A 115,343-nucleotide genomic window follows, 5' to 3' on the forward strand; every position below is an offset into this window, starting at 1 on the left:
CTAACAGGCCTCGCACAGATCAGTGGACGGGATGAATTAGAGATTGACTACAAAGCACGTTTAGACGGACAGTACACAGCAAATATCACGCCAATGATGGATCTAAAATGCTTTTTTGGAACTATAATCTCCGTCTTTAAAAGCGAAGGCGTTGTCGAAGGCGGAACTGGTTCGGTGAAAAAGGAGGATGTAAAATGAAAAAGATCCTGATTACTGGTGCAAACAGCTATATTGGTACATCCTTCAAACAATGGATGACACAATTTCAAGACGAGTATCAAATCGACACACTAAGTGTACGAGGTGACGCGTGGCGAGAACATGACTTTTCGGGGTATGATACGGTTTTTCATGTAGCAGGTATCGCGCACGCAGATGTATCGAAAGTAAGCGAAGAAACCAAACAGCTCTATTATGCGGTCAATCGAGACCTTGCAATTGAGACAGCAAAAAAATATAAACAAGATCTATCAGGAAAGAACGGACAATTCATTTATATGAGTTCCATCATTATTTATGGTGAAGAAACAAATATCAACAAAAAACGTGTAATCACTCCAGATACCAAACCAAATCCTTCCAATTTCTATGGTGACAGCAAACTGCAAGCGGAAATTGGCTTACAACCATTAGATGATGATACTTTCCATGTTGCTATTTTACGTCCACCAATGATCTATGGACCGGGGAGTAAGGGGAACTTTCCAGAATTAGTTAAACTAGCGGATAAGTTACCTGTCTTTCCTGCTATTAAAAATCAACGTTCCATGCTATTTATTGAAAATTTATGCATGTATTTAAAAGAAATAATTGATGAAGAAAAGAATGGTATCTTTTTCCCGCAAAATAACGAGTATGTCAGGACAAGTGATATTATACAAACAATAGCAAAATATAAAAAGAAGAAAACGGTCATCCTTCCTTATTTCAACTATTTTGTTAAATTGTTAGGGTATTTTCCTGGAAAAGTTGGCAGGCTTACAAACAAAGCATTTGGAAATCTAGTTTATGCTCCTAACGAAAGAGATGATAGACTAGTTGACTTCGAAGAAACAATAAAAAAGAGTATAGGATATAAAAATGAGTAAAAAGAAAATTTTAGTTGTTTCCCAATATTTTTATCCTGAACAATTCAGAATAAATGATATTTGTAAAACTTGGGTTGAAAAAGGATACGATGTAACAGTTTTGACTGGCATCCCTAATTATCCCCATGGAGATTTTTATGAAGGTTATGGGTATAACAAAAAAAGAAATGAAAACTATGAAGGAATAACGATTAAAAGAATCCCAATTATCCCTAGAAAAAAGAACAGTCTTATGATGGGGCTAAACTATCTTTCGTTTGTTGTCTCTGGTGAACTTTGGAAAATGTTAAATAAACAGAGATTCGATTTAGTGTTTATTTACGAGGTATCCCCTATGACACAAGCATTGCCAGCAGTAAAAATAGCAAAGAAGTTTGGTATACCATGTTATATTTATGTAATGGACTTATGGCCTGAAAATTTTGAAATAATAACAGGTATAACCAATCCTCTTGTCATTAAACCACTGGATAAAATGGTAGATTATATTTACAAAAATTGTACAAAAATATTTACTGCTTCACGTAGCTTTAAGAGAAATATAGAAAACAGAGGAATTGATTCAGAGAAGATCCATTTCTGGCCTCAATATGCTGAAGAGTTTTATCATATCACGGATACAAAAAGTGATAAATTAATATATGATAAAAAAATAAATATTACTTTTGCTGGAAACATCGGAACCGCTCAAGGACTAGAAATATTACCAATGGTTGGTAACAAAATAAAGGAAAAACAGCTAAACGTTAGATTCAACATTGTCGGGGATGGAAGATATAAGCAAGAACTGATGGATGAAGTGGAGCGTGCTAGTTTACAAGAATGGTTTCATTTTGTTGATCCTGTTCCTGCAACTGAAATCCCTGAGATATTAGCAGGAAGTGATTTCTCTTTTGTAAGTTTACAAAAAAACGACATATTTTCAATGACAATCCCTGCAAAACTACAGTCAAGCATGGCTTGTGGTAAACCTATTTTATTATCCGCAAATGGTGAAGTAGCAGATATTGTTAAAGAAGCTAAATGTGGCTTTGTAGGAAAAGCAGGAGAACCTGATGATTTATTTGATAATTTATTACAGATTGTTCATTTATCTTCTCAAGAAATAGATAAATTAGGAGAAAATTCTAGAAGATACTTTGAAAAAGAATATGAAAAAGAAAAATTATTGACTATTATGGATAGCTATTTAATGTAGGAGTGATCAAAGCATGTTCAAAGATAAAATTCTATTAATCACAGGCGGCACTGGTTCTTTTGGGAACGCAGTGATGAAACGTTTTTTAGATTCAGATATCAAAGAAATACGTATCTTTTCTCGTGACGAGAAAAAACAAGACGATATGCGGAAGAAATACAACAATGACAAATTGAAATTTTACATTGGAGATGTTCGGGACATCAACAGTGTCAAAAATGCGATGTATGGCGTTGATTATGTTTTCCATGCAGCAGCACTAAAACAAGTACCTTCTTGCGAGTTTTTCCCAATGGAAGCTGTGAAAACAAATATCATAGGAACAGATAATGTCGTAACTGCAGCAATCGAAATGGGGATTCAAAAAGTTATTTGCTTGTCCACTGATAAAGCTGCGTATCCAATCAATGCTATGGGGATTTCTAAAGCTATGATGGAAAAAGTATTTGTTGCTAAAGCAAGAACCGTTACTGACGAACGCACGATGATTTGTGGCACACGTTATGGAAATGTAATGGCTTCTAGAGGATCAGTTATTCCATTATTCATTGACCAAATAAAAAGTGGTAAACCATTAACAGTGACAGATCCTGGCATGACAAGATTTTTGATGAGTTTGGAAGAAGCTGTAGAGTTGGTTGTTTTTGCCTTCCAAAACGCAAAAGCAGGGGATATCATGGTACAAAAATCACCAGCTTCTACTGTTGGTGACCTAGCACAAGCAATCAAAGAATTATTCCATGCAGACAATGAGATTCATATTATCGGAACACGGCATGGCGAAAAGCGTTATGAAACACTATTGACAAAAGAAGAATACTTAGTTGCTCAAGATATGGGTGATTTCTATCGTGTCCCTGCAGACACACGTGATTTGAATTATGATAAGTATTTCGTTGAAGGAAGCAAAGAGCTGACACAAGAAGGAGAATACAATTCAGATAATACACAACGATTATCTGTCAAACAAATCAAAGAAAGACTTCTTGAACTGGAATATGTAAGAAAAGAATTGAAAGAGTGGCAAAATCAATGAATATTTTAGTAACTGGGTCAAATGGTTTTATTGGAAAAAATTTAGTTGCTGAATTAAAAAATGAAGGATTCACTGATATTCTTAGTTTTGATAGAGAAACACCTGTACATTTATTAGATGAATATTGTAAAAAAGCAGACTTTGTTTTTCATTTAGCTGGAGTGAACAGACCAAAAGATGATGCAGAATTCATGAAAGGAAATTTTGGATTTACTTCAGAATTGCTAGAAAAACTAAAAGTACATGGCAATACATGTCCAGTGATGCTTTCTTCCTCTATCCAAGCAGAACTTGATAATTCTTATGGCAAAAGCAAAAAAGCCGGAGAAGAGTTATTAAAGAAATACCAAAAAGAAACAGGAGCACCTGTATATATTTATCGTTTCTCAAACTTATACGGTAAGTGGTCCCAACCAAATTATAATACAGTGGTAGCCACATTTTGTTACAAAATCGCAAGGGAGGAAGAAGTGACGGTAAATGATCCATCTGCTGTCATTGAACTTTGTTATATCGATGATGTCGTGAAGGAATTACTTCATTGTCTGAACGGTCAACCTTATATGGAAAAGGGGTATTGTGCTGTTCGCGAAACGGATGAAGTAACGGTCGGCGAATTAAAAGAACTGATTACATCTTTCAAAAATAGTCGAACGAACTTGAGTGTTCCTAACCTTGCGAGAAGAGTAGAAAAAAATCTGTACAGTACGTACTTAAGCTTCTTACCAGAAGATGATTTTGCTTATTTTCTAAAAATGAATGTAGATGATCGCGGATCGTTTACTGAATTTTTAAGAACAAAAGACCGAGGTCAAGTATCTGTCAATATTTCCAAACCGGGAATCACGAAAGGCAACCATTGGCATCATACCAAAAATGAAAAATTCTTAGTAGTAAGCGGAGAAGGTGTGATCCGTTTTAGGAAAGTAGATTCAAATGAAATAATCGAGTATTTTGTTTCAGGAGAAAAATTGGAAGTAGTCGATATTCCAGTAGGTTATACGCACAATATCGAAAATCTGGGATCATCGGATATGGTGACGGTGATGTGGGTAAATGAGCCATTTGATCCAGAACATCCTGATACTTATTATGTGGAGGTTTAAACAATGAAAAAATTAAAAGTGATGACAGTAGTAGGAACGCGACCAGAAATCATTCGTTTGTCTGCTGTTATCAATCGTTTGGATCAATCAGAAGCAATCGAACATATTTTAGTACACACTGGACAAAACTATGACTATGAATTAAATGAAGTATTCTTCGAAGACTTCAAGCTAAAGAAACCCGATTATTTTCTAAATGCGGCAACTGGAACAGCCATTGAAACAGTTGGAAATATTTTAATCAAGATCGATCCAATTTTGGAAGAAGTAAAACCAGATGCATTCTTAGTATTAGGAGATACAAATAGCTGTTTATGTGCAATTGCAGCCAAACGTCGCCATATTCCTATTTTCCATATGGAGGCAGGAAATCGCTGTTTCGACCAACGAGTACCGGAAGAAACAAATCGTAAAATTGTTGATCATACAGCGGATATCAATCTAACCTATAGCGATATCGCGAGAGAATATCTCTTACGTGAAGGATTACCAGCTGATCGTGTAATCAAAACAGGAAGTCCGATGTTTGAAGTTCTCAATTCAAGAAAAAAGGACATCCAACATTCCGATATCCTTAATCGCTTAGAGTTGAAAGAAGGACAATATTTTGTCGTTTCTGCTCACCGCGAAGAAAATATCAGCTCAGAAACAAATTTCTTACACTTGGTAGATAGCTTGAATACAATCGCTGAAACTTACCAATTGCCAATCATCATCAGTACGCATCCGCGGACAATGAAAATGATCGAAGCAAAAGGAATCAAATTCCACGAGCTGATCCAAACAATGAAACCGATGGGATTCAATGATTACAATAAATTGCAAATCAATGCAAAAGCTGTACTAAGCGACAGCGGAACGATCAGCGAAGAATCTTCCATTTTGAACTTCAAAGCATTGAATATCCGTCAAGCACATGAACGACCAGAAGCAATGGAAGAAGCAAGTGTCATGATGGTAGGACTAGAAAAAGAAAGAATTATGCAAGGACTGGAAGTATTGGAAACACAGCAAAAAGATACTTTGCGACACGTCGCAGATTATTCAATGCCAAATGTTTCAGAAAAAGTATTGCGTATCATCCTTTCTTATACAGACTATGTGAATAGAGTGGTGTGGAGTAGATGAGAATTGTTGTAAATGATATTGCTGCTTCAGAAGGTGGGGCTCTTGCAGTTTTGAATGATCTCTACGAAATGATTGTTGAACACGATGATAAAAATGAATGGATTTTTTTATTAAGTGGGGAGTATTTAGAACCTAAAGAAAATATACGAATTGTGCAATTTCCTGAAATTAAGACAAGTTGGTTTAAAAGACTAACCTTTGAATTATTCAAAGGTAAATATATCATAGGTGAAATGAATCCTGACATTTATGTTTCTCTACAAAACACAGCTACTTTAGGTCTGAATATACCACAATATGTATATTTTCATCAGGTATTGCCATATCAGAAACAACTAAAGTTTAATTTATTTAATCGTGAAGAGAATCTTTTATGGCTCTATCAATATATAGGAAAAAATATTTATCAATTACTTTTTAAAATCTCTAATGCTAGAGTCATTGTACAAAGTAATTGGTTAAAAGAAGAGATGAGTCAGCATTTGAATAATGTTTTTTCTGTCTCTCAGCCCAAGGTATCTCCTCAAATATACGAGTACGAATTTAATGAATTAAGTTTTTATGAGAAGAAAAATTTTTTTTATCCTACGTCGCAATTTAAATATAAAAACTTTGAAGTATTATTTGAAGCCGTTAAACTATTGAATAGTAGGGGAGTATGTAACTTTGAAGTTTACGTTACATTAGATGAAAATAAGTTTGAAGCAATACCTAATCTAACTTTCTTAAATAAAATTTCTAGAACTGAAGTATATGAGTATATGGCTAATTCTGTATTAGTATTTCCATCATTGGTGGAGAGTTATGGCTTACCACTGCTAGAGGCTAAAATAGTTAATACTTATATCATTGCTTCAGATTTAGAATACGCACATGAAGTACTAGACGATTATAAAAACGTTTCTTTTTTTGACAGTAAAAATGCTGAAAGTCTAGCAGAACTTATGACTCGCATAATTAATAATGAGATAAATATAGATAAAAGTGAAAGTAGTTATTTGGAGAATAATAACAATCTACTAAATATTTTAGTAGGAGGAAATAATGAAAAATATCAGTAGAATATTGATTTTAGTTTTCCTTATAGGAAATATTGGGAGTTTTTTCACATTAGGAACTAGTTTTTTTGTTTTTTTACGCTATTTTTCTACCGTAGCGATTATAGGAATTACGTTCTTTACTTACAAAACAAATATGATTCACAAAGGGATACTTGCTTTTCTGGTAATGTATTTATTTATATTCTATGCATATCCATTGATATTGATTTCAACGGGAATATATAAGTATGGCATTAATAATATTATTATTAATGCTCACTATTACCTATCAACATTTTTTTGTTGTCTGTTTATTGCTAATTTTTATCAAAAAAATAAAAAATATAACTTTTTTAAAGATTTTTCAATAATAATTTTTGTTTTTTTAGTCATTGGAATTATAGTATTTAAAGATGTTTCCTTAAATATTATGTCACTTCTAAATAACGTTTTGCAAAATACTAGAAATGATAGATCTTACTTAGGATTTAACAACCCCAATCAAGTTGCCATAACCGTTACTGTATTAGTTATATCAACATATTTTTCTAATATAAAAAATTATATGAAATATTTTTCTCTTGCTGTTTGCTTATTCATATTTCTTAACACAGGCTCACGTACACCACTTTTTTCACTAGCCATAACTGCAATATTCATATTAGCTTATATTAGCTTTGAGCATATTTCAAGTATATATGTAAGAAGTATTATCATAACGTTTTTAGTAGGAACTTTAGTGGTTGCTACTCTTATGGTATTTAACTATCTATTAACAGCATCAACAGATTTTTTTACTAATTTAGATAATTTAACTACTAATAGATTAGGCAGGCAAATAAACACAATTGATTATTTAGTAGGAACTAATAATATGTGGTTTGGACTGGGAATGTTTAATCCTTCTTTTTTTAATAGCCAAAGTCAATTTATGGGGCTACATACTGATAGCTACTATACGTATTGTTTAGTTACTACAGGAATAATAGGTCTGATAATGAATCTAATGTTTATTTGCTTGTTCTTTTTCAAAGCTTTTAAATTAAGAGATAGGCAGTTATTAATCACTATCCTTTTATGTGTAGTTTATGGTGCTTTTGAAGGGACCTTGTTTTTCCCAACATCGTTATTGACAATATTATTATTAGTCACTTTATTTTTTATAGTTAGCAACAGGGGGACAGAAGATGTTGTTAAAAAATAAGACAGTTAAAAATTCATTATATAGTGCATTGTATCAAGTTTTAATCCTTTTTGTTCCTCTAGCAACGACCCCCTACATTACAAGAATATTTACTGCTGAACAATTAGGGGTATATGCATCATCATTAGCTTTAGTAAGTTTTTTTGTAGTTCTTGCATCATTTGGGTTACCTCTGTATGGAAGTAGAGAAATCGCTAAAAGCTCAGGGAATAATCGTAAATTACGGTTTGTACAGTTCTTTCTCTTTCAAATAGTTACATCTATAATTTCTTTTATCTTATTTATTATTCTTATACGAGTAACGGGAGCAAATAAATATTACTACTATCAGTCATTATTAATAATAGTAAATATTTTTGATGTATCCTGGTTTTTTATAGGGATAGAAGAAATTAAGCGTACTTTACTTCGGAATTTTTTTAGTAAAATATTTACATTAATTACTATTTTTATCTTTGTAAAAACATCATCGGATTTGGACATTTACATTTTTCTAAATATACTTGGCATGTTCATAGGTAATATTTCAATGATTATTCAATTAAAAAAATTTTTATCCCAACCTTTTAATCTAGTATTTTTGGATTATAAATCTATAAAAGAATGCTTTAATCTATTTATTCCACAGATACTATCTAATTCAAAAAACACTTTCGACAGGTTAATTTTACTAACTCTTACGGGAAACAATTCATTTGTAGGTCTTTATGATCAAGGAAGGAAACTAATTAACATAATAATAGCCGTCTCTAATTCAGCTACTACAGCAGTTTTGCCTAAGATGACTAGTTTAAAGGCACAAAATGAAACAAAAAAATTTGAGATGATTATTCATAACGTATTACCTATATTAGTTCTTTTCTCTGTTTTTGCAACAACAGGTTTGATTATTAATGCTGATTTATTTGTTTCTATATTTTTTGGTTCAAGTTTTACAGATGTTTCACAAGTACTTAAATATTTGAGCTTATCTTTGCTAGTTATCCCTTTAAACTTTTTCTTATATAATGCTATTTTGTTGCCGAGTTCAGAAGATAAAATATACCGAAATATCTTAACTATTAATTTTTTAGTTGTTATTCTATTAAATTTAGCTTTAGATAGAAAACTAGATATCAATGGGGCAATTATTAGTTTTGTTGTATCAGAATACGTATCACTAATTTACTGTATATTTAAATTAAAAATAAGTCGTTTAAAAAAACAAATTTTGAAATATTTAGTATTTAGTATAAGTGATTGCATTATTAGTATTTGTCTTTTTTATTTAGTAACGGAAAAATTAAATTTAATTTTTACAGGTTTTACAGGTTTACTTATACAAATTATTTATACTAGTGTAATTTTTATTATACTTCACTTATTATATTTTTTAATATTTATTACTATGAAGAAACTTAGAAAATAAAAAAACATTACCGTAGATGATGAAGTTAAAATTAGGAAGAAGGTTTATTTTATTGAAGATTACTTTTTTAACATATTCAATGGCTCCGTATAGAACAAAGCAACTTGAACATATTATTGAAAAAACAAACGTCGACATTGACGTACTTTATATTGGGTTGAAAACGAAAAGTAGAACGTGGAAAATAGAAAAATCCAATAAGTTTAGAGAAATCCACTTTAAAGGAATTGGAAAATTGGGAAATCATTTTTTGTATTATAAAGGTGTTAAAGATATTATAAAAAATACAGATATTTTGATGCTAGGGGGATATAATTCTACAGCTGCCTATCAGTTTACTTACTATGCAAAAAAATATAATAAAAAGGTTATATTTGTATTTGATGGTATAGCTCCTAAGAATAATAAAGAAACAAGTAAAGTAAGGCATTTGATTAAGTCATTGATTATTAATAATGTTGATGCGTTTTTTGCTAATGGACAAGTTTCCTTTGATTACTTGATTTCAAACTTTTCTGTTAATCCCCAAAATATATATAATCAGTATTTAACAGTTGATGTAGATACAATAAGCGAAATTTATCAACAGCATAAACAGCAAGTAGTTAGTGAGAAAAGAAAAAAAGAATTTATTATTATGTATTCTGGAAGACTTTTACACAGAAAACGTGTTATAGATTTAGTAAAGGCTATATCAGAAATAAAAACATCTATACCAGTAAAATTAGTGGTTGTAGGAGATGGTGAAGAAAAAAATAACTTAATTAAAGAATCAATAAAATTAAACATTAATATCGAATTTATTAAATTTATTAATGATCAAAGAAAGTTATTTGAACAATATTGTTTAGTTGATTGCCTGGTATTACCTTCAGAAGATGATCCATGGGGATTAGTAGTCAACGAAGCTGCCGCAGCGCATTTACCAGTAATTGTTAGTGATGGTTGTGGTTGTATCTATGATTTAGTGAAAAATGGATATAATGGGTTTGTTTATCCTAGTAAGGATGTAGAAGAATTAACCAGAAAACTTAATCAATTAGTCGATGATAAAGAAAAAGCTGTCGAAATGGGAGAAAACTCCTTTAAAATTATTTCTAGTTGGACATATCGCGAATCGACCAATTCTTTTTCTAAATTGCTAAAGGAGTTAGAATAAATGGATCAGTTAGTGGACTTTGTGGTAACGTGGGTAGACTCAAATGACGAAAAATGGCGTAAAGACAAGGAATTAAGTTTTGTGAAACACTTTAATAGTCAGCTACTTAATGATGAATCAAAATATAGAGATTGGGATTTTTTTAAATTTTGGTTTAGGGCGGTAGATATTCATGCTCCATGGGTAAATAAAATACATGTAGTAACTTCAGGACACATCCCTTCATGGTTAGAAACAAATAATAAGAAGATAAATTTAGTTAAACATGAAGAGATAATGCCGAGTACATCCTTGCCAACATTTAATTCGCAAGCAATAGAATTATGTTTAAACAGGATTGAGGGATTGAGTACCAATTTTGTTTATTTTAATGATGACATGTTTTTAAATGATAGAGTTAAAGTAGATGATTTTTTCCTTAATGATTTACCTCGAGATATAGGGTTATTAAATGTTATTACTCCAAAACGAGGTGGAATTGAACACGCTATTGTTAATAACTTAGAAATCATTAACGAATATTTTAACAAAAGAAAAGTTTTAAAAAATTATTTCTTTAAATTTTTTAATAGAAGATATGGAGTAAATAATATTAGAAATATTTTACTTATTTTATGGAAAGACTTTACAGGTTTTTATGAACCTCATACAGCAGTATCACTTAATAAATTAATTTTTGACAAAGTATGGGAAAAAGAGCAAGTAGAAATGAATAAAACTGTTCATTCTAAGTTTAGAAGTAAAGAAGATCTCAATTTTTGGTTAATTAGATACTGGCAACTTTGTACTGGAAATTTTTACCCACAAGAAAAAAATTTTTCTAAAATGTACTACCTTAATGACAATAATGATTTACTTTTTAGTGAAATGAAATCTCCCCAACATAAAATAATTTGTTTAAATGATACAAATAAAGTTTCTGACTTCGAGAAAATAAAAAGTGAACTTTTGCAAACATTTATGGAGAGATATCCAGAAAAATCTCAATTTGAAAAATAACAATAATTTTAAACTCTTTGTTAAATTAGAGCGATAAGGTAGCTATAAAGCACAACAATGTTAGTAAGTATTACTAACGTTGTTGTGCTTTTAACCGTAGAAGATTAAGATGTTGATTATAAAATACGCCAATGAAACGTAAAATCTATAAGCAATTTGTTTCATAATTAGATGTACATGTGAGGTTTCTCTAGTTTTGTATTAAAATACTTTTTCAAAAATACTAAACGGATAACTTTCTCGTATAAAGAAAATTATTGATATGATGGAAAACTGAAGTTCCTTGTTATCTTTATAAAAAAAGAACTATTTGATTGAACGAGAAATGATTATACAAAAGTTTCCTTTTAGATTAATCTTTTCGTCATCTCTATTCTATTGGAATTTTTCTAGCAATCGTTATCAACCGCAAATCAAATACCCTCAATTCTCCCCCATACGCAATACATAGGCATCGAGCAGAATTCTCGCGATGATCTGGAGAGGCAAGCGTGAACGTACTTCATAATCAGGGAAATAAGAACCCTCTGATTTGAAACCTACGAGATTTATCTCGCAATAATCTTTGAGTGTAGAGGAATGATTGGCTGTAACTAGAATCGAACCAATCTCTGCATCATAGCAATTCTTTGCGGCGGTGACGAGTTCTTTTGTCTCGCCGTTCAAAGAAACAAAAATAACGCTGTCTTTCTTAGTTAGTTTCCGACTAATGTTTTTGATGATTTCTGGATCAGTATGCATTTGACAATTTTTCCCTGTTAATTGAAGTTTCACCAGCATCTCTTGACCAATCATTTCTGAAAATCCTCGGGCAAAGACAAAAACCCGGTCAGCAAATTTGATTCTTTGTATTGCATCTTCAATGTTCCCGATTTCCAACATATTGATCGTACGTACCACTTCTTGTTCATTTTTTAGAATGGCTCGACGGATACCTTTGTCTACTTTATCTAAGAAAGAAAAATTGATGTTCTTGTTTTCTCCTTCTTTTAGATGGTGCTTAAACGAAGTAAATCCTTCATAGCCTTTTTTCTTCATTGTCCGCACAATGGTGGCTGTTGAGACATTTGCTTGTTCACTTAGTTTCACGATGGAGTAGTTAGGGATCTCTAGGGTGTGGTGTTCGATAAAGTTCCAGAGGTACTGTTCTGTTTCACTTAATTTGTGATCCATATTCTTTCCTTCTTTCACTAAAAGTTAGTTAAAAAATAGCACGATGTGTTTATAAATGTAAAGGTTTTCTTTGTGTTGGAACGATTAAGAAAACATTTTCTCTTTCGCGTATTTCATAATAGAGTCAAGGAGGTCATTGGTTATGTCTATCTACACATGCACGATGAATTTGGCAATTGATCTATTTATTGAAACAGAGGAGATGCATCCTTTTATGGTAAACCGTACAAAGGAGGATGACATTCAGGCAAACGGAAAAGGGGTAAATGTGTCACTAGTATTAAAGATGCTAGATTTCCCAAGTACGGCATTAGGTTTTTCTGCTGGTTTCACAGGAAAATATATAGAAGACTATTTACAGAAGAAACAAATCAAAACAGAGTTTATTGAAGTGCCTGGTATGACGCGTATCAATGTATTTACACAAGTCAATCAAACGGGAGAAGAATACAAATTAGTGAATCAAGGACCTGAAATACCGCAGGCAGCTGTCCATAATTTTTTAAATCAAATAAGAGCATTACAAGCAGAGGATTATCTTTGTGTTTCTGGGAGTTTACCAAGAGGAATGTCTCCGAAGGTTTTAGTGGAAATCAGTCGGATTTGTCAGGAAAAGGGGATTCATTTGATTATTGATAGTAGTGATCAAGAAGTCATGGATTGTTTACCCTATCGACCGTTTTTGCTGAAACCAAATGAGGAAGAACTTTCTTCTTGGTTCGGACGAAAAATGGTTACAGATGAAGATTACTTTGTTTATGGACAACGACTAGTAGAGTCAGGTGCAGAAAATGTTTTGTTATCCCTCGGTGAGAAAGGAGCGATTCTTTTTACGAAAGACAGGGTGATTCGGGGAAACTCGCCAAAAGGAAAAGTTGTCAATACAGCATGTGCAGGTGATGCCATGTTAGGCACTTTTTTAGCAGGATACATGAATCGACGATCGCTTGATGAAACGTTACGTAAAAGCATAGCAGCAGGCAGCTCTACTGCTTTTCGTAAAGGACTGACTGATTTTTTGGATGTGGAGGAATTAAGTAAACAAATCAAAATCAAGGAAGAGAGGTTCGAAAGATGGGAAAATATCAACTAATTGCAGCAACCGGTTGTCCGACAGGAATTGCGCACACCTACATGGCGCAAGAGGCATTAGAGCAAGCAGCTAGGAAAAAAGGCATCACGATCAAAGTGGAGACCCATGGACAAATTGGGATCGAGAATGAATTAACGGCTGAAGAAATCAAACAGGCAGATGCTGTCATTATTGCCGCAGACAAAGATGTCCATTCAGAAAGATTTGCGGGAAAACGAGTCATTGATGTTTCTGTCAGTACAGGAATCAAAGATGCACAACGGCTGATTGACGAGGCATTGGCAGGAAAAGGGGCCATCTTAGCAGATAATGAAGCTGTTGATACTTTAGAATCAGAAACGATAAGTGGTGCTAATTTTGGTCGCAGCATCTATAAAAATTTAATGAATGGCGTCTCTCATATGTTGCCTTTCGTGGTAGCTGGCGGAGTATTGATTGCTATTTCATTTGCCGTTTGGGGAATCTATTCTTTTGATCCAGACCATGCACAATACAATGCTACAGCGGCGATGTTAAAAACGGTTGGCGATGTAGCAATGGGGATGATGGTTCCAGTTTTAGCAGCTTATATTGCAGAAGGGATCGCGAAACGTCCAGGGTTAGTCGTTGGATTCGTTGGTGGAATCGTGGCCATGAATGGCGGTACTGGATTTTTAGGAGGTATTTTAGCTGGATTCTTAGCAGGTTATTTTATCTTATTTTTGCAAAAGCTACTGACAATTTTACCTAAACAACTAGATGGCTTGAAGGCAATCTTCTTATATCCAGTTATTGGTGTAGCGTTTATTGGCATCGTGATGTCTTTGTTGGCGGGTCCAATGAAGGCTATAAATGAAGGAATGATGAGCTTTTTAGCTGGATTTGAACATTCGAATCCACTTGTTCTTGGCGTGATTGTTGGTTGCATGTGTGCGTTTGATATGGGAGGACCGATTAATAAGGCGGCATATGTAACAGGTACAGCTCTTTTGGCACAAGGAAACACGACTTTTATGGCTGGCGTGTCAGCAGCTTGCATTGCACCACCGTTGATTACTGGTTTTGCAACTTTATTGTTTGGTAAATATTTTGATACTAATGATCGTAATGCAGGTTTGGTTAATTTTATTTTAGGATCAACTCATATTACGGAGGGAGCTATTCCGTTTGCTGCGAAAGACCCGATCCGAGTATTACCAACGATGATGTTAGGCTCATCAATTGCTGCTGTCTTGACCTATCTGTTTGGTGTCCAAGTACCAGCCCCACATGGCGGTTTTTTAGTGTTACCTGTAGTGACGGGAAAAATCCAATGGGTTACAGCGATTCTTATTGGTTCGATCGTTGGTGGAGTGATACTAGGTTTGATCCAAAAGAAAAGAGTAACTGATAAAGACAAGAAGATGGATAATAAAGCAGCAAATCGTACAGTTATCGAAGAAGGAAGAGCAGGAGGCTTATCATGACAATCATTCATGAAGAGAACATTTTTTTACAACAGCCATTAGATAGTCAAGAAGAAGCATTTAAGTTTTTAGCAAAGCAAACATTCTGTTTAGGAATCGCTCATGACGAAAAAGAAGTATATCAAAAACTTCTAGAAAGAGAAAAAGAAGGTACTACAGGAATAATGTCAGGTTTTGCTATCCCTCATGCGAAGTCTCAAACAATCAACGAACCTAGTTTGATTATCGTCACACTGAACAAAGGAATTGAATGGAACAGTTTAGATAGACAGTCAGTTGATTTTATTTTTGCGTTATTTATCCCAGATTCAGAAGCAGGAACGACTCATTTGAAATTATTGTCTCTCGTTGCACGATCATTGATGCGAAAAGAGGTTACAGAACAGTTGAGAGCAGCAAAATCAAAAACAGAAATAGCCGCAATATTAACTAAAGAAATAGGTGAAGATATATGAAGAAAATGAGTATAGAAAAACAGGAACGTTTGAAGCGATTGACGGATGAAGCTGGAATTATTAGCGCGTTAGCAATCGACCAGCGTGGTGCTTTGAAGAAAATGATCAACCAATATAAAGAAGCTACATCAGAAGATATCATCCAATTTAAACAGATGGTTTCTCAGTACCTGACTCCGTATGCTTCTGCTATTTTACTCGATCCAGAATATGGTCTGCCTGCAGCAGCGCTTCGAGAGAAAGAATGTGGTTTGTTGCTAGCTTATGAAAAAACCGGCTATGATGCGAAAATGCCAGGCCGACTACCAGATTTACTGAATAGTTGGTCAGTGAAAAGGTTAAAAGAAGTGGGTGCAGATGCTTGTAAATTTTTATTGTACTATGACGTTGATGAACCAGTAGAGATTAATGTGCAAAAACAAATAGTTATAGAACGGATTGGTTCAGAATGCGAAGCAGAAGGCATGCCTTTCTTTTTAGAAATCCTTTCTTATGATGCAACTATTGGCGATCCGTCTTCTCTTGCCTATGCAAAAGTAAAACCGCATAAAGTGATTGAAGCCATGCGAGAATTTTCAAAAGAACGTTATCAAGTGGATGTATTGAAAGTAGAAGTACCAGTAAATATGAGATTTGTGGAAGGATATGGGCAAGATACTTGTTATAGTCAAGCAGAGGCATCCGCGTATTTCTATGAACAATCGAAAGTGACTGAACAACCGTTTATTTTTTTAAGTGCGGGAGTCAGCGCTGCACTATTTCAAGATACATTGCGTTTTGCAAAACAATCAGGTTCGACATTCAATGGTGTCTTATGTGGACGAGCAACATGGGCGAAGGGAGTAGCACCTTTTGTTACCGAAGGCGAAGAAAAAGCGAGTAGTTGGATGTTAGAAGAAGGAAAACAAAATATTAAAGAATTAAGTACACTATTAGAAGAAACAGCAACTTCTATTTATGTTAACAAGTAAGAGAAAGGATTGTCTGAGTGACAGATTCGAAAAAATAATTAGTTATTTAAAAAAATGTTTGTCAAATTTTATAGAAAAAAAGTATAAAACTGCAAAAGTTATCTAAAACTATTAATAACGTTTGTCATTAATAAGTTATTTTAGGTTGTTGTAAATGATATTGGAAGTAATAAAACGATAGTGGTAGGAATATCATAGGGATTAATGTGGATTACGCTGCTCGATAAGTTAGTCCATTTTGACGGATCGCTTATGTGGTTCGTCTTTTTTTCTGTTCTTTTATTGGTAACTGGTATTTTTAAGGTATCTTTGTCTATTCAAACTATAAAACTTTAGATCGCTGTTATAATAGCCTTTTTGGTCTAAAAAACCTTTGACAAATGATTAATAATTCACTATTCTTGTGTTGTGGTTATAACCAGTAAAGAAGAGGTAATTTTTATGGAGAGCTCAAATAAAGGAAAATCATTGTATTATCAACTAGTTGATTTATTGAAGGATCGTATCGAAACACAGATGACTCCGCATGATAAGCTGTTATCTGAAAGAGAACTTTGTCAACACTATGGGGTGAGTCGTACCACCGTACGTCTGGCTTTACAGGAATTGGAAAATCAAGGTTATATTTACCGAAGACATGGAAAAGGTACCTATGTCTCTGATTTGTCTGATAAGTCATCGAACTTAGCTGGAGCATATAGCTTTACAGAAGAAATGCGCGAAATAGGGCGCGTCCCCAAGACGGTCATATTAGAATTTAGACAAATGGAAGCTAATAAGAGAATTGCTAAGAATTTGAACATCCATTTAGGTGAAACTGTATTTAAACTTAAAAGATTGCGTTTGGCAGATGAAGAGCCATTGATGGTTGAGCGTTCTTATCTACCGGCGAAACTATTTATGGGACTTGATTTGCCGTTACTTGAAAGTAAACCATTGTATGATGTGTTTTCACAGGATTATGAACAACAAGTTCAATTAGCTGATGAAGAGTTTTATGCAAGTATCGTGCAAAAAAAAGATGCTGTTGTGCTACGAATCGCTGATGGCGCTCCCGTCTTACATCTGACGAGGATAACCTATAACGTGAAAAATGAGATTATCGAATATACAGATAGTGTAGCAAGAGCGGACCAGTTTCATTATAAAATTCGGCATATCCGAAAATGATTGAGAGGGAGAACAACATGTTTGAGCTATCGAAGAACAAATTAAAACAAATAGGTGCAGCAATCACGACACAAGAAATACAACAACAACCAGATCTCTGGAAAGAAACAATCGATAGATTGATGCAAAGCCAAGAAAATTTAGCTCTATTTTTTGATCAAATAAAAAAAGAAGCAAATGGAAGAAGAATACGTGTTATTTTTACGGGTGCAGGAACGTCTCAATATATTGGGGATACGCTCTTACCTTATCTAAATGAACATGGAGACAATCAATTTTTTATCTTCCACAGTTTTGGCACGACAGATATCGTAGCTTCACCAAAAGAATTTTTGTTTCCGAATGAACCGACTTTATTAGTTTCATTTGCTCGCAGCGGCAACAGTCCAGAAAGTGTAGCGGCTGTGCAAATTGCAAATGAACAAGTTGAAACATTATTTCATTTGACGATTACTTGTGCTGAAGAGGGGATGTTGGCAAAAAACGCACAGGATGATAAACAGAATTATCTGTTATTGATGCCAGAGAGAGCAAACGATGCAGGTTTTGCTATGACAGGAAGTTTTACGTGTATGTTATTGAGTGCTTTATGGATCTTTGATCAAACAGCAATGGAAAAAAAAGAAAGATATCTTGAACAACTAGTTAAAATCGGTCAAGATCTTCTTTCAAGAGATCAAGAAATTCAAAAGTTATTACCTGATTTTTTTGAACGGATCGCTTATCTGGGTTCAGGAAGTTTGGCAGGTGCGACAAGAGAAGCACAATTAAAAATTTTAGAATTAACAGCAGGTAAAGTTGCTACAATTTTTGATTCTTCGATGGGGTTCCGTCATGGACCAAAGTCTTTTTTAAATAGCGAGACACTCGTTGTAGGTTTTGTGAGCAATCAACCATATACGCGAAATTATGACTTAGATATTTTAGAGGAAATAAAAGAAGATCGGGTCACTGCCCATGTCATTGCGATTGCGCAACCGGGTACTATTGATTTCTCAGGTATGACTGTGCTATTGGAAGACTCGGTGAGTAAATTGCCCGATGCCTATCTTGCATTAACGATGATTATGACTGCACAAATCATCGCACTCTATACTTCAATCAAAGTAGCTAATAAACCAGATACACCATCTCCAACAGGCACGGTCAATCGAGTAGTCAAGGGCGTCATCATTCATAAATATGAAAACGAAGGGGAAATGACAGATGAATGAAGAAAAAAATAGGGCAATGGAGAGACTATCAACAAAAGATGGAATTATTAGTGCATTAGCGATCGATCAGCGTGGTGCTCTAAAAAAAATGATCAAATCGTTGGGAAAAGAGCCAAGTGAAGACCAAATCAGTGAATTCAAAGAACTAGTATCAGCTGAGCTGACACCCTATGCTTCTGCTATTTTATTGGATCCGGAATATGGTTTGCCAGCAGCAAAAGTCAGAGCAAAAGAGACGGGGTTATTATTAGCTTATGAGAAAACCGGCTATGACGCAACTACGCCTGGTCGTCTACCTGATCTATTAGCGGATTGGTCTTCTCTCAGATTGAAAGAACAGCAAGCGGATGCAGTAAAATTCTTACTTTACTACGATGTTGATGAAGCACCCGAAATCAATCATTTGAAGCATGTGTTCATCGAACGTTTAGGTAGTGAGTGTGAAGGAGAAAATCGTCCCTTCTATTTGGAATTAGTTTCTTATGACGCACAAATAAGCGATAGTTCTTCTCCAGAGTATGCGAAAGTCAAGCCCCACAAAGTTATTGAGATGATGAAAGAATTTTCTGATCCAAAATATAAAGTTGATGTGTTGAAAGTAGAAGTACCTGTCAATATGAATTATGTGAATGGCTATTCCACAGGTGAATTTATTCACAGCAAAGAAGAGGCTGCCGCCTTCTTTAAGGAGCAAAGTGAAGCGACTCCATTACCTTTCATTTTTTTGAGCGGGGGTGTTTCAACAGAATTATTTCAACAAACACTGATTTTTGCTCATGAATCGGGTTCCACCTTCAATGGTGTATTGTGTGGACGTGCGACATGGAAAGATGGGGTCAAAGCATATGTCGAAAATGGCAAAGACGGAGCTATTCATTGGTTAAGAACAAATGGGAGAGAAAACATCGAGACTTTAAATAAAGTAATAAATGAAACCGCTACCCCTTGGTTCAATAAAACAAAAAGCAAAAAGGTGAAGATGAAATGATTACGACAGTTACCTTGAATCCTTCCATCGATATCGCGTATACAATTGAAGAATTAAACCTCGACAAAGTCAATCGAGTTGAAACAGTCAATAAAACAGCGGGAGGAAAAGGAGTGAATGTGGCGAGGGTTCTAAATTTATTAGGAGAAGAGGTGATAGCTACTGGTTTAATAGGTGGCCAGCACGGTGAATATCTAAAGAACCAGCTAGATCAGTTAGGGATCATGCATCAGTTTGTTCCAATTAAAGGAGAGACAAGGGATTCTATTGCTATCCTGCATGGTTCGAGACAAACAGAGCTTTTGGAACGAGGCCCTTTCATAACAAAGAAAGAACAACAGGCATTTACCGATCATTTCGAGCAGCTCCTCGAAATATCAGATATTATGACGATCTCAGGTAGTTTACCCCAAGGATGCCCTCTTGATTACTATAAGCAATTGGTTGCTTTAGCTGATAAAAAAGGGAAAGACATATTACTAGATACTTCTAGTAAATTTTTGCTTGAAGTATTGGAAGGTAAGGAGAAGCCACTACTTATCAAGCCCAATCTGGAAGAATTAGGAGAACTGATTGGCCAACGTATCTGTTCTTCGATTCAGTTAGACAAAATTCAGTCCTTATTAGCTCATCCAATATTTGAAGGAGTGCCATGGGTTGTTGTTTCTTTAGGAGAGAGAGGTGCTGTGGCAAAAGTTGCTCAGTGTTTTTACGAAGTCATTATTCCTAAAATATCAGTTGTTAATCCTGTTGGTTCAGGTGATGCGACCCTTGCAGGATTGGCCAATGCGTTATCAAAAAGGCAATCAATCGAAGAGATTCTCGCATTTTCTATGGCTTGCGGCATGGCAAACGCGCAACAAGAGAAAACTGGCTGGATCGACCCTATGAAAGTTACGATGTTGATGAAACACATTCAAGTTAAGAAAATCAAATGAACTTAAATATAAAAGAAAGCGTTTTCTTTGGCTGAGAGAGAATTTGTTCTTGGCTTAAAAATGAAAACGTTATCTTTGAAACAGAAGAGATATTTGATGATGTCACAGATTTAATTAAACAACCAATAGAAAAAATAGATGAGGAGAATGCATGATGGCAATTATTGGTGTAAGAATTGATGGACGTTTGATACATGGACAAGTAGCAAATCTTTGGACAACGAAGCTGAATATTAGTCGAATCATGGTCGTGGATGATGAGGTAGCCACAAACACAATTGAAAAAAGTGGATTGAAGTTAGCGACTCCAGCAGGGGTAAAATTAAGCATTTTGCCAATCGAAAAAGCAGCAACAAATATTTTAGCTGGCAAATATGACTCTCAACGAGTATTGATCGTAGCAAAAAAGCCAGATCGAATTTTATCTTTAGTAGAAAAAGGAGTTCCTATCAAAGAAGTAAATGTGGGGAATATGTCACAAACGAATGAAACACGGTCCATTACAAAATCAATCAATGTGGTAGATGCAGATATCGAAGTATTTAAAAAATTAGATCAACTTGGTATACATTTAATTGCTCAAATGGTACCAAACGATAAAGCAGAAGACTTTATGAATCTTTTAATCAAATAGGAGGAATGATCCATGGATATTCAATGGTGGCAGATCTTATTATTAACACTATATGCAGGTTATCAAATTTTAGATGAATTACAGATCTATTCTTCAATGAGTGCGCCAGTGTTTGCAGGGTTATATGCAGGTTTAGTAATGGGTGATTTAAACGCAGGTTTGATTATTGGTGGCAGCATGCAGTTGACAGTTTTAGGAGTGGGGACGTTTGGAGGTGCATCAAAAATAGATGCCAACTCTGGGACGATTTTAGCAACTGCCTTCTCGATTTCTCTTGGAATGAATCCAGAACAAGCGATTGCTGCTATTGCAGTGCCTGTAGCAAGCTTAATGATCCAATTGGATATTTTAGCTAGATTCGCTAACACATACTTTGCCCATCGTATTGACCGTCACGTAGAAGACATGAATTATCAAGCAATCGAACGCAATTTCTTAATGGGAGCTTTACCTTGGTCGCTCTCTCGTATGATACCTGTATTTTTAGCTTTAGCATTTGGTGGTGGATTAGTTGAAAATGTTGTTTCTGTTTTAAACGGGAATCTAAAATGGCTAGGCGATGGACTTTCAGTAGCAGGAGCTGTTTTACCAGCTGTTGGGTTTGCCATTCTTCTGCGCTATTTACCAGTAAAAAAACATCTATCTTATCTTATTTTAGGATTTACGATCACAGCATTATTAGCAACGTTATTCTCTAATGTTCAATTATTAGGAACAAGTGTGGCAAGCGTTGTTAAAGATCTTCCGGCAACTTTCAATTCGCTGCCGATGCTTGCTGTAGCATTGATTGGTCTAGCACTAGCAATGATCAGTTATAAGAATGATCAAAACAAAGACCATCAACCATTAGCTAGTGAGCCATCACATTCTGTTGAGGGGGAAATCGAAGATGACGAAATCTAATTACAAATTAACAAAAGAAGATTTTAAGCAAATCAATCGAAGAAGTTTGTTCACTTTTCAATTAGGTTGGAACTATGAGAGAATGCAGGGTTCTGGCTATTTATATACTATCTTGCCACAACTAAGAAAAATATATGGAGACAATACACCAGAATTAAAAGAGATGATGAAAACACATACGCAATTTTTTAATACTTCTAATTTTTTTAATACAATCATTACTGGGATTGATCTTGCAATGGAAGAAAAAGAGGGAATTGCTTCAAAGGAAACCGTATCGGGGCTGAAAGCTGGATTGATGGGTTCCTTTGCAGCGATTGGAGATTCCGTATTTGCTGCTTTGATTCCAACGATTTTTGGGGCTTTGGCGGCGAATATGGCAACTGATGGAAATCCGATAGGTGTGTTTATATGGATTTTTGCTCAGATCGTTGTCATGGTTTTTCGTTGGAAGCAACTTGAATTTGCATACAAAGAAGGAATTTCCTTAGTTACTACTATGCAATCTCGCTTAACTGCATTAACGGACGCAGCCACTTTATTAGGGGTATTCATGGTAGGGGCATTAGTTGCGACAATGATCAATGTTAAATTTTCATGGGCACCAACGATTGGCGATGTGACATTGAATATGCAAAACTATATCGATATGATCTTACCTAAAATTTTACCTGCTGGGATCGTCGGTGGTGTTTATTGGTTATTAGGAAAGAAAAACATGACTCCTACTCGAGCGATTTTTATCGTATTAATTGTGTGTGTTGCTTTATCTGCATTGGGTGTGATTTCGAAATAAGGGAGAGCGAAAAATGAGTAGACAATTGGTATTGATTAGTCACGGAAAATTTTGTGAGGAATTGAAAAAAAGTACAGAAATGATCATGGGGCCTCAAGAGGATATCTACACGTTACCTTTATTACCAGAAGATGGCACTGAAACATACAAACAAAGGTTTCTCACTGTCACAGATTCGTTAAATGATTTTGTGGTACTATGCGATCTTTTAGGCGGTACACCTGCAAATATCATTTCTAAACTAATAATGGAAGGACAACAGATTACTCTTTATGCTGGGATGAATCTTCCGATGGTCATTGAATTTATCAACTCACAAATGATTGGTTCAGAGCCCGAGTTTGTTCGTGCAGGATGTGAAAGCATTGTCTCTGTCAACGAATTAATTAATGGAATAGCAGAAGAGGAAGAGTAACAAAAAAGATGAGGGCTTAGCTCTCATCTTTTTTGTCCTATGTTTTTATTTCCGCTTCTGCTGCTTTCCTGCGTTGCGGCCTTTGTTGTTTGTACTGTTTTTGGGTTGCTTGATTTGTTTGGTTGCTTGTTTGCTGTCAGCTGGTTTAGCTGATTCTGTCACATCTTTTCTTGGAGTGACGACTTGTTTTGGTGGGGTTTGTTTCAACTCTTCTGCCACTTGTGCTTTCAAACGTGGTTTCATCATAACGTTTGTGATGAATGTTTGCAGACAGCTGAACACACCACCGACTACCCAGTAAAGTGTAACACCGGCTGGCGCACTGATCGACATGAAGACGATCATAGCAGGAGAGACGATCAGCATCGTACGCATCGTCTTTTTCTGTTCTTCAGGAATACCGATCGTTGAGATATATCCTTGAAGCAGATAAGCGACCCCTGCAATGGCAACAAGCACCATACTTGGTGAGCCTAGATCGATGCCGTAGAAAGATGATTCCCGAATACCTTCTGTATAACGTGCCGTAAAGTACAAGGCAGAGAAGATCGGCATTTGGATCAATAGAGGCAGACAGCCGATTCCGCCGGTCATACTCAATCCGTTTTCGCGGTATACTTGCTGCATTTCTGCTTGTGCCGCCATTTGTTCTTCACGTGTTGTTGCAGCTTTCAATTTTTGTTGGGCTGCTTCAACTTGTGGTTTTAACGCTTGCATTTTTTCAGATTGGATCATTGTTTTTTTCGATTGACTAATACCTAGTGGCAAGATGATGATACGGACGATCACAGTCATTGCAATAACTGCCCAGCCATAAGACCAATTGAAATTCTCAACTAGATATGTAATCGCTTGGCCCATAGGATGGACGAGTACTCGATAAACGATTCCCGAAGTGTCAGGGTTTCCGTTTGAATCCATCCGCACACAGCCAGATAAAAAGAGCAGGATACTGACAAGTCCGGATCCCAATAACCAGTTTTTCCATTTATTCATAGAATACTTCCTCTTCTATAATTTTTACACAAACTTAACTATACTAAAAAAGCGCATGGAATTCAATCAACTTCATAGAAATTTCATATAAATATTCGTTCTTTTACGTAGCGAAAAATTTTGAAAAAAAGACAAAAAATCAAGAAAGAAATACTAGGAAAAAGTAGGATGATTCCAAGTGTTTCTTTCTTATTTTAATAAACTAAAAACTTTTTTGTTCTGCCCGAAAAGCGGAGTCAAATGAACTCACTGCAAGTGATAGATCAGCTTTTTCACTGCTGTCCTTAATCCTTGAGGCAAAGCGCCTCAAAAACAACCTTATCGACGGTGTTCAAAAGTCAGTTTCTCGGTATTAAGTCAAATTTTATGCAAAAATGTGGAAAGCCATTTTCACAAAATTCTCCTTACTACTCAAAACTAAGCGACTTTTTCACAACCTTATCGACGGTGTTCAAAAGCTTGCATCTACGGCATTAAGTCCAGCCTGTTGAAAAATATGGAGAGCTATTTTTCACAACCTGTCCTTAATGCTTGATGCAGACCAGCTTTTTCACAACCTTATCGACGGTGTTTTATCAGCTGCCTCTCGGTATTAAGTCATTACATTTCAAAATATGAGAAGCTATTTTGAAAATGTTTCTCCTTAATACTCGAGGCAAAGCGCCTCAAAAACAACCTTATCCCACCACATCAAATTTCTTTCGTTCCTCAATCATCGGGTCTTCTTGGACATCCACATACTGCACTCGTCCACTTGGGCTCGGTGATTTCTTGACTTCTTCAATAAATTTCTGGATGATGTCGTCATTGCCGATTGCTTCGATCGTGACTGAGCCGTCATCTTCGTTTTTTACCGTTCCAGTCACGCCTAGTTGATCAGCAACCATCTTGGTCATGTAGCGAAATCCTACGCCTTGGACGCGTCCTTGGACGTTCATTTTAACTTTGCGCATATTCGTCACCTTTCTTTCCTATTTTATAAATTAATGATACCGATTTTTTTAGGATGAAACAAGCTCAAGCACCTATTCCGTGATATAATCATGGGGAGGTGAGGAATGTGAAAGAGATCCAATCAGCAAAAAATCCAAGAATCAAAGAATTAAAAAAACTACATAAAAAAAAATATCGGGAAGAAAAGGAAGAATATCTTTTGGAAGGGTTCCATCTGATTGAAGAGGCTGCGTCGTCTGATGCAGAAATAAAAGAACTTTTTGTGACACAGCGAGGCAGGAAAGAATGGGGAGACTGGCTGGCCGCAAACAAAGGGATTTCTACTTTTCTAGTTTCGGACGAGGTCATGGATGCTGTATCGGATCTACCTACACCACAAGGAATCTTAGCAGTGATGGCGTTAACGGCTGAAGGCGCGCCAGATTTTTCAGGAGGTTGGCTGTTATTAGATAATGTACAAGATCCTGGAAATGTAGGGACGATGATCCGTACGGCAGATGCATTTGATATGGCTGGTGTTTTATTAGGTAAAGGAACGGCAGATATTTATAGTACAAAGGTGCTGCGGAGCATGCAGGGAAGCAATTATCATTTGCCTGTGTTGCAAAAAGATTTGACAGAAGTGATCCCTTTAATGAAAGACAAAGGGTTCACAGTGTATGGCACAGAATTAAATGAAGAAGCACACGCATTAGACAAAGTAGAAAAATCAGATAACTTCGCAATAATCATGGGGAATGAAGGTCAGGGGGTAAGTCAGGAAATCTTGTCTCTGACTGACCAGAACGTATATATCCCGATGAAAGGAAATGCGGAATCGTTGAATGTTGGGGTTGCGGCAGGGATTGTTCTTTATCATTTTTCTTTATGATTAAGGAACTATTAAGCTTTGGCTATTTTATCCAAGGCGACTAGAATAATCCGAACACTGGTGGTATACTTAGATCAATTTCAGAAGAAAATGAAATTCAAAAAGGTGGCAGATCGATAATTATGACAGAAAAATGGCGTGAAGACGAAGAATATATGTCTTATGTAGAAGATCTTTTAGAAACAGAAGCAGTGAAAAAATTAGCGAATTACACACAGCATGTTCATTCCACTCGTTTGGAGCATTCCATCAGTGTTTCTTACTATAGTTATCTGCTCGCAAAAAAATGGGGTGGCAATGCTAAAGCAACAGCGCGTGCTGGACTTTTGCATGATCTGTTCTACTATGATTGGCGTACGACGAAATTCGATGAAGGTACACATGCGTATATCCATCCAAGAATCGCTGTAAAGAATGCAGAAAAGATCACCGAATTGTCGGATCTTGAGCGAGATATCATTTTGAAGCACATGTGGGGCGCAACGATTGCACCGCCTAAGTACAAAGAAGGATATATCGTAACATTCGTAGACAAATACTGCGCAGTCAAAGAAGCCGCTCAGCCTATGTCAGCAAGTATGCGTAAGAGATGGCAACGTTACTTTGGAAAAGAATCCTCGATTTAAAAAGTAAAACCAATAATAGCCCATATTCCGAGAAAATCTAGCCGATTTTCTCGGTTTTTTCTGTTTGCAGTTGACTATCTAGTCAAGATACGGTTTACTTTTATTTATCGAATGAATCATGTACATAGAAGAATAAACATTAAAGGGGGTGATGATAAGATGCAAAACGTATCTTATTTAAAAGAGTCCGGGATCTTCAGGTAACACATACTTTGCAGAAGATCACTTTTTTCTACAAAGTATGCACTTTGGTTAGAAGAAAGGACTTTAAAATCATGGAACAAACAATGAAACCATATCAATATTTTTTTATAAAAAGAGAAGTTGATCAGTTATTAAATGCGTACTCATCTGTCAATGACCCAAAAACGGTACAAACGGTTCAGGCTCTAGCAGCTGAAAAGATTCGCGATGTATTAGGTTACGAACCACCAGAAATCGATACGTTTTTAACGACAGTTTTAGATGTAAAACTAACAAAAACGCAAGCAGAACGAGCATTGGAGGAGCTGAAGCGAATCGTCCAGCCGTTTATGCAGCCGAGCAAACCACAAATCGAGAAATTATTCCGAAAAGTGAAAAAGCTCAAACAACCAACTTGGAATGAAATAGACTTACAAGAACATACGTACATCGGTTGGAATGATCCAGGGACGCAAAAAAAATTCATGGTCTATTACGAAGATGGAAAATTAAAAGGGATCAGCGGTACTTTATCACCAACGATTAATAAGGGAATCTGTGCAATCTGTCAGAAAACATCGAATGTCTCGCTCTTTCTTTCTACAACGAAAGCCGGTTCTGATGGCACGTATACGAAAAAGGGGAATTATATTTGTCATGATAGTGACCAATGTAATCAACAGTTAACGAAATTGGCTCCTTTCTATGAATTTGCTGAACGTGTAAAGAAAGAACGATAATTTTATTGTTTTTTACAGAAAAATATGCTATCTTTTAATGGAAGTGAATAGGTGATGGTGTTCGCCTTTAAATGCTAACGTAAGATAGCTAATGACGCCTACTAAAGTCTGGGGACAGCCCCTTTCTTTAGTAGGCGTTTTTTTATTGAGGAGGAATTTTTTATGGAAAAACAATTACCGAGTCCAGTGCGTATTTTGATGTACATGCTGAAGTGGCTGGTAATCACAGCGATTCTGGGAGTATTCATGGGGAGCTTGTCTGCTTTTTTCTTAAATAGCCTGACGTTCGTGACAGATATCCGACTAGCACATCCTTGGCTCCTTTATCTATTGCCAGTCAGCGGCGCGCTTTTTGCTTATCTTTATGCGTATCATGGCGGTCTTTCTAGTCGTGGGAATAACTTAGTGATCGATCAAGGGAATGGAGGAGAAGAAAAGATCCCTTTGCGGCTCATTCCATTGACCTTGTTTGGAACCATCACTACCCATTTATTTGGGGGATCTGTTGGTCGTGAAGGAACAGCAGTCCAAATGGGGGGAGCGTTAGCAGATAATACAGCACGTTTGTTCCGATTGGATAAATCAGAACGGGAAATCTTGATTATCAGTGGAATCAGTGCGGGTTTCAGTTCTGTATTTGGCACACCTTTAGCCGGAACATTGTTTGGATTAGAAGTGTTGGCAATCGGGAAAGTCCGAACAGAAGCAATCTTCCCTAGCTTCTTTGCTGCACTGTTTGCAAATTTCATGACGGAAAGCTATGGTGTTTCTCATCTACATTACCAAATGGGTGTGATTCCTGAATGGAGTATGTTGCTGTTCTTCAAAGTTTTTGTTGCTGGGATTGCTTTTGGTTTGATTGGTTGGGTATTCAGCCGTTCGATCGTCTTTTTAAAAGCACGGTATGCGCAATGGATTCCTCATCCTGTTTGGCGAAATACGATAGGTGGAGCAGTAGTTGTAGCCGCAGCGTTGATTTTGCAAACACAACGTTACCTTGGGTTGAGTCTTCCGTTACTGCAGGAATCATTTAATGGACAGGCACATGCTTATGATTTTATTGGGAAATTATTCTTCACAGTCTTGTCTTTAGGTGCAGGGTACCAAGGGGGAGAAGTGACACCACTGTTTGAGATTGGTGCAACGCTTGGCGCAGCACTAGCACCTTTGCTCCATGTTTCTGTTCCTTTTCTTGCTGGATTGGGTTTTATCGGGGTATTTTCTGGTGCGACAAATACACCAATTGCCTGTTTTGTGATGGGAATCGAATTATTTGGTTCACAAGCTGCTGTTTACTTCTTTATGATCTGCTTGATCAGCTTTATGTGTTCAGGGAATAGCGGTATTTATTCTGCACAGCAAGTAGCCGTCAAAAAAGGAATACTATTCTTGCCAATCGTCAAGAGAATAAAAGAAAAAAACAAGGTGTGACATATGTTTTGTCACACCTTGTTTTTTTAGAAAAGTAAAGTGATCAGTGATAAGAATGCGGAACCTGCGAAAAGCAATCCGCAAATGATCATGTGTCTTTTTTTGTTCATCATCAAGATGGCGATGTATTCTCTTAAAAATGCGTTAGGCAAGTAATAGAAAGCTGTTTTTGCCCCAATACCATTTGCCTTCAGTTTCGCTTGTCGTGCATAGAGACCAGCTCTGAAAATGTGGTAATTGTTAGAACTGAAGATCGCGCGATAAGGACCTTTCATTTGCTGATCCATGATTTCCTTTGAATAGCGCATATTCTCCAAAGTGGTTGTCGAATTGGTTTCGACAAGAATATCTCTTTCAGGAATTCCTTGTTCCATGGCATATTGTTTCATCGCAATTGCTTCTGGTACTTTTTCGTCTGCTCCCTGTCCACCCGACATTAATAAGATAGGCGGATTTAATGTTGCACGGCTTTGTGCCCAATAAAAAGCAATCGCCTTATTGATTCGCTTGGCAAGAAGAGGAGAAACTGTTTCTCCATTGATCAACCCAGCGCCTAACACAACGATGAAGTCTTGATTGTATCGAGGGCGGTTGAACTGATACAAGAATGAGACAGTCAAAAAGTTGTAGAATACGATAAATAGATAGATCAAGATCAATGGAATGCAGAAAAACAAAGCATTTATCCATTGCGGCAAATATTTTAACAAGAAAAAGTCAAAAATAAGAAACAATGTAAGAAAAATGGCTAGTATCAACGTTAAAAGATTAGCTAATGAATGTGACTCTCTACGTAAAACTGTGACACCGTTCCAAAAAAGAAAAACGATCAATCCATAAATGCCGAATAGAAAGACAAGCAGTAACGGGATCGTGATCAAGGCAATCAGTCCGCCAAGAAAAATATTTTGTGTTTCGTATAGCAAGACAAACAAGTAGATACCGAAACTAATGAGGAAAACATTGAATAAAAGACCATTCAGCAGCCTTCGCTTTTCTGAAAAATAGGAAAAGGCAAAGATACTGAAAAACACTAAGGGAATCAAAAAATAAAAGGTCGAATAAAAAATTTCCAACACGACAAAATAAGTCAAGATTACCGCAAATGTCCATGTACTGCTGTAAAAGAACAAGGAAGGATCCTTTTTCTGTTTTCGCCAATAAACGATGGAGAATACCCCAATAAGATAGAGAACCAAAAAAATCAGATCTCTGGTTAGATTCATAAATTCAACTCCTTTTTCTTATACAGTATAACGAAAATAGATGAAAAAAGCTGTTATTTAAACTAGAAAAAGCAAAAAAACATCTTCCACACGGAAAGATGCTTTTTTCTTTTTGTTCAATTAAAACAAGTTGCCGAAAAATTCTGCGACACGTCGCCAGCCAATAACGAAAATATTTGCTTTTTCTACGGTTTTATCCGTGATGATTTCTGTGGATGGCGCGTTGTTGTCTTCTAGATAACCTAATTTATCCTCTGCCAAGGTGATCGTTGCGGTACCGATTTTTGTTCCTTTATCCATAGGTGCTTGGATCTCATTGTCAGTGACTTGCTTTTTGTCAAGAGTTGGTGTGATTGTTAATTTTCCAGTATCCATATCGTTCCGTACCCATACTTTTACAGGACTTTTAAGCACAACGGGCACTGTTGATTCTTTTCCGTCTTTTACATCAATGGTTTTTAGACTAGGGATACTTGCATTGGCTTTTCCAAGCTCTTTTTCTGACCAATTGTCGTAGCAATAATCCATTAAGCGGGCTGTTTCATTGAAACGGGCACTTGGGTTTTCCGCATGGCCGTCTGCATTCAATACGACAGTGATGATCCGTTGATCGTTTTTAGTGATCGTACCGACGAAACAGGCACCTGCAAGCTCAGTCGTACCAGTTTTTAATCCGTCCACGCCTTCTTTATAATTCACGAATCCTGGGAGCATCCAGTTCCAGTTGACCATTTCCACTGGTGATTGCGTGTTTTCGCCAAACATTTGTGTCGTAGTGCTAGATACGTCCAGTATTTCTGGAAAATCCAAGATCAAATGACGGGCCACGATGGCCACATCTTGAGCAGACATTTGATTTTCGTCGTTTTCTCCAGTACCTTCTGGTCGGTTTTCGCCAAGATAAGAGTTATTCAGTCCTGATGCATTAACGATCGTTGCATCTTTGATTCCCCAATCTTTCAATTGTTCTTTCATTCGTTCAGTGAATTTTGCTTCGCTGCCAGCAATTTTTTCTGCCAAGGCAACCATTGAAGCGTTGGCTGACTGGATGATTGCAGAGTCGAATAATTCTTTAACAGTGTAGGTATTTTCTTTATGCAAAGGAACATTTGATAAATCTGGGGTGATACTTAAATTTTCTGCATAATCTGAAATCGAAACTTTATCATCCCATGATAGTTTCCCTTCTTTTACTTGATCAAGGACGATGTAAAGACCGATGATTTTTGTGATTGAAGCGATCCCCATGGTTTTTTCTCCATCTTGATCATAAAGAATCTTACCGCTTTGCGCATCTACAGCAAAGGCTGCTTTTGCATTTACTTTGAAAGTATCTTCAGCTTGCACAGCAACAGCTGGTAGAAAAGAAGCAAGGCAAAGAATGAGACTAGCCAATAATAGGACTAGACGTGTTTTTTTTATGGACATATCCGATCTCCTTGTATTTAATTTGTTTCGCTACAAATTAAAATTTTATCAGAGAGGGAAGAGAGTTTCAATGTTTCTGAAAAAAACTTTAGGATAAGAACGCGCGTTATGAAAAGGTTAGCGGTCATTTTTTCGTACTTTTATAGGAACAGGCTGTGTTTCCGCCTCTAATAAGCGGGAAGCGCTGAAAGCAAATAAGCTGATGATACTTAATAAACTAAAAATCATAATCAAATGCATAAGGTCCACCTCTTTTATTCTTTTTCTTAGTCTAACAGCCTTTCATGAAGAATAGTTGAAGACTGTGCCTAAAAAATTGAGGAAAGTATGAAGATAACTTAAAAAAATTGCAAAATACCCAACTGAAGAAACCGTTTTATTTTTTTAGATACGTTTTATTGTATGGAAAAATAGTGTTGTGGTAGACTTTAGATAGACACAAAGGAATGATTTTTTTAGGAGGGGTACGTTTATGGCAAAAAAGGATAAAGAACTATTGTCACAATTGACTTCAGAAGGCGCTAAAGGACCGTTCGTCACGATCATGCTGAATACGCATGTCGCACATCAAGATGTGGAAAAAGATCAAATCAAATTCAAAAATTTTGCAAAAGAAGCAAAGAAACGTTTTGAAAAAAAATATTCCGAGCATGACTGGTCCCCGTTCCAAGAAAAAATTGAAAATTTGTTAGGAGATCCTTCGTTCTGGCGTAGTGCAACTACGAGTGTAGCGGTCATTATAACTGCTGATCAAACCTATATCCATCGTTTGAGTATCCCGGTAGACGATCAATATTATGTAAGTGATCTTCCTTATTTACTGGCCATTATCAAAAATGGACAGTTCAACTATTCCTATTATCTGTTGGGATTGAACCGCGACTCCATGAAATTGTATGAAGTCAGCAACAAACAAGTAAAAGAAGTATCTCTACCAGAAGGGGCACCGGTTGATGTCGTTACTGCATTGGGATCTGAACTGACAGGTGGCGGTTTGAACTTCTCTTCTAATGGAGGGGGCGGTGCCCGAGATGGCGTGACTTTCCATGGCGTGAATCCAAAAGATGAAGAAGTAGAGATCGATTGGGTCAACTATTACCAAGCAGTTGATACGTACTTGAAGGATTCTTTCGAAAATCCTGAACAATGGCCGATTTATTTATTCGCTCTACCAGAAAATCAGACGATGTTCAAAAAAATCGCCAAAAATCCTTACTATTGTGCAGACGTTGCGATTTCTGCTTCTCCATCACAACTATCCTTTAGAGATATTGAAGAAGGAGCGAAGAAGCTGTCAAGTGAACTAGCAGCCCAAGAATCAAAAGAGTACAATAAACTTTTAGATAAAAAATTCATTGATCAGTTAGTTGATATCGTTCCAGCTGCGAAAGAAGGAAAAGTATCCCATTTGTTTATCGCTACGTCAAACTTAGCTGATGGTTTCGGAGAAGATCCTGAAACAGAATATGATCGGCGTCAAGTGCTGAATGCTTTGGCAGACGATGTGATTATTAATGGTGGGAAAGTGTTTATTTTGGATCAAAAAGATGCGCCAGATGAAAAGAGTCTGACAGCGATTCTTCGTTATTAAAAGAGGCTGTGAAATCAGTGTTTTGACCTGAGTATTAGAGAGAAAAAGCTGTTCTGCATCAAGAAATAAGAAGAGATTTACGAAAATTATTTCTCAAATTTTTGTGAAATTTCGGCTTATTTCCGAAGAAGTTACTTCTGGAACATCGTTTATCAAGAGGTCGTGACATCGTCACGACCTCTTTTTTGACGATTATGATACAAAAAACACCATTTATGAATGAAATGCAAATAACGGTCGTTCTTGAGATATGATTTTAATTGGGAAAAACTTATCGATAAGGAGGTCTTTATGAAAAAAAGACTGTTATGGTGTTTGCTGTCTCTATCCCTAAGTTTAACAAGTCAACCAGTTTTTGCAGAAGAAACACAGCGTTCTCTAAGCACAGGCGCACGTATGTACAAAAATATTTATGCGCAGACATCAGCGTTTGATTCTGCGTTCCCTGAAACAGAAGAACGGGCTTTGCAGCCAAGGTTTGGTTATTTTTGGTATTGTCCGTCATGTGATTACGAAAGTTGCTGGCATTTCTTCCATTCAACAGCTGCAGCTTTTGCTGTTACCCATGCTCAGAAATATGATGGGCATCATCCTGTCATTTATGAGGTATAGGTATGAACAAAAAAGAAAAATTAATCTCGTTGATCGTATTGGTTTGTCTTGTTCTTCTGGTCACTGTCATAGGCTATCAGAAATACCATGAGAACATCAGACCTACTAAAGAGTCTTCCCCATCCTCAACCGTTGAAACAGAAACAATAAATAGTCAGACAGAATAATTTTTTTAGTTTAAAGAGGTGCAAAGGATCGAAAGAGGGGTATCTGAACAATAGAACGTTTGTCATTAAGAAAGTTCGGTTTTTCACTTGATGTAATCGCTGAGAAAACATTTTTTTATAAAAAAATATCGAAAAACTCTAGCGTTTTTGTAAACGGTATGATATACTGTAGAAGTAGTTTTTGTTCGGTAATCTGTGGTAGCTTGTTTCAAATAAACATCTTCCAGATATACACCATTCAAGTAATTGCAAAATATGTGTTGAAACACAAGGAGGATTTTTATTATGGAAACAGGTACAGTAAAATGGTTTAACTCAGAAAAAGGATTTGGATTCATCACTGCAGAAAACGGAAACGATGTATTCGTTCATTTCTCAGCTATCCAAGGCGACGGATTCAAAACTTTAGAAGAAGGCCAAGCAGTAACTTTCGACGTTGAAGAAGGTCAACGCGGACCTCAAGCAACAAACGTTACTAAAGCTTAATTCACCTATATTAAAAATAAAAGTCCAGACATTTATGTGTCTGGGCTTTTTTGTCTTTTTTTCCTTAAAAAGCGATGAGAGTATTTTTCTGCACTTTGTAGTATAATTTCAAAAGAACATTAGAGGCAGGAGAAGAGGAAGATATTTTGAAACCAAGAACTTATGCAGTCGTTGATATCGAGACGACTGGGACGAATCCAAAAGAAGATCGGATCATCCAATTTGGCTGCGTCATGATTGAAGCTGGTCGAATCACTTCACGTTTTTCGATCGATATTCATCCAGGGCGGAAGATTTCAAAACAAATCCAGCATTTAACAGGGATCACGAATCAACGCGTCCAAAAAGCGCCTTATTTTGAAGATGTCGCCCAAACGATTTACAATCTTTTGGCAGACACCATATTTGTCGCGCATAATATTTATTTTGATTATAATTTTTTGAACCATGAACTCATGCGATGTGGACTTCCTAGTTTGAAGATACCGGGCATCGATACCGTAGAACTTGCACAAATTTTCTTGCCGACGGAACCAAGTTTTCGCTTAGCTGATTTGTCAGAAAGCCTTGGCTTTATTCATGAGAATCCTCATCAGGCGGATAGTGATGCCGAAGTGACAGGTCAGCTTCTTTTACTGATCGAAGAACGAATGAGGAAATTGCCAATCATCACATTAGAGCAGATTGCACGATTGAGTAGCCATACAGGAATGGATACGAGTCGTTTCATTTACCACGTGCTTGAAGAAATGAAAGAAAACCCGGAGCCCCTTGATCTCTCATTAGAAATCATCGATGGGCTAGCTTTGCAGAAAAAAGAAGTGGAACTATTCACATCCGTCCATTATGGCGAGCGGACATATCCAAGAAAAAAACAAGCAAAAGAAAAAATGTTTGGTAAAACACTGATGTATCGAAAAGAACAGAACAGGCTGATGAATGCTGTCTACGACCATTTCACAAAAGATGAATCAAAAGATTTGATGATCGAAGCAGCTACAGGAATGGGCAAAACGATTGGTTATCTGTTGCCTTTGAGTTATTTGGCTACACCTGAAAAACCAGCTGTCATCAGCACCGTTTCGCTTGTTTTGCAGCAGCAGATCATGGAAAAAGACATTCCATTACTGAATCAATTGCTAGATCAGCCGATACAACCTGTGATTATCAAAAGCTATCGCCACTATATTGATTTACAGCGTTTTAAAGGTACACTTGTGGAACCGCTGGGACAAAAACAATATGCTTTGTACCAAATGGCTGTCTTAGTTTGGCTAACACAAACGAAGACCGGTGATTTGGATGAATTACATTTAACCAATCTGAACCATGCATTCTTTGCAGATGTCGCGCACAGAGGCACTGGGTTTTTAGCAAGGAATCAGTCGTTTTACAAACAAGACTTTGTGCGTTTCTTGCAAAAGAAAATCAAACAAAGCAATTTTTTGATAGTCAACCATGCATTTTTAGTACAAGAAACACAGCGAAAAGAACCATTGCTTCCAGCTAGTCCTTATTTGTTGATTGATGAAGTGCATCATTTGCCGGAAATTGCTGAAAAAGTAAATGACAAACGACTAAGTATTAACTACTTCCATAAACAAATCCAGCAACTGGAAGAGCCGAATCAGTTATTTGACCGCATACAAAGTTATTTGCCGAAGGAACATGAAGCCTTGCGCTGGTTGTCGATTTATCGAGAAGAACTCTCTGCACTATGCGAAGCGCAGATTTGTGTGGCAGAGGGATTAATGAACTTAGTAAGCAGCAAGCAGCCTAACGGACAATATCCAGAAGAAGTCATGATGACAAAAGAAATGTTGAATCAGCTGCCACTGGAATCTGGAACAGCAATGGATCATCTGCAACTTTTTTATCAAGAGATCCAACAACTACAATCACAGATGCGCTTGACTTTTGAGATTATCCAAGAAAGTTGGACCAACCAGATGCGGATCGATTTAGCAAGTTTATATAGCTTATTTGATCAATTAGACAAGCAATACTTGCTGATGGACCAATGGCTAGAAGACTGGCGAGATCATTTGATCCATTGGTTCGTTCCTGGGAATACAGCACAGCAGATGATTTTTCATCTCCATGATTTTCAAGCAGCTATGTTGCCGTCAACTGTGTGGTATCCTCGATATGACCATATTCTTTATATTGGAGGAACACTGAAGATCGGACCTAATCGACAGTATCTCTCTAAACGACTTGGCATTGAAGCAGCACCTCTTAAAGTGATTGCTTCTCCTTATGATTACGAGAAACAGGCAAGAATCTATGTGCCGAAAGAAGCACCTGCAGTCCATCAAGTCAGCAATCAAGCATATATCGATTATTTAGAAGCAGCACTCACAGGATTGATTGAACAAGAAGATCGGCCGATCCTTGTTTTATTCACTTCTCATGATGTTTTACAAAAGGTATATCAGAAAATGCATTTGTCTATGCTAGAAAAAGGACGTGAAATTCTTGCTCAAGGATTTGGCGGAAGTCGGGAAAAACTTTTGAAACGCTTCATTTTGTCAGAAAAAAGCGTCTTATTTGGTGCTGACAGCTTTTGGGAAGGTGTAGATTTACCTGGAGATGCTTTACAGATTGTTGTAGTCACACGTTTACCCTTCGACAACCCGTTACGTCCGATGGTCAAAGCTAGGAATGCTTATCTGGAATCAGAGGGGATCAATCCTTTTTATCAGGAATCCGTGCCTAAAGCAGCTTTGAAGTTACGCCAAGCATTAGGTCGTTTGATAAGGACGGAGACAGATCGTGGCGTATTACTTATTTTGGATCGGAGATTAGTCACTGCAAAATATGGTGCACGAATCATCCATGCATTACCGAAAAAAGTACCGATAAAAGAGCTAGCTATGGATGAAATCTATCAGGATATCCATGAATTCTTAAAGAAAAATGAAGAAGGAAGTTAATGGTGCCGTCTTTTTTCATCATTAAAATCTGCTATAATGAAAAGGAATGAAGATAAAGGAGCGACGACCCTTGAAGAAAAAACAGACAAAGGAAAAAACGATTAATCGCGTATTGCTTGGCTTGATTGTATTTTTATTAGCGGTCATCGTGATCAGCTCGATTTTTTACTTGCGTTCCAGTCGTCCGGCGGTCCAGGCGAAAAAAGAAGCAGTAGAAATCGCAAAGAAATATGCAAATCTCGAGGAAGCCGATCATTTTTACTGGTTTACTCGAAAGAAAACGTACTTTTCATTGACGGGTACGAATGATAAAGGAAAAGAAATCGCCGTTATCATTCCTAAATCTGGTGAAAAAGTAAAAGTATTGGATCAAACGAAGGGATTGACTGAAAACGAAGCGAAACAAACAATTGCTGCAGCTCATCCTGAAATCCAAATCGAAAAAGCAGCTTTAGGAATGTACGATGATCAGCCTGTATGGGAAGTAGTAGGAAAAGAAACAAATGGAAAATTGAATTATTACCTGATTGGTTTTGAATCAGGAGATGAAGTCAAGACGATCAAGGGAATTTAATAGGTAAAGGAATGAATGGGATGGAGTTATCAAAAAGAACGAAACGATTAGAACCATCTGTTACTTTGGCAGCTGCGGCAAAAGCCAAGGCGTTAAAAGCAAAAGGAAGAGATGTGCTGAGTTTGACTGTGGGAGAACCGGATTTTGCGACACCAGAAAACATCCAAGAAGCAGCAATCGAAGCAATCCGCAACGGAAAAGCTAGCTATTATACACCAACAGCAGGAATCCCAGAACTTCGACAGGCAATCGTTGATTATCTGAAGAAAAACGATGGACTTGTCTATGAATCTTCACAAACGGTCGTAACAAATGGCGCGAAATTTGCTTTGTATACACTTTTTCAAACAATCTTGGACCCACAAGATGAAGTCATCATTCCTGTGCCTTATTGGGTCAGTTATGGCGAGCAAGTGAAACTGGCAGAAGGTCTTCCTGTCTTTGTGAAAGGGAAAGAATCTAATAACTGGAAAGTTACTGTTGAACAGTTAGAACAAGCACGTTCAGGAAAAACAAAAGCCGTGATCATCAATTCGCCATCGAATCCGACTGGAATGATTTATAGCAAGAATGAACTGCAGGCAATTGGTGAATGGGCAGTAAAAAATGATATTTTGATAGTTGCTGATGATATTTATGGTCGTTTAGTTTATAATGGCAATGAGTTTACTCCAATTGCAACGATTTCAGAAGCAATCAAAAATCAGACCATCATCATCAATGGCGTGTCTAAGACCTATGCGATGACAGGCTGGCGCATCGGTTATGCGGTTGGGAATCCTGAAATTATCAATGGAATGATTGCTATTGCTTCCCAGTCAACTAGCAATCCGACCGCAGTCAGTCAATATGCAGCTGTTGAAGCATTGAAAGGTGAGCAAGATACAGTGGAAGAAATGCGGAATGCCTTTGAAGAACGCCTGAATACGTTATATCCGCTTGTGGCAGAACTGCCAGGTGTTTCTCTTGAAAAGCCGCAAGGAGCTTTCTATCTTTTTCCTAATGTAAAAGAAACGCTACGCATGTGTAAGTATGAAAATGTCACACAATGGGTAGAAGATCTTTTAGAAGAAACAGGAGTAGCACTTGTGACTGGCGAAGGCTTTGGGGCACCAGAAAATGTCCGCATGAGTTATGCGACTGATCGTGCTACGTTAGAAGAAGCGGTACGCAGAATCAAGCAATTTATTGAGAGTAAAAGTCAAAATTAATCCTGAAGAAATTCAAGGAATATAAAAGGAGAGTCATACGTGGAACAAATTCAAATCATCGATTCGAAAAACCATGTGGGAGAAACAGTAACAATCGGCGCTTGGGTCGCAAATAAACGATCAAGCGGAAAAATCGCATTTTTACAATTAAGAGATGGAACAGCCTTTTTCCAAGGGGTGGTTGTAAAAAGCGAAGTGCCAGAAGAAGTTTTCCAAACAGCTAAAAATCTGCACCAAGAAACATCTGTGCTAGTAACTGGAGAAATCCGTGAAGACAGCCGTTCAAAATTCGGTTATGAAATCGGGATTACAAATGTGGAAGTAGTAAGCGAGAGCCATGATTATCCAATCACACCAAAAGAACACGGAACAGATTTCTTGATGGATCATCGTCATTTATGGCTACGTTCTTCAAGACAACATGCGATCATGCAAATCAGAAATGAAATCATTCGTGCAACGTATGAATTCTTTAATCAACATCATTTTGTCAAAATCGATCCGCCAATCTTGACTGGTTCAGCACCAGAAGGCACAACGGATCTATTCGAAACAAACTACTTTGATCAAAAAGCCTATTTATCTCAAAGTGGCCAATTATATATGGAAGCTGCTGCTATGGCTTTCGGAAAAGTCTTTTCATTCGGTCCGACTTTCCGTGCTGAAAAATCAAAGACACGTCGTCACTTGATTGAATTCTGGATGATCGAACCAGAAATGGCCTTCACTCACCAAGAAGAAAGTTTAGAAGTACAGGAGCAATATGTAGCCTTCTTAGTACAAAATGTTTTAGATCATTGCGAATACGCATTGGATGTACTAGGACGAGACAAAGAAGTCTTAAAAACTTATACAAAATTGCCATTCCCTCGTATTACTTACGATGATGCAATCGAATTACTGAAGAAAAATGGATTTGATGACATCGAATGGGGCGAAGATTTTGGTTCACCTCATGAAACGTTCATTGCAAATTCATTCGAACAACCTGTCTTTATCCTAAACTATCCAAAAGCCATCAAGCCATTCTACATGAAACCACATCCAACAAGAGAAGACGTGGTGATCTGTGCAGATATGATCGCACCAGAAGGCTACGGTGAAATCATTGGCGGAAGCGAACGGGCAACGGACTATGATTTCTTGTTAGAACAAATCCGTAATCACGGTTTGGATGAAAAAGAATATTCATGGTACCTTGATTTACGTAAATACGGTTCTGTTCCGCACTCTGGCTTTGGTCTAGGTCTTGAACGAACAGTCACTTGGATTGCTGGTATTGACCATGTGCGTGAAGCTATTCCATTCCCACGTTTGTTGAACCGAATTTATCCATAAGAAGTGATGAAAAAGCTGTTTAGTTTCGAGTAGTAAGAAAAATTTTGTGAAAATGGCTTTCCACATTTTTGCATAAATTTGGCTTAATACCGAGAAACTGGCTTTTGAACACCGTTTAAGGAAGAGGTTGTGAAATCAGTGCCTTGACCTGAGTATTAGAGAAACAAAACGGAAAAATAGCTTCTCATATTTTACCGTTTTTTGAGCTAATATCGAGGGTCAGCTGATTGAACACCGTTTATTCTAAAAAAGAACTGCGAACTCTCGCAGTTCTTTTTTTAAAATATGGGATAAAGGAAGTTTCCAGCAGACAAGAGAAGAGAGCAAAAGAAATTGCTATTTGATTCACAAGGTTCTATAATGAAATCGCGATCAATCAAACATATACAAAGAAGGCGATTCAAATGGAAATTCGATTTGATGATGCTTCTGCTGCTGAAATAAAGCAGTATCTAGCACCTGGAAACAAACTAATATTAACATTCGAAGATGGAGTAGGTCCGTATTCTCAGCATGCAATGATCCACATGCAAGTTCAATTCACCCTTGGAATCATCGGATCAGATATGTCGACAGAAAGTTATGACCAATCTATCCCAAGCAATCTAGGAGAGATATTAGTAAAGGGATATTCGTTGGCAGACTTAGATGAGCATATGAATATACGTTTTGATGCTTCTCGTCATATTTTGAGTTTGACGGGCGACAGTGGGCTGATTGACGGAAACTTAGGTCTGATCGATTTCACTGAATCAAACAACGAAGGAATCAAGAAAAATACGGCACGTTAAGAAAAAAGCATAAAAAACTAGGCACTTGCTGAGTATTCATCCAATCGTTTGAAGAAACTAGGCGGGTGTCTTTTTTTATACATCTATTTTCTCTTTCGTCTTGGTAGAGCTTATGGGATAATATAAAGAAGAAAATCGTCGTTTTATTCAAAAAGGAGTTTTTGACAAATGAAAACACGTGTGTTATTTATTGGTGACAGCATTACAGACGCAGGAAGAGACCGTTCAGAAGCAACGGATCTAGGTAAAGGGTATCCGCTTTTGATTGCCGGGAAACTAATCTCACAATATCCAACGATGGAATTTGAATGTATAAACCGTGGGATAGGAGGAGACAAAATTGCAGATCTGCAAGCACGCTGGCAAAAAGATTGTTTAGCTCTGCAACCTGATTATGTATCGATTTTGATTGGAATCAATGATACGTGGCATAATACTGGAGATCAAGCTATATTCGGCACTGAGAAATCTGTGCAGCAATTTGAATCCGTTTATCGAGAGTTACTAAATGAACTTCAAGCAGCTGGAATCTGCAATATCGTCTTAATGGAGCCTTTTGTACTTCCTGTGACAAATGATCGTTATGGGTGGCGCAAAGACTTAGACCCTAAGATCCAAACCGTTCGTAAACTCGCAAAAGAATATGGCACATTGCTGATTCCTTTAGATGGGATATTCAATGCTTTAGGAATCGCTTATGGTTTTTCGAAATATACAAAAGAAGATGGCGTGCATCCAACGATTGGCGGACACGAGATTATTGCACAAAGTTGGATAGATGCGATTTCCGCAGTTGATTTTTTTAGTGGAAATAAAAATGAACGAAAGAAAAGGGAGAAATGATGGAAATACGAAGGGCAGTAAAAGAAGATCTCCCTCAAATCAATCAGCTGATTACTGATCATCCAGAATCATTCGTAAAAGTAAAAACGGCAGCTGAACTACATGATAGGAATAAACTATTGATCGTTGCTGTAACAAAAGAAAACCGGATCATCGGTTTTGCGCAAGCAGATGAACAGCAATCAGAAGAACGGGTGGATCAGCGACCAGCAGGAAAACTAATCCAACACACATTAGTAACAAAAGAAAAAACGGAAGAAATCCAAAAAAGATTTGCGGAATACTTGATGCTGGAAGCTAAAAAACGAAAAATCAAATCGTTTTTTGTCCAGTTCTAATTAAAAACAGTAATAAAAGGAGAAATACAATGAGTTGTTTAGGAAATGTCATCTGGTTCATATTTGGCGGACTAATTGGGGGTCTTAGCTGGTTAGCAGCAGGGGTACTTTGGTGTATCACGATCATTGGTATCCCTATCGGTATGCAGTGTTTTAAAATCGCCTCCCTTTCTTTTGCGCCTTTTGGCAAAGAAGTAATTTACCACCAGTCCGGCATGTCATTGATTGTCAACATCATCTGGCTGATCGTTTCAGGTCTCCCAATTGCTCTTGGACATGTCGTCAGCGGCATCCTTCTATGTATCACGATTATAGGGATACCATTTGCAAAGCAATCTTTCAAACTTGCTCGATTGGCGTTGATGCCATTTGGTGCAGAGATTATATAAGTCAGGATGTTCTAAAAGAGTGTCCTAAACATGTTTTATGAACGAGAGAACTGGATGAAACACAACTATCACGTGTTTGATCTGGTTCTTTTTATGTTTTGAAAACTCATTTTTTCTTTCGGATACCTTGACATATGAATGTACATTCATTTATAATTAGTTATGAAGAGATATTCATATGTTAAGGCGAGGAGGTCATTAAAATGAAAAGTTACAGATTAGAAGGTTTAGACTGTGCGAACTGTGCGATGAAAATCGAAAAAGGAGTCCAGCAAATCGATGGAGTCAAGGAAGCAACGGTAAATTTCACTTCTGGAAAACTAACGATTGACGTAGAGGAAGATCGATTAGCTGCGGTTGAACAGGAAACGAAAAAAGTAGTGAGGGAATTAGAACCAGATGTCAAGGTAACAGAAATAGACAAGGAAAAAGTATCTGAACATGGAAATGAAAAAGAGAGAAACACGCTGATCCGGATTTTATTTTCACTTGCAGGTATCGCTGTCTTGCTATTATTTGATTTTAATGAACCAATTCGTTTGATAGGGTATTTATTGATTTATCTGCTGATAGGATATGATGTAGTGAAAAAAGCGGTGATGAATATCGTCAAAGGACAAATCTTTGATGAAAATTTCCTCATGTCTGTTGCTACAATCGGCGCTATGTTGATCGGTGAATATCCAGAAGCCGTAGCAGTGATGCTATTTTATCAAATCGGCGAATATTTTCAAGGATTGGCAGTCAATCATTCAAGAAAATCAATTCGTGAATTGATGGCTATCCGTCCAGAAACAGCGCACATACAGACAGCAGAAGGATTGATGACCGTGAATCCTGAAGACGTGCGGATTGGTCAGTATGTACTTGTTAAGCCTGGTGAACGTGTACCGTTAGATGGAACGATCATCGAAGGAGAATCATTAGTCGATACATCCGCACTTACAGGTGAATCCGTTCCTAAATCTGTATATGTTGGCGAAACAGTATTAAGTGGATTTATCAATAAAAATAAACCATTTTTAGTTCAAGTAGAAAAATCCTATGAAAATTCTACCATCAGTAAATTATTAGAATTAGTAGAAAATGCCAGCAGCAAAAAAGCACCAGCTGAAAATTTCATTACCAAATTCGCGCGATATTATACACCAGTCGTTGTAGGGTTGGCCGTCTTATTGGCTGTTTTACCTCCAATAGTTTCTGGAGCGGCGTTTTCTGAATGGATCTATCGGGCGTTGACATTTTTAGTGATCTCATGTCCATGTGCATTAGTGATTTCCGTACCACTTAGTTTCTTTGGTGGAATCGGCGGAGCAAGTAAAATTGGTGTATTAATAAAAGGTTCAAATTATTTGGAATTGCTTGCACAAACTGAGACAGTGATATTCGATAAAACTGGCACATTAACGAAAGGCGACTTTTCGATCCAGACGATCGATCCAACAGGAATTGATCCAAAGAAATTTATGCAATATGTTGCAAGTGCAGAACAGTTTTCTACACATCCGATTGCGCAATCCGTTTTAGAAGGCTACGAAGGTCCGCTTTTACCGGCAACAAATATCCAAGAATTTGCAGGTGAAGGGATCTTAGCTGAAGTTGACAGCAAACAAATAATAGTAGGTAATCACAAATTGATGGAAAGGTTTGAGATCTCTTTTCCTTCAAGTCAAGAAATCGGTACATTGCTTTATATAGCAATCGACCAAAGTTATAGTGGTTATCTTGTCATTGCGGATACCTTGAAAGAAGATGCCGTAGACGCATTGGTTCAACTAAAACAGGCTGGTGTCAAGCACACAGTCATGTTGACAGGTGATTCGAAAAAAATCGCTGATCATATCGGGAAGCAAGTTGGCGTGGACAAGATATACAGTGAACTACTCCCAGAAGATAAAGTACAGCGGTTAGAGGAAATCTTACAAAGAAGCAATAAAAAGACCGCCTTTGTCGGAGATGGAATCAACGATGCACCAGTGCTAGCAAGAGCAGATGTAGGGATTGCAATGGGTGGGTTAGGAAGCGATGCTGCAATTGAAGCAGCAGATGTAGTCATCATGAACGATCAACCATCGAAGATTGCAGATGCGATCCAGTTAGCAAAGAAAACATTGAAGATCGTCAAGCAGAACATTGTTTTTGCTATTGGGATAAAAATATTGGTACTTGCCTTAGGTGCTTTTGGTTTTGCAACAATGGGAGATGCAGTATTTGCAGATGTCGGGGTAACAGTCCTAGCTGTTTTGAATGCCATGCGAAGCTTACATGTAAAAAATAAATATTGACCAGTAGAGAGGACGAATGAGCGTCCTCTTTTTTTATACCTTTTTCTTAATAAAAGAATACAAAGAAAATGGCTAAGATTATAAAATAACTGATGTTTTTAATTTTGCAGAAAATTCAAAATTGCTTTAAATACAATAAAATCAATGAAATGAAAGAAAACAACTCCTTTTTTTGATGGAAAAAAATATGAAAAAATGATGTGTATTAAATAAAAGAATACACACATAAAATAACGCTGTCTTGTAAGTTTGTTAAAAATTGAATATGATTACATTTGGTTAACAAATTTTTATTATAAAGGAGAGAACGAATGAACAATAAACAATTACGCTGGTTCACTGTTGCGTTAATTGCATTCAACATGGTTTGGGGCATGGGGAATGTAGTTAATAACTATGCCCAGCAAGGAGTATCAGTTGTCACCTCTTGGCTATTGATTCTAGCCATTTATTTCATTCCATACGCATTGATCGTTGGACAATTAGGATCAGCCTTCAAGGATAGTAAAGGAGGCGTCAGTTCATGGGTCGAAAATACGACATCCAATAAACGACTGGCATATTATGCTGCTTGGACTTACTGGGTCGTGCATATTCCTTATTTGGCACAAAAACCTCAAGCCATCCTGATTGCAGGGGGTTGGGCGGTCCAAGGAAATGGAAATATCGTAAATACGATGTCAGTCCAAATGGTAGCAGTTATTTCACTTATTATATTTCTTGCCTTTTTATATTTATCAACAAAAGGACTTTCTACGTTGAAAGTGATCGGCGGATTAGCCGGAACAGCGATGTTCGTTATGTCGATCTTATTTATTCTTTTAGCAGTAACGGCACCGTTCATCAACCCAACGATGGAATTTGCCACACCGCATATGAATCAAGTGAAAACATATATTCCAACCTTTGACTTCAGTTATTTCACAACCGTCTCTATGTTAGTGTTTGCAGTTGGAGGAGCGGAAAAAATATCCCCTTATGTCAACTCTACAAGAAACCCTGCAAAAGAATTTCCTAAAGGGATGATTTTCTTAGCAGCAATGGTAGGGATTTGTGCTGTATTAGGTTCAGTCGCAATGGGCATGCTGTTTGCTAGCGATAATATCCCTAAAGACTTGATGGCAAATGGGGCATACAGTGCTTTTCAAATTTTAGGTAATTACTATGGTATCGGTAACTCATTGATGATTATTTACGCATTGACAAATATGATCGGGCAAATCTCCGCATTAGCCTTTTCAATCGATGCACCGTTAAAAATCTTGTTAGCAGATGCAGATCCAGAATTCGTACCAAACTGGCTACGTAAACGTAGTCATAAAGGTACATTAGTAAACGGCTATCTTTTGACAGGTATCCTAGTAGGAATCATTATTTTGCTGCCAATCTTCGGTATCAAAGATATGAATGAATTAGTTAAATGGTTGACGAACTTGAACTCAGTTGTTATGCCAATGCGTTACCTATGGGTATTCTTGGCGTATATGATGTTGAATAAAGCTTATAAGAAATTCAATTCTGAATATAAATTTGTCAAAAATCCAAAAATCGGGTTTATCTTCGGTGCTTGGTGCTTTGCCTTCACTGCGTTCGCCTGTATCTTAGGAATGGTGCCAAAAGTAGATTATACTGCGGATCCTAAAGCATGGTGGTTCCAGCTATTCACGAATATCATCACACCAATCGTCTTGATCTTATTAGGCATGATCTTGCCAGCTATCGCTCGTCGAGACAAAAATAAAGAAATCACTGAGCCAGAAACTGTGGTTCAGTCTTAAAATAAAATTACTTCTTGCAAGAGTAGGCGTGTAGAGCCAACTCTTGTTTTTTTGTGGCGTTATAAATGGTATGATCGAACCAAATTCCAAAGAGAAGTGAGGGAGGAAAATGAAGATCATCGTGATTGGACAAAGTGGGTCGGGAAAATCGACCCTCGCAAGGAAGATCAAAGAAATCACGGGCTTTCCGCTACTGCCGCTAGACCTTTTATGGCATACAACAGATTACAGTATTCAGGCAAAAAAGTGGTTTTTGCAAGAACAGCAATCGTTTATGGTATCTAATCCGTCATGGATCGTTGAAGGAAATTATACTTCTACGTTAGAAGAGAGAATCAAAGAAGCAGATAAAATCATTTGGCTTAAAGTGCCGCGTTATGTCGCCATCTACCGAGTAGTTTGGCGTTCTCTAAAAAGAAAGATAAACAAAAAATCACGGCCAGATATGCCTGAAGCATTTACAGAGAAACTAAATAGGGAATACGTAGAATTTTTATCTTTTATCTGGCATTTTGAAGAAAACAATGAATTGAAAATACAACAGCTGATCCAAGAAAACCATGCACGAAACAAACTGATCATCCTTAAAACAAGAGGGGAAAAACAAGAATTTTTAACTAAATTGAAAATAGAGAGCAAAAATAATTGACAGTTTTTGTTTACAAGTGTAATCTGTATTCATAAGTTATTGATTACATTTGTAAACGAAAGGTGTGAAATAAATGGAGAAAGTCAAAACGCCGGTAAAAATCAGCGATTCAGAATGGGAGATCATGCGGGTTATTTGGACACTTGGACAGACGACTGCTCAAGAAATCACGCAGATCTTAGCTGATTCGATGGATTGGAAACCAGCAACGATCAAAACTTTGCTGGGACGTTTGGTAAAAAAAGAAGTGATCTGGACAGAACAAGAAGGAAAAAAATTCATTTATCATCCAGCTGTCTCAGAGATGGAAACAGTTCGTAGTGCGACGGAAAATCTTTTTTCCCATATCTGTGCAAAAAGGATTGGAGAGACGATTGCGGATCTAGTAGAAGAAGCTACTTTGACTCAAGAAGATATCAATGAAATCTTGAAACAATTAGAACAAAAGCAACCAGTCGAAACAATCGAATGTAACTGTATCCCAGGTCAATGTGAATGTAAACAACATCAATAGGAGGAAGAAAAAATGAAACAACAATTTTCAATCGAAGGTATGAGCTGCAATCATTGTGTTGCAAGAGTCGAAGAAGCGGTAAGCGCACTTGACGGCGTACAGAAAGTAAAAGTGAACTTGAAAAAAGCAAACGGTACAGTCAAGTTTGATGAAACAAAAGTCCAATCCGAAAAGATCTGTCAAGCAATCAATGGATTGGGATATAAAGCAGAGGTGATTTGATGGCAGCAGCAGAAACCAAAATGGACACATTCGTTATTACAGGTATGACTTGTGCAAATTGTTCTGCTAGGATCGAAAAAGAGCTGAACGGACAACCTGGTGTTGTCAATGCCACAGTCAACTTGGCCACTGAAAAAGCAAGTGTCAAATATGAAGGGACGACCACTGAAAAATTAATCCAAAGCGTAGAGAATATCGGCTATGGTGCGATTTTGTACGATGAAGCCCATAAACAAAAAATTGCGGAAGAAAAGCAAGCATATTTGAAAAAAATGCTATTCGATCTTGTATTGAGTACGATTTTGACTTTGCCATTGATGCTGTCAATGATTGCCATGATGTTGGGGAGCCATGCGGTAATTGTTCACTTTTTTCATCTGCCAATCGTTCAGTTAGTTCTGTCTACACCTGTCCAATTTTATGTTGGTGCTCGTTTTTATAAAGGGGCGTATCATGCAATCAAGACGAAAGCACCAAATATGGATGTACTGGTAGCAATCGGAACATCAGCTGCTTTTGCATTGAGCATTTACAATGGATTTTTCCGTGGACATCCCCAAGATCTTTATTTTGAAAGCAGCAGTATGATCATCACGTTGATTTTGCTCGGCAAATATTTGGAACATACAGCAAAAACGAAAACAGGTAATGCAATCAAACAATTGATGTCTCTTCAAACAAAAACAGCTCAAGTAATAAGAAACGGTAAAGAAGAAACGTTAGCGATTGAAGAAGTCGTCGTTGGCGATCAGCTAGTCATCCGTCCTGGTGAGCAGATCCCAGCAGATGGTCGAATCATTTCAGGAAGTAGTGCGATCGATGAAAGTATGCTTACTGGCGAAAGTCTTCCTGTAGAAAAGAATCCAGATGACACACTCTTTGGCGGAACGATCAATACGAATGGTCTGCTTCATATGGCAGTCACACAAGTTGGTAAGCAGACAGTTTTAGCTCAAATCATCCAAATGGTGGAAGACGCTCAAGGAAGCAAAGCACCAATTCAAAAAATCGCGGATCGAATCTCAGGGATTTTTGTTCCGATCGTTTTAGTCATTGCATTCATCACGCTAGTGGCGACAGGTTTGATCACGGGTGATTGGCAACTTGCATTGATCCATAGCGTCTCTGTATTAGTCATTGCGTGTCCATGTGCATTAGGTTTAGCGACTCCAACAGCTATCATGGTAGGAACGGGTGTTGGCGCACGAAACGGAATCTTAATTAAAGGCGGAGAAGCATTAGAAGCAGCTGCTCACTTAGACAGCATTGTTTTGGATAAAACTGGAACGATTACAGAAGGAAAGCCCAAAGTTACAGATCTAGTCGGTTCTAAAGAAGTCCTATCTATTTTTTATACTTTAGAACAAGCTTCTGAACATCCACTAGGTAAAGCAATCGTGGAATACGGAAAACTGCAAGAAGCAGCAACATACGATATGATTGATTTTACAGCTCATCCAGGTGCTGGAATCAGCGGTACGATTAACGGAGTACGCTATTTTGCGGGTACACGTAAACGATTAATTGAATTGAACCTATCATTTGATGAATACCAAGAACACGCGTTAGAATTAGAACAGCAGGGAAAAACAGTCATGTTTTTAGCTGATGAAAAGCAAGTGATCGGGCTGATTGCCGTGGCAGATCAAATCAAACAAGAAGCCAAACAAGCAATCAAGCAGTTACAGGATAAAGGATTAGATGTCTTTATGCTGACAGGAGACAACAAACTGGCAGCCGAAACGATCGGTAAACAAGTGGGTATTGATCCAATGCACATCTTTGCCGAAGTACTTCCAGAGGATAAAGCAGCCTATGTGGAAAAACTGCAGAAAGATGGCAAAAAAGTCGGTATGGCAGGTGATGGAATCAATGATGCGCCAGCTCTCGCATTAGCTGATGTTGGTATGGCAATGGGAAGTGGAACGGACATCGCGATGGAAACAGCAGATGTAACGCTGATGAATAGTAGTTTGGCGTCCATTGCTCAAACAATCGAGTTGTCTAGAATGACATTGAGAAAAATCAAACAAAATCTTTTCTGGGCTTTTGTCTATAATACGATTGGCATTCCTTTTGCTGCATTAGGCTTTTTGAATCCAATCATTGCAGGAGGAGCGATGGCGTTTAGTTCCGTCAGTGTATTGTTGAACTCCCTGAGCTTAAATCGGCACATGAAAAAGTAAGAGAAGGGATGGAGTAAAAATGAACGGGAACGATATGGAGAAAAAACAGGAGCATAAAAAAGAAGCAGGAAACAAAGAAAGTGCTCATTCAAACGAAAAACAGATGGAGATGAAGCATGACCATAGCCAGATGGACCATTCAATGCATATGGGACATAACCATGGAGATATAGCGGACAGCAAAGAAATGGACCATTCGATGCACATGGATCACGAACATGGCGGTATGGATCATTCCATGCACATGGGGAATTTCAAACAAAAATTTTGGCTATCGCTTATCCTAGCTATCCCAATCATTCTTTTTTCACCGATGATGGGAATGGAATTTCCCTTCCAAATAACATTTCCTGGTTCGGATTGGCTCGTACTGATCTTAGCAACTATACTGTTTATCTATGGCGGACAGCCATTTTTAAGCGGAGCAAAAATGGAATTGAAACAAAAAAGTCCTGCTATGATGACGCTGATCGCGATGGGGATTACAGTTGCATATATTTATAGTGTCTATTCGTTTATCGCGAATCTGATCAATCCTCATACGCACGTCATGGATTTCTTCTGGGAATTAGCTACATTGATCGTCATTATGTTGCTAGGTCACTGGATCGAAATGAACGCTGTTTCGAATGCCAGCAATGCTTTACAAAAACTAGCAGAATTACTGCCAGAATCAGTGAAACGCTTGACGAAAGAAGGAAAAGAAGAGACAGTCTCACTAAAAGAAGTAAAGGAAGGCGATCATTTGATCGTCCGTTCCGGTGACAAAATGCCAACAGATGGTGTTATCTTGAAAGGTGAAACAATCGTTGACGAATCAGCTGTGACTGGCGAATCAAAAGGAATCAAAAAACGAGCCAATGACAAAGTGATCGGCGGTTCTATCAATGGGGATGGAACGATCGAAATCGAAGTAACTGGAACTGGTGAAAATGGGTATCTAGCGAAGGTTATGGAAATGGTGCGAAAAGCACAAGGAGAAAAATCTAAGCTAGAGTCATTATCAGATAAAGTGGCAAAATGGCTGTTTTATGTTGCCTTAATTGTCGGTATCTTGGCATTTATCGCATGGTTGTTCTTGACAGATCTTCCTAATGCATTGGAACGCATGGTGACTGTCTTTATCATCGCCTGTCCTCATGCTCTGGGTTTAGCTATCCCATTAGTTGTTGCTCGTTCCACATCGATCGCCGCTAAAAACGGATTGCTATTGAAAAACCGCAACGCACTGGAGCAAGCCAATGATCTAGATGTGATCATGTTGGACAAAACCGGGACACTGACAGAAGGAAAATTTACGGTAACGGGTGTCGAAGTTCTTGATGATGCGTTCAATAAAAATGAAATCCTTCAATATTTAGGAGCATTGGAAGCGAATGCCAATCATCCATTGGCTGTTGGCATTATGAATTATTTGAAAGAACATGAAATCAAGCCTTATCAAGCCGAAAATCTAAAAAATCTTTCAGGAGTTGGGCTAGAGGCAACAGTCAAAAACCAACAAGTGAAAATAGTTAATGAAAAAGAAGTTGAGCGTCTCGGATTAAACGTAGAACAAGCATTATTGAAACCTTACCAAGAACAAGGAAATACCATCAGCTTCCTGATTTTAGAAAATCATCTAGCTGCAATCGTTGCTTTAGGTGACGTAGTAAAAACAGAAGCAAAAGAGTTTATCCGAACATTGAAGGAAAGAAAAATCACTCCAGTCATGCTTACTGGCGACAATAAAAATGCTGCTCAAGCAGTAGCAGATTATTTAGGAATCGAAGAATATTACGGCGGTTTATTACCAGATGATAAAGAAGCTGTTGTCCAGAGATATCTTGACCAAGGGAAAAAAGTAATCATGGTGGGTGATGGGATCAATGATGCGCCAAGTTTAGCCCGTGCTTCTATTGGGATGGCAATAGGTGCAGGAACAGATATCGCGATCGATTCTGCGGATGTCGTCTTGACAAACAGTGATCCAAAAGATATTTTGCATTTCCTTGATTTAGCTAAGCAAACGCGAAAGAAAATGATCCAGAACCTCTGGTGGGGAGCAGGGTACAATATTCTCGCAATCCCACTAGCAGCCGGAATACTTGCACCAATTGGTATCCTATTAAGTCCAGCAGTTGGTGCTGTCTTGATGTCATTAAGTACGGTAGTCGTAGCGCTGAATGCTTTGACATTGAAAATCAAATAATAATGAAAAAAAAGGCTGGGACAGAAGCGTTTAACTCCAAGAAATAAGAAGAAATTCACGAAAATTGCTTTTCAAATTTTTGTGAATTTCAGCTTATTTCCGAAGGAGTTGCTTCTGCTTCCGCCGTTTATACGTTTTTAGAGCGTGAGACAAAAGTGTTCTTTACTTTTGCCCCACGCTCTTTTTTTACGAATAATCGATGCTCAATCAGCTGGTTCTCGGCATTCCAGAAGTAGATTCTCCAGGAATTTTATCTTATTTTTTGAAGCTGCTCCCTTTTGTCATAACCTTTTTGTATACCGTTTTTCTTATTATATGCGTTAGTTCTAAATAGGTTTTTTTATCAAATTTTACCGGATCTGCTTGTCGCCCATATATTTCTGCTTCATATTGAGCAGTTAATCGAATGAAACGTTGATCTAGATTGAATGTTTGTTCTATTCGTTGGCTGTATGCCTGCAAAGATTCTGCGAGGGTGCGCGGTACCAGTGTTTCCAAATGGTGGAGAAGTTTTTGATACGCAACCGCATTAGTAGAAGCAAAAAAATGAAGATAGATAAGATAACTTGTCCAGCGCAGAGATTTTCTAAATAACAATAGAAAGAACAACAAGACGGATAAACACACCCCAAGGCTGAATAAGACGATTTTATAAGACGGTGTGAGCGTCGTGTTATCTGACGAAATAGTCGCAGGTCTCTCACTCGTAATAGTTTCTGCTATATTTTCGCTTTCTTTTGGTTGTTCTTCAGCAGATTGGACGGTTTCTGTTGTTTCAGCGGCTGGTTGTGAAACAGTTGGATTGGCAAATGAAGGGGTTGGTTCAAATGGAAGCCAGCCAAACCCAGGAAAGTACACCTCTGGCCAAGAATGAGCATGACTATTGAGAATGCTGTATTCCTCATTTCCTTGCTCATCTGTACCTGTTCTAATCCCATCCGTAAAACCTTTTGTCCACCGAGCAGGGATGCCTAGTGTGCGAAGAAGGACGACCATAGAAGTTGAAAAGTTGTCACAATAGCCGACTTTTGAATCGAAGAGGAAATAATCTACATAATCGCGTTCTTTAGGCGTATGTCCGGTATCCGTTTTGGAATAGCGAAAATTCCCGCTTGTTTTCAAATACTGTTCGACAGCTTCGACTTTACGAATTAAAGTTGCTTCATTTTTGGTCAATTCGATCGCCAAGTCCTCAATGCGTTGAGGCAACCCTTTCGGCAACTGAAGATTTGTCTGTTGATTTTCTAAATCATCGGCCGCTAACTGACTGCTTTTTAATTCTTCTCTCGTAAAAGCTAATCTTTCTGTTTGTAAGGACGCCAATCGCGTCGATTCATTCGGGACAGGGATGAATCGTTGGCTTTCAGGCAAATAGTAAAGCGTTTGTCCACTGGCTAATGAAAAATCAGTCAAGGCAGTATTTCCATATGGATAAGGTAAGAAAGCTTGGTTTTTTAGCGTCAATGTAATGTTTTCTTTTTCTTCCATAACTGTTTGGTAGCTTGTGATATCAACAGGAAATTCTTGGATTGGTTGGATGGGTGCATCCGGATCTTCTACCCATCCAGAACCGGTGTAATGATTCTTATTTTCTATCTTTCAATAGCCGTTTACTTTCTGGTTCGCTGTAAAAACAACTTCACCATTATCATACAATGGACCACCAAGTTGTTCATCATTTTCACTGAAACCCGTTCTGGCACTTCCGGTTAATTGGTACTCATGGAGTGTATCATAAAGCCCTTCATCATTAAGATATTCTCGGATCGGTTCACTCGTTTCCTCAAGAGATTGGTGTACTTTTGGGAGATATAAAGGCAAGATGGCGCTGAAAGTGAACAAACAAATAAGCAGGATCGTAGTAAACGACTGGAATCGAGCGTTTCCCGACAACAATCGGATGGCGAAAAATTGCCTTGCTGCCAAATATACGCATAAAACAGCTACTACCGCAATCATTTCGTACAATAGTTCTTTTTCCCGAAAAACGGTAAGCATCATGAAGTAAGCCATCAACGCAAGAAAGGGTGCATACCAATAGTCGTAATCCACGGTCAAAGTAATAAATAAATAGATCAACAACAATATGAGAAAAAAAGCTGTCTTTTCTGGTAAATAATGAAGTTTACCTTGGGATAGATGGAAGAATTCCTCTGTAACTGACGAAAAAAACTGTACGACCCATAATAAAGAAAATGTCTTTGAAGGAAAATAGGCAAACAAACAGCCAATCATTACTGGCAAAGAAAGCAGCAATCGTACCCATTTTTTAGAAATACAGCAGACAATAAGACATAGGATACCAATAGTTAGGATAAGAGGGGAGCTGTTTTGCAATTGATTAGCTGCTACAAATATCGGAGCACCTACACTTAGTATCATAAAGGAGTAAACGCCGCGCAGGTATTTTTCCCATTTAATCGTCAATCCATTCACCTCCTGGCAGTGAACATACCTTGTCTTTTTTTTGGATCATGATTTGTTTTTCTGCGAAATAAACAAGATAGACCGTTCGATCTTTCGACAATGTTTCGACAGCTTCTGAGACTTCAGGAGAATGCGCAGGAATAAAGAGGACCATTTGTTTTTTTGCATGTTTTTTCAAGTGTGCCAAAAAAGTTTTCTCATCTCCAGCGTTCAAAGAAGCAAAATAGGTATATCCAGGATCTTTGCCATGAAAGGTACGGTCGCCTAATATCAGAAGTTCCAGCTGATTTTCTTTTCTCAGATGCCATAAAGAAAAATACAAATCTAGCAGATGGTCAAATTTCAAGCTAGGTGAACCCCAAAAGCAAAGAAGCGGAGAATATTCTTCTTCTTGATACTCGTATTCGCGGTATAACCATTCTTGACTATGAGCAGACAATTTCCAATCGATTCGGTTAAAAGAATCGCCGGGGCGATAAGAGCGATGTTCTCGAAAATCAAGACCTTTTTGATACGCGTTCAGCTGTTGTTTTTTTTCCAGAACTCTTTGCAATGCTTCTGCTTGAGTCTTATGAAAAGCTGGAAGAACAGTCACAGGAAAAGAAAGCTCTCTTCTTGTCCTTTTTCTAAAAAGTCCTAGACTATCATAGGCTGTAAAAATGACGGTTAATGCTTCATGGAACCCTCTTTCTTTTGGTTGCCAAAGTACTTGGACTTCTTGCGGTTTATTTGTAAGGATCAATATTTCTTGTTTTTTTTCTGCAAAGATCTCTGGAAAGACGATCTGTAGACGAGGGAGAGGGAAAGAAAAAGCTCTCTTTTTGGCTATAGAAAAACTAATCTGTATACTTTTTTTACGATAAACGACTGGCTGGACTGTGCAAGTAACAGAAAGTTTCTTTAGAAAGGTGCTTAATGAAAACACACTCCATGATACATAAAGAGTAAAAAAGGCCAATAAGAACCACCCTAAAGAATTGTTGAATACAAGAGCAAAAAAGACAATGACGAAATATATCAGAAATAACACAAAATTAATGAAATAATCTTTGGCTTTTTCCATTATCTACCTCACGGGAATTGGAATTTGTGCAACAAGGGCATGGATCATTTGTGTCTTTTCGTCTTCCTTCAATGAACGATCGTAAAAAATCAAGCGGTGAGAAAAAACGAAAGGAACTAACTCCTGCAAATCTTTGGGCGTGACGTAATTTCTCCCATGGATCAACGCATAGGCTTTTGCTGCCTGAATAAAGGCAAGGCTTCCTCGTGGACTGATACCAAGCTGGATAGCAGAGTGGGTTCTTGTTGCGGATACTAACTGCAAGGCATAAGATGCCACTTCTGAGCTGACAAAGACATTCGCCACACTTGTTTTTATTTCTTCTATTTCATGACTGTTCAAGACGACCTTCAAATTATCCAACACTTTTTCAAATTTATCCAAAAGTAGCAGAAGTTCGTCGTCAAAAGAAGGATAACCAATTTGTAGTCGGAATAAAAAACGATCGAGCTGTGCTTCCGGCAAAGGATATGTTCCTTCATACTCGATTGGATTTTGTGTAGCTAAGACAAAAAAATGATTGTCTAGGGGGTATGTATTGTTGTCGATCGTTGCATGATTCTCTGCCATTGCTTCTAAAAGTGCTGACTGAGTACGGGGAGTCGTACGATTGATTTCATCTGCTAACAAGATCGTTGTAAAGATTGGCCCCGGACGAAATTCAAACTCTTTTGATTGTGAGTTATAGACGGAAAAGCCCAAAATATCACTAGGAAGAAGATCGGGTGTGCATTGGACTCTGCTAAAGGTTCCTTGCACAGCCTTTGCTAGTGCTTTGACTAGTAATGTTTTACCTACACCGGGAATATCTTCGAACAAGACATGACCACCTGCTAGCAGGGCAACGATCATCAATTGGATAGTAGAACGTTTACCGATGACCGCTTTTTCTAATTCTTGTATCAACTGATCGATTTTTTGTTTGGATTCTTCGATTTTAGCTTCCATTTTCACATCACCTTCTCATGAAATCACTATTTATTTTAATTGTAATGGAAGGGGATACATCCTACAAGTAAAGTGATTTTATTATGTTTTTTTAAAGTACATTTGTTTTAAAATGAGAATACAATTAAATTAAGTAAAATAAAAAATAATGAGAAAAATTTGCGTAATTAAGTAAATAGAAAGGGACTTTTTATCTTTTTAGAAAAGAGCCCTTTCTGATCAAACAATATGTTTAGAAACTAGGTGAGAGATGATCAATGAGATGGCAAAAACTATTATCAAAAAATGCACAGAATTTATTTTCACTAATCAACCTAATGAAAGATCTGATCTGGCGAAAAACGGATTTAGCTGAAGAACTGAAAATCGATGTCAAAACAGTTGATCGGCATCTAAAACGTTTGGCAGAAAGCGACTGTCCAATCCAACTGATTCTTCATAAGAAAACCGTTCAGTTAGTTTATGATCAAGGATATAGCGAACCTTACCTCCTTTTTGTTTTTCTGATCCAATCACCACCTTTTTGTCTACTGAAAAATCTGCTGTTGAATGAACCTTATGAACAGGAGTATGATCGTTCGACACAAGAGCGGTTGAGAAAATGGTTTGGTGAGTATCACCTTTCATTTTCTTATAAAAAAGCGCAGATCTTTGGTTCAGAAAGAAAAATACGGTACCTGCTATTTTGTTTCTTGAAAGATTTCCCCCATTTTTTTGCAGACGATGGAGAGCAATCCTTTTCAGAGACATTCATCCAATTATTGAAGCAACGAAAGGATCCGGCAGAAATCGAGATTTTAGGAGACAGTCGAACCCTTTTCTTTGAGTTGTTTCCAGAATTGCTTTTTAGAGAAGAGCAGATTTTGCCAATAAAAGAAAAAAATTATCTAGCGATTTTGCGCTTGAGCTGTAATCAGATTACTGAAAAACGGTGGGAACGGATAGAAGAGACACAAGACTATCGGAAATTGACGATCGTAACTGAAAAGCTTGACTCGCTGTTTTGGCTGAATAGTGAGTTTGAAAGTGGAAATAAGTCAAAACTGACAAAAGTACTTTACCAAGAATGGCTTCGTTATGTGATTGGTATCCATGACCGACTGGTGGAAGAAGAAGTTCGTTATTATCAGGAAACATTAGAAAAGTTTCCTAATTCCAAAGATAAACTCTATCAATTTCGTCTAGCAATCCAACAAGCACTTGCACACCCCGCAGTTGAATGGGGAATGCTTTTACTTAAGACACTCCAAGAACGGGGGTATTTAGATGTCCATCCTCCTGAAGTGAAAATCGTCTTTTTTTTTCGTTATGAACATCAGGAAGCAAGAAGACTTGCCGGGGTACTGAACAAAACCCTAAGACATCGAAAACGGATCTCGATCCATGTTTGCACTCGAAATAAGCCACCTCGTTATGCAGATCTAGTGATTACGGATCATTTTTTTCCATTAGACCATAATGAAGATCAAAAAACGTATCTGTACCATCCTTCATTTGGTATTGAAAGACTACTTACGGATATCAATTACTGGTTAGGGAAAAACCGATAAAACCTTTGGAAAACAGATCAAAACAAGTCAGTCTATGCTATAATAAAAAGCGATTAGTAAAGGAGGAAATCCATTGGAATTAAAGAAATTAGAAGTTCCCACATCTTCGATCACAGAAGTAAAACGATCGCCGATGGATGTATTTGCTCAAGCGCGAGACGCGGGAACTGGCGTATATATATTTAATCGGGAAAAAGTAGCTGGTGTGATGCTGACCCAAGAACAATACGAAACGCTCTTGCAAGAACTAGATGTCCTTCGTCAAACAGTGAAAGAGGAACTGAAAGAACCAAAGGAAAAAGAAATACATGAAGAATCTGTCAATAAAACAGCTTCCGTCGTATCCAATGCTGAAGGGATGGAAGAGTTGGCTCAAACATTACAGCACTCGCTTATTACGGGTGTGACGATTACAGCAAAAAATCTAGATGAACGAATGGTCGCACTTGGTTTTATTACGAAAAAAACCGGATTTGGCGGGGTCGTGGATATGCTCAGCGAATTGATGAAAACCGGGAAAATCAATTACCAGCTAAGAAGAAAACCGCAAAATCGGACCATCATCGCTGAAATCATAGGGGAGCAAAACAGTCAATCCCAATTGATGGATAAGATCATTATCAAAAAAATTTTTCTACATGAATTATAAGAAAACCCTATATGTACAAAAAGAAGAAAAACAGCTTCTCTTTGTACATATAGGGTTTGTTTTTTTAGGGATGCCGTGCTTTTTTATAAGATAAGGCTACCGCCCATAACGACCCAAGGATTTGTGGAACTAAGTAAATGCCAGCTAGAATCAAAATCAGTTGGGTCGGTTTTAAAGGATGATAAAAGTAACGCCATTCAGCAAAATTGACGCAAAACAAATAGGAAGTGACAGTAGATATAATATTGGCGATAAATAAAGATAAAATACGCCTGCTTTTTTGGAAATAATACCCAGCAAAAAGAGATAAAAATATCAACGTGATGAATCCGCTTACGGAATGATAATGGAAATCAAGCAGTAAAGCGAAATGCACATAAGGAACAAAAGATAAAAGCAATGGAAGATTCTTCCAACACGTTTTTATCATATTTTGTCACCACCTAACAAGTGTTATTATTTTGTTAGTTTTATTGTAAATTGAATCATATAATAATCAATTACTTTTTCATTATTTCTAGATTAAATGAATAAACTCTCATGCCATTATCTCTAAAAAAAAAGTTTTTCCCCCTAATTTTTTTAGATAGAAAATTGTATAGTATGATGAAAGAAAAATTGGTTTGGGGGAACATTGATGAGAAGAAAAGCAGTAATCGATCGGCTTTATTTATTTTTTTGGTTTTTTCCTATCGTTTTGCTACCTTTTACATGGGTAAATGCTGTTGTGCAAGGTGCCGAGATATTAGGGCTGATCCAAGGAAGTGGATTTGTGGTTTCTAGAAATTTTCCAGCTTTGACTGTTTTTTACTTAGTGATAAGTGTAGGTCTATTACTGCCAAAATCTCTGATCAATCATTATAATTGGCAGCTGCTTTATTTTTCTTGTTTACTCATATTCACATCTATGTTTTCCTTGTTGCCTCGCATGATCATCGGTCCTAATGGTTTGAGCGAGAGCGGACTGAAGGATTCAGCATATCCCTCCATGTATTTCTTGACCATTAAACCGTGTTTCTATTTAGTCATTGTCTCATTTATTCTTGCGACATTCTTTTACTTCTGGACAGAGATCCGGATAAAAAGTGAACGATCTGTATCTATAAAAAATAACCGTTGATGGTGAATCATCGGTAACAAGCATATGAGCGGCGGAAAACGCCTGTTTCTCATATGCTTTTTTATTATCGTGTAAAGATTCTAAAAAACGTTTACATGATTTTTACATAACTTAACTATATTTTTACAGCAACCATACGAGGGATTTACAGTCGACTGATAAACTTTAGTTGTAAATAAGAAAGGAGCAATAAAATGAAAAAAGTATTGTTTACTCTAGGTATGATGGGAATTCTTTTAGCCGGATGCGGCTCAGGATCAGGAAATACAGATGGCTCTGCCACACAAAATAATTCAAGTGCCTCAAATGAACAAGTAAAAATCGTTGCGGTAGGTTCGACAGCATTGCAGCCTTTGGTCGATGCAGCGCAAGAAAGCTTTGTACAAGAAAATCCGAATTATCAAATCTCTGTACAAGGAGGAGGAAGCGGAACTGGGTTGAGCCAAGTCGAAGCTGGAGCAGTTACTATCGGAAACTCTGATGTATTTGCAGAAGAAAGAGACGGGATCGATGCTTCTAAACTAGTGGATCATAAAGTAGCAGTAGTTGGGATGGCACCCATCGTCAACAAAGATACAGGTGTCAAAGATATCACAAAACAGGAATTGATTGATATCTTTACAGGAAAAATCACTAATTGGAATGAAGTTGGCGGGAAAGATCAAAAGATCAACGTTGTGAACCGTGCAAACGGCAGCGGTACCCGTGCGACATTTGAAAAATGGGGATTAGATGGTGCCACACCTATACAGTCCCAAGAACAAGACTCATCAGGAACTGTTCGGCAGCTTGTAAGTCAAACACCAGGAGCAATCAGCTATTTAGCCTTCTCATATCTCGATGATTCCACACAAGCACTAAGTATCGACGGTGTAGAACCAAAAGAAGAGAATGTAGCAGATAACAGCTGGAAAATCTGGTCCTATGAACATATGTACACGAACGGAAAACCTTCCCCTGAAGTCCAAAAATTCTTAGACTACATGATGACAGAAGAAATCCAAGAAGGACCTGTCAAAGAATTGGGCTATTTACCAATCACAATGATGAAAGTAGAACGTGACCACGAAGGAAATATCAAATAACTAGCAGATAAATATGCTACAGTTATCGTGACTATCAAGGAAAAATAAATTATGTTTCCCCGCATATAGATTTTTCCTTTAATTGAGAAAAAGAGCGACGACAGTTCTATGTCGTCGCTCTTTTTTTGCTATATGACAGGAATGAAAGGTGTATGCAAGCTTAATATGAGGAACACTTTTCATATCTGTTCTATACTGGATAGGAGAAGTTTGTAAATATCCAGAAAACGAAATTGATCGAGGTAGCCACATGAAGAATAAATGGACAAATCGAAGTAAAAAAAAGAAAAGAACACAAAAATCATCTGACAAAGTTATCCGTCTTTTTCCCTCGTATAAAGAAGGATTGACAGCAGAACAAGTCAAGGAACGAATAGAAAAAGGTGCAGCAAACGATTCAGTTGATCCCACATTCAAAACAAACCAGCAAATTATATTGGAAAATATTTTTACGTATTTCAATTTAATCTTTCTTATCTTAGCCATTTTGCTTTGCCTAGTAGAATCTTATAAAAACTTGACCTTTTTACCAGTTATCATAGCCAATACAGGAATCGCTATCTTTCAGGAAATTCGATCCAAAAAAATCTTGGATGAATTGAATGTATTGAATACAGCAAAAGTCAATGTCATAAGAGAGGGGATAGAGCAAACAGTAGATATAGAAAACCTTGTATTAGATGACATTGTTATTCTAGAGACTGGACATCAGATTCCAGCAGATGCAGAGGTCGTGGAAGGAAAACTGCAAGTCAACGAGGCTTTATTAACAGGTGAAGCAGATGAGATAACCAAAGAAATAGGTGATCCATTGATGTCCGGCAGTTTCGTTGTTTTCGGAAAAGCTTACGCCCGATTAGACAAAGTCGGAGCGGATTCGTATATTTCCCAATTGACAGTCAAAGCCAAGACAATGGGAGAAGGAGAACAGTCGGAGATGATTGCTTCTCTTAATCAATTGATCAAATGGATTGGGATCATCATTATTCCTATCGGTATTCTGCTTTTTTCTCAAAGTTACTTTTTTAATGGAAACACGATGAAAGAAAGTGTCGTCGCAATGGAAGCAGCATTGATCGGTATGATACCTGAAGGACTGTACTTGCTAACGACGATCGCATTAGCATTAAGTGCGACTAAACTAGCAAAGCAAAGAGTTCTTTTACACAATATGAAAAGCATTGAGACATTGGCAAGAGTAAATGTCCTTTGTGTAGATAAAACAGGAACGATCACCGAAAACAAAATGTCTGTCCAAAAAGTGATTGTCTCTAAAAAACAAGAAATAATCAGCCAATCAGATCAACTGGAAGAGCGCATTGCTGACTATGCAAAAGCGATGGCAGGAGACAATGCAACAATGGAAGCTGTCAAAGAATACTTTACAAAAACCACTGATCAATCCTATCACCAGGTCATTCCTTTTTCTTCTGTCCAAAAATTCAGCAGTGTAGCGTTGGAAGACAAGGTATATGTTTTAGGAGCACCCGAAATGGTTTTGCGAGATCAGTTGCCGGAATATGCGGAAGAGTTTGTTTCTTTCGCTGAAAAAGGCTATCGCGTGTTGGTCTTTGGTGTGTACGATGGGATTCTTGAAGAACCAGTATTGACGGAGGCAGTCACACCATTAGGCTATATCCTGATCGCTAATCCTATCAGAAAAGAAGCAAGAGCCACATTCGATTACTTCAAAAAACAGCAAGTAGCCATCAAAGTGATTTCTGGAGATAATCCGCTCACCGTATCTAATGTAGCTGTCCAAGCAGGGATTTCACATGCTGATCAGTACGTTGATGCGTCTAAATTATCAGAAGAAGAATATGAAGCAGCTGTCGAAAAATATACAGTTTTTGGACGCGTCAAGCCAGAACAAAAGAAAATCTTCGTTCAATTGCTAAAGCGTAACAATACAGTAGCTATGACAGGTGATGGCGTGAATGACATTCTAGCCATGAAAGAAGCAGACTGCAGTATAGCGATGGCTTCTGGCAATGAAGCCGCCATGCAGGCCTCACAAGTGGTCTTGCTTGATTCTGACTTTTCACGCATGCCGGAAGTTGTTGCAGAAGGACGGCGCGTCGTGAACAATATTGAGCGATCAGCCAGCTTGTTTTTAGTGAAGAATATTTTCTCCTTTTTGCTTTCGCTGTTTTCAGTCATCTTTGCTTTGACCTATCCTTTAGAACCATCACAGATCACACTGATTAGTTTGTTTACGATCGGACTCCCATCTTTCTTGCTTGCTCTAGAAGAAAACAAAAAGCGAATCAGAGGGAAATTCATCATGAATGTGATGGAAAAGGCTGTGCCAGGTGGACTGACAGATATGATCGTAGTCGGTGCGTTGGTGATCTGCGGGGTGACTTTGAATCTAAATAAAACAGATGTTTCTACAGCATCTACTATGCTTTTGATTGCAGTAGGATTTCTCGTTCTCTATAAAATCTGTTCACCGCTGAATAAGTTCAGAAGTCAGATCATTCTTTTCTGTGCTAGCGGTATCTTTTTTTCGGTGGTTTTTTTGCATAAACTGTTTTCAATCACCGGTATCTCAGCTGTATCGCTTTTGCTATTGAGCATTCTATTTTTCTCGGCAGATTCGATCTTTAGGCATTTGACTACATTGGTAGAATATTTGTTTGAACGTAAAAATGAAAAAGAGCCGGAGATAATAAATAAATTGCCTCGGTTCCTTCGATTATTCAAAAGAAATAAATGACTAATAAGATAAAAGAAGCTTAAAAAATACATTAACCAAAAAATTGTATTTTCTAAGCTTCTTTCTGTATAAAAAACAAAGCAAATTTTTATCTAGAACTTATAGAAAACCAATTAAATCTTTACTTCAGGTGTCCTATAATCATTTTGAAAGCGTTTTTATAAAATTGGGAGGGATGCTTCAAATGAAAAATAGAAGATTGCTTCAATTTAGTTTATTTTTAGGTGTACTGTATGGGATTTTCTTATCCGTTTCCATTGATGCTTGTACGACGGTTTTAGTAGGAAAAAATGCTTCAGTAGATGGATCAACGATGATTGCTAGAAATGAAGATCTGAACACGGCTTGGTCCAAACACTTTGTTGTCAGAAAAGAAAATACGAATCCTTCACATTTTGTATCAAAAGGGAATGGATTTACCCTTGATCTTCCGAAAGAACAGCTGAAGTACACAGCGACCCCAGAATGGGATACGTCAGAAGGATTATTTGAAGAAGATGGTATCAATAGCAAGAACGTTGCAATGAGCGCTACTGAATCAGCTACGACAAAGGAAGAGATATTGAAAAAAGATCCATATACTGCGCATGGTATCGCAGAAGACTCTATGTTGACAGTGACCCTTCCTTATATTGATTCAGCAAGAGCAGGAGTAGAACGATTAGGAAAAATCGTTGCTAAGCAAGGAGCTGCGGAGACAAATGGTGTGATTTTCTCTGATAAAAATGAAATCTGGTATATGGAGATACTTAGTGGTCATCAGTGGGCAGCTGTCAAAGTTCCAGATGACTGTTATGCAGTTATTCCTAATATGTTGTCAATTGATTCATTTGATTTGAAGGACAAAGATTCTTATCTTTGTTCAGCAGATTTAGAATCTTTTTTAGAAAAGAATCAACTGATAAATACGAAACGGGATATTTCTTTAAGAGACATATTTGCAGATAAGTCAAAGGATGAAAAATACAATCTTCCTAGGATATGGGATGCACAGAGAAAACTGACACCTTCAAAGAAACAAAAAATAACAGACCGTTCATTTGAGATGTTCGTCAAACCAGATAAACCTATTTCAATTGCAGAAACAGCTTATATCATGACATTACACTTTAATGGTACTGAATATGATACCATCGAAGGGACAAAGCCAGATAAGTATCGTCCAATCTCTGTGCCGAATACGATGGAATCTCATATTCTACAGATAAGAAACAATGTACCAGAAGAAATCAGTGGTATCCATTGGTTAGCGTTGGGGATTCCTGATACAAGCAATTATATACCATTTTATAGCAATATAAGCGAGACACCCAAAGCTTATCAAAAAGGAACAGATATGCCAGATGATATTTCTGCTTACTGGACATATCGGTTGACGAACATCTTGACGAAGCCATACTATAGTGATTTCAAGAAAAATATTACTTTACCAACTCGCCAAAAAGTTCGAGACCATCTATCGAAAGAGTTAGCAAGTACAGACCAACAAGCAAGAGAATTAATAGTAAATCATCCCGAAAAATTAACGGATTATTTGAATCAAAAAACACAAAGTTTTGCTGATTATGCTATAGATGCTTATCAGAAAATGAACCAGGAGCTGATTGTAAAGATGTCAGAAAAGACAGCTACACATCATGACAAAGATTTATAACATGTGGCTCAGCGTTTTTAGCTAATAAAAAGCCTGCTTTTCAGCGTAGTAGATGATCGTTAGACATCTAAACATTGCTGCAAGCAGGCCTTATTTAATTGCTTTTCGGAATGGTAACGGTGAAAGTCGAACCTGTTCCAAGATGACTGTCTACAGTAATCGTCCCATGAAGGAGTTGCACGTAGTCTTTTACAATCGCTAACCCTAGTCCGGTCCCGCCTGAATGTCGGCTTCGCGCCTTGTCTACGCGGTAAAAACGCTCAAAGATCCGTTCCTGATCCTCAATGTCGATACCTATACCAAAATCTTGGACAGAAAACGATAATTCATCTGTTGCCTGATAACGGATAATGATCTTGCTGTCGTTTTTTGAGTATTGGACAGCATTTTCAATCAGGTTTTTGAGGATTGGATAAAGGATATCTGTTTTAGTAGTAAACGGTTCGTTCTTTCCAATCAATCGAATCGTCAACCGTTTCTTTTCGATGATTGGCTGATAATTTTGAACGATTTGCTGGAAATAAGGTTCTGTATAAATCGTCTGGATCTCGTAAGAATTCTCACCGTCTTTTGACAGCTGGATGATTTCCCGAATCAATTTATCTAACCGAATCGCATCTTTTTGCATGATCTCAAGAAAAGAAGTCAGAGTTTGCGGGTCATCTTTTGCACCATCCAGTAAAGTCTCGGTAAAACCAATCAGTGAAGTCACAGGAGTTTTTAATTCGTGGGAGACGTTGCCAACGAAATCTTTTTGTAGCTTTTCTAAACGTCGCACTTTCGTTAAGTCATACGCCACCCCTAGAATCTGTCCGGTACCTTCTGAATTAGTAAAGTAGCGCAAACTCAAGTCTAATGTCTGTCGTCCTTCAGTGATGGTGATCTCCTGATGGATCAGCGGATGCTCAGGAGTCACTTGGTGAATCAGCTGAATGAGTTTTGGCTCTTGGATGACTTCTGTGTACCGTTGTTCAGGTTCATAGCTGGTCACGTTTAAATGCAACTGCATCTTTGGATTAAGCAGTAGTAAACGAGAATCAGCATCATCAATCAGGAATACGCCTATCATCAGTTCATTTAATAATGTGTACAATTGTTCTTCTGTTGTAGTATACGCTCGATACATCTTACTCATTTGTTCGCTCAGCGCATTGATCGTCTGATACAATTCCTCCCATTGGTCAGGTGTCTGCATGATTACTTCTGCTTGGTTTGGATTTTGTACCATTTTTCTAAGAACAGGCAGGACAGTTTTCAAAGGCTGATTTTTTTGGTAGATCAGGTAATAGATCATTCCTGCAAGAACAAGGAAGAAAGACAGAAAGAAGAAAAAGACCCAACGGCGAAAACTTTCCGTTCTCGGTAAAAATCCGCTTGTCGGTTCTGCGATACGTAAAATGGCTTCTAACTGGCCTCCTTTTTTGACTGGTAATGCGACGTATAAAAGATCCTCATTCAAAGTAGTACTTTTGCGCAAAGCGCTACCTAGGTTCCCACCATTCAATACAGCTTTTATTTCTGGACGAGAACTTCGCTGTTCATTCAATGTTTCATTGTTTGTGTCAAATAAGATTTTTCCAGTAGCATCCATTAAAGTGATCCGTTCGTTCGACTGATGGACGAATTCTTCCAAAGCAGTTTTGTTTTGCGCCGCTTGGAGGTTTTCGACATCTAATTGCCGGATCAGTAGTTGTGCTTTTTTTGTCAGGTAGCTTTCTTGCTGTTCGACGATCTGTTGTTGGAAATAATGGGAGATCAATTGCCAACCACCAAAAAATAAACTAATCAAAAGAATAAGAAAGAAGAGACGTTCATAAACTTTTTTCCATTTCATCGTTTTGGTTCCTGAAACTTATAGCCAAATCCTCTAACAGTCACCAAGTACTTTGGATGTTTTGGATCTCGCTCGATTTTTTCTCGCAAATGACTAACGTGCACATCTACGATTCGGCTTTGTCCTGCGAAGTCAAAATTCCAAATGCGGTCTAGCAATGTGTCGCGATCGATCACGCGGTCTTTTCGTTTCATGAAATAAACGAGTAATTCAAATTCTTTCGGTGTGAGTTCAATCAGATGATCGTCTACGGTGACTTGATAATTGGTCAAATCAGCAGTGATTTGTCCAATCGATAGATATTCAGGTTCAGCTTCATCTTTTGATTGCTTACGAGGTTCGATCCGTCTGAATATGGCTTTCATACGGGCTAATACTTCACGTGGACTAAATGGTTTGGTCAAATAGTCGTCAGCACCTATCTCCAGACCAATGATCCGATCCACTTGATCATCTTTAGCCGTCAGCATCAAAATCGGTGTTTCATTTTTTTCTTGACGCAGCCGCTGAGTGATCTCCATGCCATCCATCGTTGGAAGCATCACATCTAAAATGATGAAATCAAATGATTGTTCTAATGCTAATTCTAATCCTTCGCCTCCATCTGCGGCACTGGTTACCTTATAGCCTTCTTTTTCCAAATTGAACGTCAAGAGCGTCACAATAGAAGGTTCATCATCAACAACTAGTATTTTTTTCATTCAAATCTCCTTTAAATAGGTTTCATTCTGTTTATATTTTAGCATAGAATCAGTACAAGGGGCTATTTTACAAAAGAAATAAATGGTATAATAGGAAGGCACTTTGCTGAATAGAAAGGAAGAGCAGTCAATGATTGGAATCAGTGCATGTTTAGGCGGTCTAGCCTGTCGCTATGATGGACAGAAAAAAGAAGTACCAGAATTGATGGAACTAGTTGAAACTGGCGAAGCTGTCATGGTCTGTCCAGAAGTAATCGGTGGATTGCCAATCCCTAGAGATCCTGCTGAAATCATTGGTGGAAATGGGTTCGATGTGTGGAAAGATCAAGCAAAAGTATGGACGACAAGCGGCGAAGATGTAACGGAAGCGTATAAAAACGGCGCGATCAAAGCATATCAAAAATTGCAGGAAAAACACATTGATCTAGTCATTATGAAGGAAAAAAGCCCTTCATGCGGGACCCATTCGATTTATGATGGAAGCTTTTCCGGAATAACAAAAAATGGCGCCGGAGTGGCCACTGCTTATTTTATTCAGCAAAAAATGACTGTGCTCTCTGATGAAGAATGGCTGAAAACTAGAGGTGAGCAGAATGGAAATCGAAAAGACCAATCGAATGAACGCGCTCTTTGAATTTTATTCGACCTTATTGACAGAAAAACAAATGAACTACATGGAGTTATATTATGCAGATGATTTTTCATTAGGTGAGATCGCGGAAGAATACGAAGTAAGTCGACAAGCAGTATACGACAATATCAAGCGGACAAGCAAGATCTTGGAGGATTATGAAAAAAAACTCCATCTCTTCTCTGATTATATTGTCCGAGAACAGATATTGGAAAAGATGACCGCATATATTACAGATAAGTATCCGGAAGATAAAAAACTGCTTGAATATGTACAGCAAATTCAAGCAATCGAAGAATAAATAAAAGGAATGAAGAAAATATGGCATTTGAAAGCTTAACTGAACGTCTCCAGCAGGCGATGGGAAAACTAAGAAAAAAAGGGAAAGTATCAGAAGCTGACGTAAAAGAAATGATGCGGGAAATCCGCCTTGCCTTACTAGAAGCCGATGTTAACTTGCAAGTAGTCAAAGACTTTACTAAACGCGTACGCGAACGTGCGGTAGGGGCAGAAGTGCTGGAAAGTTTATCACCTGCACAACAAATCGTAAAAATCGTTGATGAAGAATTAACGATCACACTTGGTTCTGAAACAGCAGAGTTAAATAAATCACCAAAAATACCAACTGTTATCATGATGGCTGGTCTACAAGGGGCAGGTAAAACAACTTTTACCGGTAAATTAGCGAATTATTTAAAGAAAAATGAAAATGCTCGTCCGCTCCTAATCGCAGGGGACGTATATCGACCAGCAGCGATCGACCAATTGAAAGTATTAGGTCAACAGCTAGATGTTCCTGTATTTGACATGGGAACAGAAGTCAGCCCAGTAGAAATCGTTCGTCAAGGGATGGAGTTAGCAAGAGAAAAGAAAAACGACTATGTATTGATCGATACGGCAGGACGTCTACACATCGATGAAACATTGATGGATGAGTTGAAACAAATCAAAGAATTGACTCAACCAAATGAGATCTTGCTAGTTGTCGATGCCATGACTGGTCAAGATGCCGTCAATGTAGCTGACAGCTTCAATCAGCAATTAGGGATTACTGGAGTCGTCATCACTAAACTTGATGGGGATACTCGAGGCGGGGCAGCATTATCGATCCGCTCAGTGACAGGCGCACCAATCAAATTCATCGGTTCTGGTGAAAAACTGACTGACTTAGAAGTATTCCACCCAGATCGTATGGCTAGCCGTATCCTTGGTATGGGGGATATGCTGACACTGATCGAAAAAGCGCAGCAAGACTATGATGAGAAAAAAGCGGAAGAACTTGCACAGAAGATGCGGGAAAACTCATTTGATTTCAATGACTTTATTGAACAACTCGATCAAGTGATGGGGATGGGCCCACTGGAAGATCTAATCAAAATGATCCCAGGAATGAATCAAGTCCCTGGAATCGAAAACGTCAAGGTAGATCCAAAAGACGTTGAACGCAAAAAAGCGATGGTTTATTCTATGACACCAGCAGAAAGAGCAAATCCTGATCTGTTGAATCCAAGCCGTCGTCGCCGAATTGCTGCCGGTTCTGGAAACAGTGTGGTTGAAGTAAACCGAATGATCAAACAATTCAAGGAATCAAGAAAAATGATGCAACAAATGTCCAAAGGGGATATGAACATCCCAGGTATGGACCAAATGTTTGGTTCAGGCGTCAAAGGAAAACTAGGCAAAATGGCGATGAATCGAATGATCAAGAAAAATAAGAAGAAAAAGAAAAAACGGAAATAAGATGAAAAAAACAGCTTCGGTACAGACTGAAAATGTCTACTGCCGGAGCTTTTCTATCAGCAATTTTTATTCTTTACTGATACAATTACTCTAAACGAAGAGGTGGTACAAATGAGATGTCCGTGGAGTGAACAAACAGAAAGTATGCGGCAATATCATGATACTGTCTGGGGTGTTCCTGAATATGATGACCAAAAGCTGTTCCGAAAATTGATGCTCGACATCAATCAGGCAGGATTGAGCTGGCAGACGATTTTAAATAAAAGTGACGCATTCGATGAAGCATATGATCAATTCGATATCCAAAAAGTCGCAAATTATGGAGAAACAAAAATGAGCGAACTAATGGAGAACAAAGGAATTATTCGGAACCGCAGAAAAATCGAAGCAGCTGTCCAAAACGCTAAAGCAGTCTTGAAGATTCAAGAAGAATTCGGCAGTTTTTCTGAGTATCTTTGGTCGTTTTCTAATGGAAAAATCGTTGATTCCTCTTATCATTCACAAGAAGAAGTCCCAATAACAAGTCCTCTTTCAGATGAATTAGCAAAAGATCTAAAGAAAAGAGGATTTAAATTTATTGGCAGTACAACGATCTATGCTTTTTTAGAAGCAGTCGGGATCATCAATGATCACCTTGACAGTTGTTTTCGCAAAGAAGAGGTCGTACGTATCGGCAGAAAATAAAGAAAGGGCGAATAAAGCATGCGAAAAATCATATTTTATGGCGCTGTAAGTTTAGATGGTTATTTGGCAACGAAAACGGATGACCTTCAATGGCTTTTTGACACTCCGACAGGTGAGCAAACCACTTATGAAGCTTTTTATGAAACAATCGATACGACCATCATGGGCAGGAAAACTTATCAGGAAGCAAAAAAATATTTGGAAACCGAAGCAATTTATCCAGAGAAAAAGAATTTCGTTTTTTCAACCAATGCACAATTACAATTGCCAGATGCTGAGGTCGTACACGAAGAGCCTGTTGCTTTTCTAAAAAATCTACAAATGACAGAAGGAAAAGATATCTGGGTCGTGGGTGGCGGTCGATTGATCAAACCGTTAGTAGAACATCAAATGATTGATGAATGGTATATCCAGATTGCCCCTGTATTATTAGGGGACGGAATCCCTTTATTCCAAAAAGGAACCTATGAAGCACGTTTTGAATTGCTAGATACGACACGATTCGGTGAATTTATCGAATTGCATTACGTACGAAAGTAGAAGCAAATAAAACAAAAGAAGCGTGAGACAAAAGTGTTCTTTACTTTTGTCTCACGCTCTAAACACATATAAACGGCGGAAGCAGAAGCAACTCCTTCGGAGATAAGCTGAAATTCACAAAAATTTGAAAAGCAATTTTCGTGAATTCCTTCTTATTTCTTGGAGTTAAACGCTTCTGTCCCAGCCTCTTTTTTTTAATTGTTCTGATTTTATTCTGCTAATTTGTTAGAAAAATCTAGATACGCATCTAAAATCGTTTGGAAGAAACTTAATGTTCCTTCAACGATATTGCCGTTTTCATCAATTAGATTCGCAACGTTTCCGATATATGCTTCCGGTTGTTGCAAGGTTGGCACATTCAAAAAGACAAGTGATTGGCGTAGATGGTGGTTTGCGCCAAAGCCGCCGATCCCACCTGGTGATGCAGTAACGACTAAACCTGGTTTATGATCCCAAACACTGTGTCCATAAGGTCTTGAGCCTACATCTAAAGCATTTTTCAATACTGCTGGCACAGAGCGGTTGTATTCAGGAGTAACGAAAACGACACCGTCTAATCCGCTCACTTCCTCACGAAAACGTGTCCATTCAGCAGGAGCTTTTTCTGGGGTTTCAAGATCCTCATTGTAAAATGGCAGATCATCGAATTTCACAAATACACTTTCGTACCCTTCAGGAAGCAATTTCGCAAAAGCTTCTGCTACTTTTTTGTTGTAAGAATCTTTTCTTAAACTACCAATAAAAAATCCAATTTTTTTTGTCATACGATTTTTCCTCCTTCAAACTATCTATAATAATCTTACAAAAAATAAGTAACTGGAGCAAATAAAAACACTTACTGGCAAAAGTTTCGTTTTAGTTGACAAATGATCGCGAAGTATCGTTAGTCTCCATTGCCAACCCTCTTAGAAAGTCTATATAATGAAGAAAAAGGAGGGATAAGATGGAAGAATTATCATTATCGAAAAATGTAGCAAATTTACGAAAGAAAAAAGGCGTGACTCAAGAAACTCTAGCTGAATTCATAGGTGTGACAAAAGCTTCTGTTTCCAAATGGGAGACAGGCCAAAGTATGCCTGATGTACTCATATTGCCTAAATTAGCCAGTTTTTTTGATGTGTCTGTTGATGAACTGCTCGGCTATCATCCTCAATTGACGAAAGAGCAAATCAGACACTTTTATCAGCAGTGGACCACCGCTTTTTCTAAAGAGCCCTTTGAATATGTGATGGAGGACTGTAGAAAAGCGGTCAAACAATATTACTCATGTTATCCTTTTCTTCTACAAGTAGTCGTTTTGTGGTTGAATCATTTTATGCTAACAAAGGATCTGGAGGAACAACAAGCAATTCTGTCTGAAGCAGAAGCGTTATGTACGAAAATCGTTGAAGAATCAACAGAATTATCTCTATGCAATAATGCTTCTTTGTTAAAAGTAGCGGTCATGCTCCAGTTAGGCAAACCAGAAGAAGCTTTATCTGAAATCGAAGAAAAAGCGGACCCTTATCGTTTTGCCCAGCAAAGCGACACCTTACTTATCCAAGCGTACCGAGCCGCTGGTCAAACAAAAAAAGCGGTAAGCTATACTCAATTCAGCATGTTTTCTCATTTAATCAATCTCGTATCTTCAGCCACTCATTATCTATTGATCCAAATCATTCAATTACCGGTTATAGAAGAAACTGTCAATAGAATAGATGCTGTGATCCAAGCATTCAACCTGACGGCGGTCCATCCCAACAGTTGTGCTCAATTTTCTTACGCTGCAGCCTGTGCGTATGCGAAACATGAAAAAGAAGAACAAGTAATAAAGTGTTTAAAACAGTTTGTGGATTTGACACTTATACTTTTAAGCGAGGAAGGCAGGATCCTTCATGGTGATAGGTATTTTGATGAGATAAATGAGATATTTGAAGGAGCAGATCTTGGGGTACAGCAAATAAGAGACACGAAAATCATTAGGGAAGGGGCATTGAGTGCATTAGAAAATCCGATTTTTCAACAGATTGAGAAATCAAAAATTGTAAAACTAAAAAAACGATTGGCGGGCGAGTAATATGAGCATCAAAGAATTTCTTCCGTTTTTAATTCCTTTAATCATTGTACAGTTTGGATTACTTATTTATGTACTTCATCATATCTTTACACATTCTGCATATAAACATGGAAATCGAATGATATGGGTGATTATTGTTATTGTTGGTATGCAGTTCATCGGTCCTGTCCTTTATTTGATTTTTGGCAAGGAGGATGCGTAGTGGCTATCTTGACACTTGAAAAAGTCTCAAAGTCTTTTGGTACAAACAAATTGCTGGATGATTTATCTTTTTCTGTAGAAGAACAGACGATTTTTGGTTTCATCGGTAAAAACGGTGCTGGAAAAACGACAACTATGAAACTGATCTTAGGTCTTATCAAAAAAGACAGCGGAACGATCCGAGTGAACGGAAAAGAAGTAGAGTACGGACAAACAACGACCAATCAAGAAATCGGCTATTTAGCTGATGTACCGGTTTTTTATGATTATATGACCGCTTCTGAGTATTTGATCTTTTGCGGCGAACTCACAGGAATGCCTAAACAGCGGATAAAGGAAAAAAACAATGAACTGTTGTCACTTGTCGGTCTGTCGAATGAAAAGAAGCGGATCAAAAAATTTTCCAGAGGGATGCGACAACGTTTAGGGATTGCTCAAGCATTGTTGAACGAGCCCAAATTACTCATTTGCGATGAACCAACTTCTGCTCTTGATCCTGTTGGTCGAAAAGAAATCTTAGATATCTTATCCTCTGTGAAAGAGCAAACGACGATTTTATTTTCAACTCATATTTTATCTGATGTGGTGCGTATCTGTGACAAAGTTGCTTTTTTGGATAATGGAAAAATCGTGTTGTCTGGATCAGTGGACGAATTGAAAAAGCAAACAAATGCTAGTGGGTTTGAGATCGTATTTTTTTCCAAAAAAGAGCGCGAACAATTTGAAGAGCTTTTACCTGGAGGGATGATCCGAAGTGAACTGCGTATAGCTTATCCACAAAAAAGTAAAGAAGAAATGCTTTTTGCTATGGATTTGCTAGCCAAATATCAATTGCCAGTCCAATCGGTCCAGATGGAAGAACCTACGCTAGAAAAACTCTTTTTGGAGGTCGTTCAATCATGAGACAACTCATTGCCTTCGCTAAAAAGGAGCTAAAAGAAAACTGGCGTACTGGAAAAATCATCACACTAAGTGCGCTCACAGTGATTTTCGGTATAATGAATCCATTGCTAGCTAAATTGACTCCTTATTTAGTGCAAACTATGTCAACAACTCTGGCAGAGTCAGGGATTTCTGTTCAGAAAATCATAGTTGATGCAACGACTTCATGGACACAATTTTATAAAAATATTCCGATGCTGTTGATTTTCTTTCTTCTTTTATTCAGCGGGATATTGACAAGCGAATACCAAAACGGAACAATCATCAACTTGCTGACAAAAGGGATGAAGCGATGGAAGATATTTCTGTCGAAATGGATCATGGGTATACTATTTTGGAGTGTCAGCTATTGGTGCTGTTATAGTATTACGCTAGCATACACGATTTATTATTGGGACCAGTCGATTATCTCCCATCCTTTATTTATCAGTTTTACTTATTATTTTTTTGGCTGTTGGCTTTATTCATTGATTTTATTTTATTCAGCTTTTCTTTCTTCCAATTATGCGGTTCTGTTGGCTAGTGGGGGAACGGTCATTCTGAGTTATGGTGCTGGGTTGTTCTCTAAAGTAGCAGAATATGTACCGACTTATTTGATTTCTTCCTCAAATTATCTTACGAAAGAAATCCACCTTACAGATTATACTCAGTCATTAGCAGTGACGTGTTGTTCTATCGTCATATCCATCGTAGCTGGGTGGCTTGTTTTTAACAAAAAAGAAGTCTAAAATCTGCTATTTCCTAAAAAAAATCGAATTTAATCAAGCTGTAAAGAAAAAAAGCTTTACAGGGTAAAAAAAAACTGTTACACTACATCTTGTGAATAAAACAATGGAGGTGGAAATAAATAATGGCAGTTAAAATCCGTTTAAAACGTATGGGTTCTAAAAAGAGTCCTTTTTACCGTATCGTCGTAGCTGATTCACGTTCTCCTCGTGATGGACGTTTCATCGAAACTGTAGGTACTTACAATCCTTTGAAAGACCCTGCAGAAGTAGTTTTAAAAGAAGACTTAGTTCTTGACTGGTTATCAAAAGGTGCACAACCTTCTGACACTGTACGTAACATTCTTTCAAAAGAAGGCGTTATGCAAAAACACCACGAAGCTAAATTCTCAAAGAAATAAGGTGACCGGATATGAAAGATTTAAGCGACTTAGTCTTAACAATCGTTCGTCCGCTAGTCACTTATCCTGATCAAGTCAAGTTAGAGGTCGTAGAGTCGAAAGATTTTTACGAGTATAACCTAACAGTGGCACCTGAAGATATTGGCCGTATCATCGGAAAACAAGGGCGTGTTGCCAAAGCAATCCGCACGATCGTTTACGGTGTTCGGATCAATGCACCAAAAAAAGTGCGTTTGAATATCATCGATGATAAGGAAAAGTAAATAAACGTGCTGTACTCGAATTTTCGAGTACAGCTTTTTTGTTTTTTTATTAATTGAAGAAATGATTATTTGGCAAAAGAAGCAAGAAAGCGTATCCTTATAATAGGAGGGAGTGAGCAGATAATGAGAAATACTATGTTATTTATTCCGTTTGTCTTATTGTTAAGCGCCTGCAGTTTGATTACTGAAAGATCAGACAATACGCAACCATCAAGCAGTACATCTGAAACTGTTGCAAGTACAGAAAAAAGTAGTACTAAAATGGCTTCATCTACTGAACAAACAAGGGCTACCTCAAGTAATGAGGAAAAGACTGCTTTAAACCAATTGAAAGAACAACAACCAAACGTGCCCATGCCTTTAGATGTACCGATTTCTTCTGGCTATCTCAATGTCGCAGCGGCACAAACAAAGCAAGGTTATTCTATTTTATATTACGGATCAGATCGTCCCCTCAGGTTGAATGCTGACGAATTGAATCAAGAAACGCCTATTGCAACTTATCTCTATCAATATGGATTTGCTTCTAGTCAAGAAACGATACAAGTCTTGCAGCCATTTGAGATCGATACAAATGGGCAGAAAATGGATTTAGGTCATCAAATCACGGGGTATCAGCAAGGAGCAGCAGGTTCAAGCTACCTTGAATGGCAAGAAGGAAATTGGCGTATTCGGATCCGTGGGAATAATATAGATGGTCAAGAACCCTTGCCGTTAGCTAAAGAAATCGTAGCCTATTTGGAAGAAAACAGGCTGCCAGCACCTGAACAATTTGGTAAGATAACTATTGATATGGGAGATACGACGAATCGAGCCGTAGAAGTAAGTTGGCAAGAACCGAAAAATGTCTATACGATCACTCGTCAAGACCCTATAGCTGCATTGAAGATGGCAGTTTCTATGAAGAAGCCATGACAGAAGTGCTGAGCTTCAAGAAATAAGAAGTCATCAAAAACAGTACGCCACATTTTTGCAATAAATTTGGCTTAATACCCTAAAAGAAAACTAGAATTGCCTCTCCGCACATGCTAAAATAAAACAGACAAAAAAGAAATGGGGATATAAGTTGACTGAATACTTGAATGTAGGAAAAATCGTAAACACACAAGGTATCAAAGGTGAAGTCCGTGTAATCTCAACAACGGATTTCCCAGAAGAACGTTACAAAAAAGGGACGGTGCTGACATTATTCCAAGATGGAAAAGCACCTATTGAATTAACGGTCAAAAGTCATCGTAAACATAAAAATTTTGACTTATTGAGTTTTGAAGGTCATCCTTCCATCAACGACGTGGAAAAATATCGGGATGGCATATTGAAAGTGTCAAAAGACAACTCTGTAGATCTAGATGAAAATGAATTCTATTACCACGAGATCATCGGTCTGCGTGTGGTGGAAGAAGATGGAACGGAACTAGGTAAAGTAAAAGAAATCTTGTCACCAGGCGCTAATGATGTTTGGGTCGTTCAACGTCCGAAAAAGGCTGATATCTTGCTTCCATATATCGCTTCTGTCGTCAAAGAAGTTGATTTAGAAGCTGGAGTGATCCGTGTAGAAATCCCAGAAGGACTGATTGACGATGAAGATTGATGTATTGACTTTATTTCCACGAATGTTTGAAGGTCCTATGGGTGAATCCATCATCGGCAAGGCTGTAGATAAAGGTTTATTAGACATCAATATCTCTAACTTCCGCGACTATTCAGATAATAAACATCAGACAGTAGACGACTATCCATATGGCGGAGGAGCAGGTATGTTGCTTAAAGTCCAGCCAATCTATGATAATATCCAAGCAATCGAACAAGCTGCACCTGATGTCAAGAAACGAGTCATCCTTCTTGATCCAGCTGGTAAACGATTCGATCAGAAAATGGCAGAAGAATTTTCACAAGAAGAACACCTGGTATTCATTTGTGGTCACTACGAGGGGTATGATGAACGTATCCGCACATTAGTGACAGATGAAGTTTCCTTAGGGGATTATGTCCTTACTGGGGGAGAATTAGGTGCGATGGTCATGATCGATGCAACAGTTCGGCTGTTGCCAGATGTGTTAGGCAATCAGACTTCTGTCCAAACCGATTCTTATTCAACTGGTCTATTAGAACATCCCCAATATACTCGTCCAGCAGAATATAAAGGGATGAAAGTACCAGAAGTATTGACAAATGGAAATCATAAATTGATTGAAGAATGGCAATTAAAAGAGTCGCTAAGAAGAACCTATCAACGCCGACCTGATCTCTTGGAAACACTTGAATGGACGCCTCAAATGACGAAATTTTTAGAAGAAATCAAGAAAGAAGAGCAAGAAAAACCATCAGATGTAGCCAAGTAACTTTTTCTAAAATTTCCTTTACAGTAGATTGATAGTATGTTAGTATTTTATGGTGAGTGCACAAGCACTTAACTATTACGATATTCCGCTGTGAGAGAAGCTCATAAGAATATTTGGAATAAGGAGAAGAAAACCATGAATCCATTAATCGAAGAATTAACAAAAGACCAATTACGTTCTGACATCCCAGCGTTCCGCCCTGGTGACACTGTGCGTGTTCACGCAAAAGTTGTCGAAGGTACTCGTGAACGTATCCAGTTATTTGAAGGTGTTGTTATCAAACGCCGCGGTGCTGGAATCAGCGAAACTTATACAGTACGTAAAGTTTCTAACGGAGTGGGCGTTGAGCGTACATTCCCATTGCACACACCACGTGTTGCAAAAATCGAAGTAGTTCGCTACGGTAAAGTACGTCGTGCAAAATTGTACTACCTACGTGCATTACACGGAAAAGCTGCTCGTATCAAAGAAATCCGTCGTTAATCATCGTTATCAGACTGAGAAAGAACCCTTGGTATTCAAGGGTTCTTTTTTTGTTCTTATCATGTAATGCAATATTCTTGATTCAGTATTTTTTAATTACTCGACTGGGCGAATAACTTATTAGGATGAGTCTATCGACAAATATTAGTAAAAAAAAGAGCCATATGATAATATCTTTCTTGAGAGTAACCGCTTTAACAAAAAAATATAGAATATTCTAACATAAATGGAGTATTCTTAGAATCAAAAGGAGAAAGAAGATGATTTATACTTATACGGAGCAAGAGAAAATGAAAGTTTTGGAGACATTTATGAAGGATGGAAAAGTAAAACAAGTACCAAGCGCAACAAAAAAGAAATACATCCTGCTGAAAGAAGTCTTGAAACGATTCGAACATGGAGTAATCTATACAGAAACAGAAGTCAATTCGATATTGATGGACGTATTTTCTAGTGCTGATTATGTCGAACAAAGGCGTTACCTAATCACATTCGGTTTTTTCAAAAGAAGTTCGGATGGTCGAGCGTATCAGTTGATGGGAAATGAAAATTAGAAGTTTTGATGTATACTAATTGAAAAAAATTCAAGTATGCGGCGTAGAACCAATGTCGCATACTTGAATTTTTTTTGTCATCTGTATCTATAATACAAACCCAAGAACGTTATTCAAAATATGGATAGCCATGATAAAAGCTAATGAGCGATTCGCAGTTAAATAAGCAATCGTCAGTAAAATCGTTCCAGGAGCGAACATGAAAAAATCAATTGGATGCGTTACATGAATAAATGTAAATAGAAAAATAGAAATCAAAGAAGACAAAATTAAACCAATAGATTGAGAAAGCCAATTAATTAAAAGATGACGAAAAATAAGTTCTTCTAAAATCGGGCCAAAGAAAGCAAAAACAATCAAAGTCAAAAATAGCGGCGTTTGTTTTCCTAATTGCGATAAATATTCCTGATTGGCTGATTGGTTAGTAGGACCTAAAATGTGTTGCATGAAGACATCTACTAAAAAGATCAAGCCTACCCAAAAAAATATACTAGCAATTCTCAGCCAAGTTTTTTCTTTGAAATAAGAAAAACTTTCTATGATCTCTTTACGAAACAAAATGATTCCAATAATAGAAGGAATACATAAGTTAACCGCGAACACAACAAACTCTGAATGTATTAAATCACTGTTCGTTACCATAGATAATAAGGCTAATGGAAGGATCCCTAATTGAAATCCTATGAATAAAAAATAAAGAATGAATAAAGATAATTCTCTTTTATTTGTACGAATAAATGTCAAAACGTACCTCCTAAAATTAGATTTTGGACAAATGTCCTTTAAAAAGATAACAAGATTTTGTTCTTGAAACAATATATATGCTTTTATTCTTCCCCCCTAGCTTCCAAAATTAAGCAATACTTCAATTCATCAAGTTTTATCTTTTTTTTTTAATAATCGTAAAAAAAGAGTATTTTTTATTTAAAAATAAATCTTTTCTATTAAGCGTGAGGAATAGAATAATCTTAGAATAAAAAGAGAATAGAAATGATCCAAACTTTCCATGTATCAATAAAATAGTAAAAATTAGATTTTGAATAACGTGCACGTGCTTATTTGATAACGTTTTTTTATTGAGAGGAGGGATGAAAATGATCAAGAAAACTCAAAATAAAATCCAACGTATATGTCAAAAACATTTTGATTCTAGACTAAAAGCTGTATCTCGAAGAAAATACTTGCGTTCCATTGCAGTTTCGATAATCGTGATTCTTACTTTCTTAGGAAGTTTGTCCAATAGGAATGTAAACGTTTATACAGAAACGTCAAGTTTTGCTAACCAAATGACAGAGGAGACAAATAGTCCACCCGCCTCTGAAATACAGTCAACAGAAAGTACCGATCAGTCTAGCAACAACGAGACAACCTCAACTACAACCTCGACTCAGCTGATTGATCCGACAGAAGAAGAAATCGCAGCAGCAAAAGCAGCAGGGGAAAAAGCTTATTCAGAAACAGGTAAAAGTCAGACATTTAGTGCTGTTGCGGCCACTGCGAATTTCAACGGACATACCATACCAGATGGATATACAGTGATATATGCCAAAGATGGAGTCATTGTTGCGGTTAACGGAACGATGAGTGCGGATAAAACCATGTTACAAGGTGTTACCAAAGCAATCGCTTTTATTGATAACCGTCCAGATATCCATAATCTGTTTATTGGCTCCACAGTAAATGGTACTACTACCACCTTCCCAAAAAGTATCTATATGGGGGTGGCTACCGCTGGAAATACGATCGATTCCGTTACACCCAATGCGGATAAAAGTTATTCTTTTACACCCTCAACATGGGGAGGGCTTCCTGCCGGAGGGGGTATTAGTACTTTTTCAATCGGTATACAGTTAGCAAACGATATTCCATTCACAGGGTACTCGATCAAAAATGGACAGATCGTTGATAACAAGGGGAATATTTCAGTTGTTCCAACCTATCAAGCAGCGACGGTTCAGGTCAATGCAAACCGGACAGGAACTTTTTCTTATACAGTCAATGGTGGAGCAGCAAAAATCGGAACGTATGGTACTACACTATCTGGCATCAATGTGGGTGACAAAGTGGTTATTACCCCAACAGCAGTAACGGGCTATTCTTTTGCACAAACAAACGGTTCTTTCACAGCCCTAGAAAGTAACGTCGATACGGTGACCTATACAGGTAAACAAACACCAATCACTATTAAGTATCAAGACTATTTTGGACAGACGATTGCTCCTTCTAAAATAATGAATCTTACTTACGGAAGTGCTGCACAAGACCTGACGACTAATGTGCCTACTATCAGCGGATATACCTTTACAGCTGTTTCAGCGACAGAAACAAAGAACCAATCAGCAACGAGTGTTTCAGCTAGTTTAGATACAAATGGAAATGTAATCGTAAAGGACGCAAATGGAAAACAGATTTCTGAAGTCATCCTATATTATAAGACAAATGCAACAGTATCAATCAATGCAAATGGCAGTAAGTACTATGATGGTCTTTCTGTTGTACCGATCGTTAAATATACCTTTAATGATAAAACAGAATCAACATCCCTTTTAAACAATGATCTCAATATTGATCAAATCCCATGGAATCCAACTGATTTCAAAGCGATGAATGAAAAGGGAGTTGAAGTAACTGCGCCTACTGAAATTGGAACCTATACGTCTTGGCAATTGACAGAAAGCGGACTAGCTAAACTAGCTGCCAAAACAAACTATTTATTTACTATCGTGCAGACATCTGATATCTATACGATCAAGCCAATCAGCGGTACGGTAGAGCTCGGTGGCAGTAAGACATATGATGGAAAAGCAGGAATCCCGTCAATCCATGTCAAGCTAGCAGAAGGTGTCACCAGTTCGGTTACTCCAGTGCAAGTGACACTTAGCAACACGGACTACACAGTAGATACACAATCAGCAAAAAATATGGTTAACGTTGGCAGCTATGCAATCAAATTAACGAAAAGCGGGATAGATAAAGTCAAAGCAGCAAATCCAAAGATGTCATTTACTGATATAGCTAACACATCAGGAATCTATACCATCAATAAAGCTGATGCAGTGATTACTGTCGATGACGCTGCCTTTAATTATGATGGCCAAAGTCACTCGATTCCGGTTGGAAATGTCCACGTTACTGGTGTTGTCTCAGGTGAATCATTGGATTATACACTAACAGCTAACAGCCGGACAGATATCGGAACACAAATAGTAACGATTAGTTTAGGGGAAGGAACTGTAAACAATAATTATACGATTACCGCAACAGATACCGCTGAGTTGACGATCAATCCGACTCTCTTGCTTCCTTCGACAGGCGGGATAGGTCTACTGCCCTTTGTCTTTTTAGGAATAATCTTTATTTTTTCTGGCGTCTTTTATTTTATCCATCGTAAGAGAAAAGCAGGTGAACAGCGATGAAAAAAATAAAAAGTGTACGTGTGGATAGGTTTGCCGTTCTCTTTTTTATCCTACTGGGATTTTTTATTGGTTCTCCGACTGTGTCAGCCAGAGAATCATCTATTACATTTACTTTGCATAATCGAATGTTCGAAAGCGAACAGATGCCCAGTATCAGTCAAAACGACGGAATGGCTAGTCCAGATAACTTTCAGGAGGCAAAAGGGTTGAACGGTGTTACTTTCGCTATATATGATGTCTCGGATGAATTTTACAAGCTGCGATCAGAAGGAAGTAGTGTAGAAGATGCACAAAGAAAGCTAGCACAAAAAAGTGACAGTGGAAAAATACTGGCAGAAAGTGTAACAAAAACAGTAGACGGGGAAGAGGGCATTGCTTCTTTTCGTGTATCGGACAAAGACGAGCAAGGTCGTGACGTTGTTTACCGATTTGCGGAAATAAAATCTTCAGATCAAGTAAAAGAAAAATCAGCACCATTTGTCGTCGTGCTTCCTGTGACAGATTCATCTAATCATAAATTGACGACCATCCACTTGTATCCCAAGAGCGAACAAAAAATACCTGCTGCACTCACATTAACAAAAAAAGTAGAGAACAAGCAGACAGATTTTGCAGATGGGGATAAAGTACCTTATCTCATCACTACCACAATTCCTGAGAACATCAACGAGATAGGAACCTATACGATCACAGATACAGCTGATCCTCAGTTGTGGCTAAAACCAGAAACGATCGATCTTTTGATTGGTGGAGAAAAGATTCATACATTTCATACACAAAAAACAAAACATGGTTTTGTATTATCAGATTCTGGAAAAGATCTCAGTTCGTTTGCTGGGAAAAAATTAACGATCCGTTACCAAATGTCATTGAAAGAAAACAGTGAAAAAACGACATTTGACAACGAGGTACGTTTGACGACTGACAATTAAACAGTAGAAACACATCTTGCCATCCAAACAGGTGGCAAACAATTTGTCAAAGTGGATGGGCAAACGAAACAAAGACTGGCAGATGCTCAATTTCTAGTCAAAAGAGATAACCAATATTTAGCGCAAGAAAATGGGACAAATCACTGGGTAGCCAAAGATGATCCGAGAGCATCGATTTTTACTTCCGGTAAAGATGGAACATTTTCTGTCCATGGTTTGTCTTTTGGAAGCTATGAACTAGTTGAGATCAAGCCGCCTAAAGGATATGTATGGAGTCCAGCACCAATTCTCTTTGAAGTTGAAGAAGGCAGTTATGATCCGCTTCATCCTATACCATTGGAAATCATCAACGAACCAGAAGCAAATCGGACAAATAACGGAAAAACGCCAGTTCAGATGCAGACGAACGGCCCATCAAATGAAAAAAGTGGAGGAAGCTTTCCAAAAACAAACGAAGAGATGCTTGGAAGTTTTTCAATCTTAGGATTGTTGCTAGTCCTTTCAACAGGGACAGCTTGGTTTTATAAAAAACAACAAAAAGGAAACAATAGGAGGGAAATAAAATGAAAAACATCAAAACAAAAATATGGGCACTTCTAGGAACTACTATTATGTTGCTTCCTTTCGTTCTCAGCCTAGGAACTGCAGATGTTTCTGCAGCCGTATCACCTACACCAGAAAATGTCACGGTTAATTTGCATAAATTGAAATTCACTTCAGCACCAGAAAATCAAATAAACAACGGAACGGAATTGACATTTCCGAATAGCGAACCATTGAATGGCGTAGAATTCAACGTATACGACATCACCGCTACGTACTATCCAAGTAAAGATACAGCAGTTCCAGCAGACGCTACACCCTTTACAAGTGTAACGACTTCTGGTGAAGGATTAGCTAACTTGACTCTTCCAGGTAAATCTGATGGGAAAGATGCTGTATACGTCTTTGTAGAAACACCAAAACCTGGTGTCGAAACGTCGCCAAATATCGTGTTAAGCTTACCCTTTTACAACCCTGATTCATCAGACCCTGACAAACCTTTAGACACGATTCATCTATATGCTAAAAATGTCATCAAAGAAAGCAAGATCAAAATCCAAAAAGTTGGGAACTTTTCAGGGGTAGATAAGTTAGCAGGGGCGCAATTCCAGATCAAAAATTCAGACAATCAATTTGTGACTGGTTTTGATGAAAACACCGGTGTTGCTCTTTATGGCCCTACCGAATCAGCATTGACATTCACAACAGATAGTGAAGGATCCATCAGTGTCAATGGGTTACTAGACGGCAATTATACTTTGGTTGAAACAAAAGCACCAGATGGTTATCAATTGACCGATCCACAAAAAGAAACCTCATTTGTAGTAGAAAACGGAAAATTGCAACAAACAACCGGAATCATCCATGGCGCGGATGAAGCCGATTTTGGGAATCCAAACGGTGTAGTCAATCGGGAAAATACAACTACGGATAACACGATTACTGTAGAAAATGTCCAAAACTACGGTGATTTCCACTTCATCAAACAAGATGTGAACACGCAAGAAAAATTAGTCGGTGCAGAATTTTCTATTTTAAGAGCAAAAGATCCAACTGTTAAATTAATGAAAAAAATAGCAAACCTTGCTTCAGGAGAATACCCATATGCTTGGTCAGATGAAGTCACAGGTTCTGACTGGGAAGAAGTGAAATTGATTTCTGATTCAGAAGGGAAATTTTCAATCGAAGGGCTGAAACAAGGGGCATACTGCCTTCAAGAAACCAAAGCACCAGAAGGCTACGCATTACCTAAGAATGAAGCTGCGTACACTGAATTTACAGTAGATGATGATCCAACAACTTCTGATGAAACAACGATCGATAACCAACCTAAAGGAATCTTGCCTTCAACTGGTGGTATGGGGATCATCGTATTCATCTTGGTAGGTACTGCTTTAGTTGGAGGAGCAGTGATCTACTTCAAAAAACGCCATCAAGAAACAGAAGCTTAAACTATTGGAAACAAAAATCATACGATAAATAAACGACAGTGATTCAAATGGGGAGAAAGGTTGTGACAGAAGTGGTCGGTCTCTTGGTATTAAGTCAAATGTATGCAACAATGTGAGGAACCATTTTCACAAAATTTATCTTAATACTCGAAACTAAACGGCTTTTTCACAACCTCTTCTTTAAACGGTGTTCTCCTGCCAACTCCTCGGTCACAAGTCACAATATTCATCAAACATGAGAAGCTGTTTTTTGAAATTGTTCCTTGTGACTCAGAGCTGAACGGCAGGCTCACGACCTCTTTCTTAAACGGTGTTCAATCAGCTGACCTTCGGTATTAGCTCAACAAACGGCAAAATATGAGGAACTATTTTTCCGTTTGCTTCTCTAATACTCAGGTCAAGGCGCTGATTTCACAACCTCTTCATATACATATTAGAAAATAGGTGGACATGATGAATAAAAGCAGAATAAGAATACTGGACATCTTCATGGCAATCATTTTAGTCGTTGGGATCGGAATCTTTTCTTATCCTTTTGTAGAAGATTCACTGAATGATTTTCTTGCCCAGCAAATGATCATCCATTATCAAAAGCAAGCATCGAATAAGAATTCAGAGGAAATAAAAAAACAGCAGGAAAAAATGACAAAGAAAAACCAACAGTTGGCAGAGCAAAACGTATCACCAGGGATAGGCAGTTTCAACCAAGCAGTTGATGCAAAAGCATTAAAAGATTTACCTAGTAATGCCTTTTTTATGGAACATATGCTTGGAGTCATCGAAATCCCAAAAATCAATGTCAGCTTACCTATATTCGATCAGACAACGGAAATATTTTTGCAAAAAGGAACGTCATTATTGGAAGGAAGTTCTTATCCGACTGGCGGGAAAAGCACCCATGCCGTTCTTTCTGGGCATCGTGGACTCCCAGAAGCAAAATTATTTACAGATTTGCCTAAGTTGAAAAAAGGAGACCAGTTTTTCATCCAGATCAATGGAAAGACATTGGCGTATCAAGTAGAAAAAATCCAAGTGGTCTTACCTGATGAAGTAGATTCTTTGGGTATCCAAAAAGGTAGGGACCTCGTGACCTTGCTTACCTGCACTCCTTACATGGTCAATACACATCGACTGCTTGTGACGGGGCATCGTATTCCTTATCAAGCAAAAGAGGCAAAAAAAGCGATCCAAGGAATTGATCAATGGAAAAAATGGAAATTTTTTATTTGGTTTATCGGTATACTACTTGGATCAATCGGCTTAGTTTGGCTACTCATCGCTTATTTAGATTCTTTGGCCATCGCTAAGCGAAACTATCCTTTATCTTTTTATGTAAAGAACACAAACGGACGACCAATCGAAGGAATGGTCTTTTCTGTAAAAACGCTCAACGGCAAACACTATATTACTAGAGAAAAAGTTCCATTTGTGAAAGCTTCTGATGAATACGGACTAGTGAGATTTTCTGATTTAAAAGGCGGGAACTATCGCTTGCAACATGAGGAGCTCCTGCTTAAAATCCATGTAAAACATAAACATTCGAAACAGTTTTCAATGAAATTGAAAAAAGGAAGATATAAACTGCGAAAAGAAAAAGAGGTGTACTATTTGATTGAGAAAGAATGAATGAAGATGTCCAAAAAGCAGAGGGAACAGACTAAATGAAAAAAGAGAGAAGCTGACGAAAGGGACGTGTAAACTGCTATTTTTGGTTTACTATCTGGAACGCCAGCTTCTATTTTTTTATGTTTCAGAAGAATTTTATTACTCTAGTATAACTTTTGAATTAGTTTCCATAACATTTGGAGCAAGGGGTTAAACCACGAGCTTGAGCTTCGCTTAAAGTGGCAGGGGTATACGTACCATTTCCACATTTATGTGTATGGTATTTTGAACCGGTCGGTGTGACATAGACAGTTTGTTCATTATTTTGCTCAGGAGCTGCGGCTTGTGCCTGCTGAGAGGCCTGTTCAGCTGCTGCTTGCTGTCGCGCCTGTTCGGCTTGTTGTTGTGCGATTGCTTCTTGCCTCGCCTGTTCTGCTTGTTGCTGTGCGATTGCTTCTTGTTGCGCTTGTTCTGCTTGTTGTCGTGCAATTTCTTCTTGCTTTTTCCGTTCTTCTTCTGCTTCTTTTGCTTTGATTGTGGAATCAATTGCAGCAAGACGGCTTGTCAACTCTTGTTTGTTTTCAGGTAGCGCTTGGATAGCTGCTGAAGCAGTTGCATAGTTTTCTTTTGTAGGATTTGCTTCAGCTTGTGACAAAGCAGATTCCGCTTCTGTCACTTTTTTTTCTAGTGCAGCTTTTTCCGCTTTTTGTTTTTCTTCTTCTTTTTTCTTTTCAATTTGTTCTTGTTCTTTCGATGAATCTGCCGTACTTTCGGAGATCGTGGTACTGCTGCTGGAAGCCTGAGCTGAACTTGTGCTTTGAGTAGTAGACGTAGTAGCACCACACCCACTTAATAAACTTCCTGCGACCAAAAACAACGCAACTAATTTTTTCACTAAATTTCCTCCTTAAGTAAAAAACAACCGTTTTCAATAAATGTCCTTTTCAATTGTTTACTTACTTGTTATAATAATTGTGTTATGAATAGTGATTGAGGAAACTTAATCTAATCCCGTGTTGATACACGGGATTTTTTGCTATAGTTCTGTTATTAAGTATGTAATAATAAAATATGTACGTTATTTTATTATTAGATTATTGACATTTATATAATAAACGATTAAATGATTCATATCAAGAGAATGGTTAGGAAAAAAAGAGAAATAATAACAGATTTATGCACCATTAACTGTTTTGCAGTGGGATATTTGTATCCGTTTTTTTCTTGTATGTAGTATAGTAAAGTAGATACAGGAGGAGAAGATATGCAGACTTTTTTAACAAAAGTTTCTCAAAAGAAAATTAAAATGATTCATTTACTGCTTGAAACAGAACGTTGGTGTTCAATAGAAGAGCTACAAAACGAATTGAAGGTATCAAGTAAGTCTATCTTGAATTATCTAACAGATTTAGAAGAATTGTTCCAACAATATCCTGATAAGGTCATTTTGAAGAATGAGAATAATCGGCGCTTTTCTATGGAAAAGCAGGAGAACTTCCCAATCTACACTATTTATCTTCATTTCTACAGAAAATCATATAATTATCATTTGATTGAATTCATGTATCAACATCCTGAGAAAAATTTGGAAGATTATGCAGACGCTCAATATACGAGTGTATCCACAGTTTTTCGTTATGCGAAGTTATTAGTAAAGTACTTTGAGAGGTATCGGATCACATTCCATCCGTTTAAACTAGAACTTGAAGCAAAAGAACAGTATATTCGAAGTTTCTATTATTACTTTTATTGGCATTCTACTCGAACTGGCGGCTGGCCATTCAAGTTTCCAAAAGAAAAAATCGAGAACTATCTCTTGAAGTTTGAGAGAATCTATCATATCCAGCTAGATCCTCTTCAAAAACGAGTATTTTCTTATTGGCTGGCTGTTATTTTAGAAAGAAGCTCATTTGCTTCGATAATAGTCGATAAAACAGATCAACAAGTCATCAAGAAAGATCCATTCTTTTTGTTGATCGGACAATGGCTCGAAGCAATCGAGAGCCCTTTATCGGAAGATGAACAGTATTTTTTGTATCAAGTGATTTATTCATTCGGCGTCATTGACGGAAATTCAACATACGAGAATAGTTATGCAAAGTCACATGAAATTAGTGACAGCTTGTGTTACAGAACCTTAGTAGCTTTAGAAAACGCTGTAAAGAAAGAATTTGATTTTCGATTGGATACAGATGATCAAGAATTAGTATTCAATTTTGTTGCTTTCCATGAAAGAAGCCGTTTCTTTTTTGGGAATACAGATCTTTTTTTCAATCGCTCTTATGCAAAAGAAATCAAAGCAGAAAATCCAAGGATATATAAAAGAATCAAGCAACTCCAAAAAACGGTGAGAAAATATGCTGAAAAAGAGGTACTGCAAGTAATAGATAATTGGGAGCAGCTTTTCTTGAATTATTATTACATTCTTGACTATTACGATTTACTCTTAAGCGCAATGGATCCGATAAAAATTCTCATACAGGATGATCTGCATCACACGCATCGTCTTTGGCTGATGAACAAGATCCATCGATTATTTGGTCATTCATACTTACTAGCTTTTTATGATTATCAAACTGCAATCACAGAAGTAGATTTGGTTATCTCAAATTATTATTTAGATACACAAGATATTCCATTGCTTTTAATGAAAAATCTTCCGACCGAACGAAATTGGCGGCAGTTGGAAGAGTTACTTTATCGAATCGCTCAAGAAAAATAGCTAGACTTAAACTTCGGTGGCAGATTTTCTCTTTAGAAAGTTCAAATTTTTGAATTTCTGAGAGAATCTGCCTCTTTTTTGCGTATAAATACTGAATTAATCATATTACTTTTATTTTTTTTCCTTTTTTTAGAAATTTCTTAAACTAGAAAAAACGTTCTCTCCGTGCCAAAATTAGCCTTGGTTAAATTAAACCAATTATTATTTAGGAGGAATTATAAATGAAAAAACAAGTGATTGCGTGTACGGCTCTAGGTTTGTTGGCGCTCAGTATCTCAGGGGGCTATGTTTTTGCAGAAGAGGACGATCATACACTTTCTGCAACAACGAACCAAGCAGATGTGACGTTAAAGGCTGGATCTGGAAATGATGTCACGCCTATCGTGCCAAATGATACGCATGATGATGATCCAAGTACTGGAGATACAGGAGCATTATCTATTCCATTTGCATCGAATATTACTTTTGGACAACAAGAAATAAAACAGGGGGATGCAGATTATTTTGCCTTGAATCAACGTCCACATGTCCAAGTCAATGATACTCGTGGAGGAGCAAAAGGTTGGACATTAGGCGTTTCGATCTCACCATTTATTGGAGAAAACGGACATGAGCTAACTGGCGCACAACTATCATTAGCTAATGGAAAAGTAGTGACAAAAGACAATCAATCCACACCGCCAACATTAGCAGATGCGCCAAAACAAACTTTTGTTTTGAATAATGACTACCAAAACGTGATGCTTGCGAAAGAAGGAGAAGGGGCAGGCGCCTTTGCAGCAGTATTTGAAGGAACAGATGGCAGCAATGAAAACGTCAAGCTTCATGTACCCCGTGCGGGAGTGGAAGCACAAAGCTATACAGCGGAACTAACTTGGGTGTTGACAGATGCTCCAGCATAAAACAAGAAGATGGGGATATGTCTTTCCCATCTTTTTTAGTAGCTTGTTTCTGTTGATCTTACTGTATTTCTCTGCTAGTTCATTTGCTGATCAAAACAAAGTCAGTTTTGATGCAGAAGCGATTTTACCTGAAAACCAGATTTCAGAAGCTAGTTATTTTGACTTGAAAGTACAAGCTGGTATACAGCAAAAATTGACAATTCAATTAACGAATACAAGTAATCGTCAAGTAAATGTCAAAGTAGAAGCGAATAACGCTGTGACCAACTCTAATGGTGCAGTGGATTATTCCAAGCACGGGGAAAAGTTACTAGGAAGTCCGACTTTCGAAGAGATTGCTTCGAAGCCACAAACCATTACGTTGAAACCACAAGAAATAAGACAAGCAACCTTCCAGTTAGATATACCTAAGCAAGGATTTGACGGTACGATACTAGGTGGATTCTATTGTTATGAGGAAACAAAAGAAAAAGAAGAAAAAAATGATGGATTCAGTTTGGCAAACAAGTTCGCCTATACGATTGGTGCTCAATTAAGTTGTTCAGATAAAAAGATCGATCCTGAATTTGCATTGTCTAAAGTGAAATCAGGTTTGCAAAACGGCTATCTTACGTTATTTGCTACTCTGGAGAATAAGCAGCCGGTCCTAATGAGTCAAATGCAAATGGAAGCAGAGATAACGAAAAAAGGAAAAGATGGTGTCTTGCATCAATTGTCGAAAAAAATTTCTATGGCTCCAAGAAGCAAATTTGAGTTACCAATCAGTTGGGAAAACAAACCATTGAAAAAAGGTTTCTATGAATTAACGATCCATTTGAAAGACGCTTTAGGGAAAAAATGGACACTGGTAAAAGCATTTGAAATCAAAGGAGATGACGAAAAACTGAATAAAGAAGCAGTACATGTAGAAAAAGAAGATGAACCAACGAATACCATGATGTATTTCTTCCTTGCTTTTTGCCTAATCGTCATCATCTGTCTGGTCTGGTATATTTCTAAATTGAAACGAGAGAAAAGCTAGTTTAGGAGGAGATAGACATGAAATGGGCAATTAGGTTAGGATTCTTCGTACTCATGTTCGGAATAGCATTACCAGTTTCTGCAACTGAAAAGACAACAAGTGAGGCTGGTATCTCTTTTTATCAAGAAAATAACCAAGGTAAGCATGTTCCGATGGAAAAAGTAACGATTACAGAAAATAGTACAGAAAAGCCGATGGCCATGGAAGAGACGTTATTTCCGAAAACAAATGAGAATACTTGCTGGCTGCTCATCTTATTAGGCGTTTGTCTAATCATGTTTGCAGAAATGGTATACCGCATGAAAAAAAAGAATAAGCAAAGCAGGAGGTAAGAAAATGGCTAAGTCTAAAAAAATAGTACTGTCGGTTTTTACGCTTATTGTCCTACTATGGCTATCGCCAAAAGTAGCTGCAGCTCCTAGCTCTCTCACGGATTTAGGCTACTTCCGATGGGCCAATCAAATCACGACTCCTGCGGACAATACATTCATCATGCATTATGGTGAGCATACTTCTGTAGAACCAATTGAGGGAAAAGTGACGGGAAAGATTGTCACGGTCGACTGGAGTACAAGTAAAAGTAGTGCCTTGATCAAAAATGTCGGTTTCTATAAGGGACAAGAAGTGAATTTGAAGGTAACGCTTGAAAGAAATAAAAGTAATTTAGATGGCGGATCGGTTTTTTTTACTGAAGGGAACTTTTTAAGCATCGATATTTCTGGTGAAATGATCATAACCTATGACTTTTTAGATACGAGTGGGAATCCTTTAACGATTGAGACCTCTTTCAACTATTATGGATTGAATGTCAATAAGTATGTAGGGTATCGCAATCCTAGCCGAGTAATCAAATATTTATGTACAAATAATCCGACGAATATCGTTTATGATGTGTATGGAGATGGGGACCAGCAGTGGGGAGACTATTGGGGCTATTATAAAAACATCACACCAAACGTACCTTGGAGAGATCCCAGACAAAGCTTTGAGGTGATCACGAATCCAATCTCACAACTTCACGTTTTGGTGCACAACAATGACAGCACACCATCTTCAGTTATATATCGAACAGATTTTTTGGCTAAGCCAGAGTTTCCTTCTGCTTATGCCACAGATTCTTTTTTTGAAAAAGCAGACCAAGATGTTTGCTTAAAGGCAAAGCAAACGATTCCTAATATTAGCCAATGGAAAAAAGCCAATCAACTCCAAGTTCGATTCGGTTTAGAGCAAATAGCTAAAACCCAGCAATACAAAGCAAAAAAAGTAAAAGTGACGAATTTTAGTGGAGAAGATATAACGGAATTATTCAGCAGTAAGGTCGAAGGGCAGGAAATGGTGATCACTGCGAAAAATCCCGAAGATCATCGCTTGTATGATACCGTTTTGCAATATGAAGTCGAGTTGGAATGGACAGGCAAAGAAAATGTAGTTGAAACTTCGGCCATCATAAATGATCGGCTACCGCTGCCTTTTAAAGTCAAAACGATTTTAAATGGACAGGAGACTGCAGAAAATACAGGTACTAGTCTCGTCAATTATTTAGGAGAAGTCCACATTCAATTTTTAGATGAACAAGATAGGTCTTTGAGTCAAGAAGTGGTTAAGACCGGTATCCTTACGACAGATTATGATTTATCGAAGGATTATCCTGAGATAAGCGGGTTCTTTCCGATAAAAAATGAAGAAACTGATCATGGGAGATTCCAGCCAGAAACACAAACAATCATCCATCGCTACCGCAAAGGCGAACCCTTGAGATTTGAATTGTTGAATAAAGAAAATCCTTTGATGGTATCCAGATTTAGTAAAAGTTGTACCATCAAATTCACATTTTCTCATGAAGGAGATTCAACTATCTATTTGATGGCTAAATGTAATGAGGAAGAAAAAAGACTACAGACCTACTCACATGTACCAGAAAAAGTAGAAGACGAAATAAAGATAGCTTTTCCAGAAAATTGGATTGGAAAAGAAGTTTCATTCTATGTAATGACTGACGACAAAGAACAGTCGCCGCCAGATAGAAGGAAACTAGCAGTCGAAAAAGGCCCGCAATTGCTTTTACCTAAAAGCATCGATTTTGGGGAACAAGAAATACCTGCCAATGACACATTTGTTGCGGCAGTAAACCAGAGAGAAATTCAGGTTGAAGATTCTAGCCATTTAGAACAAAGCAAATGGACAATCAAAGTCCGAGAAGAAAAACCGCTGATCAATGATAAGTCTCAGCAGTTATGTTCCTTGTTTTTCACTATCCAAGGAAAAACAATCGAATTAACTGGAAGTGATCAACAGATTTGGCAAGGCATGGGGAAAGCAAGTTTTGGGCAAATAGGAAATATCCAACTGAAACTAAGACCTTCAGATGAAGTTGGGGATTATGAAGGAACTTTAGTTTGGACAATGGAAGATGTGCCGATATAAAGAAAGAGGGTGTGAAATCAGCGCTTTGGACGAATACTGAAGAGCAAACTGATTGAACACCGTGAAACAGAGGTCGTGAAAAAGCTGCCCTGCATCAAGTAATAAGACCAGCCAAACGGAAACAGTGTCTCATGTTTTTGATTTGGCTAGTCTTATTACCGCAGATGCAAGCTTTTGCCACACCTCTTTCTTGTCATTTACAGAAGCAAATATCAATGTTGCAAGCTTTCCTTTAATGCTGTAACACCAGTAAGAGTTGTCAAGACCAGCAGACTGACTAGGTAAATACCGCTCAAAAACAAGATTACGGCAGTTAAACTATAATGATCCATCAAGAAACCGATGATGATAGAAGAAAAACCACCAACAGCTCGTCCAAGGTTCATAATGAAATTATTCGCCGTCGCGCGGATTTCTGTTGGATACAAACTACTAATCACTGCGCCATATCCACCATACATACCATTGATAAAGTAGCCGACTATCACAGCGGCTGCTACCAAACTCCACTGGCTATGGGCTAACACAAGTAGATAGACAGATAAGGATGAACAAATTAAAAACAAAGAAAAGGCTAGTTTAGGCCCCACTTTATCCATGATCATGCCAAAAGTCATCATCCCCAAAGACATGCCTAAAATAGTACTGACCATCCACAATGAAGACCCAGAAACCGAAAGCCCTAATCGATCTTGCATAATCGAAGGCAGCCAATTCATTAACCCAAAATAGCCGGCGATTTGGACAGTCACCATGATACTAAGGCCACATGTTTGCCAAGCAAGATGTTTTGATTCAAACAGTCTGCTAAGTTTGGTTTTCTTTTCGGCGGATTGTGCAGATTTGAATTCCTTTGGTTCAGTCAAGCCGCGACGAATGAACAAGACCATCAACACCGGCAGTACACCTACGACATACAACATCTTCCAACCAAACGTTGGAATGATCACAGCGGCTAAAATCGCAGCCAAAGCCGCACCGACCTGCGCACCAATACCAGCAACTGAAGAAGCTCGTCCAATTTGTTTTTTTGAAAAACTTTCGGAAATCAAGGACATACATGCCCCATATTCTCCTCCCGCTCCTACACCTGCGATAAAGCGAAAGAGATAAACCAAGTAGATGTTTGAAGCAAAATACATCAATAAAGAAGCAATCGAAAACAGAAGGACTGTTTGAGAAAATACTTTCACACGTCCATATTTATCAGCTATGATGCCAAAAAAAATACCTCCAATGAGCATCCCCAAATTAGTGATCGTTGAAATGAAACCCGCTTGCGTACCACTAATATGAAAAGAAGCAATCATTGAAGATAATGAAAAAGCTAAAAACATAATATCCATATTCTCTAAAGCAATTCCCGCCGATGTCGATAATAATACCTTTCGCTGATACGTTGTCATTTTTATACCCCTTTTCCTAAAATTTCCCTAAATTGTTAAAAGTATATCCAAAAAAGAATAAAAAAACAAGACTTTTTTATTTGAAATAATACACAAACAACCGATATAGATAATCCAGCCTAGTTTTAATAGAAATGAGTATTGACTTGGAGTACACTTAAAGTTGTAGAATAAATAAAGTATATAAGTAAAGTGGCAAGAAATTAAGAGAAAGAGTGATCAGATGAATATCAAACAAGTCAGTGAAGAAAAGGGCATTTCGGCCGATACATTGCGCTATTATGAGCGAATCGGGTTGATTCCACCAGTTAATCGGACAAAAGGTGGAATCCGTGATTATACAGAAGAAGACCTAAAATGGGTCGACTTTACGATCTGTATGCGAAATGCCGGATTATCGATCGAGTCTTTGATTGAATATATTCGCCTATCTAGCGAAGGAGAAGCAACTGTATTTGAGCGGCGTAAGCTTTTGATTGAAGAAAGTGAACTTTTGACGAAAAAAATTGCTGAAATGCAAGAATGCTTAGAACGTTTACAAGGAAAAATCAAGAAATATGATCGTGTGTTATCTAGAAATAAAATGGAATGTATCAAGTAAAAAATCAAGGAGCATTACTATGGAATTACGCTTACTAAAATATTTTTGGACAATTGCAGAAGAAGGAACAATCTCACAAGCCGCAGAAGTTCTACATCTTACACAACCAACCTTGAGCCGACAACTGAAGGAGCTAGAAGAGGAACTAGGAACAGAACTGTTTGTACGCGAAAACCGCAAAATGATCTTGACAGAAGCAGGTTATTTTCTAAAAAGCCGGGCAGAAGAAATTTTAGATTTGACAAATCAAACCACTCAAGAATTCGAGAACAGAAAAAAACAATTATTCAGCGGACGATTTACGATTGGCTGTGTGGAAGCTGATAATTCGAATACATTGGCACTATTACTAGAAAAGCTGATCCGTGATTATCCCAACGTTCAATTTCATATCCACAGTGGAACAAGTGATGATATCACGGAGCGACTAGAAAAAGGCCTGTTAGATTTAGCGATTTTGCTAGATCCAGTAGATACAGAGAAATACGAAACGATTTTGTTACCAAGAAAGGAAAAATGGGGATTGCTCATTTCAGAAAATTCTGTTTTAGCAAAAAAAGATGCGATAACAAAAGAAGACTTTGCGAATGTACCTCTTTTGATCTCAAAGCGTCCAGAAATACAGCGAATGTTTGCTGACTGGTTAGGCATAAAAAAGGAGCAGTTGCTGATCACAGGAACGTACAATTTGATTTTCAATGTATTTGCGCTAATTGAGAATCAGGTAGGTGCTGCTTTAGTCATAGAAGGTGCTGTAAGTCATCATTCAAAGCGAGTGACATTCGTTCCGCTTGACCCAATGATTGAAACGAACTGCATGCTAGTCTGGAAAAAGAATCGGATTTTATCACCTGTAGTCAATGAATTGATTCACCGTTTCAAAGAAGCTTTTGAACAGTAATAAGTATCTCTAATCGAAGAAAATTCAATAAGAAAGCAAGATGTATGACAGTCTTGCTTTCTTATTTTTTCATTTTTAAATCAAAAAAAATAAAGAGATTTACACAACTTGTTGAATAAGCGCTTACAAATAAAAAAAGAACGGAAATGAATCAGCTATAATAACCGTTGTTCTGGATTGTAATCATTACAAAGAAATGAAGATTATAACTTTGGAGGTGTTCGAAAAGAAAAATGGGAGGGGCTTTCATGAAAAGAGTTAGAAAATGTTTGACATTGGTTTTTGTGTTGAGCTGCTTGATACAACTTTCTGCTTTCAACCAAGTGGTGTTTGCTGCAAGTGAAAAAAGTAGTGTAGGTATCACTTTTGAAGGAAGTGTTCCACAAAGCTCAACCGATCCATCCGTACCATCCTCGCAAGATACCGATCAATCGGCAGATCAATCCAGGCCAACGAAATACCCAAAAACCAACGAGATTCAGCAATCATTTATTACTTGGGGTGGAGTATTTCTTTTAGTAATCAGTTTGTTTTTAATATTTTGGAAAAGAAAGAGGAATAGAGAATGAAAAAAACAATTTTAGCTGCAGCATTAATCAGTACAACAGTTTTGGCAGGAACATTAGCTGTGCATGCAGATGATCTAGATGGCCTAAATGGTAAAAGTACTGCAAAGATTGGTTTGACGACACAAGATCCAAATCATCCTGTAGGCCCAATCGATCCAATCGACCCTGATGATAATACTCCTTCAAATGATCCAACTGGAAATACTGGAGACTTGCGTATCGATTATATGTCAAAAATCGATTTTGGGAAACAAACGATTTCAGGAAAAACCGAAACATATACTGCTCAAAAACCAGCGTTAACAACCGAAGTCCAAATTTCAGATCTACGAGGAACTGGTGCTGGATGGAATTTGCAAGTAAATTATGATAAAGAAAAACCAGGATTTATTTCAGAAGATAAAACATTGAATGGTGCAGAATTGACATTACCAGTTGGTACACCAGAAACCGTGGAAGATAACAGTTCTGCAGCTCCTACTACAAGCAAAGTAGTAGTCAATAATGCTGCACAAAACATCATGACAGCAGCTGCTAAAACCGGTTTAGGGACATGGGCAGATGAAATGGAACCAGGTAATGTCACTCTTAAAGTCCCATCAGGTAACTTAGTGGGTGATTACACAGCTACACTTGTCTGGACTTTGTCAGACGCACCAGCTTAATTAAACATTTATTACGAACGAATAAGGAGAGAATAACAACGATGAAAAAACAAGTATTTTACACATTAGCAGCGACAGTATTGCTATCAAGCTCATTATTAAGCACATTAAACGTACAAGCAGATGAAACAGAGCCAACTAAAGATTCTGCCACTTCTACAGCAAAGATCACATTTACAGGAGATAACTCTGATCCAGTGAACCCGGTAGATCCAGATGATCCTGACAATCCAGTGAACCCAGTAGATCCGGACGACCCAGATAATCACGGTACTGGAGATAACGGTCCTTTGTCAATCGACTATGTCTCAAATATCACATTTGGCACACAAGATATCTCAACGACTAGTCAAGTATATAACGCTGAAAATGCAGAACCACATGTTCAGATCACTGATAAACGTGGAGTAGAAGGCGGATGGACATTAACAGCCGCAGCTACAAAATTTATCGCCAGTGATAAATCTGAATTAAAAGGTGCAGAACTAACATTTAAACATGGAGTAACAGAAACAACTTCTGGTAATATAAGTAAAGCACCCACAGCAAGTGATTTGATCTTTGATAATACTCAAGCAAAAACAGTTATGACAGCTGGTAACTTGAAAGGTCAAGGAACATGGCTGGATGTCTTTAAAGGAACAGAAGGAAATAACACAAATGTTCAATTGTCTGTTCCTGCAGGATCTGCACAAGCAAAAGAATACACTGCAACGATCACTTGGACACTCACAGCAGGCCCAACTGCTTAGAATGGAGAGAAAAATGAACAAACTTCAATCATTGTTTGTTGCTGCTCTTAGTTTATTAAGTATTGTAGTGATGCCATTGACGACACACGCTGATTCAAATGAATCAGCGTATAGCGTCAATGCAAATATTCCCGACTTTCAAAAAAATAAAAACGTTTCTTACTTTGATTTGCAATTAGATCCAAATCAAAAAAAAGAGATTTCAATCCATTTAGCTAACTCAGCAAAAGAAAAAGCAATTTTTAACGTAGATGTTAATAATGCTGCCACAAACAGTAACGGGGTCATTGACTACGGACAAACAGATTTGAAGAAAGATCCGTCTGCTAAATATGTATTGAATCAGCTAGTCACTCCTAAAAATCAAGAAATTGAATTACAAGCTGGTGAATCCAAAGATGTGACTTTCCAAGTTCAAATGCCAAAAGATCGATTCAAAGGAATCATTCTTGGTGGAATACACATCAGCAAAAAAGATAATGTGAGTGAAAAAGTAGACGGAACAGCAATCCGTAATAAATATGCGTACGTGATCGGTGTGAAACTGCAAAACGATACAGATGCCGTCACGCCCGATTTGAAACTGAACTCAGCGAAAGCTGGTCTGCAAAATTCCTATACGACTGTGTTTGCTAATGTGCAAAATCCAACACCTGGAATCATCAGCAAAGTTAATTTTGATGCGAAAATCACGAAAAAAGGGTCAAAAGATGTTCTTTATGAAACAAAAAAGGAGAATATGTCGATTGCCCCTAATACGAACTTTGACTTTCCAATCAGTTTGAATAAGGAGAAAATCGAAGCTGGAGATTATACGGTAACGATCGATGCCAACGAAGGCAATACAGATAAAACATGGCATCTGACAACTGATTTTACGATCCAGTCAGAAAAAGCCAAAAAGATCAACAAAGAAGCAGTGACAGAAGACAAAGGAATCCCATATCTCCCAGCTATCATCACAGTCGGAATCTTGTTATTATTGATCATCGCATTTTTAAGTTACAAATTACTTAAACAAAAAAAGTAGGTGAGTCTTTCAAGTGAAATTGAATCAGCCACTAAATAAATTATATGTGTTAGGTTTACTTTTTATCGGCGCATTCAGCGTGATTTTTCAAAGTACTGAAGTATCGGCAGAGGCAAATTACCCAGAGATTCCAGAGGCAACGATTTTTGATGGACATGTCAAAGCATCAATTTCTTATGACAAGGACCATTCACCTAGCTATACTGCAGTTGGAGATACAGTGACTGTTACGACCACTTTAGAAAAGTTGGATGAAGGCGTGTTATCAGATAAATATAAACAGTCATCAGTTGTTATTTTATTTCCTGATGAAACACAAGGTCTTCAACTGAAGGGAGAACCAACATTTCAGTATAATATGGCGCCCTATGGATGGACAACTTCTGGGAAATTTGTTGATTCAACAAAAGAGCTTCAAACAGATGTACTCCTATGTTTCAATATAGGTAAAATTATTTATTATCAGGATTCTAACGTTACGTATGATGGAAGAATGACAGAGATACCTATCGCCAATGAGCTAGATGATGGACCATATGAGGATGACTATGCATTGCAAAAAATATTGATTCACAAGGGGGATACAGTAACTTTATCCTATAAAGCAATTGTGACAGAAGACGCCTTGAAAAATGATAAATTTACACTGCACACAGCTATATATGACTCAACATTAGGCGAGATGGGAAATGGAGATTTTGACTGGGATCATATCTTAACTACATCTATGCCAAGTATCCAAAATTTAGGGATCTCATTTGACGAAGCTACTAAAGACAAAAAAATCGATATCAAAGACGATTCTTCTTATCAAACTACTTTAACCGGTTCTTGGGCTGGTGCAAAAGATGACATCTCACCTATACTGACAATCAATGGTAAAGAAGTGTCTGTTCCAGATGGTAGTTTTAAAGAAGACGGTACATTTGAAATCCCAGTTGATCTGAAAGATATGGGGAATATTGGAAAAAATAATGTCCATATCAAAATTTCTGATAGTAATGGACAAGTTGCAGAAGACGATGCAGTCATTACACTTGTCCAAGCATTGGTTCCACCACAAATCAAACTTTCTGATTCTTTAGCAAATGCCTCCATCAGTGTGTTCCCGACAGATCAGTCATTGACGATCGATGGGGAATGGAAAGATAAAGACAGCAATGCTGTTTCTTTATTTTATAAGCTGAATGGGCAAGAAAGAGTCTTGCAAGACAATGTCAGCAATACAGCAAAAGACTCATGGCTTCCTTTCTCACAAGAGATTTCTCTCGCTGATCTTAACACTGGTGATAATCAAGTAGAAGTTTATGCCAAAGATGCAGAAGGTCAGTTATCTAATCATGAAAGTTTTAAAATCATATTGAATCAAGGAAACGTCAGCTTTAAATCGATCGATCCGGAGATCCAATTCAATAAGATGGTTATTTCCGGTACCACTGTTTATTCTTCACCACAAGCAACTGTTGGGGTAGTTGTAGAAGATACGACAGGAATTCCGAAAGATTGGCAGCTTAAAGTCAAACAGACCACATCTTTTTCTGACGGAACAAGAGATTTGCCTGCGCAATTGACCTATCTGAATGGGGAAGAAAAGCTGTCAATCAATGATAGCTCAGCAGTGGGCTTGCCAGTCGTTCAAAACAATGCTACGGATTATTCTCTGCAACAAGATGCGAACCATCAATTCCAGTTAGCTGTTTCACCAGGCGCTTATACTGGTGAATATCAGTCACAGTTGGAATGGACGATCGAAAGAGCACCATAAAAAAATAAGAAGGGGAAACGTGGCTGTTTTTCCTTCTTATTTTTGTTATGATAGGGGCGAAAGGGTGGAGTTAGTTGATGGAGTCAATCATGTTTGTTCTCATTGCTTATCTAAATTTGTTTATTTGGATGAGTCTGTTGTTTAAAGGGGCGTCAAAATGGCGATTCCTCTTGTTTTATTTGGGGCTAATGATAGCTAATATGTTTTTTGTTCCATACACATTCGTTTTCTTTGCAATCGCTTATGCTGCAATGTGTTGGTTTTTATATCTTTTGGTAGAAAATATTTTTTTATCGATCCTGTTACAAAATTTTTTATTGAATGTGGTAGGTATTTCCTTTTTCTTAGCAATCGATATTCCAAGGTATTTGGGATTTTATACTAGCTATTTGAATCTTTCAGTAGAATTAGTACTAGCAACTAGTTTATTTTTGCTGATCAGAAAAGCAGATCAAAAGTATGATATATTCGATTATTTTAGTGGCTATACGAAAAAACTGAAAGGCTTGACGATGTTATCTGTTGTGATTTATGTGCTGATTTACATCTTTCATTTAGGTATTAGTTTTTACTCGTTGGATTATATCCTTACTTCGATCATCACGCTTTTATATAGTATTTTTTATACTGCTTTTTTTATTGTCTTTATTATATATAAGAAAAAGTTCCAAGTGATCGAACTTTATTTGAAAGACAATCAGGAGACAAAAGAATACTACGAGAAATTAGATGATTTCCGTCATGATTATTTGAATTATATTTCTGCGTTGGAATACAGCTTGATGAATGACAGTCAGGAGAATTCTATCAAACTATTGACCCATTTAAAGGATTATTCTTTAGAAGCGATCGATGATGCGAGACACAATCCCTTGAAGCGAATCAGTGATCCGGCAGTACGCGGGCTTTTTTATCATTTTATGGAAAGAGCCAATCAGTCTGGCATTTCTTATGATATCCAAGTCCTGAATATCATCAATAATATCAAAGCAGATTATATCGATGTTCTTCGTCTTTTATCTATTGCACTGAATAATGCCATTGAACATTGTGATGAAACAAGAAAAGAAGAGCCGATCAGTATTACGATCAATCAAACAAAGGAGCGGTTTTATTTCAAAATCGAAAATCCTGCTGATATGTCCTCAACAAGCTTAGCTAAATTGATGAAAAGAGGAAGCTCAACGAAAAAAAATGGGGGGCTCGGTCTTTATAACTTTTCGAAAATCACGGATAAATATCTGAATGCCAACTATGGAATCAAATATTTAAAACGTACGAAAATGTTTGTCTTAGAATTGGCGATTTATGAGAAGTCAATCAGCAAAACTGTATGAATAGCTAGCAAAATGGAATAAGGAAGTTAAAAACGGGCAGGACAGACATGTCCTACCCGTTTGTTTGTTTTAGTTGGTCAATGTGGCGTAACAATTTTTTTACACTAGAAGAACTTAAAAGAAGTGTATCTTTATTTTTGAAATGGACTTCCATCATTTGTTTATCTACTTCTTTGATATTGAATGGATTGATAGAAAAACTTTTCAGATCATTAAAGAAATGATAGTCTTGGAATTTTTGTTTGATATTTTTCATTTTATCATGAATAACAAAGTTCTCATTTGTTCCATAAAATTCCAAGGTGGAGCGAGAACCATTGATCGTTGAGATATAATTGACTTCATCTGGCGCAATCAAAAAGACCCTTGTGGCGCCTTGCAGTTCAATGATAGAGGAAGATTGTTTTTGAGCTTCCAATTTTTCTAAAAGTAGCTGTTTCAATGATTGTGCAACTTCTTCTAAGTTTGATTTATCAAGATAGCGATCTGGGCGAATCTGCTGATTAATGATTTCTAATCCGCGTGTATTATCGTTTGATAGAAAAATAATCGAGCATTCTGGATTCTTGTTCCGTATTTTTTTAGCAAAATCAATGCCACTATGCAATGTCTTTAAATCAATGTCGATAATAAACAAATCAGAAGAAGAAAAGACCAGTGTATCTAAACGCTTATAAATCGTTTCCAACTCGCTGCTCGGGTATATTTGAAGAGAGAGGGCACTCAACTCTTTATGTTTTAGTAATTCTTTCTTCAATAATTCCTGATGAAACAAGTTATCTTCAATGTAGTAGATTTTCATGGTTCGATTCCCCTAAGACAGATTTCATTACGATTAGTATAACAGATTTTTTCTATAAATTTCATCATATAAATGATATTTGTTTTTTTATTAATCAGAAAATATGCACTTTTATCGTTTTAATGAACGGAATAAGCATAATGTTGATCGCGGTATTCTCTTGGCGTAAGGGAAGTTGTTTTTTTAAAGACCTGAATAAAATGGCTTTGACTTGCAAATGAAAGCAATACGCTGATTTCTTTATAACTCTTGTCCGTAAAAAGCAATAAATGTTTACTTTCATTGATCTTCCGTTCTTGGATATAGGAGTGGATCGTTTGGCCCATTTCTTTTTTGAATAAAGCAGAAAGATGTGTTTTGTGCTTGTCAAATGTCTCAGCTAGCTCGTCAAGCGTTACACGGTCGTAAATATGGCTGTCTATATAATTGATTAGTTGCTTGACTAGCATGGATTTATCGGCTAGAGGTTGCTGATGGATCAGTTCCATGAAACGATAAGTCGCCTCTTTCATATAAGTGTGCCATTCATTAGAAGAATGGATACGGAACAAGCCTTGGATCAAGGCATCTGATAAACTAAAGGCCTGATTGATTGGGACTCCTTCATCAATACTGATACGTGTCAGTATGGCAACAAAAGCAGAGAATTTCAGCTTCAAACCTTCTAATTCATTTTCGGATAACTCGACATGATACGTTTCTTGCATCTTTTTGAATAACCAATCGATCTTTTCTGGCTGATTCCGTTTGATGTATTCTGTGTATCGAAGCTCGAATTGATAAGAATCAAAAGTGGCTTCTTGCATCCGCCGGTCGTATAGACTGTCCTCCAACCGTTGATCTGTGGTAGAGCGCTGCTTGATTTCTTTTTGGTAAATCCAGTGCAATTCCTCTTTTTTCAACAGTTTGTGTGTTAGAAAAGCATAGGCAAGCTGAACGAATTCTTCAAATGCTGCAGTTGTTTCTTTCGTATAGTGAATACCGTAGTGATAGACATGGTCTTTGAATAGAAATGTATCGGGAGATTCTCCAATCATGCCGCAAGGGCCGATCAATAAGGAATAGGGTTTGCTGTCTGTCATAAAATCAAGCTTAGCAAACATAAAAGGAAAGTGATTAAATAAACATACGGGCTGATGTTCTTTCGGTGAGGTGAATGTCTCCATGATAGGATGTATATCCCATGAAATCTCCGGATGGCAAACTTTGCCGCTTGAATCAAATAAAACCATGGGAATCAGATATTTTTTGTATAACAAATCCATTATTTTAGAAATCGCTGTCTGTTTCAATTATTTTCCTCCTGTCTATCCTTTTTCTTCCATTGTAACGCAAAAATAACATATTGAATATTAAATTTTTCAGGTATTTTCCTTCTATTTTTATATAAAGTCTTCTTTTGTTGTATAACAAAGAAAATTTTATCGTTATAATTAAAAATGTAAAAACGGTTACAAAAAAGGAGAAACTAATGGATGAAAAACAATTAAAGCAACTAGCCGATTCCTTGACAATAAAAGAAAAAATCGCACAAACGGTCCAGTTGAACGGTGACTTGTTTACTGATAGTGATGTGATGAATACTGGACCAACAAAGGAATTAGGTTTTCCTGATGATTTTGATTTAAGTCAGATTGGTTCTATTTATAATATCAATGAACCCGAAAAGCTAAAAAAAATCCAAACAAAAATAATGGAAGAAAGTAGTAAAAAAATCCCGCTCCTCTTTATGTCGGATGTTATTTATGGTTTTCGCACCATTTTTCCTATCCCACTAGCACAAGCGGGATCGTATGATTTTGAATTGATCCAAAAAGCCGCACAAGAAACAGCAAAAGAAAGTTATTTAAGCGGACTACATGTTCTATTTTCCCCCATGCTTGATTTAGTAAGAGATCCACGTTGGGGACGGGTGATGGAGTCTCCAGGAGAGGATGTATATACTGCAAAAGAGTTTGCTAAACACGCTGTCCAAGGATACCAAGGAGACAATCTCCAATTGATTGACAAATACCGTGTCGGTGCATGTATCAAGCATTTTGCAGGATATGGGGCCCCAGAAGCTGGTAGGGAATACAATACCGTCGATATGTCCAACCAACGACTCTTCAATGAATACCTTGCTCCTTATCAAGCGGCAGTTGAAGCCAATTGTTTACTAGTCATGACCGCATTCAATGTGTTGAATGGTGTGCCTTCTACCGGTAATCGCTGGCTGAACCGGGAGATTCTTCGAAAGAGGTTCGGCTTTAACGGTGTACTGGTCTCTGATTATGCGGCTATTGAAGAGTTGCAAGTACATGGCTACACGAAAGATCAAGCAGACTCAGCTAAAAAGGCGTTAGAAGCCGGTGTGGACTTCGATATGATGACGTCTGTCTATGCCAATTCTTTAGAAAAATTAGCAGAAGAAAACAAAGAAATCTTACAATTGTTGGATGAGGCAGTGTGGCGAATCTTAGTCTTGAAGAACAAACTTGGATTATTCGAAGACCCTTACCGAGGACTCGAAGAAGAGAACACGGGAGAAATCTTGACGGAAGAATCGAAAGAAGTAGCAGTCAAGCTAGTCGAAAAGAGTTGTGTCCTCTTGAAGAATGACGACACACTACCATTAAAAAAACATCAGAAAATCGCAGTTATCGGACCTTACGGCAAAAGTCGCCTGACAATTGGGTTCTGGGCCTCTGTAAGTGGTAAACCACAAGATAGTATCCCGCTCAAAGATGGACTAGAACAGCATTTTTCAAAAGAACAGCTGCTATTTGCAAAAGGATTCAACCTGTTTGATTCCTATGAACCATTTGGACCGTTAAAAGCCGGAATTGAACAACTGAATGGAACGATTGAGGACGAGGAAACGTTAATCCAAGAAGCATTGGAAACTGCTGAAAAATCTGACGTGATTTTGCTGACGATTGGTGAACAATTTTTAGAAAGTGGAGAAGGAGCTTCTAAAACCAACCTTCGATTACCTGAAAAGCAAAAACGTTTGATCAAAGCGTTAGCAGCATTGGATAAACCAATCGTAGGGATTTTATATACCGGACGTCCGCTGGTCCTAACAGAGATCGAACCTTATTTTTCTAGTTTGCTGCTCGTTTGGTATCCTGGAACGATGGGAGGCATCGGTATTGCCAATCTTCTTGCAGGGGAAGCAGTGCCAAGTGCTCGACTTAGTATGACGTTCCCACGGAGTGAGGGGCAGGTCCCAATCTATTATGCACATGCTTCAACTGGCCGACCTTTAGAAACAAGTACGCATTCGACCCGTTTTGTGTCTAAGTATATTGATGAATCCAATGAGCCGCTGTTTGCTTTTGGTGCCGGGAAAACATATGGAAAAGTCGAAGCAAACTGGCAGGAGATACAGGATCAAGAAGATAAGCTGCAATTTATTTATGAAGCAGTTAATCATTCAGCAACACCAATAGAAACGGTTATCCACATTTATGTAAAAGACAAGACAGCCTCTATTGTGCAACCAGTCAAACGGTTGATTGCGAGTCAAGTCATTTCCATACACGCAGATGAGAAAAAATTGATTAACTATACAGTATCAAAAGAAGCACTTATGTTTTATAACAATCAAGGGGAAAAAATTTGGGAGTCTGGCGAATTTACTTTTTCTCTCTCGACAGTAGATTCAGAAGAGGACCGTACAATTCAATTATAAAAAAGGAGAAGAAAGATGGAAAAATTAGAACAGTTTTTAAGCAGCAGACTATTGCCGATGTCGGAGAAATTACAAAAGAACAAAGTGTTAGCCGCATTGATGGAAGGATTTATCCGAACAAGCCCAATTACATTAGGGATTGCCTTCATTACGATTATTGGAAATTTCCCATTTCCTGGCTGGATCGATTTTTTGAAAAATGTGGGGATTTTTCCTCATGTGGAAGCAATCACTAATGGCGCTACAGGTGTTTTCTCGTTGTATGTCGTATACAGTTTAGCTTTCTCTTATGCAAAACAATTAGGGACCAATGAACGGAATGCATCCATCATCTCTTTGGCAAGTTTCATTATGCTGATGCCGCAATCCGTCATGACGACTGTTACACAAGACGGCAAAGCAGTCGAACAAGCAGTCGGTGCGTTGCGATTGGATTATCTGGGTGGTCAAGGATTGTTTATCGGTATGCTTGTTGCTTTGCTCATTACCCGTTTCTATGCCTTCTTAGCTAAGAAAAATATTATGATCAAATTACCGGAAAGTGTGCCGCCGATGGTCACACAATCTTTGTCACCAGTATTTGTCGTTACAATCATTTTTGTTGTTGTATTTGCTTTGCGAGTATTGTTTGGTTTGACACAATCAGGAACGATTTTCCAATTCTTTATTGATGTAATCAATGCCCCATTGAACTCTTTAGTAGCGAGTCCGTTATCGATCATCATTATCATGGAATTATTAGCTGTTTTATGGTTCTTCGGTATCCACAATGCTGTTTTGCAAGGACCTTTAGGCGCAATCAGTATGACGATGGTCGTTGGGAACATTGCTGCCTTCCAAGAAGGAAAAGCATTACCCTATTTAATTCCATCTGTTATCTACATGGGGATGTACGCAGCTGGATTCATGGGATTCGTGACATTTTTCATGATTAAAAGCAAATCAGCCAAAATGCGACAGTTAGGAAAATTATCTTTCGTTCCATCCTTATTCAATGTGACAGAACCATTGATGTTTGGGATGCCGATCATCTTGAATCCGATTTTCTTTATTCCACAAATCTTTACACAATTGATTGCAGGATTTGTTACATGGGGATTAACCACTACCATATTGCCGATTTCTTTGAATCCGACGATGTCGCTATTACCTTGGACAACTCCTACATTTGTGAAGATGCCTTTATCAGGCGGACTGAACTACACGATCCTGATGGTTATTTGTATGGCAATCGGTGTGGTGATGTGGTACCCATTCATTAAGATCGCAGATAAGAAAGAACTAGAGTTAGAAGCGGCGCTGGAAAAAGAAGAAGCAGAAACGAAAGCAGAAAAAATCATCAATGCAGAAGTCGAAGCATAATGAAGGGGAAAAGCATGTGGACATTAAGTATCGATATCGGTGGAACGTATATCAAGTCAGCTTTAATAATGGATACGCAAATAAGAGAAAAAAGACAAATAGAGACACCGAAAACAGATAAGGACAATTTTATCCTTGTCCTTGTCGAATTGATCCGTTCTTATCAGCAGCTCGAATCCATTGAATTTGTCGGATTTTCTGTTCCTGGTGCGGTAAAAGAAGCGTCAACCGTCTTTTTTGGTGGAGCAGTCGCATGTCTGAATGAAGTCAATTTAAAGCAAGAGATAGAAAAACAGCTGCCCGTTCGTGTGTTTGTAGAAAATGATGCGAAAGCTGCTGTATTGGGAGAAGCAAGTTTCGGTCATTTAAAAGGGATTGAAAATGGTGCAGGGATCATTCTAGGAACAGGCGTCGGTGTTGGACTTTTGCTGGATGGGCAGGTGAGAAAAGGGCCGCATTGTCAAACTGGAGAAGTTAGTTTCTTGATACAAGATCGTGGGATAAATGGGGCTGAATCATTTGCAGGAATCAATTTGTCAGCTGTTCGATTAGTAGAAGAACTGGCAAAATTATTTCAGTGTGAACCAGAAGGACCTCTTGTATTTGATTATCTATATCAAAAAGAAGATGAACAAGCACAAACTTTATATCGCACATACTGCAATCAAGTAGCGATTCTCTGTTTCAATATCCAATGTTTGCTGGATTTGGACAAAATGATTATTGGCGGTGGAATCAGCAAACAAAAAAGGCTGATCAGTGATATCCAGAAAAACTATGAAGCCATCTTTTCTGTGTCGCCGATGATCGAACAAACGATTACGAAAATGACGATAGAAGCTGCCGCCTTTGAGTCTGAAGCAAATCTGATCGGTGCAGCGAAAGGAGTACGATTGAATGAGATTTCCAACTGATTTTTTATGGGGAGCTTCCACTAGTGCGTATCAGACAGAGGGAGCTTGGGATGCAGACGGTAAAGCGCCGTCTGTTCAAGATATGAAAGAAATACCTGACGGAACAAGTGATTTCAAAGTGGCGGTAGATCATTACCATCGCTTTGAGGAAGATGTTCGTTTATTTAAAGAGCTAGGGTTAAAAGCTTATCGGTTCTCGATTTCTTGGAGTAGAGTCATGTCTAATGGAAAGGTTAATCCAAAAGGGCTGGAGTTTTATAAGAAACTTATTGCCTTATTGAAGGAAAATGAGATCGAACCGATCGTGACGGTGTTCCATTTTGATTTGCCTTATGAGATCCATGAAAATGGAGGCTGGGAAAATAGGGCGACGATCCAAGCTTTCGCTGATTACTGCCAGCTGCTTTTTGACACATTCGGTCAAGAAGTAAACTATTGGCAAACAATCAATGAACAAAATGTCATGGCTTTAGCTGGTTCGATCATTGGTACAAGTAATAAATCAATGAAAGAAAAGTTTCAAGAAAACCATCATATGCTCGTTGCTCAAGCACTGGTCACGAAAAATTATCATGATGGGAATTATCCAGGAAAGATCGGACCCGCGCCGAACATTGCCAGTGTATATGCTGCTTCTGATAAACCAGAAGACCAGTTGGCTGCAATGAATATGAGTGCTTTAAGAAACTGGTTGTTTTTAGATGCTGCGGTTTATGGTGTCTATAACCATAATGCCTGGAACATTTTGTCAAAAATCAATGCCTGTCCTGAAGTAACAGAAGAAGACAAAAAAATCATGTTAGAAGGTACATGCGATTATATCGCTTTTAATTATTACAATACCATGACTGTCTCAGCCTATTATCAAAAAGAGAACAAGATCGATCAGCAATCTGGCTTTGGTATCCCCGGCTTCTTTCAAGCGACAACGAATCCACATTTGCCAATGACTGAATTCGGCTGGCCAATCGATCCAGAAGGGTTCCGTTATACGTTAAATGAGATCTATTCAAGATATCGTCTGCCGTTATTGATAACCGAAAACGGAATAGGAGCAAAAGATCAATTAACAGAAGATGGAAAAATCCATGACAAGTATCGCATCGACTATTTGAAACAGCATATCCAGCAAATGTATCTAGCAATGGAAGATGGTGTAGAGGTGATCGGTTATTGTCCGTGGAGCGCAATCGATTTGATCAGCACCCATGAAGGAATCGAAAAAAGATACGGTTTTATTTATGTTGATCGAACAGACGATTCTTTGAAGACGCTGGATCGTTATAAAAAGGATAGCTTTTATTGGTACCAAAAATTGATTGCTGAAAATGGATTAAACGAAGAGGAGTAAGCCTATGCAGATCGATACGATGACTATTGACAACGAAGCCAATACGACTCTAACGGTTTATCTTCATGAAGAAAAGCCCGAATTTCACCGTATTGACAAACGTCCGTTCATACTAGTGATTCCAGGAGGAGGATACGGATTTTGCAGTGAAAGAGAAGCAGAGCCGATTGCATTGAAATTTGCTGCTGAAGGTTATCATGCGGGTGTGCTGCGCTATCACGTTGGAGAACACCGTGATTTCCACAAAGCACTGGCGGATGCAGAAAAAAGCATGGATCTGATTGCCTTACTAGCTGAAAAAGCAAAAATCGATCAAACCAAAATTGCAGTGATCGGTTTTTCTGCCGGTGGGCATTTAGCAGCCGCTTTGTCTACTTTGTCCGATCGAAAACCAAGTGCTTGTATCCTTGCTTATCCGGCCATCTTAAGCTCCTTTGCAGAAGCGATGAAGATCCAGGCTCCTTCTTTGGAAATGTGTGTGACACCGCAAACGCCACCTACTTTTTTGTTTTCTACATTCGAAGATAATGTGGTGCCTATCGAGAATTCTCTTTTGTATTTAAGAGCGTTAGAAGAAAACGATGTACCTTTTGAAACACACATTTTTCAAAAAGGAAAGCACGGATTATCATTAGGAAATAAGTGGAGTGGAAATAGTGAAGAGATGGTGGACCCTCGTTTTGCCAAGTGGTTTGAGCTTTGTATCGAGTGGCTGGAAATCATTTGGACACAAGCAGATGCGGAAACTACGCAAAAAATCGAAGACATTTGGCAAGTACCGATCAAAAATTTATACGCCATTGAAGCCAATCAATCGATCTTACTTGAACATCTGCCATTTTTAACCGATAGAAGTAGGTTCAAAATCATTCGAAGTTTGTCCTTCAACCAGCTGTGTGAGGTTTCGCCAGAGAAATTTCCAAAAACAAAGATCAGTCAATGGGTAAATGAATTGACTTGGTGCCGTTGAACTTTCCTATCAAAGAATCGATACTCGGAGGAAACAAATGAAATATGAAATAATCAAAAAGAACAATCGGTTCTATTTTCTCATGGATGAAAAACCCTGTCTTCTCTTAGGCGGAGAAGTGCATAATTCAGCAGCTTCTACGGTGCTTTCTATGAAAAAAAATATTTGGCCTTTTGTGAACAATCTTGGCTTGAACACCCTGCTTGTACCTGTTTATTGGGAAAATATCGAGACAAGTCCGGGAATATTCAACTTTGATTTGATAGAAGCCCAGTTACAAAAAGCGGCTGAAAGTAAGATCAAGTTGGTTTTTCTATGGTTCGGTTTATGGAAAAACGGTTTATCTACTTATGTTCCTTCATGGATCAAGACAGACACAGAAAATTATTTTAGAGTAGTCAACCAAAAGCAAGAGCAGTTAAACTGTATCTCACCATTTTGCACGAAAGCAATTGAAGCAGATTGCCGCGCATTATCTAGCCTATGTCAATTTATCAGTCAGCATCCGCTGAAAGATCAAGTATGCATGATGCAGATCCAAAACGAGGTCGGCTGTCTTGAAACGGCAAGGGATCACTCTAGAAAAGCACAGCAAATATATGGATCCACACTTCCAGAAAGAATCAGAGAATTATATCCTCAAGCAAAAAAATGGCAAGAACTTTCAGATGAGACATTCATGGCCTACGCCTTTAGTCATGCACTGGAAAAGATGGCAGTAGAGGCAAAAAGATGGTTAGATATCCCGTTGTTCACCAATGCTTGGCTGCATAAAGAAGGAAAACGCGCGGGCGACTATCCTAGCGGTGGGCCTACAAAAAATGTATTAAACGTATGGGCAAAAAATGCACCTAGCTTAACGGCTTTTGCTCCAGATATCTATGAAGAAAATGTTCGGGAAGTCATTCAAGATTATCAAATGATTGATCAACCCCTTTTCATACCAGAAACAAGAAAAGATCTAAGCTATCTATCCAATTGTTTCTATGCATTTGGGCAAGGAGCACTTTTGTATTCTCCTTTTGGAATCGAAGATCTTCGAAAAAGTACGGAAGCTATAATAGACGAGGATCAGGCTTTCTTGAAACAGTTAGGATTAGACCAAGCGGCTTTTGACCCGACAGGAAGTTTGCCTTATTTTACTAAGTGTTATCAAATAATCAAAGAACTAACCCCATTTTTAACGGATGAAACACTCAAAATCCATTCTTTTAAAAAGGAAAAGGACACGACGTATCAGTATCAAGATGAAAATTACCGATTTTTGATCAAATATTTAAGTAAAGATAAGAAAGAGCAGCTGAACACTGCCGGTCTCTTTTTTCAATTAGAAAATGATTATTTTTTTGCTGGGTGCAACTTTGCGCTATTCCACGAAGCAGTAGATGAAGAGCGGCGTTCAGAAATTTTGAATTTTGAAGAAGGATACTTTGAAGGAAAAAAATGGATCACAGAGCGTGTTTTGAATGGGGATGAGCGCTATACGCCGTATATCGGTAATATGCCTAAAATCATCAAATTCTCTTTATATACCTATCCGAAAAAAGAACAGGAGGTTGTCCATGAATATCTTGCTGACGAACGAAACCTTTAAACCATCTACAAGCATGCTTGCCCAAGAACCGGAACCACTCGAAAATCTATCTGTTTATCGAAATAGTACAGCCGCATTTCAGTTATTGCTACATGATGGGAAGAAAAATCATTACAGCTTAGACGATCAATTTACGATCCCGGATGCGATTGAAATACCTATATACCGGATAGAGATCAACTCGGAACTGCCAATCAAATCGA

At 37.7% G+C, this 115,343-nt stretch carries 110 protein-coding genes, 1 pseudogene and 1 riboswitch (2 of these 112 cut by a window edge); of the genes and pseudogenes, 93 read left to right on the forward strand and 18 right to left on the reverse strand.

Going from position 1 to position 115,343, the window contains the following annotated elements:
- The 11 genes in view from AB3I00_RS00610 to AB3I00_RS00660 are tightly spaced (at most 52 nt apart) and all read left to right on the forward strand, a layout consistent with a single transcriptional unit that may run on beyond the window.
- A protein-coding gene (locus AB3I00_RS00610) for a sugar transferase (RefSeq protein ID WP_269779037.1) crosses the window boundary here: on the forward strand, window positions 1-198 show its end. Its footprint begins 417 nt before the window's first position; 198 of the gene's 615 nt are visible here — the last part of the coding sequence; its start codon lies off the left edge, out of view; the stop codon is at window positions 196-198.
- Complete coding sequence (locus AB3I00_RS00615; RefSeq protein ID WP_002337312.1) at window positions 195-1,088, forward strand: NAD-dependent epimerase/dehydratase family protein; 894 nt, start codon at window positions 195-197, stop codon at window positions 1,086-1,088. The genes AB3I00_RS00610 and AB3I00_RS00615 overlap by 4 nt, the downstream gene beginning before the upstream one ends.
- A complete protein-coding gene (locus AB3I00_RS00620; protein WP_368024589.1) occupies window positions 1,081-2,286 on the forward strand; it encodes a glycosyltransferase family 4 protein in 1,206 nt (401 codons plus the stop codon). The genes AB3I00_RS00615 and AB3I00_RS00620 overlap by 8 nt, the downstream gene beginning before the upstream one ends.
- A 13-nt stretch (window positions 2,287-2,299) precedes the next feature.
- Window positions 2,300-3,322: a polysaccharide biosynthesis protein gene (locus tag AB3I00_RS00625; protein ID WP_368024590.1), complete on the forward strand. Its 1,023-nt coding sequence runs from the start codon at window positions 2,300-2,302 to the stop codon at window positions 3,320-3,322.
- Window positions 3,319-4,428 (forward strand): capsular polysaccharide biosynthesis protein CapF, encoded by a 1,110-nt coding sequence (locus AB3I00_RS00630; RefSeq protein WP_002313528.1) that lies wholly within the window; start codon window positions 3,319-3,321, stop codon window positions 4,426-4,428. Before AB3I00_RS00625 ends, AB3I00_RS00630 begins: the two co-directional genes overlap by 4 nt.
- A gap of 3 nt (window positions 4,429-4,431) precedes the next feature.
- Window positions 4,432-5,556: a non-hydrolyzing UDP-N-acetylglucosamine 2-epimerase gene (gene wecB, locus AB3I00_RS00635; protein ID WP_368024591.1), complete on the forward strand. Its 1,125-nt coding sequence runs from the start codon at window positions 4,432-4,434 to the stop codon at window positions 5,554-5,556.
- Window positions 5,553-6,617 (forward strand): glycosyltransferase, encoded by a 1,065-nt coding sequence (locus AB3I00_RS00640; protein ID WP_024635533.1) that lies wholly within the window; start codon window positions 5,553-5,555, stop codon window positions 6,615-6,617. The genes wecB and AB3I00_RS00640 overlap by 4 nt, the downstream gene beginning before the upstream one ends.
- Complete coding sequence (locus tag AB3I00_RS00645) at window positions 6,601-7,800, forward strand: O-antigen ligase family protein (RefSeq protein ID WP_024635532.1); 1,200 nt, start codon at window positions 6,601-6,603, stop codon at window positions 7,798-7,800. The genes AB3I00_RS00640 and AB3I00_RS00645 overlap by 17 nt, the downstream gene beginning before the upstream one ends.
- Entirely contained in the window at window positions 7,784-9,208 is a 1,425-nt protein-coding gene (locus AB3I00_RS00650) for an oligosaccharide flippase family protein (protein WP_024635531.1), read from the forward strand. The genes AB3I00_RS00645 and AB3I00_RS00650 overlap by 17 nt, the downstream gene beginning before the upstream one ends.
- A 52-nt stretch (window positions 9,209-9,260) precedes the next feature.
- On the forward strand, window positions 9,261-10,367 hold the full coding sequence (locus tag AB3I00_RS00655; protein ID WP_024635530.1) for a glycosyltransferase family 4 protein: 1,107 nt from the start codon (window positions 9,261-9,263) through the stop codon (window positions 10,365-10,367).
- A complete protein-coding gene (locus tag AB3I00_RS00660) occupies window positions 10,368-11,366 on the forward strand; it encodes a stealth conserved region 3 domain-containing protein (RefSeq protein ID WP_368024592.1) in 999 nt (332 codons plus the stop codon).
- Window positions 11,367-11,789: 423 nt separating this feature from the next.
- Here AB3I00_RS00660 and AB3I00_RS00665 read toward each other — a convergent pair whose 3' ends face one another.
- Entirely contained in the window at window positions 11,790-12,539 is a 750-nt protein-coding gene (locus AB3I00_RS00665; RefSeq protein WP_202777757.1) for a MurR/RpiR family transcriptional regulator, read from the reverse strand.
- 142 nt (window positions 12,540-12,681) lie between these two features.
- Between AB3I00_RS00665 and pfkB the strand changes: the two genes are divergently transcribed.
- The 12 genes from pfkB (at window position 12,682) to AB3I00_RS00725 (ending at window position 23,561) form a co-directional block, all read left to right on the forward strand.
- The gene (gene pfkB / locus AB3I00_RS00670; RefSeq protein ID WP_086310289.1) at window positions 12,682-13,632 is read left to right on the forward strand and encodes a 1-phosphofructokinase; all 951 of its coding nucleotides are present in this window, start codon (window positions 12,682-12,684) and stop codon (window positions 13,630-13,632) included.
- Window positions 13,614-15,077: a PTS fructose transporter subunit IIC gene (locus AB3I00_RS00675; RefSeq protein ID WP_368024593.1), complete on the forward strand. Its 1,464-nt coding sequence runs from the start codon at window positions 13,614-13,616 to the stop codon at window positions 15,075-15,077. Before pfkB ends, AB3I00_RS00675 begins: the two co-directional genes overlap by 19 nt.
- On the forward strand, window positions 15,074-15,532 hold the full coding sequence (locus AB3I00_RS00680; RefSeq protein ID WP_137206695.1) for a fructose PTS transporter subunit IIA: 459 nt from the start codon (window positions 15,074-15,076) through the stop codon (window positions 15,530-15,532). Before AB3I00_RS00675 ends, AB3I00_RS00680 begins: the two co-directional genes overlap by 4 nt.
- Complete coding sequence (lacD, locus tag AB3I00_RS00685; protein WP_368024594.1) at window positions 15,529-16,503, forward strand: tagatose-bisphosphate aldolase; 975 nt, start codon at window positions 15,529-15,531, stop codon at window positions 16,501-16,503. Before AB3I00_RS00680 ends, lacD (AB3I00_RS00685) begins: the two co-directional genes overlap by 4 nt.
- Before the next feature lie 441 nt (window positions 16,504-16,944).
- The gene (locus AB3I00_RS00690) at window positions 16,945-17,673 is read left to right on the forward strand and encodes a GntR family transcriptional regulator (RefSeq protein ID WP_002311311.1); all 729 of its coding nucleotides are present in this window, start codon (window positions 16,945-16,947) and stop codon (window positions 17,671-17,673) included.
- A 17-nt stretch (window positions 17,674-17,690) separates the two neighbouring features.
- Window positions 17,691-18,887: an SIS domain-containing protein gene (locus AB3I00_RS00695; protein WP_368024595.1), complete on the forward strand. Its 1,197-nt coding sequence runs from the start codon at window positions 17,691-17,693 to the stop codon at window positions 18,885-18,887.
- Window positions 18,880-19,875, forward strand: a complete 996-nt coding sequence (gene lacD / locus AB3I00_RS00700) for a tagatose-bisphosphate aldolase (protein WP_002311313.1) — start codon at window positions 18,880-18,882, stop codon at window positions 19,873-19,875. Before AB3I00_RS00695 ends, lacD (AB3I00_RS00700) begins: the two co-directional genes overlap by 8 nt.
- Complete coding sequence (locus tag AB3I00_RS00705; RefSeq protein WP_368024596.1) at window positions 19,872-20,813, forward strand: hexose kinase; 942 nt, start codon at window positions 19,872-19,874, stop codon at window positions 20,811-20,813. Before lacD (AB3I00_RS00700) ends, AB3I00_RS00705 begins: the two co-directional genes overlap by 4 nt.
- A gap of 154 nt (window positions 20,814-20,967) precedes the next feature.
- Window positions 20,968-21,447 (forward strand): PTS sugar transporter subunit IIB, encoded by a 480-nt coding sequence (locus tag AB3I00_RS00710; RefSeq protein WP_024635520.1) that lies wholly within the window; start codon window positions 20,968-20,970, stop codon window positions 21,445-21,447.
- Between the two features lie 12 nt (window positions 21,448-21,459).
- On the forward strand, window positions 21,460-22,350 hold the full coding sequence (locus AB3I00_RS00715; RefSeq protein WP_002311317.1) for a PTS sugar transporter subunit IIC: 891 nt from the start codon (window positions 21,460-21,462) through the stop codon (window positions 22,348-22,350).
- Entirely contained in the window at window positions 22,337-23,146 is an 810-nt protein-coding gene (locus AB3I00_RS00720) for a PTS system mannose/fructose/sorbose family transporter subunit IID (RefSeq protein WP_002311319.1), read from the forward strand. The genes AB3I00_RS00715 and AB3I00_RS00720 overlap by 14 nt, the downstream gene beginning before the upstream one ends.
- Window positions 23,147-23,159: 13 nt before the next feature.
- Window positions 23,160-23,561, forward strand: coding sequence for a PTS sugar transporter subunit IIA (locus AB3I00_RS00725; RefSeq protein WP_368024597.1), 402 nt, complete (start codon window positions 23,160-23,162; stop codon window positions 23,559-23,561).
- A 45-nt stretch (window positions 23,562-23,606) separates the two neighbouring features.
- On the opposite strand, the gene yidC is transcribed toward AB3I00_RS00725, so the two are convergent.
- Together yidC and AB3I00_RS00735 are read right to left on the reverse strand one after the other, a co-directional pair.
- Window positions 23,607-24,557, reverse strand: coding sequence for a membrane protein insertase YidC (yidC, locus tag AB3I00_RS00730; RefSeq protein WP_368024598.1), 951 nt, complete (start codon window positions 24,555-24,557; stop codon window positions 23,607-23,609).
- A 677-nt stretch (window positions 24,558-25,234) separates the two neighbouring features.
- Window positions 25,235-25,510, reverse strand: coding sequence for an acylphosphatase (locus AB3I00_RS00735; RefSeq protein ID WP_002289551.1), 276 nt, complete (start codon window positions 25,508-25,510; stop codon window positions 25,235-25,237).
- Window positions 25,511-25,617: 107 nt separating this feature from the next.
- Between AB3I00_RS00735 and AB3I00_RS00740 the strand changes: the two genes are divergently transcribed.
- The 4 genes from AB3I00_RS00740 to AB3I00_RS00755 all read left to right on the forward strand — a co-directional run bounded on the left by AB3I00_RS00740 (window position 25,618) and on the right by AB3I00_RS00755 (window position 29,362).
- The gene (locus tag AB3I00_RS00740; RefSeq protein WP_024635517.1) at window positions 25,618-26,382 is read left to right on the forward strand and encodes an RNA methyltransferase; all 765 of its coding nucleotides are present in this window, start codon (window positions 25,618-25,620) and stop codon (window positions 26,380-26,382) included.
- Window positions 26,383-26,504: 122 nt separating this feature from the next.
- Window positions 26,505-27,008, forward strand: a complete 504-nt coding sequence (locus tag AB3I00_RS00745; RefSeq protein ID WP_002291751.1) for an HD domain-containing protein — start codon at window positions 26,505-26,507, stop codon at window positions 27,006-27,008.
- Window positions 27,009-27,283: 275 nt separating this feature from the next.
- Window positions 27,284-27,931, forward strand: coding sequence for a FusB/FusC family EF-G-binding protein (locus AB3I00_RS00750; RefSeq protein WP_368024599.1), 648 nt, complete (start codon window positions 27,284-27,286; stop codon window positions 27,929-27,931).
- Window positions 27,932-27,972: 41 nt separating this feature from the next.
- Window positions 27,973-28,039: riboswitch (Fluoride riboswitch) on the forward strand.
- Window positions 28,040-28,093: 54 nt separating this feature from the next.
- Window positions 28,094-29,362: a voltage-gated chloride channel family protein gene (locus tag AB3I00_RS00755; protein WP_368024600.1), complete on the forward strand. Its 1,269-nt coding sequence runs from the start codon at window positions 28,094-28,096 to the stop codon at window positions 29,360-29,362.
- A gap of 26 nt (window positions 29,363-29,388) precedes the next feature.
- On the opposite strand, the gene AB3I00_RS00760 is transcribed toward AB3I00_RS00755, so the two are convergent.
- The 3 genes from AB3I00_RS00760 to AB3I00_RS00770 form a co-directional block, all read right to left on the reverse strand.
- Window positions 29,389-30,588: a YdcF family protein gene (locus AB3I00_RS00760; RefSeq protein WP_086309837.1), complete on the reverse strand. Its 1,200-nt coding sequence runs from the start codon at window positions 30,586-30,588 to the stop codon at window positions 29,389-29,391.
- Window positions 30,589-30,708: 120 nt separating this feature from the next.
- Window positions 30,709-32,016 (reverse strand): serine hydrolase, encoded by a 1,308-nt coding sequence (locus AB3I00_RS00765; RefSeq protein WP_368024601.1) that lies wholly within the window; start codon window positions 32,014-32,016, stop codon window positions 30,709-30,711.
- A 117-nt stretch (window positions 32,017-32,133) separates the two neighbouring features.
- Window positions 32,134-32,256: a hypothetical protein gene (locus AB3I00_RS00770; protein WP_002294875.1), complete on the reverse strand. Its 123-nt coding sequence runs from the start codon at window positions 32,254-32,256 to the stop codon at window positions 32,134-32,136.
- A gap of 232 nt (window positions 32,257-32,488) precedes the next feature.
- Here AB3I00_RS00770 and AB3I00_RS00775 point away from each other — a divergent pair, with 232 nt between their 5' ends.
- The 19 genes from AB3I00_RS00775 (at window position 32,489) to copB (ending at window position 53,117) form a co-directional block, all read left to right on the forward strand.
- Window positions 32,489-33,607, forward strand: coding sequence for a hypothetical protein (locus AB3I00_RS00775; protein ID WP_016628963.1), 1,119 nt, complete (start codon window positions 32,489-32,491; stop codon window positions 33,605-33,607).
- A 291-nt stretch (window positions 33,608-33,898) separates the two neighbouring features.
- Complete coding sequence (locus AB3I00_RS00780; protein ID WP_002291761.1) at window positions 33,899-34,219, forward strand: hypothetical protein; 321 nt, start codon at window positions 33,899-33,901, stop codon at window positions 34,217-34,219.
- A gap of 2 nt (window positions 34,220-34,221) precedes the next feature.
- Window positions 34,222-34,386, forward strand: coding sequence for a hypothetical protein (locus AB3I00_RS00785; RefSeq protein WP_002291763.1), 165 nt, complete (start codon window positions 34,222-34,224; stop codon window positions 34,384-34,386).
- Window positions 34,387-34,671: 285 nt separating this feature from the next.
- Complete coding sequence (locus tag AB3I00_RS00790) at window positions 34,672-34,872, forward strand: cold-shock protein (protein ID WP_002288762.1); 201 nt, start codon at window positions 34,672-34,674, stop codon at window positions 34,870-34,872.
- A 146-nt stretch (window positions 34,873-35,018) separates the two neighbouring features.
- Window positions 35,019-37,808, forward strand: a complete 2,790-nt coding sequence (locus AB3I00_RS00795; protein WP_368024602.1) for a helicase C-terminal domain-containing protein — start codon at window positions 35,019-35,021, stop codon at window positions 37,806-37,808.
- Window positions 37,809-37,854: 46 nt separating this feature from the next.
- On the forward strand, window positions 37,855-38,382 hold the full coding sequence (locus AB3I00_RS00800) for a DUF5590 domain-containing protein (RefSeq protein ID WP_002348809.1): 528 nt from the start codon (window positions 37,855-37,857) through the stop codon (window positions 38,380-38,382).
- 20 nt (window positions 38,383-38,402) lie between these two features.
- Window positions 38,403-39,593 carry a pyridoxal phosphate-dependent aminotransferase gene (locus tag AB3I00_RS00805; RefSeq protein ID WP_368024603.1) on the forward strand — a complete coding sequence of 397 codons (1,191 nt, stop codon included), beginning with the start codon at window positions 38,403-38,405 and terminating at the stop codon, window positions 39,591-39,593.
- A 39-nt stretch (window positions 39,594-39,632) separates the two neighbouring features.
- A complete protein-coding gene (gene asnS / locus AB3I00_RS00810; protein WP_002291771.1) occupies window positions 39,633-40,931 on the forward strand; it encodes an asparagine--tRNA ligase in 1,299 nt (432 codons plus the stop codon).
- A 404-nt stretch (window positions 40,932-41,335) separates the two neighbouring features.
- Window positions 41,336-41,722, forward strand: a complete 387-nt coding sequence (locus AB3I00_RS00815; protein ID WP_002328482.1) for an iron-sulfur cluster biosynthesis family protein — start codon at window positions 41,336-41,338, stop codon at window positions 41,720-41,722.
- A gap of 168 nt (window positions 41,723-41,890) precedes the next feature.
- The gene (locus tag AB3I00_RS00820; protein WP_002291774.1) at window positions 41,891-42,565 is read left to right on the forward strand and encodes an SGNH/GDSL hydrolase family protein; all 675 of its coding nucleotides are present in this window, start codon (window positions 41,891-41,893) and stop codon (window positions 42,563-42,565) included.
- Window positions 42,562-42,903, forward strand: a complete 342-nt coding sequence (locus tag AB3I00_RS00825; protein ID WP_002316395.1) for a hypothetical protein — start codon at window positions 42,562-42,564, stop codon at window positions 42,901-42,903. Before AB3I00_RS00820 ends, AB3I00_RS00825 begins: the two co-directional genes overlap by 4 nt.
- 29 nt (window positions 42,904-42,932) lie before the next feature.
- Complete coding sequence (locus AB3I00_RS00830) at window positions 42,933-43,292, forward strand: YccF domain-containing protein (RefSeq protein ID WP_002291778.1); 360 nt, start codon at window positions 42,933-42,935, stop codon at window positions 43,290-43,292.
- Between the two features lie 203 nt (window positions 43,293-43,495).
- Window positions 43,496-45,577: a heavy metal translocating P-type ATPase gene (locus AB3I00_RS00835; protein WP_368024604.1), complete on the forward strand. Its 2,082-nt coding sequence runs from the start codon at window positions 43,496-43,498 to the stop codon at window positions 45,575-45,577.
- Window positions 45,578-45,888: 311 nt separating this feature from the next.
- A complete protein-coding gene (locus tag AB3I00_RS00840) occupies window positions 45,889-47,355 on the forward strand; it encodes an APC family permease (RefSeq protein ID WP_002308699.1) in 1,467 nt (488 codons plus the stop codon).
- 109 nt (window positions 47,356-47,464) lie between these two features.
- Entirely contained in the window at window positions 47,465-48,004 is a 540-nt protein-coding gene (locus tag AB3I00_RS00845; protein WP_368024605.1) for a topology modulation protein, read from the forward strand.
- Window positions 48,005-48,077: 73 nt separating this feature from the next.
- Window positions 48,078-48,518 (forward strand): CopY/TcrY family copper transport repressor, encoded by a 441-nt coding sequence (locus AB3I00_RS00850; RefSeq protein WP_002291784.1) that lies wholly within the window; start codon window positions 48,078-48,080, stop codon window positions 48,516-48,518.
- 12 nt (window positions 48,519-48,530) lie between these two features.
- A complete protein-coding gene (gene copZ, locus AB3I00_RS00855; RefSeq protein ID WP_002291786.1) occupies window positions 48,531-48,740 on the forward strand; it encodes a copper chaperone CopZ in 210 nt (69 codons plus the stop codon).
- A complete protein-coding gene (locus AB3I00_RS00860) occupies window positions 48,740-50,926 on the forward strand; it encodes a heavy metal translocating P-type ATPase (protein ID WP_368024606.1) in 2,187 nt (728 codons plus the stop codon). Before copZ ends, AB3I00_RS00860 begins: the two co-directional genes overlap by 1 nt.
- 19 nt (window positions 50,927-50,945) lie before the next feature.
- Window positions 50,946-53,117, forward strand: a complete 2,172-nt coding sequence (gene copB / locus AB3I00_RS00865; RefSeq protein ID WP_368024607.1) for a copper/silver-translocating P-type ATPase CopB — start codon at window positions 50,946-50,948, stop codon at window positions 53,115-53,117.
- 255 nt (window positions 53,118-53,372) lie between these two features.
- Here the strand turns inward: copB and AB3I00_RS00870 are convergent.
- The 3 genes and pseudogenes from AB3I00_RS00870 to AB3I00_RS00880 form a co-directional block, all read right to left on the reverse strand.
- A pseudogene (locus AB3I00_RS00870) lies at window positions 53,373-55,544 on the reverse strand (DUF4129 domain-containing transglutaminase family protein).
- The gene (locus tag AB3I00_RS00875) at window positions 55,534-56,607 is read right to left on the reverse strand and encodes a DUF58 domain-containing protein (RefSeq protein ID WP_368024608.1); all 1,074 of its coding nucleotides are present in this window, start codon (window positions 56,605-56,607) and stop codon (window positions 55,534-55,536) included. The pseudogene AB3I00_RS00870 and the gene AB3I00_RS00875 overlap by 11 nt, the downstream one beginning before the upstream one ends.
- A gap of 3 nt (window positions 56,608-56,610) precedes the next feature.
- On the reverse strand, window positions 56,611-57,555 hold the full coding sequence (locus AB3I00_RS00880) for an AAA family ATPase (protein ID WP_368024609.1): 945 nt from the start codon (window positions 57,553-57,555) through the stop codon (window positions 56,611-56,613).
- A 257-nt stretch (window positions 57,556-57,812) separates the two neighbouring features.
- Between AB3I00_RS00880 and AB3I00_RS00885 the strand changes: the two genes are divergently transcribed.
- Complete coding sequence (locus AB3I00_RS00885; protein WP_002316391.1) at window positions 57,813-59,105, forward strand: hypothetical protein; 1,293 nt, start codon at window positions 57,813-57,815, stop codon at window positions 59,103-59,105.
- Window positions 59,106-59,178: 73 nt separating this feature from the next.
- Window positions 59,179-59,754 (forward strand): hypothetical protein, encoded by a 576-nt coding sequence (locus AB3I00_RS00890; protein ID WP_002291618.1) that lies wholly within the window; start codon window positions 59,179-59,181, stop codon window positions 59,752-59,754.
- A 64-nt stretch (window positions 59,755-59,818) separates the two neighbouring features.
- Here AB3I00_RS00890 and AB3I00_RS00895 read toward each other — a convergent pair whose 3' ends face one another.
- Entirely contained in the window at window positions 59,819-60,184 is a 366-nt protein-coding gene (locus AB3I00_RS00895; RefSeq protein ID WP_002308708.1) for a hypothetical protein, read from the reverse strand.
- Between the two features lie 207 nt (window positions 60,185-60,391).
- On the opposite strand from AB3I00_RS00895, the gene AB3I00_RS00900 reads away from it, so the two are divergent.
- The 4 genes from AB3I00_RS00900 to AB3I00_RS00915 all read left to right on the forward strand — a co-directional run bounded on the left by AB3I00_RS00900 (window position 60,392) and on the right by AB3I00_RS00915 (window position 66,332).
- A complete protein-coding gene (locus tag AB3I00_RS00900; protein WP_002291615.1) occupies window positions 60,392-60,874 on the forward strand; it encodes a hypothetical protein in 483 nt (160 codons plus the stop codon).
- A 194-nt stretch (window positions 60,875-61,068) separates the two neighbouring features.
- Window positions 61,069-61,959, forward strand: coding sequence for a phosphate ABC transporter substrate-binding protein PstS family protein (locus tag AB3I00_RS00905; protein ID WP_368024610.1), 891 nt, complete (start codon window positions 61,069-61,071; stop codon window positions 61,957-61,959).
- Between the two features lie 250 nt (window positions 61,960-62,209).
- The gene (locus AB3I00_RS00910) at window positions 62,210-64,678 is read left to right on the forward strand and encodes a cation-translocating P-type ATPase (RefSeq protein ID WP_368024611.1); all 2,469 of its coding nucleotides are present in this window, start codon (window positions 62,210-62,212) and stop codon (window positions 64,676-64,678) included.
- 184 nt (window positions 64,679-64,862) lie between these two features.
- On the forward strand, window positions 64,863-66,332 hold the full coding sequence (locus AB3I00_RS00915) for a C69 family dipeptidase (RefSeq protein ID WP_368024612.1): 1,470 nt from the start codon (window positions 64,863-64,865) through the stop codon (window positions 66,330-66,332).
- Window positions 66,333-66,426: 94 nt separating this feature from the next.
- On the opposite strand, the gene AB3I00_RS00920 is transcribed toward AB3I00_RS00915, so the two are convergent.
- Together AB3I00_RS00920 and AB3I00_RS00925 are read right to left on the reverse strand one after the other, a co-directional pair.
- Window positions 66,427-68,166, reverse strand: a complete 1,740-nt coding sequence (locus tag AB3I00_RS00920) for an ATP-binding protein (protein ID WP_368024613.1) — start codon at window positions 68,164-68,166, stop codon at window positions 66,427-66,429.
- Window positions 68,163-68,867: a response regulator transcription factor gene (locus tag AB3I00_RS00925; protein WP_002291606.1), complete on the reverse strand. Its 705-nt coding sequence runs from the start codon at window positions 68,865-68,867 to the stop codon at window positions 68,163-68,165. Before AB3I00_RS00925 ends, AB3I00_RS00920 begins: the two co-directional genes overlap by 4 nt.
- Before the next feature lie 130 nt (window positions 68,868-68,997).
- Here AB3I00_RS00925 and AB3I00_RS00930 point away from each other — a divergent pair, with 130 nt between their 5' ends.
- The 5 genes from AB3I00_RS00930 to AB3I00_RS00950 all read left to right on the forward strand — a co-directional run bounded on the left by AB3I00_RS00930 (window position 68,998) and on the right by AB3I00_RS00950 (window position 72,462).
- Window positions 68,998-69,501, forward strand: a complete 504-nt coding sequence (locus tag AB3I00_RS00930; RefSeq protein ID WP_002291604.1) for a DUF523 domain-containing protein — start codon at window positions 68,998-69,000, stop codon at window positions 69,499-69,501.
- Entirely contained in the window at window positions 69,461-69,799 is a 339-nt protein-coding gene (locus AB3I00_RS00935; protein ID WP_002291603.1) for a putative DNA-binding protein, read from the forward strand. The genes AB3I00_RS00930 and AB3I00_RS00935 overlap by 41 nt, the downstream gene beginning before the upstream one ends.
- Window positions 69,800-69,819: 20 nt before the next feature.
- Window positions 69,820-71,238 carry a signal recognition particle protein gene (ffh, locus tag AB3I00_RS00940; protein ID WP_002291602.1) on the forward strand — a complete coding sequence of 473 codons (1,419 nt, stop codon included), beginning with the start codon at window positions 69,820-69,822 and terminating at the stop codon, window positions 71,236-71,238.
- A 111-nt stretch (window positions 71,239-71,349) separates the two neighbouring features.
- Entirely contained in the window at window positions 71,350-71,922 is a 573-nt protein-coding gene (locus AB3I00_RS00945) for a DNA-3-methyladenine glycosylase I (RefSeq protein WP_368024614.1), read from the forward strand.
- An 18-nt stretch (window positions 71,923-71,940) separates the two neighbouring features.
- Window positions 71,941-72,462, forward strand: a complete 522-nt coding sequence (locus AB3I00_RS00950) for a dihydrofolate reductase family protein (RefSeq protein ID WP_002348529.1) — start codon at window positions 71,941-71,943, stop codon at window positions 72,460-72,462.
- Window positions 72,463-72,671: 209 nt separating this feature from the next.
- On the opposite strand, the gene AB3I00_RS00955 is transcribed toward AB3I00_RS00950, so the two are convergent.
- Entirely contained in the window at window positions 72,672-73,226 is a 555-nt protein-coding gene (locus tag AB3I00_RS00955) for an NADPH-dependent FMN reductase (RefSeq protein ID WP_002290264.1), read from the reverse strand.
- Between the two features lie 179 nt (window positions 73,227-73,405).
- Between AB3I00_RS00955 and AB3I00_RS00960 the strand changes: the two genes are divergently transcribed.
- The 11 genes from AB3I00_RS00960 (at window position 73,406) to AB3I00_RS01010 (ending at window position 80,429) form a co-directional block, all read left to right on the forward strand.
- Complete coding sequence (locus tag AB3I00_RS00960; RefSeq protein WP_368024615.1) at window positions 73,406-74,518, forward strand: helix-turn-helix domain-containing protein; 1,113 nt, start codon at window positions 73,406-73,408, stop codon at window positions 74,516-74,518.
- Between the two features lies 1 nt (window position 74,519).
- On the forward strand, window positions 74,520-74,720 hold the full coding sequence (locus AB3I00_RS00965; protein ID WP_002290267.1) for a PLDc N-terminal domain-containing protein: 201 nt from the start codon (window positions 74,520-74,522) through the stop codon (window positions 74,718-74,720).
- Entirely contained in the window at window positions 74,720-75,622 is a 903-nt protein-coding gene (locus tag AB3I00_RS00970; protein ID WP_368024616.1) for an ABC transporter ATP-binding protein, read from the forward strand. Before AB3I00_RS00965 ends, AB3I00_RS00970 begins: the two co-directional genes overlap by 1 nt.
- The gene (locus AB3I00_RS00975) at window positions 75,619-76,389 is read left to right on the forward strand and encodes an ABC transporter permease subunit (protein ID WP_368024617.1); all 771 of its coding nucleotides are present in this window, start codon (window positions 75,619-75,621) and stop codon (window positions 76,387-76,389) included. The genes AB3I00_RS00970 and AB3I00_RS00975 overlap by 4 nt, the downstream gene beginning before the upstream one ends.
- 122 nt (window positions 76,390-76,511) lie before the next feature.
- On the forward strand, window positions 76,512-76,787 hold the full coding sequence (rpsP, locus tag AB3I00_RS00980) for a 30S ribosomal protein S16 (protein ID WP_002290274.1): 276 nt from the start codon (window positions 76,512-76,514) through the stop codon (window positions 76,785-76,787).
- 11 nt (window positions 76,788-76,798) lie between these two features.
- A complete protein-coding gene (locus AB3I00_RS00985; protein WP_002308728.1) occupies window positions 76,799-77,050 on the forward strand; it encodes a KH domain-containing protein in 252 nt (83 codons plus the stop codon).
- Between the two features lie 123 nt (window positions 77,051-77,173).
- Window positions 77,174-77,965, forward strand: coding sequence for a hypothetical protein (locus tag AB3I00_RS00990; RefSeq protein ID WP_368024618.1), 792 nt, complete (start codon window positions 77,174-77,176; stop codon window positions 77,963-77,965).
- 151 nt (window positions 77,966-78,116) lie between these two features.
- On the forward strand, window positions 78,117-78,641 hold the full coding sequence (gene rimM / locus AB3I00_RS00995; protein WP_002290281.1) for a ribosome maturation factor RimM: 525 nt from the start codon (window positions 78,117-78,119) through the stop codon (window positions 78,639-78,641).
- On the forward strand, window positions 78,631-79,392 hold the full coding sequence (trmD, locus tag AB3I00_RS01000; RefSeq protein WP_368024619.1) for a tRNA (guanosine(37)-N1)-methyltransferase TrmD: 762 nt from the start codon (window positions 78,631-78,633) through the stop codon (window positions 79,390-79,392). The genes rimM and trmD overlap by 11 nt, the downstream gene beginning before the upstream one ends.
- Before the next feature lie 135 nt (window positions 79,393-79,527).
- The gene (gene rplS, locus AB3I00_RS01005; RefSeq protein WP_002290284.1) at window positions 79,528-79,875 is read left to right on the forward strand and encodes a 50S ribosomal protein L19; all 348 of its coding nucleotides are present in this window, start codon (window positions 79,528-79,530) and stop codon (window positions 79,873-79,875) included.
- Window positions 79,876-80,135: 260 nt separating this feature from the next.
- Window positions 80,136-80,429 (forward strand): DUF2087 domain-containing protein, encoded by a 294-nt coding sequence (locus tag AB3I00_RS01010; RefSeq protein WP_002335881.1) that lies wholly within the window; start codon window positions 80,136-80,138, stop codon window positions 80,427-80,429.
- Window positions 80,430-80,516: 87 nt separating this feature from the next.
- Here AB3I00_RS01010 and AB3I00_RS01015 read toward each other — a convergent pair whose 3' ends face one another.
- Window positions 80,517-81,173, reverse strand: a complete 657-nt coding sequence (locus AB3I00_RS01015; RefSeq protein ID WP_368024620.1) for a lysostaphin resistance A-like protein — start codon at window positions 81,171-81,173, stop codon at window positions 80,517-80,519.
- A 344-nt stretch (window positions 81,174-81,517) separates the two neighbouring features.
- Here AB3I00_RS01015 and AB3I00_RS01020 point away from each other — a divergent pair, with 344 nt between their 5' ends.
- The 5 genes from AB3I00_RS01020 (at window position 81,518) to AB3I00_RS01040 (ending at window position 88,397) form a co-directional block, all read left to right on the forward strand.
- Window positions 81,518-83,845: an MBG domain-containing protein gene (locus AB3I00_RS01020; RefSeq protein WP_368024621.1), complete on the forward strand. Its 2,328-nt coding sequence runs from the start codon at window positions 81,518-81,520 to the stop codon at window positions 83,843-83,845.
- The gene (locus AB3I00_RS01025; RefSeq protein ID WP_368024622.1) at window positions 83,842-84,777 is read left to right on the forward strand and encodes a pilin N-terminal domain-containing protein; all 936 of its coding nucleotides are present in this window, start codon (window positions 83,842-83,844) and stop codon (window positions 84,775-84,777) included. Before AB3I00_RS01020 ends, AB3I00_RS01025 begins: the two co-directional genes overlap by 4 nt.
- 51 nt (window positions 84,778-84,828) lie before the next feature.
- A complete protein-coding gene (locus AB3I00_RS01030) occupies window positions 84,829-85,344 on the forward strand; it encodes a prealbumin-like fold domain-containing protein (RefSeq protein WP_368024623.1) in 516 nt (171 codons plus the stop codon).
- Window positions 85,341-86,771, forward strand: a complete 1,431-nt coding sequence (locus AB3I00_RS01035) for a SpaH/EbpB family LPXTG-anchored major pilin (protein ID WP_368024624.1) — start codon at window positions 85,341-85,343, stop codon at window positions 86,769-86,771. The genes AB3I00_RS01030 and AB3I00_RS01035 overlap by 4 nt, the downstream gene beginning before the upstream one ends.
- A gap of 453 nt (window positions 86,772-87,224) precedes the next feature.
- Window positions 87,225-88,397, forward strand: a complete 1,173-nt coding sequence (locus AB3I00_RS01040; RefSeq protein WP_368024625.1) for a class C sortase — start codon at window positions 87,225-87,227, stop codon at window positions 88,395-88,397.
- Window positions 88,398-88,557: 160 nt separating this feature from the next.
- Here the strand turns inward: AB3I00_RS01040 and AB3I00_RS01045 are convergent, their stop codons facing one another.
- Window positions 88,558-89,271, reverse strand: coding sequence for a hypothetical protein (locus AB3I00_RS01045; protein ID WP_002302966.1), 714 nt, complete (start codon window positions 89,269-89,271; stop codon window positions 88,558-88,560).
- A gap of 369 nt (window positions 89,272-89,640) precedes the next feature.
- Between AB3I00_RS01045 and AB3I00_RS01050 the strand changes: the two genes are divergently transcribed.
- From AB3I00_RS01050 to AB3I00_RS01070, 5 genes are all read left to right on the forward strand, one after another.
- A complete protein-coding gene (locus AB3I00_RS01050) occupies window positions 89,641-91,098 on the forward strand; it encodes a helix-turn-helix domain-containing protein (protein WP_070704202.1) in 1,458 nt (485 codons plus the stop codon).
- Between the two features lie 221 nt (window positions 91,099-91,319).
- Window positions 91,320-92,000, forward strand: a complete 681-nt coding sequence (locus tag AB3I00_RS01055; protein ID WP_368024626.1) for a WxL domain-containing protein — start codon at window positions 91,320-91,322, stop codon at window positions 91,998-92,000.
- Window positions 91,987-93,021 (forward strand): DUF916 and DUF3324 domain-containing protein, encoded by a 1,035-nt coding sequence (locus tag AB3I00_RS01060; RefSeq protein WP_316002624.1) that lies wholly within the window; start codon window positions 91,987-91,989, stop codon window positions 93,019-93,021. The genes AB3I00_RS01055 and AB3I00_RS01060 overlap by 14 nt, the downstream gene beginning before the upstream one ends.
- A gap of 17 nt (window positions 93,022-93,038) precedes the next feature.
- On the forward strand, window positions 93,039-93,353 hold the full coding sequence (locus AB3I00_RS01065; RefSeq protein ID WP_368024627.1) for a hypothetical protein: 315 nt from the start codon (window positions 93,039-93,041) through the stop codon (window positions 93,351-93,353).
- Between the two features lie 4 nt (window positions 93,354-93,357).
- A complete protein-coding gene (locus tag AB3I00_RS01070) occupies window positions 93,358-95,445 on the forward strand; it encodes a hypothetical protein (protein ID WP_368024628.1) in 2,088 nt (695 codons plus the stop codon).
- 212 nt (window positions 95,446-95,657) lie between these two features.
- Here the strand turns inward: AB3I00_RS01070 and AB3I00_RS01075 are convergent, their stop codons facing one another.
- Window positions 95,658-96,851, reverse strand: coding sequence for an MFS transporter (locus AB3I00_RS01075; RefSeq protein ID WP_277895970.1), 1,194 nt, complete (start codon window positions 96,849-96,851; stop codon window positions 95,658-95,660).
- 223 nt (window positions 96,852-97,074) lie between these two features.
- Here AB3I00_RS01075 and AB3I00_RS01080 point away from each other — a divergent pair, with 223 nt between their 5' ends.
- The 8 genes from AB3I00_RS01080 to AB3I00_RS01115 all read left to right on the forward strand — a co-directional run bounded on the left by AB3I00_RS01080 (window position 97,075) and on the right by AB3I00_RS01115 (window position 104,471).
- Window positions 97,075-97,452 carry a MerR family transcriptional regulator gene (locus AB3I00_RS01080; protein WP_002302962.1) on the forward strand — a complete coding sequence of 126 codons (378 nt, stop codon included), beginning with the start codon at window positions 97,075-97,077 and terminating at the stop codon, window positions 97,450-97,452.
- 19 nt (window positions 97,453-97,471) lie between these two features.
- Window positions 97,472-98,353 (forward strand): LysR family transcriptional regulator, encoded by an 882-nt coding sequence (locus tag AB3I00_RS01085; RefSeq protein ID WP_038398624.1) that lies wholly within the window; start codon window positions 97,472-97,474, stop codon window positions 98,351-98,353.
- A 248-nt stretch (window positions 98,354-98,601) separates the two neighbouring features.
- The gene (locus AB3I00_RS01090) at window positions 98,602-98,922 is read left to right on the forward strand and encodes an LPXTG cell wall anchor domain-containing protein (RefSeq protein WP_086285878.1); all 321 of its coding nucleotides are present in this window, start codon (window positions 98,602-98,604) and stop codon (window positions 98,920-98,922) included.
- Window positions 98,919-99,587 carry a WxL domain-containing protein gene (locus tag AB3I00_RS01095; RefSeq protein WP_368024629.1) on the forward strand — a complete coding sequence of 223 codons (669 nt, stop codon included), beginning with the start codon at window positions 98,919-98,921 and terminating at the stop codon, window positions 99,585-99,587. Before AB3I00_RS01090 ends, AB3I00_RS01095 begins: the two co-directional genes overlap by 4 nt.
- 41 nt (window positions 99,588-99,628) lie before the next feature.
- Entirely contained in the window at window positions 99,629-100,339 is a 711-nt protein-coding gene (locus AB3I00_RS01100; protein WP_368024630.1) for a WxL domain-containing protein, read from the forward strand.
- Window positions 100,340-100,352: 13 nt separating this feature from the next.
- On the forward strand, window positions 100,353-101,369 hold the full coding sequence (locus AB3I00_RS01105; protein ID WP_368024631.1) for a DUF916 and DUF3324 domain-containing protein: 1,017 nt from the start codon (window positions 100,353-100,355) through the stop codon (window positions 101,367-101,369).
- Between the two features lie 13 nt (window positions 101,370-101,382).
- Complete coding sequence (locus AB3I00_RS01110; protein ID WP_368024632.1) at window positions 101,383-103,134, forward strand: hypothetical protein; 1,752 nt, start codon at window positions 101,383-101,385, stop codon at window positions 103,132-103,134.
- A 77-nt stretch (window positions 103,135-103,211) separates the two neighbouring features.
- Entirely contained in the window at window positions 103,212-104,471 is a 1,260-nt protein-coding gene (locus tag AB3I00_RS01115; protein WP_368024633.1) for a GHKL domain-containing protein, read from the forward strand.
- Window positions 104,472-104,523: 52 nt separating this feature from the next.
- Here AB3I00_RS01115 and AB3I00_RS01120 read toward each other — a convergent pair whose 3' ends face one another.
- Window positions 104,524-105,273, reverse strand: a complete 750-nt coding sequence (locus AB3I00_RS01120; protein ID WP_010732253.1) for a LytTR family DNA-binding domain-containing protein — start codon at window positions 105,271-105,273, stop codon at window positions 104,524-104,526.
- Window positions 105,274-105,392: 119 nt separating this feature from the next.
- A complete protein-coding gene (locus AB3I00_RS01125; protein ID WP_368024723.1) occupies window positions 105,393-106,538 on the reverse strand; it encodes a helix-turn-helix transcriptional regulator in 1,146 nt (381 codons plus the stop codon).
- A gap of 206 nt (window positions 106,539-106,744) precedes the next feature.
- On the opposite strand from AB3I00_RS01125, the gene AB3I00_RS01130 reads away from it, so the two are divergent.
- The 7 genes in view from AB3I00_RS01130 to AB3I00_RS01160 are tightly spaced (at most 37 nt apart) and all read left to right on the forward strand, a layout consistent with a single transcriptional unit that may run on beyond the window.
- The gene (locus tag AB3I00_RS01130; protein WP_368024634.1) at window positions 106,745-108,949 is read left to right on the forward strand and encodes a glycoside hydrolase family 3 N-terminal domain-containing protein; all 2,205 of its coding nucleotides are present in this window, start codon (window positions 106,745-106,747) and stop codon (window positions 108,947-108,949) included.
- Between the two features lie 15 nt (window positions 108,950-108,964).
- A complete protein-coding gene (locus tag AB3I00_RS01135; RefSeq protein ID WP_070704161.1) occupies window positions 108,965-110,311 on the forward strand; it encodes a PTS sugar transporter subunit IIC in 1,347 nt (448 codons plus the stop codon).
- Window positions 110,311-111,225 (forward strand): ROK family protein, encoded by a 915-nt coding sequence (locus AB3I00_RS01140; RefSeq protein ID WP_086285885.1) that lies wholly within the window; start codon window positions 110,311-110,313, stop codon window positions 111,223-111,225. The genes AB3I00_RS01135 and AB3I00_RS01140 overlap by 1 nt, the downstream gene beginning before the upstream one ends.
- Window positions 111,209-112,576, forward strand: coding sequence for a glycoside hydrolase family 1 protein (locus tag AB3I00_RS01145; RefSeq protein ID WP_010732257.1), 1,368 nt, complete (start codon window positions 111,209-111,211; stop codon window positions 112,574-112,576). Before AB3I00_RS01140 ends, AB3I00_RS01145 begins: the two co-directional genes overlap by 17 nt.
- 4 nt (window positions 112,577-112,580) lie before the next feature.
- The gene (locus AB3I00_RS01150; RefSeq protein ID WP_368024635.1) at window positions 112,581-113,546 is read left to right on the forward strand and encodes an alpha/beta hydrolase; all 966 of its coding nucleotides are present in this window, start codon (window positions 112,581-112,583) and stop codon (window positions 113,544-113,546) included.
- A gap of 37 nt (window positions 113,547-113,583) precedes the next feature.
- Window positions 113,584-115,140: a DUF5597 domain-containing protein gene (locus tag AB3I00_RS01155; RefSeq protein ID WP_368024636.1), complete on the forward strand. Its 1,557-nt coding sequence runs from the start codon at window positions 113,584-113,586 to the stop codon at window positions 115,138-115,140.
- A protein-coding gene (locus AB3I00_RS01160; protein WP_368024637.1) for a DUF4091 domain-containing protein crosses the window boundary here: on the forward strand, window positions 115,109-115,343 show its 5' portion. 1,487 nt of this gene lie beyond the right edge of the window; the window shows 235 of its 1,722 coding nt (coding positions 1-235); the start codon lies at window positions 115,109-115,111; its stop codon lies beyond the right edge, outside the window. The genes AB3I00_RS01155 and AB3I00_RS01160 overlap by 32 nt, the downstream gene beginning before the upstream one ends.

This window comes from Enterococcus sp. C76 (assembly GCF_040886985.1).
GTDB lineage: Bacteria > Bacillota > Bacilli > Lactobacillales > Enterococcaceae > Enterococcus_B > Enterococcus_B lactis.

Excerpts from the sequence above, each read along its gene's own strand:
- AB3I00_RS00615 (WP_002337312.1), top strand. The coding sequence starts at position 195 with ATGAAAAAGATCCTGATTACTGGTGCAAACAGCTATATTGGTACATCC.
- AB3I00_RS00620 (WP_368024589.1), top strand. The coding sequence starts at position 1,081 with ATGAGTAAAAAGAAAATTTTAGTTGTTTCCCAATATTTTTATCCTGAA.
- AB3I00_RS00625 (WP_368024590.1), top strand. The coding sequence starts at position 2,300 with ATGTTCAAAGATAAAATTCTATTAATCACAGGCGGCACTGGTTCTTTT.
- AB3I00_RS00630 (WP_002313528.1), top strand. The coding sequence starts at position 3,319 with ATGAATATTTTAGTAACTGGGTCAAATGGTTTTATTGGAAAAAATTTA.
- wecB (WP_368024591.1), top strand. The coding sequence starts at position 4,432 with ATGAAAAAATTAAAAGTGATGACAGTAGTAGGAACGCGACCAGAAATC.
- AB3I00_RS00640 (WP_024635533.1), top strand. The coding sequence starts at position 5,553 with ATGAGAATTGTTGTAAATGATATTGCTGCTTCAGAAGGTGGGGCTCTT.
- AB3I00_RS00645 (WP_024635532.1), top strand. The coding sequence starts at position 6,601 with ATGAAAAATATCAGTAGAATATTGATTTTAGTTTTCCTTATAGGAAAT.
- AB3I00_RS00650 (WP_024635531.1), top strand. The coding sequence starts at position 7,784 with ATGTTGTTAAAAAATAAGACAGTTAAAAATTCATTATATAGTGCATTG.
- AB3I00_RS00660 (WP_368024592.1), top strand. The coding sequence starts at position 10,368 with ATGGATCAGTTAGTGGACTTTGTGGTAACGTGGGTAGACTCAAATGAC.
- AB3I00_RS00665 (WP_202777757.1), bottom strand. The coding sequence starts at position 12,539 with ATGGATCACAAATTAAGTGAAACAGAACAGTACCTCTGGAACTTTATC.
- pfkB (WP_086310289.1), top strand. The coding sequence starts at position 12,682 with ATGTCTATCTACACATGCACGATGAATTTGGCAATTGATCTATTTATT.
- AB3I00_RS00675 (WP_368024593.1), top strand. The coding sequence starts at position 13,614 with ATGGGAAAATATCAACTAATTGCAGCAACCGGTTGTCCGACAGGAATT.
- AB3I00_RS00680 (WP_137206695.1), top strand. The coding sequence starts at position 15,074 with ATGACAATCATTCATGAAGAGAACATTTTTTTACAACAGCCATTAGAT.
- lacD (WP_368024594.1), top strand. The coding sequence starts at position 15,529 with ATGAAGAAAATGAGTATAGAAAAACAGGAACGTTTGAAGCGATTGACG.
- AB3I00_RS00690 (WP_002311311.1), top strand. The coding sequence starts at position 16,945 with ATGGAGAGCTCAAATAAAGGAAAATCATTGTATTATCAACTAGTTGAT.
- AB3I00_RS00695 (WP_368024595.1), top strand. The coding sequence starts at position 17,691 with ATGTTTGAGCTATCGAAGAACAAATTAAAACAAATAGGTGCAGCAATC.
- lacD (WP_002311313.1), top strand. The coding sequence starts at position 18,880 with ATGAATGAAGAAAAAAATAGGGCAATGGAGAGACTATCAACAAAAGAT.
- AB3I00_RS00705 (WP_368024596.1), top strand. The coding sequence starts at position 19,872 with ATGATTACGACAGTTACCTTGAATCCTTCCATCGATATCGCGTATACA.
- AB3I00_RS00710 (WP_024635520.1), top strand. The coding sequence starts at position 20,968 with ATGGCAATTATTGGTGTAAGAATTGATGGACGTTTGATACATGGACAA.
- AB3I00_RS00715 (WP_002311317.1), top strand. The coding sequence starts at position 21,460 with ATGGATATTCAATGGTGGCAGATCTTATTATTAACACTATATGCAGGT.
- AB3I00_RS00720 (WP_002311319.1), top strand. The coding sequence starts at position 22,337 with ATGACGAAATCTAATTACAAATTAACAAAAGAAGATTTTAAGCAAATC.
- AB3I00_RS00725 (WP_368024597.1), top strand. The coding sequence starts at position 23,160 with ATGAGTAGACAATTGGTATTGATTAGTCACGGAAAATTTTGTGAGGAA.
- yidC (WP_368024598.1), bottom strand. The coding sequence starts at position 24,557 with ATGAATAAATGGAAAAACTGGTTATTGGGATCCGGACTTGTCAGTATC.
- AB3I00_RS00735 (WP_002289551.1), bottom strand. The coding sequence starts at position 25,510 with ATGCGCAAAGTTAAAATGAACGTCCAAGGACGCGTCCAAGGCGTAGGA.
- AB3I00_RS00745 (WP_002291751.1), top strand. The coding sequence starts at position 26,505 with ATGACAGAAAAATGGCGTGAAGACGAAGAATATATGTCTTATGTAGAA.
- AB3I00_RS00750 (WP_368024599.1), top strand. The coding sequence starts at position 27,284 with ATGGAACAAACAATGAAACCATATCAATATTTTTTTATAAAAAGAGAA.
- AB3I00_RS00755 (WP_368024600.1), top strand. The coding sequence starts at position 28,094 with ATGGAAAAACAATTACCGAGTCCAGTGCGTATTTTGATGTACATGCTG.
- AB3I00_RS00760 (WP_086309837.1), bottom strand. The coding sequence starts at position 30,588 with ATGAATCTAACCAGAGATCTGATTTTTTTGGTTCTCTATCTTATTGGG.
- AB3I00_RS00765 (WP_368024601.1), bottom strand. The coding sequence starts at position 32,016 with ATGTCCATAAAAAAAACACGTCTAGTCCTATTATTGGCTAGTCTCATT.
- AB3I00_RS00770 (WP_002294875.1), bottom strand. The coding sequence starts at position 32,256 with ATGCATTTGATTATGATTTTTAGTTTATTAAGTATCATCAGCTTATTT.
- AB3I00_RS00775 (WP_016628963.1), top strand. The coding sequence starts at position 32,489 with ATGGCAAAAAAGGATAAAGAACTATTGTCACAATTGACTTCAGAAGGC.
- AB3I00_RS00780 (WP_002291761.1), top strand. The coding sequence starts at position 33,899 with ATGAAAAAAAGACTGTTATGGTGTTTGCTGTCTCTATCCCTAAGTTTA.
- AB3I00_RS00785 (WP_002291763.1), top strand. The coding sequence starts at position 34,222 with ATGAACAAAAAAGAAAAATTAATCTCGTTGATCGTATTGGTTTGTCTT.
- AB3I00_RS00790 (WP_002288762.1), top strand. The coding sequence starts at position 34,672 with ATGGAAACAGGTACAGTAAAATGGTTTAACTCAGAAAAAGGATTTGGA.
- AB3I00_RS00800 (WP_002348809.1), top strand. The coding sequence starts at position 37,855 with ATGAAGATAAAGGAGCGACGACCCTTGAAGAAAAAACAGACAAAGGAA.
- AB3I00_RS00805 (WP_368024603.1), top strand. The coding sequence starts at position 38,403 with ATGGAGTTATCAAAAAGAACGAAACGATTAGAACCATCTGTTACTTTG.
- AB3I00_RS00815 (WP_002328482.1), top strand. The coding sequence starts at position 41,336 with ATGGAAATTCGATTTGATGATGCTTCTGCTGCTGAAATAAAGCAGTAT.
- AB3I00_RS00820 (WP_002291774.1), top strand. The coding sequence starts at position 41,891 with ATGAAAACACGTGTGTTATTTATTGGTGACAGCATTACAGACGCAGGA.
- AB3I00_RS00825 (WP_002316395.1), top strand. The coding sequence starts at position 42,562 with ATGATGGAAATACGAAGGGCAGTAAAAGAAGATCTCCCTCAAATCAAT.
- AB3I00_RS00830 (WP_002291778.1), top strand. The coding sequence starts at position 42,933 with ATGAGTTGTTTAGGAAATGTCATCTGGTTCATATTTGGCGGACTAATT.
- AB3I00_RS00835 (WP_368024604.1), top strand. The coding sequence starts at position 43,496 with ATGAAAAGTTACAGATTAGAAGGTTTAGACTGTGCGAACTGTGCGATG.
- AB3I00_RS00840 (WP_002308699.1), top strand. The coding sequence starts at position 45,889 with ATGAACAATAAACAATTACGCTGGTTCACTGTTGCGTTAATTGCATTC.
- AB3I00_RS00845 (WP_368024605.1), top strand. The coding sequence starts at position 47,465 with ATGAAGATCATCGTGATTGGACAAAGTGGGTCGGGAAAATCGACCCTC.
- AB3I00_RS00850 (WP_002291784.1), top strand. The coding sequence starts at position 48,078 with ATGGAGAAAGTCAAAACGCCGGTAAAAATCAGCGATTCAGAATGGGAG.
- copZ (WP_002291786.1), top strand. The coding sequence starts at position 48,531 with ATGAAACAACAATTTTCAATCGAAGGTATGAGCTGCAATCATTGTGTT.
- AB3I00_RS00860 (WP_368024606.1), top strand. The coding sequence starts at position 48,740 with ATGGCAGCAGCAGAAACCAAAATGGACACATTCGTTATTACAGGTATG.
- copB (WP_368024607.1), top strand. The coding sequence starts at position 50,946 with ATGAACGGGAACGATATGGAGAAAAAACAGGAGCATAAAAAAGAAGCA.
- AB3I00_RS00875 (WP_368024608.1), bottom strand. The coding sequence starts at position 56,607 with ATGGAAAAAGCCAAAGATTATTTCATTAATTTTGTGTTATTTCTGATA.
- AB3I00_RS00880 (WP_368024609.1), bottom strand. The coding sequence starts at position 57,555 with ATGGAAGCTAAAATCGAAGAATCCAAACAAAAAATCGATCAGTTGATA.
- AB3I00_RS00885 (WP_002316391.1), top strand. The coding sequence starts at position 57,813 with ATGAGATGGCAAAAACTATTATCAAAAAATGCACAGAATTTATTTTCA.
- AB3I00_RS00895 (WP_002308708.1), bottom strand. The coding sequence starts at position 60,184 with ATGATAAAAACGTGTTGGAAGAATCTTCCATTGCTTTTATCTTTTGTT.
- AB3I00_RS00900 (WP_002291615.1), top strand. The coding sequence starts at position 60,392 with ATGAGAAGAAAAGCAGTAATCGATCGGCTTTATTTATTTTTTTGGTTT.
- AB3I00_RS00905 (WP_368024610.1), top strand. The coding sequence starts at position 61,069 with ATGAAAAAAGTATTGTTTACTCTAGGTATGATGGGAATTCTTTTAGCC.
- AB3I00_RS00910 (WP_368024611.1), top strand. The coding sequence starts at position 62,210 with ATGAAGAATAAATGGACAAATCGAAGTAAAAAAAAGAAAAGAACACAA.
- AB3I00_RS00915 (WP_368024612.1), top strand. The coding sequence starts at position 64,863 with ATGAAAAATAGAAGATTGCTTCAATTTAGTTTATTTTTAGGTGTACTG.
- AB3I00_RS00920 (WP_368024613.1), bottom strand. The coding sequence starts at position 68,166 with ATGAAATGGAAAAAAGTTTATGAACGTCTCTTCTTTCTTATTCTTTTG.
- AB3I00_RS00925 (WP_002291606.1), bottom strand. The coding sequence starts at position 68,867 with ATGAAAAAAATACTAGTTGTTGATGATGAACCTTCTATTGTGACGCTC.
- AB3I00_RS00930 (WP_002291604.1), top strand. The coding sequence starts at position 68,998 with ATGATTGGAATCAGTGCATGTTTAGGCGGTCTAGCCTGTCGCTATGAT.
- AB3I00_RS00935 (WP_002291603.1), top strand. The coding sequence starts at position 69,461 with ATGGAAATCGAAAAGACCAATCGAATGAACGCGCTCTTTGAATTTTAT.
- ffh (WP_002291602.1), top strand. The coding sequence starts at position 69,820 with ATGGCATTTGAAAGCTTAACTGAACGTCTCCAGCAGGCGATGGGAAAA.
- AB3I00_RS00945 (WP_368024614.1), top strand. The coding sequence starts at position 71,350 with ATGAGATGTCCGTGGAGTGAACAAACAGAAAGTATGCGGCAATATCAT.
- AB3I00_RS00950 (WP_002348529.1), top strand. The coding sequence starts at position 71,941 with ATGCGAAAAATCATATTTTATGGCGCTGTAAGTTTAGATGGTTATTTG.
- AB3I00_RS00955 (WP_002290264.1), bottom strand. The coding sequence starts at position 73,226 with ATGACAAAAAAAATTGGATTTTTTATTGGTAGTTTAAGAAAAGATTCT.
- AB3I00_RS00960 (WP_368024615.1), top strand. The coding sequence starts at position 73,406 with ATGGAAGAATTATCATTATCGAAAAATGTAGCAAATTTACGAAAGAAA.
- AB3I00_RS00965 (WP_002290267.1), top strand. The coding sequence starts at position 74,520 with ATGAGCATCAAAGAATTTCTTCCGTTTTTAATTCCTTTAATCATTGTA.
- AB3I00_RS00975 (WP_368024617.1), top strand. The coding sequence starts at position 75,619 with ATGAGACAACTCATTGCCTTCGCTAAAAAGGAGCTAAAAGAAAACTGG.
- rpsP (WP_002290274.1), top strand. The coding sequence starts at position 76,512 with ATGGCAGTTAAAATCCGTTTAAAACGTATGGGTTCTAAAAAGAGTCCT.
- AB3I00_RS00985 (WP_002308728.1), top strand. The coding sequence starts at position 76,799 with ATGAAAGATTTAAGCGACTTAGTCTTAACAATCGTTCGTCCGCTAGTC.
- AB3I00_RS00990 (WP_368024618.1), top strand. The coding sequence starts at position 77,174 with ATGAGAAATACTATGTTATTTATTCCGTTTGTCTTATTGTTAAGCGCC.
- trmD (WP_368024619.1), top strand. The coding sequence starts at position 78,631 with ATGAAGATTGATGTATTGACTTTATTTCCACGAATGTTTGAAGGTCCT.
- rplS (WP_002290284.1), top strand. The coding sequence starts at position 79,528 with ATGAATCCATTAATCGAAGAATTAACAAAAGACCAATTACGTTCTGAC.
- AB3I00_RS01010 (WP_002335881.1), top strand. The coding sequence starts at position 80,136 with ATGATTTATACTTATACGGAGCAAGAGAAAATGAAAGTTTTGGAGACA.
- AB3I00_RS01020 (WP_368024621.1), top strand. The coding sequence starts at position 81,518 with ATGAAAATGATCAAGAAAACTCAAAATAAAATCCAACGTATATGTCAA.
- AB3I00_RS01025 (WP_368024622.1), top strand. The coding sequence starts at position 83,842 with ATGAAAAAAATAAAAAGTGTACGTGTGGATAGGTTTGCCGTTCTCTTT.
- AB3I00_RS01035 (WP_368024624.1), top strand. The coding sequence starts at position 85,341 with ATGAAAAACATCAAAACAAAAATATGGGCACTTCTAGGAACTACTATT.
- AB3I00_RS01040 (WP_368024625.1), top strand. The coding sequence starts at position 87,225 with ATGAATAAAAGCAGAATAAGAATACTGGACATCTTCATGGCAATCATT.
- AB3I00_RS01050 (WP_070704202.1), top strand. The coding sequence starts at position 89,641 with ATGCAGACTTTTTTAACAAAAGTTTCTCAAAAGAAAATTAAAATGATT.
- AB3I00_RS01055 (WP_368024626.1), top strand. The coding sequence starts at position 91,320 with ATGAAAAAACAAGTGATTGCGTGTACGGCTCTAGGTTTGTTGGCGCTC.
- AB3I00_RS01060 (WP_316002624.1), top strand. The coding sequence starts at position 91,987 with ATGCTCCAGCATAAAACAAGAAGATGGGGATATGTCTTTCCCATCTTT.
- AB3I00_RS01065 (WP_368024627.1), top strand. The coding sequence starts at position 93,039 with ATGAAATGGGCAATTAGGTTAGGATTCTTCGTACTCATGTTCGGAATA.
- AB3I00_RS01070 (WP_368024628.1), top strand. The coding sequence starts at position 93,358 with ATGGCTAAGTCTAAAAAAATAGTACTGTCGGTTTTTACGCTTATTGTC.
- AB3I00_RS01075 (WP_277895970.1), bottom strand. The coding sequence starts at position 96,851 with ATGACAACGTATCAGCGAAAGGTATTATTATCGACATCGGCGGGAATT.
- AB3I00_RS01080 (WP_002302962.1), top strand. The coding sequence starts at position 97,075 with ATGAATATCAAACAAGTCAGTGAAGAAAAGGGCATTTCGGCCGATACA.
- AB3I00_RS01085 (WP_038398624.1), top strand. The coding sequence starts at position 97,472 with ATGGAATTACGCTTACTAAAATATTTTTGGACAATTGCAGAAGAAGGA.
- AB3I00_RS01090 (WP_086285878.1), top strand. The coding sequence starts at position 98,602 with ATGAAAAGAGTTAGAAAATGTTTGACATTGGTTTTTGTGTTGAGCTGC.
- AB3I00_RS01095 (WP_368024629.1), top strand. The coding sequence starts at position 98,919 with ATGAAAAAAACAATTTTAGCTGCAGCATTAATCAGTACAACAGTTTTG.
- AB3I00_RS01100 (WP_368024630.1), top strand. The coding sequence starts at position 99,629 with ATGAAAAAACAAGTATTTTACACATTAGCAGCGACAGTATTGCTATCA.
- AB3I00_RS01105 (WP_368024631.1), top strand. The coding sequence starts at position 100,353 with ATGAACAAACTTCAATCATTGTTTGTTGCTGCTCTTAGTTTATTAAGT.
- AB3I00_RS01115 (WP_368024633.1), top strand. The coding sequence starts at position 103,212 with ATGGAGTCAATCATGTTTGTTCTCATTGCTTATCTAAATTTGTTTATT.
- AB3I00_RS01120 (WP_010732253.1), bottom strand. The coding sequence starts at position 105,273 with ATGAAAATCTACTACATTGAAGATAACTTGTTTCATCAGGAATTATTG.
- AB3I00_RS01125 (WP_368024723.1), bottom strand. The coding sequence starts at position 106,538 with ATGGATTTGTTATACAAAAAATATCTGATTCCCATGGTTTTATTTGAT.
- AB3I00_RS01130 (WP_368024634.1), top strand. The coding sequence starts at position 106,745 with ATGGATGAAAAACAATTAAAGCAACTAGCCGATTCCTTGACAATAAAA.
- AB3I00_RS01135 (WP_070704161.1), top strand. The coding sequence starts at position 108,965 with ATGGAAAAATTAGAACAGTTTTTAAGCAGCAGACTATTGCCGATGTCG.
- AB3I00_RS01140 (WP_086285885.1), top strand. The coding sequence starts at position 110,311 with ATGAAGGGGAAAAGCATGTGGACATTAAGTATCGATATCGGTGGAACG.
- AB3I00_RS01145 (WP_010732257.1), top strand. The coding sequence starts at position 111,209 with ATGAGATTTCCAACTGATTTTTTATGGGGAGCTTCCACTAGTGCGTAT.
- AB3I00_RS01150 (WP_368024635.1), top strand. The coding sequence starts at position 112,581 with ATGCAGATCGATACGATGACTATTGACAACGAAGCCAATACGACTCTA.
- AB3I00_RS01155 (WP_368024636.1), top strand. The coding sequence starts at position 113,584 with ATGAAATATGAAATAATCAAAAAGAACAATCGGTTCTATTTTCTCATG.